Here is a 115,343-nt window from a genome sequence, read left to right as displayed (position 1 = left end):
CTGTATCGGATATTTCAGGAAGGGGAAGCAGCCATTCCATTAACAGAATGTATCCGAGTACATACATAGCAAACATCTTTGGTGTTCGTTCGGAAAGATTCATGCACTTCCCCCTTTATATGAGTTTAATCTCGTCCGCCCGGGGACGCGCAATAAGGACACGCATCCCTTGTTTTCTAAGACTCGTTAACATATCACGGCTTTCCTCTGTACCAGCGATGCTTGTTTCCACAAGACAGATCGTCACTTCGCGGCCGTACCATAAAAAGGACTGCAGCTCTTCTATTCTTTCAGAAGTCAAAGAAGACGTAACGAATAACAAAGCGTTGGAGGAAGGAACCTTTTTAAAGAAAGGGGCACCGCCTTTTTTACCTGATTCGATACGGGCTACAGCAAGCCTTTCGTACATGGCTTTAAAATGAGACATTCCTCCGGCTTCCTCCATGGCGGCATTCGGCTCGGAAGAAAACGCCAGGCCGAGGGAAATGCCTCTGCTCCGGTTTTCATCTGCTAACGCAGCCGCGCATTCAATAACGAATTCAAATGCCTCCTCGTCTTTCTCCTGAAGCATATTTTCAACAATCAGCAGGTAACCCTGTCCTTTCTGGGATTCAAACTCTTTTGTAACAAGCTTTCCTCCCCTGGCTGTTGCTTTCCAGTCAATGCTTGTCATCCGGTCCCCCGGCACGTATTCTCTTGCACCTGCGATGGAATAAGCTTCCTCAGTTGTGCGGCGGGATACCGCGACATCATCGGACTGTTCATCGGACGACGGCTTCCATCCCAGCAGCGGCTTTATTTTCGGAAGAACAAGAAGATTGCTTTTTACCGGGCTTTCATAATCCTTCGTGAAAAAGCCGAACAAGTCGCCGGCCTGCAGATGAATCTGCTTAAACCGGTACTCCCCACGGCGTACACCTTTTACATCGTACTCGTAGGAGACTGTTTTTGCCATGGAAAAAAAATAAATGGTGCCGGAGGGCTTGCCCGTCCCTTCCAATCCGTAAGGCACGTGATCCCATATGCTGATAAATACGAGCGGAAAGGCAAATCGTTTCGTCATCGTCAGCTTCACAGTAATCTGTTCCCCGTGGGCCAGTGTTTTTTTGCTGCACATCCGGTCTATATCAATCCACCGCAGCGGAAACAGCACAAACAGGAGGTTAAATAAAATAACCGTTAAAATGCTGTAAAACAAAAACCACGACACAAAGCCGCCCTGAAACATAGCGTACGCATATAAAGCTCCTGCCAGCACAAGCACAAACAGAAGCTTTGCATATTTAATTACTCCATACCAGACATTCGTCATTTATTTACCGTTTCCGAAGATGACGTTGGAACACGGAGCTTGGAAAGAATATCCTTAATAACATCGGCTCCCTGCCTGTCCATGACCTGCAGGTCAGACCGCAGCATCATCCGGTGCACAAGTGCATAAGGAGCCAGGTATTTCACATCATCCGGCACGACGAAGTCCCGGCCCTGGAGATAGGCATAGGCCTGCGATGCTTTCATCAAAGCGATCGATCCCCGCGGGCTTACGCCAAGGTACACTTCCGGGTGCTCTCTCGTTTCCCTTACCAGATTAACAATATACTGCTTGATCGATTGATCCACGAACACCCGGCCTGCTGCATGCTGCATGGAAAGAATTTCTTCCAGCGACAGTACGTGGTCCAACTCTTCGATTGGATGGCGCTGTTCTACTCTATTTAATACCTCAAGCTCTTCGCTGCCTGAAGGATAGCCCATTCTCATTTTTAAAAGAAAACGGTCAAGCTGCGCTTCCGGCAGGGGATAAGTACCTCCGTGTTCAATTGGGTTCTGCGTAGCCATAACAAAAAAAGGCTCATGGAGCTTTCTTGTTTTTCCATCCACCGTTACGCTGCTTTCTTCCAGGGCCTCCAAAAGAGCCGATTGGGTTTTTGGCGAGGTCCGGTTTATTTCATCCGCCAGTACGACATGGCTCATAATTGGTCCCGAACGAAACTCAAATTCCATCGTTTTTTGATTATAAATAGATACCCCCGTCACGTCCGACGGGAGCAGATCCGGTGTAAATTGAATACGCTTGAATTCGGCACCGATCGAGCGTGCAATAGCACGTACCATCATGGTTTTGCCGACTCCCGGTACATCTTCAAGCAGAACATGTCCTTTAGCTAATAAAGCCGTTAAGCTGAGTTCAATTTCTTCTCTTTTCCCAACGACGACCCGTTCTATGTTTTCCATTACTCTATTTAAGGCGGCGCGCTCTACTGTCACGTTCATTCCCCCAATACTTTACAGCTTCATTTATTATCCTGTATGCTCTTTTATAATATCACAGATACGGTTTCCAGAGATAGAATCACCCTGATACGGCACTTGTTTCAGACTACGGATGAGAGGGAATATTATTCTAGCTGCAGCATACATTTTGTACAAGGCTGAAAGGAGTGATTCGATGATCCGGGGATGCCTTACTTTTATAGGAGCCTGCGTCGTAATAGGGATTATTCTTTTAATAATTCTTTTATAGAACGAAAAAAAAAGAAGCCGTCTCGCATTTCGAGACGGCTTCTTTTTTTTTAAAATAATCCGATGGAACTAAGGAAAATCAGCAAAATCGCAATTGGTGCAATAAAGCGCAGAATAAACAGCCAGATGTACCCAATCGTCGTCTGTCCGAAATCGGATTCGCGCAGTGCATCCACCGTCTTCCAACCCCAGCCTACAAACAAAGCAATAACCAGGCCGCCGAGCGGAAGGAAGATGTTAGAAGCAATAAAGTCGATTGAGTCCAAAATGCCATTTTCTCCAATAATGGTTACATTTGACCAGGGGCCAAAGCCGAGGGAAGAAGGAATACCAATGAAGAAAATAATTGTTCCAATAACAAGAGCGGCACGCACCCGGCTCCAATTGAACTTTCGCATGAAAAAGGCTACAGCGACTTCCAAAATGGAAATAGCGGAAGAAAGAGCTGCCGCGGCCAGCAGAAAGAAGAAACCGAGCCCGACAATTCCACCGGCTGCAATGTTATTGAATATATCAGGAAGAACCATAAATACCAGTCCCGGCCCCGAACTCGGATCAATGCCAAAAGCGAACACGGCCGGGAAGATCATGACACCCGCCAGAATCGCAAAGCCCGTATCCAGTCCGGCTACGCTGAAAGCAGCGCCCGGGAGCTGTTCTTTTTTGGAAAGATAGCTTCCGTAAGTAATCATCGTCCCCATACCCAGACTTAAAGAGAAAAACGCCTGGCCGAGTGCTGCAAGGTAAACCGCCGGATCAGAGAAAGCCGACCAGTCCGGTGTAAACAGGAAGGACAGTCCTTCCGAAGCGCCTCCGAGCGTCAGGCTGTACCCGGCTAACACAATTAACAGAACCCCAAGAAGCGGCATGAGAATTTTATTGGAAAGCTCTATGCCCTTTTTTACTCCAAGCATAACGATAATGATAACGAGTGCCATGAAAAGGAAATGCCAGAGAATTGACTGCGAAAAGCTGCCGGTAAAAGATACAAAATAACCTTCGTACCCTTCAGCCGGGGCACTCCAGAAGCTGCCGTTCAAATACTGAACAAAGTAGTGCATGATCCAGCCGGATATAACGGCGTAAAAGGACAAAATCATAAATGCTGCAGTTACACCCAAAAGCCCGGCATACCGCCATGCACCTCCGGAAGATAATGATTCAAACGACCCAACAACGTCCTGCTGGGAGCGCCTGCCGATAGTGAATTCGGCCATAATGATCGGGATACCGATAATCAAAATACATAAAAGATAAATCAGAAGAAAGGCGCCTCCGCCATTTTCTCCGGCTACATAGGAAAAACGCCATATGTTGCCCAGCCCGACAGCCGATCCCATTGCTGCCAGAATAAATCCGGTCCTCGAAGCCCACTGCTCCCGAGGTTTGTTAGTATGTAGTGCCACCGTCATCTACTCCCCTTTTTGTATGTGCCCTATTGAGAACCTGCTTCATCTCATTAACGCATTTTATCTTTCCTATATTAAAGCATTAGAGCGCCTTTTTCAGCAATTATTCAAAATAATTTTCTGATTTTTTACGTTTTTATCCAACTATTTTTCCCTTTTAGATACTTTGTACCCATGACTTTATTATATTTTATTGTATACTTTGAGAAAAGATAAATGTTTGGAATAGGAGGAATATTATGGAATTCGGTACAATAGATCCTTCTGCATTGAAGCTCGCTGAACGTTATGTACTTTGCAGACTGCTGCTTGATACAGAACCGAAACCTGTCTCCGCTGCCCTGTCCCCGACGTCTTTTTCTTATTTAACCAACAGCAAATCAGCCTTCCAGCCTATGCTCGAGCGCGACACTTTAGAACTGAAACGGACACTCGATCATTTACAGATTGCTGTAATTATTGACAACCATGTAATCAGGCGGGCTCTGCTGTTTACTGTTGTGTACCGTGAATGCGAAGAAAAAATTATTATGCAGCATGAGATATTAAAGCAGAAGCTGGCTGAACTCGCCAGCTACTACACCCAGGGAAATAACGGCTTTTTTGTCAACCTGCATTCAACTTCCTGATATTTGTAATTCTAAAAAAACCGGCCGCCGGCAATTCATTCTTCTATTTTATGCTCCGGCACCTTTCCTGCAAGAGCGGCCGCACATTGTTCGGCTGCATCCTGGTACATGGCTTCTCTTGTCTCCCTGGTAGCAGATCCAATATGCGGAAGCGTGATGGCAGAGTCCAGGGCAAGCAGCGGATTATTGGGATCGATCGGCTCCTGTTCATACACATCTATGCCGGCTGCCAGAATTTCTTTTGTTTCCAGCGCTTCTATAAGATCTTCTTCCTTTACGACGGCTCCACGGGCAGCATTCAAAAAGACTGCTGTCTTTTTCATTTTCTGAAAATGTTCTTTTTGAATAAAGTGTCTCGTATCTTTCGTCAAGGGAGTCATAACAAGTACAAAATCGGATACTTTCAGCAGCTGATCAAGATCAGCATATTCAGCGTCCACGTTCTCTTTTTCGCGCCGGTTATGATACAGCACGTTCATATGAAAGCCGGCAGAAGCTCTTCTGGCCACTTCTTCGCCGATCTTCCCCATTCCGATAATACCGAGCGTCTTATGGTGTACATTCACTCCAAAAAAAGAATCGTCGCGTTTGTCTTTCCAGCGTCCTTCTTTGACGCCTTTGTCTGCCTGCGGGATTCTTCGGGCCGCAGCAAGCATCATTCCCATAATAGTATCTGCGACAGTATCAATAAGTACGTAAGGTGTATTGGTGGCCATAATGCCTCTTGCGGTAAGAGCCGGTATGTCTAAATTATCGTAGCCCGTGGAGACGTTGCTGACTACTTTCAGGCGTGGCGCTTTTTCCAGCAGTTTCTCGTTAACCGGATAGCCCGCTCCAATTAAACCATCCGCTTCCGGAAGCGCTTCGAGGAATGCTTTCTCGTCTTCATGAGCAGGATGTACTTTTACTTCTGCATGTTTTTCCAAATAAGCCAGAACATGTTCCGGCGGCTTCGTATACGCTACAATTGTCGGCATTTTGTTTTCTCTCCTTTTTTCTGCTTGCTATAGCACACTTTCCATAACCAGCTTCTCTATTCCTGCTTTTTAGGTTATCTATTTAAGAACTTAGTACTATCTGTGCTTCAACAAAAACAGCCTTCCTTATGAAAAAGAGGAAGGCTGTGCTTATGAAAAACAGTGCTGCAAGTTATTTACTCGTCCACTACGCCTTCTTCCTCATAATACTGTCTTGCTCCTGCATGAATATTTTCTTCCGGATTCACAAGACCGTGGTAGCCGGTTTCGACATCAAAATATTCTCCGCGGTTCGGCTGTTCTTCTACAAACCGGTCCTCGTTTTCCCAGAGCGATCGTGTTAATTCGTACACTGTTTCATCGTCTACTTCGTCATGAACGATGAGCATTGCCATCGTCGATACTGTCGGCGCGTCTTCTTCCTGGTTCGAATAGGATCCGGCTGGAATACTCATATCTATATCATATCCATAGTCCCCTGCTCCCAGCTCTTCCAAAGCGTCATCCGGGATAGGCAGCGGCTTAATAGCATTAGTGGAGTCTAGTTCATTCAACCCTGTAACGTAGGGAGATCCTCCCTGCACTACCATATCGATGCCGCCATCTCTCATTTGATTATTGGCATCCCCATAGCCATTGTACGTTACGCTTCCTCCATTCGCTTCAATATCTTCAATGGTGTACCCCATAGCTTCAAACACTCTTTCTGCTGTCTGCGAACTGGCATCTTCGGCCTGGCCGGGTACAATGTCTGCTCCGCCTTCGAGCGCTTCTTCAATGGAATTATATGGACTGCTGTCCAGCACAGCAAAGTTCCAAAGAGTCGGGTACAAAACAGCGATTCCCTTAATATTTTCCTGTGGATCTCCTTCAAATGCCCCTCTTCCTTCGACAGCATCAGCGAAATCAGAGGCAAAAGCCATTCCTGTTTTCATTTCAGAACCATCATTGACATCCCGAATATTGCTGATGGCACCGCCTTCAACGACCGTTACGCTGGCTCCTTCAATATCGTCCATCCATATGTCCGTCATCAGTGTAGATAACGGGTACCATCCGGAGGCAGTCGGCCCGGATATATGGGAATGCATTAAATCATCGCCTCCGGTTTCGCCTCCGCCGCCTCCACAGCCTGCGAGTACCGCTATTCCTGTCATTCCAATAAAGTATCTCCATTTTTTCATGTCATTTTCCCCATTTCCTTATTTTTATATATTCTGCTTTTCCTCACTCAGCCTGCGCCGCAGTATTTTCCCTACGCTGGTTCGGGGAAGGCTTTCTCTAATTTCAATTTTTGCCGGTACTTTATATACGGCTACATATTCTTTTAACCACTCTCTTAACTCTTCAGGGGTCGTCTGCGCGTCTTTTGTTAACGTCACGGCGGCATATACGGTTTCTCCTCTGTACGTATCAGGTACTCCAAATACGACTGCCTCCTTTATTTGAGAATGAGTGTATAACACCTGCTCAATTTCTACAGGATAAATATTGTAACCGCTTGCAATAATCAGTTCTTTTTTTCTTCCAACTATATAAAAATAACCCTCTTCATCCATTCTGGCTAAGTCGCCGGTATACAGCCATCCATTTCGTAAAGCCTGTTTTGTTTCTTCTTCTCTGTTCCAATAACCCTTCATCACCTGGGGCCCTTTTATGATAAGCTCTCCTACGTCTCCGGCAGCTACCTCCGTTTGTTCATCTTCCCGGCTGACAATCATACAGTCTGTATTCGGAATGGGAATCCCTATACTTCCTATTTTTCTTTTGCCGCTCGCAGGATTCCGATGCGTCGTCGGCGATGTTTCAGACAAGCCGTACCCTTCCAGAATAACGGCACCCGTTTTATCCTGGAACTGTTCCATTACTTCTACAGGCATCGGCGCCGATCCGCACATACACAGTTTCAATGACTGCATCGTTTCCGGTACAGCAAGAGGATGCTGAAGAATAGCAATATATACTGTTGGAACAGCTGAAAACAACGTTGGTTTTTCTTTTTTGATAAGCTTTAAAAAGGATTCCGTTTGATACCTCGGCACACATATAACGGCGGAACCTCTGAAAATACCAAGCAGCAAAACAGCTGTCATCCCATATACGTGATAAAAAGGACTCACTCCAAGCAGCTTTTCCTTTTCCGTGCTGATATTTTTAACTGTAAAATGAACATTTTGATATACATTGGAGAAAATATTTTGATGGGTCAGCATCACCGCTTTCGGCAGTCCCGTGGTTCCTCCTGTATACTGCAGGACGGCTGTTTTGGTGTCCGGATTATATACCGGCGGATCCGATAATGGCCCCTTCCCCTGCTCTATTAAACGTTCAAGACTTGCAAAACCTGCTGTGCTGCTTTTTGAAAGGACACATTTTGTTACTAAACCAGCGGATGCTTCCACGATTTTCTTCTCCTGGTCCGCCGTTCCAAATGCCCATTCAGGCTCAGCATCTTTAAATATCCCGGCTGTTTCAGCTCTTGTATAAAGAGGATTCACCTGGACCACAGTCCCTCCTGCATAGAGCACAGCAAAATAGGTGACTATGTATTCTTTTGTATTGAGGAAAAGAAGAGCAGCCCTGTCTCCTTCTTTAAATCCTATTTTCTGCAGACTGTCCGCCAGATCAATGACGTTTTGATAAAGAGTTCCATACGTCCAGCGAACACCTTCTTCGATTACTGCCTCTTTTTGTGGATATTGAAAAGCAGATTCTTCCAATATCGAAAAAAGTGACTTTTTTGGAATCTCAATCTCATATTCCACATCGTCCGGATAATAGGCTAACCAGGGTTTTGTTCTCATTTGTCTGCTCCTTTCCTGTATTACTGCGGGAATCCCTTTCATTTCCCAGGATTCCCGCCTTTCCGTGCCGATACTATCCAATTGTTAATAAAGATCAGTAAGAAGCACGCTTTTCTTCTGAATGAATGATTGTCTTTTCTGTTCTATTTGGCCATTGAATAACAAGAATTCCGACAAACAGGACAACACCAATTACATCTGTAATCGGGTCGAGTACGACCAGCAGCACAGCTGAGGTCAGAAACACCAACCGCTGCCATAAAGACGCATGGGTCACAGCATGCCCTTGAATGAAGCAGGCAAAAGCCAGAAGACCTATAGTAGCCGTCGTGATTCCCAGAATAATCGTCAGCACCGTGTCTCCTTCGAGCAGAAGGGTAGGGTTATAAATAAACATGTACGGCAGAAGAAAAGCTGCAATGCCTATTCTTAACGATTGAAAGGAAGTCTGCATCGGCTGTCCGCCTGCAATACCTGCTGTAATATAAGAGGTGATAGCGACTGGCGGCGTAATACCTGAAAATATTCCAAAGTAGAAAACAAACAGATGTGCTGCCAGCACCGGCACGCCAATCTGTGTAAGACTTCCTACTGCAACAGTCGCAAGAATGACGTAAGCCGAAACTGTCGGCATCCCCATTCCTAAAATAATTGAAGCTACCATTATCATTAAAAGCATAGGAAGCAGTTCTCCACCGGAAAGATCAACCGCCATTCTGGAAAACCTTGTGCCCAGGCCGGTCATTATAACCGAACCGGTGATGATCCCCGCTCCCGCACATGCCATAACAGTCGAAATCGAATTCTGAATACCTGTTTCTATGGCCCCAAGCATTTTTAAAAACGACAGCCTTGTTTCTTTGCGGATTAAACTGATGAGAAGAAGGGATATGATAGCCCACATTCCAGCCCGCATGGGACTGTAACCCTGTACCATCATCACGATAATCAGCACCAAAGGAAGGATTAAATAGCCTCTTTTCAAGACCACATTCCAAAAATTAGGAAGCTGCTCTTTCGACATTCCTTCAAGCCCCTGTTTTCTGGCCTGCAGATAAATCATGACACTTGCCATGAAAAAATATAAAACAGCTGGTACAAGTGCATAACCGGCGATTTGAATAAAAGGAATGCCGGTGTATTCTGCCATAATAAAAGCGGCTGCCCCCATAATCGGCGGCATGATCTGCCCACCCTGAGAGGCTACTGCCTCTACTCCGCCTGCGAAGTTTCGGGAATAGCCCACTTTTCTCATCAGCGGAATCGTAAACGGTCCCGTCATTGTTGCATTGGCTACACCATTTCCTGTAATGGTTCCCATCATTCCGCTCGACAGCACGGAAGCAAGTGCAGGGCCGCCGCGAATTCGTCCGGTCAGGGAAAAAGCAAAATCAATAAAAAACTGGCCGGCTCCTGTCCGCAGCAGGATGGAAGCAAACAGCAAAAACATAATAAGAACGGTGGAAGCAATATAAATAGGATCAGAAAAGATACCATTTGTAGAAATAAACATCGTATTGATTAAACGATCGGTTCCAAAACCCGGGTGTCCGGCAAGGCCGGGAAACCACGGTCCAATAAATACATAAGCGATAAAAAACAAAGTGATGGCAGCCATGGCTGTACCAATCGTCCGCCTTACACCTTCTACAATCAATCCCATCATGAGAAATCCTGCTGTGATGTCATACCATTGCATGGAACTGCCTCTAAACGTAATATCCGGGTAGGCCAAAAACGTAAAGATGACCAGCATACCGGATAAAATAAGCGGTACGATGTCAAACAGAGGATGCATTCCTTTTCTGTCTTTTTTGAAAGGTACATAGCTAAAGCACAACAACAGTGCAATAGAGGTAAAAACCGCTCTGTGCTGCCAGGCAGGCATCCCGCCAAAAGCAGCCGAATAAACAACGTAAACAGCAAGCCCTATACTGACGGCTGATAAAAACAGGCGCCAGATCCGAAAGAGAGAAGTCCATTCTGTTTGTTTATCCAACGCTTTTTCCAGGTTGCTTCTTTCTTTTTCCGGTGTATCCAAATCTATTTTTTCATGAGAAGCCATTTTATTCCCCCCTCTATGCCTGTGCTATCTTGCTTTTTTTATATACTTTCAACCATCATTGCCATTCCCTGGCCGCCGCCTACACATAATGTAGCTATTCCTAAACGCTGTTCACTACGCTTCAGCTCATGAATCAAAGTAGTTAGAATCCTGGCGCCTGTCGCTCCCAGAGGGTGTCCAAGAGCTATCGCTCCACCATTAACATTTACTTTTTCCGGCGGGAGATTTAATTCTTTCATTACAGCAAGAGCCTGGGAGGCAAATGCTTCATTTAACTCAACCCGGCCTACCTGATCGAGTGATCTGCCTGTCTTTTTTAATAACTGCTGTACAGCCGGTACGGGTCCTATCCCCATGATTTCCGGGCTTACCCCTACTGCGGTCCAGTCAATAATTTTAGCCGTCGGTTTTAACCCTAGTTCTTTTGCCTTGGACTCTTTCATCATAATCAGGGCAGATGCGCCATCGTTTCTTCCACAGGCATTTCCCGCAGTCACCGTTCCTTCTTTCCTAAAGGCCGGCCGGAGCTTTTCCAATGCTTCCGCAGTAGTGGATGGCCTTGGATGCTCGTCTTTATTAAAGATCAGAGTGCTTTTCTTGTTCGGGACTTCCACCGCTGTGATCTCTTCTTGAAATATATCTTTTTCCTGGGCTGCGGCTGCTCTCCGCTGGCTTTCCAGCGAGAACGCATCCTGTTCTTTGCGGCTGATATGATAACGCTCCGCTACATTCTCCGCGGTCATTCCCATTCCTAAATCCGGACCGTATGTTTCCATAGGCTGCTGTCCATTTTCTGAATTCGGATCCACTAAAGCAGGGGGCCCGTCTCCAAATCTGGCCTTGCGAAGGTAATGAGGCGCATCGCTCATGTTTTCCGTACCGCCGGCTGCCACTATTTCGGCGTGCCCGGTCATAAGCTGCTGTACGCCGGAGCCCACGGCCTGCATGGAAGAGGCGCACAATCTGTTGATTGTAAATGCCGGCGCTTCCACCGGAATGCCTGCACGCAGGGCGGCTACTCTTGCCACGTTGGAAGATTTCGTCGTCTGCCTCACTTCTCCCATAATTACTTCGTCTACTAATTCTGGTGTTAAAGAAGCTCTGTTCAACGCTTCTTTAATAACAATAGAAGCTAAATACCCCGAGTCGAGAGACTTCAGAGAGCCTCCATATCTTCCTATGGCGGTTCTTACAGAACTGACTATTACTACTGGATCATTTCTCATTCTATCCCTCCTTATGCTTTAGGTCCGCCTGCGACATAGAGAACCTGTCCTGATATAAATGAACTTTCTTCTTCTGCAAAAAACAGGGCAGCGCCGGCAATGTCCTCGGGTTTCCCGCTTCGTCCTACTGGAATCACCTTTGTTTTTTCCTGCACGAATTCTGCAAACGGCACCCCCAGCCTTCTCGCTGTCGCTTTCGTCATATCTGACTCGATAAAACCAGGAGCTATAGCATTACTCGTAATCCCAAACGGTCCCAGCTCCAGGGCTACCGACTTCACAAATCCCTGCAGCCCTGCTTTAGCCGTGGCATAGTTCACCTGGCCTTTGTTCCCAAGTGCCGATACAGAAGAGATCGTAATAATTCTTCCATAGCCGTTTTTAACCATTTGTTTCTGCGCTGCCTGCGTACAATGAAACGCTCCATTCAGATGCACGCCAATAACGCTCGACCATTCTTCCTGGCTCATTCGAAAAAGAAGCTGATCTTTTGTGATTCCTGCATTATTGACTAGTATAGAAACAGGTCCATACCGCTCTTCCACGGCCTGAAACACTTCTTCTACTTTTTTTTGGATTTTCACATCTAAGTGATGACCGCTTGCTGAACCTCCCCGGCTTTCAATAGCGGTAACCGCTTCTTCAATTACACCGGAGTCCCGGTCCATGATGCAGACATGCGCTCCTTCTTTTGCAAACCGTTCGGCTATTGCGCGTCCGATGCCTTTTCCGCCCCCTGTCACACAAGCAACATGGCCTTCTAATGATTGACTGGAAGAATGCGCCATCAGCTGTATTCCTTTCGAAGCTGGCCGCTTATAATGTTTTTCTGAATTTCGGAAGTACCTTCATAGATGCGGGTGATTCGGGCATCACGATAATACCGTTCGATAGGATACTCCTGCATATATCCAATTCCTCCATGCACCTGTACCGCTTTATCCGCTACCCGCTGGTACACTTCTGACCCAAACAGTTTCAGCATGGCTGCTTCCTTGATAACTTTCTGCCCCTGGTCCACCATCCATGCAATACGATAAGTGAAAGACCGCAGGGCCTCTGTATCCATCGCCATTTCCGCTACCATATGTGCCACCGCCTGATGCTCAATGATCGGCACATGAAACTGCTCTCTTTCTTCTGTGAAAGCCATCGATAAATCAATTAACTTCTGACAGGACCCGAGATTTCTTGCGGCGAGCCCAGCCCGGCCGTTGGCAAGAATTTTCAGCGCATTGATATACCCTTCTCCTTCTTCTCCGAGCACATTTTCCAGAGGAACTTCGCAGTCTTCAAAGATTACTTCTGCTGAATAAGATCCTTTTAATCCCATTTTCTTCTCATTTGAACCAATCGATATTCCCGGAAAGCTTTTCTCAACCAGAAAGGACGTAATTCCTTTAGCTCCTTTGGAAGGGTCCGTAACCGCCATGACCGTAAATATATTGGCGATAGGGGCGTTGGTAATATAATGCTTTGTGCCGTTTAAAATATATTTACTGCCTTTTTTTACAGCTGTCGTTTTTAAATTAGTGGCATGGGAACCGGCAGCGGGCTCTGTTAAGCAAAAAGCCCCGATAGAGTTCCCTGCTGCCATATCCGGCAGATACTTTTCCTTTTGCGCCTCGTTTCCCATTTCGACAATGCCTACCGTTCCAATCCCGGTATGCGCACCTATCAGCGTTGTATAGCCGTTATGCGTTTTTCCTATTTCTTCATAGAGAGCGCACTTGCCTACCATTCCTATCCCCAGCCCGCCATACTTCTCAGGAATGCTCATTCCGAACAAACCCATTTCACAGGACTGTTTAAACAAGGAGTCAGGAATGGCGTCGTTCTCTTCGATGCTGTGGCTCTGCGGATCCACCTCTTTTGAAATAAAGTCTTTTATATTTTTTTTAAATAAAAGAATGTCTTCATCTAATTCAAAGTTCATGCTTTCCCTCCTTTCTCATACTCATAAAACCCCCTGCCGGTTTTTCTTCCCAGCCTGCCTGCTTTCACATACTTCACTAATATCGGGCAGGGGCGGTATTTTTCCCCGAGCGTTTGATGCAGGTACTCCATATTGCGAAGCCGCGTATCCAGGCCGACTAAATCAGCCAGTTCCAGCGGTCCCATAGGATGGTTCAAACCGAGTTTCATTGAGGTATCCACATCTTCAATCGATGCGACTCCTTCCATCACCATCGTCATCGCCTCATTGCCTATCAGACAATTCATCCGGCTTACGGCAAAGCCTGGAAATTCATTCACTTCCACAGGTGTTTTGTTTAATACTGCGGCCAGTACCTTCGCCTTTTGAACCGTTTCATCAGAGGTTTCCAGCCCCCGAATCACTTCAATCAGCTTCATTTTCGGCACTGGATTAAAGAAATGCATGGCCAGGCACTGATCCGGCCGGCCGGTCTGCGCTGCCATTTCTGTAGGACTCATCGTTGATGTATTAGACGCAATCACTGCTTCTGCAGGGGCGTATTTATCTATTTGCTGAAAGATGGATATCTTTAGATCCATCCTTTCCAAGACTGCTTCAATCACGATGTCTGCATGCTCCACCGCTTCTGACAAGGAGCTGGTATAATGGATTCTGGACCGGAGCGTTTGTGCTTCCGATTCGCTCAGTATTTCTTTATCAACTGATTTACCGGCATAGTAGTCGGTGTAGTCGGCGGCTTCCTGGAGAGAGGAATCAGAAACGTCCTGCAGCATCGTCGTCATTCCGGCTTTTGCCGCTTCAAAGCTGATCCCTCTCCCCATCGTTCCAGCGCCGATTATGGCGATCGTTTTCATATCCGGACCCCTTTCTTAAAATTTTAAAGGTTCCGCTTCCGGTAGCCAGCAGAGTGCCGTGTTGATCTTCCATCACTGCTTCACACACAGCCAGCTTGTACCCTTGTTGAATTACTTTTCCTTTTCCTATACATGTTCCGTCTTTAATCGCTGCTAAAAAGTGAACGTTCATGGTAACGGTGACAATGTCTGCCGGCACCATCCGGCGCAGTGCTACACTCATGGCATTGTCGATCACCGTAGCGTACACTCCACCGTGCAGGCTGCCATTGGCATTAATCAGTTCCGGAGTTATTGGAAGATGAATTTCCATGTCTCCGTCTTGATCGGTGATTAAATGACATCCGGTATGCTGGAAAAAAGGACTTTCATTGAACCGTTGTTTAATAGCGGACACATCATTCATCGGCACGGCCTCCTATTTTCCTGCAAACTCAGGTTTCCTTTTTTCCAAAAAGGCGTTCGTTCCTTCGTTTTTATCTTCGGACCCGAATAGAACCGCCTGCGCAAGCTGTTCAATTAACAGGCCTGTTTTCTGGTCTGTTTCATATCCTGCATGGATCGAAAGCTTTGCCATTTTCAAGGCAAGAGGGCCTTTGGATAAAATGGTTTCAGCAAGTGCTTCGACCGTCTGTTTGAGCTCTGCGGCAGGGACTACCTGACTAACGAGTCCGAAGCGTTCTGCTTCTTCTGCTTTAATCATTTTTCCGGTCATAATCCATTCCATCGCTTTTCCTTTTCCAACGAGCCGCGACAGTCTCTGTGTTCCCCCGGCACCCGGTATGATGGAAAGATTCAATTCCGGCAGTCCCAGCTTTGCGTGTTCCGCAGCTATTCGAATATCACAGCTCATGGCCAGTTCACAGCCGCCTCCCAGTGCGTATCCGTTGATCATAGCGATGGTCGGCTTAGGAAAGCCTTCTATATAATCGTATACTTTCTGCATGCTTTCCGGATTTAAAGCATCCAGGGCACTTTTTTCAGCCAGTTTTCCTATATCCGCGCCGGCCGCAAACGATTTTTCTCCTGCTCCTGTAAAAATTACGCATTTTACGGAATCGTTCTTCTTTATATCTTCCAGCTTCTCCACCATTTCTTCCAATGTAGGCTGGTCCAGTGCGTTCCGTACCGGTTCGCGGTTTATCGTAAGATAAGCCAGCTGGCCTTCCTGTGAAACAATCATGTTAGAATCCTTCAATGTATCCCACTCCCCTTTACGTATAGCTGTAAAAACCTTTTCCGGTCTTACGTCCCAGCTCACCTTTATTTACTTTTTCTTCTATTATTCTGGCCGGCCTGTCGCTTTCGTCACCCGACTCTTCAAAACGCTGCTTCCGTACATGATAGTGAATATCCAGACCGGTCAGATCAATAAGAGCAAAAGGTCCGATTGGATGATTTAACGCTTTGGTGCAGGCTAAATCAATTTCTTCGGCGGTAGCATATTCATTTTCGTACAAATACAGCGCCTCATTCATTAATTTTCCGAGTATTCTGTTAGCTATAAACCCTGATATTTCTTTTTTGAGCAGAATAGGTGTTTTTCCAAGAGTCCGGGCAAGCTCCATCGAAAGATCTGCCGTCTCCTGGGAAGTGTGTGGTCCTTTTACGACTTCTACCATTTCCATCACTAACGCCGGGTTAAAAAAATGAAAGTTGCACACTTTGTCGGCTCTGTTTGTCGCATCCGCTATTTTAGAGCTGACAATAGTAGAACTGTTTGTTGCTAAAATGGCATGGGCCGGCGCCAGCTTATCGATTTGTTCAAACAACGACCGTTTGATTTCCACATTTTCCACGACTGCCTCAATAACGTAATCGGTCTGTCCTACCGCTTCGTCCAAAGCGGTCGTCCACGTTATCCGCCCCCAGGCCGCCTCTTTATCTGCATTCGTAAGCTTTCCTTTTTCCACTCTCCGGTCCAGCCGCTTGAGTAACTCCTGCTGTGCTTTCTCAAAGGGTTCTTGTTTCACATCGTAAATATGAACATTAAATCCTGCTAAAGCAGCAACCAGGCCTATCTGCGAACCCATCACTCCCGAACCCATTACACTGATATGTTGGATAGTCACTACATCACCCCTTCGTTTGAACCTCTTTTTTAATTTCTTCTTCTATCAGCTTTCTTCTCAAAATCTTACCTACTGTCGTTTTGGGAAGTTCCTTCCGGATACTGATTTGTTTTGGCACTTTATACGCAGCCATTCGTTCCTTACAGAAAGCAATCAGCTCTTCTTTGTTAAACACCGTGTCTTTTCTTGGAATGACAGCTGCATGCACCGTTTCCCCCCGATAGGAATTGGGGACGCCGAACACGCAGACTTCCAGTACTGCCGGGTGCTCATATAGTACCGCCTCAATATCAGCGGGGTAGATATTAAATCCGCTGGCAATAATTAAATCTTTTTTTCTGCCGACAATGTAGAAATAGCCATCTTCGTCCATTGTTGCGAGATCTCCTGTGAGCAGCCAGCCGTCGTATAGCGTTTTGGCCGTTTCTTCTTTATTTCTCCAATAGCCCTTCATCACCTGCGGCCCCCGAACGAGAAGCTCACCGACTTCACCGGTGTTCAGCGTCCGGTGGAGGTTCTCCTGGTCTACTATTTTCGCCTCGGTATTCGGGATCGGCAGGCCAATGCTGCCGGGCTTTCTTTTTTCTCCCATCGGATTTCGATGAGACACCGGAGAACACTCGGACAGGCCGTACCCTTCAACTATGGGGGCTTTTGTTTTTTGTTCAAATTCATTCATTCGTTCGAGCGGCATAGGCGCCGATCCACTGATACAGATTTTTAAGCTGCCCATCACTTCCGGGGTAGCTTCGGGCTCATTTAATAAGCCGATATACATTGTAGGGACTCCCGAAAACATCGTCGGGCGCTCCTGCTTAATAATTTCGATTAATTTCCCGGCTTCAAAACGTTCCACACAAATAATAGCCGCTGCTCTGAATACGCTTACATTTAATACCGTTGTTAATCCATACACGTGAAAAAAAGGAGCCACCGCCAGTACTTTTTCTCCCGGTATTTTTAAGTCTCTTACTGTAAAAGTAAATGTCTGGTACACGTTAGCGATAATATTGTAATGAGTAAGCATCACGCCTTTGCTGCGTCCTGTCGTGCCCCCTGTATACTGTAAAATACAGACATCTTCCCGTGGATCAATCTCCACTTCAGGCACTGCTTCCGGCAGGAAAGGTCTGTCGATCATCGTCCAAAAATCATGCCCGCTGGAAGCGGCTTTTTTATCAGCCGGCCGGACATACACAAAGTGAATACCCGACACGTCCAGAGAAGAAAACTTCGGGCTTTGCTGCTCGTGTAAAATAAACCAGGACAGCTGGGAATTTTCTATTAGATACTGAATTTCCGACGATTGGTACATAGGATTAACCTGCACAACAATGCCGCCGAGTTTTTGAACAGCAAAATATGCAATAATATATTCAGCCGAATTCGAGAGCATCAGTGCTGCCCGTTCGCCTTTTTTAAAGCCTTCTTCTCTCATAGAAACCGCAAGGCAGACGGCATCTTCGTACAGCTCTTTATAGGACCATCTCCGTTCGCCATCTATAATAGCTGTATATTCCGGATAATCTTTATACGAGCGTTCCAGCAGTTTAAAAACTTCCATCGTTGGAATTTCTACTTCTGCCGGTACCCCTTCTCCATAAAAGCGGTGCCACGGCTGAACTTCCATGCTTTCCCTCCTTACACTTCGTTTAATACCTGCTTCGCTACGATAATCCGCTGTATTTCGTTTGTTCCTTCATAGATCATTGTTATTCTTGCATCCCGGTAAAATCTTTCAATTGGATATTCCGCAATGTATCCCATACCTCCATGAATTTGGACCGCTTTATCCGCTACGCGGTTAAATACTTCGGAACCGAACATTTTAGCCATTGAAGCTTCTTTGATCGCTTTTTTGCCTTCATCAATTAAAGAAGCGGCTTTTAATGTAAGCTGACGAGCTGCTTCGGTTTCTGTTGCCATATCAGCAAGCATCCATTGAATGCCCTGATTTTCAGAGATAGGTTTTTTAAATTGGATTCTTTCTTTCGCATAGGTCGCGGACATTTCGATTAGCTTATCGCATGAGCCGACCGCTCTGGCTGCCAGTCCAATGCGGCCTTCTGCAAGAATACGGAGGGCATTGACATATCCCATTCCAACTTCCCCGATCACATTTTCTTCCGGAATTTCACAGTCTTCAAATATAAGCTGGCACGTGTAAGATCCGCGGAGGCCCATTTTTTTGTCCTGCTTTCCGACAATATAACCGGGAAAATCCTTCTCAACGAGAAAAGCTGTAATTCCGCCTTTCGCTCCTTTTTCACGGTCTGTTAAAGCAAATACCGTGACTACATCGGCTATAGGGCCATTGGTAATGTAATGCTTCATTCCATTTAAGATCCATTTATCTCCCTTTTTTTCAGCCTGCGTGGATAAATTGGTAGCATCGGATCCGGCACCCGGCTCCGATAAAGCAAAAGCCCCTAACAGTTCCCCGGTCGCCATGCGTGGTAAGTATTTTTGTTTTAATTCTTCTCCCGCCATTTTCACAAGCCCTGTACTTCCTATCCCTGTATGGGCACTGATTAAAGATACAAAGCCGTTATGCGTTCGTCCGAGCTGTTCTAATATAATCGCTTTTCCTGTTGAATTAAGCCCAATGCCGCCATATTCTTCTGGAATGCTGATACCAAACAACCCGAGTTCTTTTGCTTTTTCTACTAAATGGTCTGGAATTCGATCTTCATCTTCTATCTGCTGGGCAAGGGGTTCCACTTCGTTTTCTACAAAATTCCGAATCATTACTTTCATCTGCGCTACTTCTTCAGCGATTACTGTCAAAATAAAGCCCTCCTTTTTCTATCTGCTCCTTACTAAAGCAAGTATTATGCCAACTTTGTAAAATCAGCAGAAGAATGGTGGAAAACTCCCCATCTGACAGCTTTTCTAATTTTTTGCCCCATGTAAAAAAAGGAAGCCGGGTAAAGGCAGCTTCCTTTGTTATCGTTTCATTCATTCACTATTGAATTAATTACCAATGTAAGTGCTTACAATACATAAAATTCAAAAATGAATGATAATCCAAATATGAATCATTCTATGGTTTACGTGGATAAATTGTATTTATGAAGCTTTCTTACGATCGTTGCCTGACTGGTTTTTAAATAAACCGCTGCATCATACGTTGTTCTGCATATATCCAGCGCTTCTTTTAACACGTTGTATTCAGCCTGCTCGACGGCTTCCTTTAACGACATTCCTTCTGATGACTGCATAGAAGGTGACGTTGTATGATATTCTTCCGGCAGATCATTAATAGTCAGTTCTTTTAAAGGCACTGTTAAAACCAGTCGTTCGATCATATTTGATAACTCTCGTACGTTGCCGGGCCAATGATAATAATAGAAATAATCTTTTAAGTCTTTGGAAATCACTTTTGACATATTATACTTTTGGTTATATTCATGCAGAAAGTGATGAATAAGAGGAAGAATATCGTCTTTTCTTTCTCTTAATGGCGGTACATTCAGCGGAATCACATGCAGCCTGTAGTATAAATCTTCCCGAAACTCCCCCTTTTCCACCATGTGCTTTAAATCTTTATTAGTGGCTGTGATTATTCTTGTATCCACCTGAAGTGTTTTGGTTCCTCCTATTCTCTGTATTTCTTTTTCCTGCAGCACTCTGAGCATTTTCACCTGCAGAGGTTCAGGCATTTCCCCCACTTCGTCCAAAAACAGCACACCCTGATCTGCTTGTTCAAATACGCCGGCTTTTCCTTTTTTTCCTGCTCCGGTAAAAGCCCCCTGCTCGTATCCAAACAGTTCCGCCTCCAGTAAATCTTTCGGAAGGGCGCCGCAGTTTATTTTGATAAATTCACCCGTTTCCGCCCTGTCGCTTTTTTTATAAAGGTGTTTAGCTACAATTTCCTTTCCCACGCCTGTTTCGCCGCTTATAAAGATAGTCGCGTCTACATCCGCGAGTCTATCGGCCGCTTCAAAAAGCTCTATGATTTTATTGCTTTTCAAAACAATATCAGGATCCCGGTTCGATACCTGAATAAGCTTTTGAATTTCCTGTTCGTATTTTTGATTCAACTCTTTTGCTTTGTTTAATTCATCATGAAGTTCATTCAGTTCCGAAAGATCGCGGATATTGGTTACAATTTTTTCTACTTCCCCATTCGTGTCAAAAATAGGACTGCCCGTCAGCATCGTTTCTTTTTTATTAAAATTCTCCTGGACTATATTCACTGGTCCCTTTGTTTTGATGACTTTATCGCTGACAGACTCTTTTAATATCCCTCTATTGATTAAGTCATGGATGTTTTTTCCTATGTAGTATTCCTTAGGAATGCCGGTGATTCGTTCAATTGCCGAATTGGTTTTTAACGTGTTTCCTTTATTATCTGTAATATATATGCCGTCATACGAATTTTCTATAATAGCATCCAGTGCCCTGTTTGATTGACGTAACTGCTCTGTTTCTTCCAGCAGCGCCGTGTAGTCTTTTCCACAGAAAAACAAAATATACGTCATTTCTTCAAAAGTGTTCACTTTATACAATAGAACTTTGCTGTCTTTTATTTTTCCAAATGACCAATTATCTGAGAGCTGCTTTTCATACACGATCAGATCATTCCACCATTTATCTTCTATGGATGTCTCATCAAACCAGCCGGCGGCTTCTTCATTCGCCTGCATCACTATTCCGTCTTTAGATACGAGGGTGCAGGCCAGAGGTATACTATTTAAGTTTGTCATATAGAGACTCCTTTTGAACATATTATCTTTATTAAACCGGTTCGAGAGGTACTGTATAATCTTTCAGATCGTTTTTCAGCCTATCATCATGGATACTCTTTTATATTATAACGCAATACTCCCCTGTATATGAATCCGCTTTCAATTATACTGGTTGATTCCTGTAGATTAGAGACAAACAAAAACACTCCGTTTAAAGGAGTGTCTCCGTTACATGCGCTTTCCTTTTTTAAAGAAATACTTTTCCATGAGCTGCCGGGTCGTTTCTTTCCGCTCTTCGGTGTATCCCCGCATATAGAGGACTTTGTTTGTCTTTTTCAGGCGGTCCGGATGAGTTGGCGGCTTCTGCTTTTCGGTGCTCACCATCGATTATTCCTCCTTTTATTAAGACAGCTTATTTGTTACCGTTCGTCCTGTTTTCTTAATTTCATTTTACCGGAGCGGTTCGGCGTTTACAAACAAAATATTCTGAATATTGTCAGGATAGGAATAAACGGAAGCGGGTTACAAACACCAACAGAAAGGGAAACTAATGTATAGTATAGAAACAAAGGAGATGGCTCACCATGAAGGCACTGCTTTTTAAAGTTCCTGAAAAAACATATTCCATTCAGATCGTCGCAAGACTGTTCCGCCCCCAGACACAGAAAAAGGGATCATTTGATGAAGAAGGCGTCTTTTCATTTGAAGACGGACCTATGCTTCCCGGCCGGATTTCTTTTCTGACTTCAGAAAAACTCCGCTATGGATCCACTTATTATATTCAAATGAACAAAAAGGTCTATGCTTTTGAACCGGAAAAAATGCGCGAGCAGGGTTCTAAGTATGTAGTAACCGGCCTCTACACGCATCTCGACCGATGATACTGCGCAGCCGGAAGAAAGAAGAGCCCATTACCCACCCCGAAACAGCCGGTAAATTAAACAAAGCCCGCCGGAAGAAGTCACCTTACTTTGTAATCGAAGGCGGACTCGCTGAAGAATTTAAAAAAGTGCTGCCCTTTCAGAACATAAGCAAAGAAGAGGCAGATACGCTTGATACGAGCTGGACGCCGCGCCATACAGTGAAAAAAGTGACCGGCACTGCTGTATCTGTCCAGGACATTGTCTTTGTCATAAAGCTGAAGGGATTTACCGGCCTGCATAAGCTGTTTACTGCCTACCATATTGACATAACAGAACAAGAAAGCGCCCCGGTTATTACGTTCACACGTAAATAAAGGGGCGCTTTACTTTTCTTCTTTTTTCCATTCTTCCTGAATCACTTGCAGGTCTTCTTCTGCCTGCTTTTGATAATCTTGATGAGCACGCTGCAGATCCCGTTCGAATTTCCTTTTTTCATTCCAGGATAAATAAACAGAACCAATTCCGGCCATAACCGCACCGGCTGCCATTACTATAGGCTTTCGCATAATAATTACCCCTTTCTATTACCAGAATACCCGCTTTTCTCCTTTTTTTAACACTTTTTCCACCTCACTCGTATTTTCAAAAGGAAAGGCAGGAATCTCGTCTCGTTTTTCATTCGGTATTTGATCCGGATAGAGCGACTTCAGCGCCGCATCCATTCTTACTTCTCCCATCCACAGGAGTACGCCAATTTCCACTTCGTTAAATGCATCCAAATCAGTCCGCAGATACCCTGCACGTTCTTCTATCTCTTCATATTCTTCTAAATCCCACGCCTGGTATTGGATTTCCGATTTATAAAGCTGTTCTTCTGCAACCTCTTTCATTTTCTTTTCTAAAATAAGCTGTATCCCACGCCTGTCGTGTTCTTTATCCAATATTTCTCTTCTTAAATAAATCATTTCACTCATGCTTATATTTAGTATTCTCAGAGTACGCGTGGGAAAGGTCGATTTGTATTCAACAGGCCAGACCTTAGCCCTGTCGCTTGCATCCATCGTAATAAAATCCCCATCCTCCTGCAGAATACTGTCCGTTCCTAAATTGTCAAAAACACCGCCATCCGTGAGATACAGCTTGTCAGGAAGCCTTCCCGGATAGCTCGTCGTTCCATCCGTATCGATAAAAGAAAGCTGTTTCGTGGAGAGACGCACGGGCGCAAAAATCATCGGAAAGGCGGCGGAAACCGCTACAGCAAAGGCAACAGAAATGTTGTCAATATCTGTACTGCGCCCTATCTTCTCTCCTTCCATTGAATAAGCATTAAAATAAAAACCTTTCATTGTATTCAGGCAGGCCGCATGGCAGTTCCATAGTGGAACCCGGGGAAGATCCACCATTTTTATATTTCCGTACAGCTCTTTTTTCAAGACGTCCGGAAACATAGTGCTCAGGTTCAGACGGGGGGCCCACAGCTTATGAGGCCGGCGCAGAATCCTCCAGAAAAGCTTCCGTCTTATATTCTTTAATCCCACGTCAATCATAGGTTTCGTTACTCTTTTATCAAAATCATCCACCCCTGTAAAAGGGCCGGATGCCAGTGCTGTCATGATCGCCCCCGCCGTAATGCTTCCACCGGAAACAGACGTAATACCCTGTACTTTATGGTCAAGTCCGAGCTCCACCAGCCTCCGGTATCCACCGAGACAGTAATAAGAGGCACGAAAACCGCCTCCGGAAAACCCTATGTTTAAGCCACTCTGTTTCATCTGCTGCCGCCTCCTCTACCGGTGGTGTATAACCTAATTATACCAGTGCTGGTTTGAAAAAGGCAGAATATGATGCAGGGAACATAAAGAAGAGCGGCACTCCGATTAAAGAGTCCGCTCCTATATTGGTCAGATTCCTCTGCGTCCCCTGAAGGAATGCCCCGATGAAAGCTGCCCTTCAGGCACAATGATCGAATACTAATTATCTTCTTTTACGAGGCCGTGCTTAAATGCATATACAACGGCCTGGGTGCGGTCATGTACATCCAATTTTCCGAGGATGTTGCTCACATGAACCTTTGTTGTTTTTAACGCGATAAACAGCTGATCGGCAATTTCCTGGTTGCTCTTCCCTTCCGCCATGAGCTGCAGCACTTCCTGCTCCCGGGCCGTGAGTTGTTCATACAAGTCGGCCTGGACCGGCTTTCGCATCTTATGCAGCATTTTCTCGGTTACTTCCGGTTCCAGAATGGATTCCCCGCCGTAGGCCGCACGGACAGCTTCTGCGATCCTGCCGGCTTTGGATGTTTTCAGCATATAGCTCATTGCTCCTGCTTCCAGAGCCGGATACACTTTTTCATCATCCAGAAAGCTCGTAACGATAATAATCTTTGCTGTCGGCCACTCTTCCATGATCGCTTTTGTTGCTTCAATGCCGTCCATATCTTTCATCACCAGATCCATTAAAATGACGTCCGGCCGGTGTTTAAAAGCTTCTGCCACCGCCTCTTTCCCGCTGGACGCCTCAGCGACTACTTCCATATCAGGCTGTGAAGATAAGTAGGCCGTCACGCCGATCCGTACCATTTCATGGTCATCTGCAAACAGTATTCTAATCACCGATCTGTTCCTCCTTCCGCAGCTGCGGCACTTTCACTTCTATTCGGCTGCCCTCGCCTGGAATGCTTACAATTTTACAGCGTCCGCCCACTTCTTCTGCCCGTTCTCTCATATTCGTCAGCCCATAGCTGTCCGCCCGCGCTTCTGTCGGCTCAAATCCTACACCGTCGTCGCTGATCCGCAGAATAATCGTTTGATCTCTTTCAATCAACAGCACGTGCAGCGTCCGGGCGCCGGCATGCCGGAGCGTATTGGATACCGCTTCCTGCACGACACGAAACAGCTGATCCTCGACTCCTTTTTCAATCGGAAACTCCTCCGTCTTCACGTGAATATCGAGGGGGACTTTCTCTCTAAGCTCTTCTACGAGCTTGGTGACCCCCGTCTGCAGGGATTGTTCCTGAAGAGCCGCCGGCCTTAGGTGCAGAAGGAGTGCCCTCATTTCCACCTGGGACTGGGTAATCATGTCCTCTACGAGCATCCAGCGCTTTTTGACAGCCTGCGTCATTTCTTTTTCCTCATCTGTAATAGCAGAGACCATCATAGATGCAGCGAACAGCTGCTGGCTGACGGAGTCATGCAGTTCTCTGGCAATGCGGGTGCGCTCCTGCTCAATTACTTCCTGCAGGCTCTGCTGCCGCTCCTCTGCTCTTTCGGTGGCGAGCTTCTGGCTCCGTTCGGCCTGGAGGTCCGCCTGTGCTTCAAGCTCTCTGTAGGCTTTCTGAAGCTGTTTTAATTCAGGCAGTGCTTCCTGATCCAGCTTGGGAAGCCTCTCTCCCCGCACCAGTGAGGATGCTTCGATGATCGCTTTCTGCCATTTATGCTGCCAGTATAAGCCGGAAGCCAGGCCGATAGCTACTCCCGCCGTAACGAGCACAGCAGGAACCATTAATGCATAAGGCAGATCCGCTATTCTCGCCTCCCAGAGAATTCGGAGCGACACAGGCTCAAACACGCGGAAAGTTATAACGAGAATGAGCAGCCCTACAAGTAGCGATACCGCAATCCCGATAACCATCTGCTTTATCAATAAGGTCATCTCCGCTTCACCTCCAGGTCTCCGGACAAAATGGAAGTAAAGATCTTCAGATGCACCGCTTCCGTTTCCTCTTCTTCGGAATGGTAGATCATCGATTTATTAAACAACCGTTCTTTTTCTCTTCCCGGTACAAACACATGCCCGAACACCGCACTGTGGTAAAGGCTGAATTTCACTTCATATGGCACATAAATCGTCACTCTTCCGATGCCGTGCCTGACCACAATAACGGCTTCGTCGGGCAGAACCGTATTTGTTGTATCAATGATGCGGTCCCCAAGGCCTCCGGTGATGTTGATATGCTTCCATCCATACGGCTGCTCGAGTGTCCTTTCCCGGCCGAGAAACCTGTTTTTCAAAAGCGGCCGTTCGGATTCTTTCTGCCTTTCCGGCTTTTCCTGAAAAAAAGATGGCGATAGTTCATCCGGATGCTCCCGGGTTTTATAGTTTTGAATCAGCAGCAGCACTAAGAAGGCAACAATCGCAAATCGTATCGAAATCGTACTCAGTGCCGACAGTCCGAGGCCGACAGCCCCTATCCAGAAAACAATTTTCCCCAGCGTTCTTCTCAGTACCCTTTTTCCTAAAAAAAGAAGAACGGCAAAAAACAACAGGGAAAAAATAATGCCGCTGTCTGTAAACAACAATTCTACTGCTAAAAGAATGACAGCAATCAGGCCGACTGTGTTTATCGTTGTAGTTGAAATTCTGGAAAGCATCGCCGTTCTCCTCTCTTTAAGTTGTTATGTAGAAAAAAGGGAGCACTTCGCCCCCCTTCTGACTATTTGTCTTCCAGCCTCGCTACCCGTTCGTCAAAAGACTGTTTCTCCTCGGCTTCCTGCTCCCAGTGGGCCAGTCCGTCCAGGTGCCGCTCCATGTCGGAGAAGTAATCGGCCGCAGCGTTTTCTTTTTCATTATACACTTTCTGGCTGTTGTAATTGACCCGGTATACATTTTCTTTTCCCATTAATTCCAGCCGCTTGATATGCATATCTTTAACTTTATGCTTCATGTTTTCATATTTGGATTCAATCTGCTCCAGCTGTTTTTCTGTTTCTTCTTTCATAGCCGCCAGCTTTTCCGTACGGCTTTCATATTCTTCTTTTTCGCGGAGCGCATAGGCATAAAAGTCGTCATTGCCTTTTTCTTTTACTACCTCCGCCTGATAGGTGCGTTTTTCCAGCATGGCGGACGCTTCTTCATATTCTTTTTTAAACGTCTCGACCAGCTGCCGCTGTCTTGCTAAGAGAGCGGCCGTTTTTTCTGTTTCCCTTTCTGCCTGCTTAATGTAGCGCTGCAGCATTTCGGCCGGATTGCCTCTTTCCTTTTTTTCCTGCCAGTACTGCATTTCCGTATCCATCGATTCTTTCATTTTCATCCATAGCGTACTCATTTTTTATCCTCCTTTATTTTTGAAGTCGGGACCATTCCCGGTCAAAGCTTGAAAATGGATCATGCTGGTCCTTGAAGCGGCGGGTCTCGTTCAGGTCTTTGTATTTCTCCCAGCACCAGTACAGCAGCCATGCAGCCAGCGCTCCCAGAATCGCATAAATGTTGGAGACTGCAAGGACAATACCGGTAATGCCCAGCAGAACCCAGAGCACCCTTCCTCCTGTACTGAAGCTTGTCTGATACTGCACATAGGCGGCATACGCGGCAAACACACCAAGCCCAAGCAGCAGAAGCGGACCGAGGTTAGCCAGCAGGACGACGATCGCGAACAGGGCAAGAATAATCAATCCAAATTTTTTCATTTTTTCTCCTCCTTTCGTTTCGTTAGTTTTATCTTACGTGCAATATTCATTCTGCATCAGCAGCCTCCGCCATATTTATGTCTAAGCCTGGAGGCGTATTTTCATCGTGTTTTGGATAACGGATATACGGGAACCCTATTTAGACGAGCTTGACTACGAAAGGGGATTTTTAAATGAGTAAAACGATATTTATTACAGGGGCAGGAACCGGCCTTGGAAAAGGCACGGCGATTGGCCTGGCCAAGAAAGGCCACCATGTGATTGCCGCTGTTGAGATTATTTCGCAGGTAACGAGCCTTCGTGAAGCGGCGGATGCGGCCGGCGTTAAGCTGGAAGTAATTAAGCTTGATGTGAAGAGCAAACGCGATCAGCAGCTGATCGAGGAATATGATTATGATGTATTTGTAGCCAATGCGGCGATCGGCGAAGGCGGTCCGATTTCGGAAATTCCGGTGGATCGTGTGCGTGAGGTATATGAAACAAACGTATTCAGCACCTTGGAGAATGCCCAGATTGCAGCGAAAAAATTCGTAAACAAAAAACAGGGCAAAATTATCTTCCTCAGTTCTATCGTCGGTATTGTAGCGATGCCTTACCTCGGCGCCTACAGCTCCTCCAAGCATGCCATCGAGGCAATAGCCAAAACGATGAAAGCAGAGCTTGAAGAATTCGGTGTCCAGGTAGCTACAATTAATCCAGGTCCTTTTGAAACAGGATTTAACGACCGGATGTTCGAAGAAAAGTGGAAATGGTACGACGAGAAGGAAAAATTTACAAAGCGGTCTTCCATTGAAGAAACGGAGACTATTCTGGACCAACAGTACGATCCGGAAGACATGATCAGCAAAATGGTGGAAGTTATTGAATCCGACCACCATGCCTTCCGTACAGCCCATCCTCAGGAAACAGAAGATACGATGAAGCAGACTGAAAAAGATAAATGGGAAGAGCGCGTATAACCCAGTAATATAAAACGATGCCGGCTGTAAACCGGCATCGTTTTTTTATAGCGGGTCTTTCTCTTTGCCAGCCCTGTTTATATTCAGTACAGTAGGAGTAGATGATTTCCAACGGGGGTGGCTTATGGCACTAAGGCGAATTGCAGTACTTCTTTTTTATGCGGGACTGTTTTGGCTCATTTATCAATACGGCGGGTCTCTATACAACTGGCTTCAGGTGAACAGCCGGGATTATTTCTTTTTAACCGCAGGGGCAGCTGTTCTGTTTTCCCTGTTTCCGATTATTCCCTATCCGATTATCGGGGGCATTATCGGCGCGGCTTACGGAGCGGTTCTCGGCTCGCTTCTCGTCTGGTTCGGCTCTGCAGCGGCTTCCATTATTATGTTTTTACTCGTCCGATATGGATTTCAGGACGTGGGACGGCGCATCATTAATAAATATGCGGCCCTGGAACGTATAACGGTGCTTTTTGAAAAAAATGCGTTTTTTACGCTGTTTGTCACCCGGCTGATTCCGGTTATTCCAAGCATCATCGTGAATTGTTACGCGGCATTAAGCAGAATCCGGCTGCTTCCCTACGCCGTCGCTTCTTCGCTCGGTAAAATACCGTCGATGATTCTGTTTGCAACAATCGGCACACTTATCACGACGAACCCTTCCCAGCTTCTTTATGCCGCACTGGTGTATGGGGTGTTTCTGATCGTGTTCTACCTGGTCTACCGCTGGTTTAAAAAGCGGGCAGCCGCGGAAGCCATACTTAATAAACCACCGAAACAAAATCCTCCCGCCTCTTAAATACATGCTTATAAGAAAAGCCGTCCGGGGCACCCGGGCGGCTTTTTTGCCGTGTCCTTATAGAAGTACATTATTATTGGATATTAATTTTCTAAATATTATGTTATTTTTAACCCATCCCCTGCTGACGCATCCTTTATTTCCAAAAAAGGGAGGCATGCCATGATGAAACCACACGTTCTCCGCTTTTCTGCCGTTACTTTATTTTTTCAAAAAAAACAGAAAAAAATTCAAAAAAATCCCTTGCTAAAGTTTGTGAAATAATGCACAATTAACTTGTGAAGTAATTCACATAAGAAATAATGAGGAGTGATTTAGATGGATACAATGAAAAAAGAAAAAGTGAACCGTGTGGTACTAATAGGCGCAGGTCTTGTCGGAAGCAGCTATGCTTTTGCCTTAATTAATCAGGCAATTACCGAGGAACTGGTCATTATTGATGTAAATCAGGAAAAAGCGATTGGGGACGTGATGGATTTAAATCATGGAAAAGCGTTTGCCCCATCTCCTACAAATACATGGTACGGCGATTTCAGCGACTGTAAGGAAGCAGATATTGTCTGCATCTGTGCAGGTGCCAACCAGAAGCCCGGCGAAACCCGGCTCGATCTGGTAGAAAAAAACATGAAGATTTTTAAAACCCTGGTGGATCAGGTTATGGAAAATCATTTTGACGGTATTTTCCTCGTTGCCACCAATCCGGTTGATATTCTGACCCAGGCCGTAAAGATGTTCAGCGGGTTTCCGGCATCCCGTGTAATTGGCAGCGGTACGACGCTTGACACTGCCCGATTCCGTTTTCTTTTAAGCGATTATTTTAACGTATCCGCAAGCAACGTTCACGCTGATGTAATCGGTGAACACGGCGATACCGAGCTTCCTGTATGGAGCAGCGCAACAATTGGCAGCGTGCCGATCACCGACTATTTAAAAACCAACCCAGCCTACAAAACAGAGGATCTGGACAAAATTTTTGAAAATGTTCGTGATGCCGCCTATCATATTATTCAGAAAAAAGGCGCCACCTACTACGGCATTGCAATGAGCCTTGCCCGCGTCACTCGTGCGATTCTAGGTAACGAAAACTGCATTCTTACTGTGAGCGCCTACCTTGACGGAGAATACGGAGCAACAGACGTATATGCCGGCGTGCCGACAATTGTAAACCGCCAGGGCATCCGTGAAGTTGTACAGCTGGCTCTTTCCGAAAAAGAACAGAAGCAGTTTGACCACAGCATAAAAACGTTGAAGGATACGCTGGAACCAGCTGTCAAAAACCTTACTAACTAATTACACTACACCTTACAGAAGAGAGATGACCCTCCATGTGGTACCAGCAGTATGACCCTTTTGGCAATGAATGGATCAGTGCGCTGATCGCGTTTCTCCCTATTCTTCTTTTTTTGCTGGCGATGACAGTCTTTAAAATGAAAGGCGTTTACGCTGCCGCTCTCTCGCTGGCTGTATGTACCGCTATTACTATTCTGTTTTTCGATATGCCGGTGTCCACCGCTGTGTCTGCAGTACTTCTGGGCTTCGGCCGGGCGCTCTGGCCGATCGGCTACATTGTGATTATGGCCGTCTGGTTGTATAAAATTGCAGTGGAAACCGGTAAATTTGATATTATCCGCGGCAGCATCGCTAACATTTCCCAGGATCATCGTTTGCAGCTCCTTCTGATCGGCTTCAGCTTTAATGCTTTTCTCGAAGGCGCCGCAGGGTTTGGGGTCCCGATTGCTATCAGTGCTGCACTGCTGGTCACCCTTGGCTTTAAACCTTTAAAAGCAGCCGGTCTCTGCCTGATTGCCAATGCTGCATCCGGCGCATTCGGCGCCATCGGTATTCCCGTTATTACCGGCGCTCAGGTCGGAGGATTGGAAACATTGGAACTTTCCCGTATGCTCGCCTGGATCCTTCCCGGCATCAGCTTTGCCGTGCCCTTTATTCTTATATTTATTCTTGACGGCCGGAAAGGAGTAAAGGAAGTTCTTCCTGCTCTGCTTGTCGTAAGCGGTACGTATACGCTCGCACAGACCATAACTATTGTGTTTATGGGACCGGAGCTTGCCAATATTCTATCCTCTTTGATCAGCATGGTGGCCCTTGCCTTGTTCCTCCGTATATGGCAGCCTACAACCATTTACCGGGAGCCCGGTGCAGAAGCGCTTCCTGAAAAAGCACACTACAGCTTTAAACAAATTGTCGTGTCCTGGTCCCCGTTTTACATTTTGACTGCGGTTATTGCCGTATGGAGCCTTCCTTCATTTCAGGCTTTGTTTGCAGAAGGCGGCCGATTTGCTTTCACTACTTTAGCCATACAGATGCCGGCTCTTCATCAGCAGGTTATGCAGCTGCCGCCTATTGCCGCCGTTGAAACGGCCATGGATGCGGTTTGGAGCGTGAATCTTCTGTCTGCGACCGGAACCGCGATCTTTGTTTCTATCTTGCTCACAAGTACACTTTTCCCTTCCCTTAATGGCTTTCAGACCATGCGGGTCCTGGGAAAGACGATTAAAGAACTATGGCTTCCCGTGCTGACGATCTGCCTTGTAATGGCTTTTGCGAACCTGTCCAACTATGCGGGCCTCAGCGCCTCCATGGGATTGGCTTTATCCAATACAGGCATGTTCTTTCCATTCGCAAGCCCCGTGCTTGGCTGGATTGGCGTATTTCTGACCGGTTCTGTTGTGAATAACAATGCCCTGTTTGGAAGCCTTCAGGTCGTAACTGCCAACCAAATTGGGACAAGCCCTGCGCTTCTTCTGGCTTCAAATACAGCAGGCGGCGTCATGGGCAAATTGATTTCCCCACAGTCAATTGCTATTGCAGCAGCTGCGGTGCAGCAGACCGGTAAAGAGTCTGAGTTGTTTAAATTCACACTCCGCTACAGCCTTGCTCTCCTATTTGTTGTCTGCCTGCTCACTTTTATCCTTTCTTTCCTCTTTACCACGTAAAACGCAGGATACAATACGAATAAAAAAAGAAGCGGGAGTGTTTTCCGCTTCTTTTTTTACTTATTCCTTTGTAAATTCTTTTGTGCTCCGTACAGTATCTATTGGACGCACCATTTTTTCGATGTCTTCCCGCTTTGGCTCAAGCATAGGCGGAAGTGACAGTTTTTCTCCAAGCGTTTCATACGGCTCGTCTCCCATGAAACCCGGGCCATCCGTCGCAAATTCAAATAAAATATCCGGTGCCACTCTTGTGTATAAGGATTCAAAGAAGTGACGGTTCACGTAGCCGGAGTGCTGAAAGCCAAACTGATCGAGTCTGCTGATCCACTCTTCGAGCATGGGCCGGTCATCGACGCGGAGAGCCGCATGATGGACGGTTCCATACCCCTGGCGGGCCGCAGGAAGAATTACATTGTATTCTACGATAATCTGGGCCCCGTTTCCGCCCTCCCCTGTTTCAAACAAGTGAAAAGCGCCGTCCTGCTCCGTTTCTCGGAACAACAACACCTTTTCCAGTACTTCTTTCATCTGTTTCACGTTATCCACTCTTACATAAATCGGACCAAGTCCGGTAATCGCATGTTCCAGAGGAACCGGTCCGTTCTGCCACGGTGTTCCTGCGGCCACCCCTTCATTCTGTTCATCGGAGACCAGCTCATACTGCTGGTCGTCAAAGTCTGTAAACGCCAATCTTCTTTTTCCGAAGCGCTCTTTTATGCCGTGATGTTTGACGTTCAGACGGTCAAACCGCTTTACCCAGTAATCGAGCGCCTGATCATCCGGCACCCGGAAGGAGGTTTTGGCAATTTCATTTGTCCCGTGCTGCCCTTTCGGAATTCCCGGGAAATCAAAAAACGTCATGTCTGTTCCGGCACTGCCTTTATCATCTGCGAAAAAAAGATGGTACGTCTTAATATCATCCTGGTTCACTGTCTTTTTCACGAGACGCATGCCAAGCACATACGTGAAAAACTCATAGTTTTTCTCTGCACTGCTCGTAATCGCAGTGACGTGGTGCATTCCTGTTAATTCTTTCATCAGTTTCAGCTCCTTGTTTATCTATCCGTTCTCTATAGTACCCTACCCGGTTTCTTCTTCCAACGAATCAGCCCTGACAAAAAAAGAAGCCCGGAGGCTCCTTTTTTCAGCTTCCATACCGTTCTTTGACAAGCGGCAGCAGGCCGTTCGTTTCCAGATAAGGACGTGGCGCCAAGAATGTTACCGTCACGACTCCCGGGTGGCGGCCGATTTCAATCGATCCCGTAATAGTCGAACGATTCATCACTTCCGGCACTTCAATACCAAACAGTTTAGCGGCACGCTCCATGCCATTGGTTGTGGCTTCATTTAAGTCCGCGCCCGTGCCGACAAAGGAAATTGGATAGGATTCTTCCAGCTCTGCCACCCCCCATTCACGGCTTAGCGCCAGCGCTTCCTGTTTCTCCTGCTCGCTGAATGGCTTGGCCAGATAAGGAAGGTCTTCTGTGACCGGCAGCAGCACCGGTCCTTCAAGCGCCAGTCCTTTCATCACATGTACTTCGAGAGTAACGATGCCGGAGACGTCCGTCGTATGGCCGGCGATCTCGCCGTCTCCCTGCATCGCGTGCATGTCCCCTAAATATACGCCTCCACCCGGTACTTTTACCGGACAGATGACTACCGCTCCTTCACGCACCCGGTTAATATCCATATGGCCGTCGGTGCGCTCCTCGAGCTCTTCTTTTGTGACCGCAAACTCGTGTGGTGCCCCAATTAAAAACTGACCGAAATCGCCCGCGTTGTGGGAATCCGGCAGTGCCCGGGAAGGCGTGGTGCCAAGCTGGCCGAGAAACGGACGCAGCCGTGCCATCGCTCCTACCAGATCGTGGGGAGCAAACGTAACGACCGGATTCTGGATCGAGTTCTCCGGGGTGTTCATATATTCTTTGGCGCTGCCTGCAATCTTCTCAGCTGCTTCCTGAGGAAGCGTCAGCCCCATCGTTTTCTGCTGGTTAAATGCTATCGTATAGGCATTCGTAAATACGAATGGCGTAATATCTTCCCCGCACGTATTGCAGCGGACAGCCGTCTGGCCTATGCCATCAATCGTTGTCTCCGGATGCATTGTGCCGCACCCCGGACATTTCACCGCCACAAATGGATCTCCGACAAAACGGCCGTCCACCGGTTTATCGTTTCCGGAAGCCGTTGCTGCCGACGTTACTTCAATCGACTGGATCCGGATGACAATCGCATCACCTTCTTCTGCGCCCTCTACATAAACGGGCCTTGTTACTTCATGCCCGCCCCGCAGAGCCGGCGTAATCATCGGTCCCCAGCAGCCAGGCGCCGTATTGGCAATAATGTGCCCTCCATCTTTTACGATGTATTCCATTTCTCTTGCCGGATCCAGTACCCCATCTGTAAATGTATTAACATACACTGTCTGTTTTGCCTTCATCCCTACCCGCTCCTTCTGCCAAAAGTATATAATAATGAAAAGTAACTATCCTTACCTATTCGCTTTCTGCGGCACATAGTCCTTTTCTTTTACCCAAATCCATTTTGGAAAAAAGAAGCTCCCTTACAATAAACACAAAAATACCCTGTCCTTCAGAGGACAGGGCGTTTTATTATCTCGGTATAGTAAGAACCTGACCGACACGGATCACATTGCTGCTTCCAATCTTGTTGGCTGTTTTAATTTTAGTGACTGTTGTATCATATTTACGGGAGAGGCTGTAGAGGGTGTCTCCTGATTTAACGGTATATTTCACCGTAGTCGCTGGAGTCGTTGGAGCCGGTTTAGCAGGAGTGACTGCTTTGCCGGGAATCACAAGTTTCTGGCCGACGCGGATCACATTTGCATTGGTCAGCTTGTTCGCGCTTACGAGCTGGGAAACGCTCACTTTATACCGGTTGGCAATGCTGTACAGCGTGTCCCCGGCTTTCACGGTATAGGTGGTGCCTGTACCGGCAGGCGGAGTGGAAGCTTTTAATTTCAGCAGCTCGGACACGGTGACGAATTTATATCCCTTTGCTTTAAGCTGCTTGATGATCTCCGGCAGTGCTCCAGGAGTTCCGGAGGCACCTGCTCCGGTATGCATTAATACAATAGAGCCTGGTTGAATATTTTTTACGACACGGTTGGTAATATCTGTTTTGGAGTTACCCTTCCAGTCCACAGTGTCAATGTTCCAGTGGATAGTGTGGGTATACCCTGCATCTCCCACTGCTTTTAATACAGAGGAGTTGGTAGATCCAAATGGGGCGCGGAACAGCGGCTTTGTAGACTTGCCTGTTGTGTTCTTCACAATGGTTTCGGTACGACTGAGCTCATTTCTCATTTGAGCGGCGGTCAGCTTAGTGAAATCCGGATGAGTGTAGGAATGATTGGCCAGCTCATGCCCCTGAGCAGCTATATTGCGAATAGCCTGCGGATGATGATTCGTTCCTGATCCGGTCAGGAAAAAAGTAGATTTGATATTGTTCGCGGACAAAGTATTCAGAATTTTAGGAATATTAGTCCCGTCCGCTCCATCATCAAACGTTAACGCGACAACCTTGCTTGATGTGTTTCCTTTCGTCACATACTGAGAGCTGGCAGCATCACCGGGAGACGCAAACGAAAACAGGGTAACAAACAGCAGAAAGAACACCGCGGCGGCCTTCAACAGTTTGATCCACATGACCCTTCACCTCTTTTATTATTTATGCTAAGGGGCATTAGCATATGTAAAAAAGGAGTATATACTTATATGTGTTTTATAGTTCTATTATACTCCCGCTTGTTAATATATTGTATGTATATTTTTGTTTTTTTGTAATAAATATTTGTCCGAAAGACAGGCCGTTTCAGATACATTTACTGTCGGCGGTTATGCAGGAAAACCTATAAAAAAGAGCCCGCCTGTTATAGCTGAGCCCTAAAACTCCCCACATTTATTTACACTCTCAGGGAACCGCGGAAACCTCTTGCAGTATAATAGGAATCCGCTCCATTATGGTATACAAATACAGTGTCGTAGCGGCGGTCACAAAAGAGGGCCCCGCCGAGCTTTCTGATGGCGGCAGGTGTCTTTATCCAGCTCGATGTTTTTAAATCGACGTTCTCCAGGTGCTGCAGCTGCCGGTACTGCTCTTCTGTTAAAAGATCAATCCCCATAGCCTCTGCCATGTCGACCGCGCTGTTTTCCGGCTTGTACTTTTTCCTTGCCTCCAGTGCTTCGCGGTCATAGCATGTTTTTCTGCGGCCTTGCGGGCTTTCCTTTGCACAATCATAGAACATATACTCATTTGTCGTGCTGTCATAGCCGACTACATCGGGTTCGCCGCCTGTTTTTTCCATTTCATACAGCGCCCATAGTTTCTTTGCATCTGCTTCGAGCTTTGTTTCTACATCAGCCCATTTCATTTCCTCATGCCGGTTCATATGTTCCTCAAATCGGGCTTTCAGCGTTCCCATTAGTTCTTCGCGTTGTTCCAGTGATAACTCTTTCATTGTTTCCGTCATAGTAACCTCCCTTTGTGTTCATTCCCTGCTTGCTCAAGACGAAATGGTCAGGCCTGTTCATATGCCTGCTTTAATTCTGCAATATTTATTTTCTTCATTTGCAGCATCGCTTTCATGACTGCTTCTGCTTTATTCGTATTCTTATCCTGAAGCATTTCCGTCAGCACAGCCGGCACGACCTGCCAGGAGACTCCGTATTTATCCTGAATCCAGCCGCATTGATCTTCTCTGCCCTCCTTGGAAAAATAGTTCCAGTAGCGGTCTACTTCCTCCTGGCTGCCGCAGTCGATGACCATGGAAATAGCGGGAGTAAACGTATGGTAAGGCCCCCCGTTCAGCGCCATAAACTCCTGGCCTTCAAGCTCAAAAACAATAGTTAGTACGTCGCCGGTGTTACCGGGACTGCTGTCATCGCGATAGCTCGTTTCTTTGATTTTACTATTATGGAAAATCTCCAAATAATAATGCGCCGCTTCCTCTGCCTGTCCGTCAAACCATAAGCAAGGAGTGATTTTTTGAGATGCTGTACTCATATCGGTACATACCTCCTTTCTTTTTATTATACTGCGGAAAGTCCCGTCTGTGGTCGAAATCCACTATTTCGTTTATGCTTAATGTATACGTAAAGGAGGGCTTTTATGACCACAAAGCCTTTTCAACTAAAGCTTGCCGTGATGATTGCGGGCATTGCCTGTGCTCTAATTTATTCCAATGTGCTTTATATTGCTGCGGTCTTCTTGATTAACGCCTGGATTGATATTTCTTTTTGGCGGAAACGAAAAAAGGCCGGCGGATAACCCGCTTTTTCCTCTTCTATAGTTGCTGTTTGCGCTGTTTTTGTTTATTCTTTACCAGATTCGGAAATACTAATAGATAGAATAAGATAGAAGGAGATTTTGCTATGTATACCCTGCTTTATACAGAGGACCCCTCTACGATCGCTGTAGAAATTGAAGGAACCGTAACAGAAGAAGATGCAGAACAGCTCGATGATCATGTGGAAGAACATTTTGGAAGCAGCAGCACGTTTAACGTGTTTGTTATATTTACCGAAGTCGATCGTGCTTCTTTGAAACAAATCGTGGAAGGAAGCACATTCAACCAAAAGCGCCGGGACCAGTTCGATAAGTTCGCTATTCTCAGCGACAAAACATGGCTGAAATTTGCGGCTAAAGCAGGCGGCCTGCTCCCCGGACTTTCCATGAAACATTTCGACAAAGATGATACCGATAAAGCCTGGACCTGGCTTCAAGAATCATAACGCGGGACCCCCTTCCTAAGGCAGGAAGGGGGTTCCTTCGTCTTTAGAAAAACGATGCTGCGTGATCAAAATCAGCAAAAAGGGAATCTGGATAAGGAAGCACAAGCTGCGGAATCTCACAGGATGAATAATAAGCAAGCGTCCCTGCTTCCAATGCTCCTGCATCAAGACGCCCTCCCCGTACGACGCATTCAAAACAAAGCATCACATATTCCACCTGATTACCATTTTCATATGTATGCCTGAAATCCTTTCCGGTAAACACTCCCTGCAGCTGTATTGGCTGGACGTTCAGACCCGTTTCTTCCCACACTTTCCGAATTAATGTCTGAGAAGGCGTCTCCCCCGGCTCCATTGCTCCTGTAGGCAGGTCCCACTCCCCGTTTTCTGCCTGATGAAACAGAATATCATTGTTTTCATTACGAATAACTGCCGCTGTACTCGGCATGTATATCAGCTCTGCCCCTACTTTAGCCCGCAGGCTCTCATAGTACTCCAATGCATCCATACGCTTTTCCCTCCATTTATTATTCCTTTTTCTACATTCCATATTCTTCAGTCTACTCCTTCTTTTTCATCATAATTAAATAAAAAGAAAGTAAATCCAAGTCAATAGATTTAATGACAAACCCCTTGAACCGGGAGCACCGGATCAAGGGGTTTTTTTATGAAGAGAAGGTATTGATTTGCTTTTTTCATTCAGCAGCCTGTTCAGCGCTTTGGCCTGTTTAATGGCCCCTTCATTTTTTTCAACATCTTCCGGCTGGCCTGCTTCGGCAATCAAATAGCCATTAAAGTCCATTTCTGCGGCCCGGCAGATATACTTAAACTGCTGTATGATCGGTAATGCTTTCTTATGAGGATAGTCTTTTCCTGTGATGATTAAATACAACTGCTTTCCACGCATGGCCTTCATAAAGTGTCTGAAAGGATCTATTTCATCAACTATCGGCCACCTGTCGACAAAGGTTCTCATTAATTCGGACACTCCATAGCAGTACATCGGAGTAGCAAGTACGAGCACATCGCTTTCAATCATTTGATCAATAATCCGATGGTAGTCATCTTCTCCAGGAGACTGAAGTACTTGATCGCGGCTTTTCATATTATAATCTCTCAAATAAATTTCTGTTACATCCGGCTTTCCTTCAATTACATACTGTGTAAGCACTTCTATGTTTTCAAGTGGTGCTGCGCTTCCGTAAATTACACTGATTTTCAATACTTTTTCCTCCTTTTTTTACCCCTATGGTTATTCATGCATGTAGATGAGAAAACTTCTGTTTTTTCATCATTTTTATCTCTCTTTTCTTTATTTTACCATTTATTCGAATGTTTTGTGTAATTTTATCCATTTTTATGGGCATTTTTTCTTGTTGCAAAAATAATTATTAGTTCTTTAGTCTTTGTTTATCTTTTGCTCTTATTTTATACAGAAAAAAATCCTGCAGGATGGCCAATACCGCCCTGCAGGACCTTTTTTTATTCTTTGTCATGCTTAAACTTCACGGATTCTCCATTTTCATATTCTACATCTATATCAAAATCCTGTACGTCTTCTTCGTTCAGCCCGAGCTCATCAAGTACTTCCTGTTTCATCTCGTCGATCGAGCGATCCATCGTAATGGAAATGTTGTCCAGCAGTGCTTCAGCTTCCTCCACTGCTTCCTGCCCTTCTAATTCTCTTCCATCGCCCTGCTCTATTTCGGCTTCAGGCTCATCTGCTTCATAATCATATTCCCAGTTGTCTCCGTTTGTCAGATCGATGTCCATATCCAGCTCCCGTGCGGAACCAGGATCTCCTCCGCCCGCGGTTTCGTGATCAAATTCAATCGTCTCTCCACCATCATATTCAATTTCGAGATCCATGTCTTCGAGCTCATCTTCAGGCACATCCAGCGTCTCCAGTACTTCCTGTTTCATGTCCATCAGCGGGCGGTCGGTCGTGATATTGATTTGTCCAAGCAGTTCTTCAATTTCAGCTGCTGCCTCGGCTCCTAAAATAGTTTCTTCCCCATCCCGGTCGATTTCCATGTCTTCGCTGTCATCGCGCTCGTATTCATATTCCCATTCTTCATCATTTAAGAACTCAAGGTGAAGGTCAAACCAATATACCCCGGACGCCTGGCCTTCTGTTTCAGCCGCAGAGTCCACCTGTTCTGCTGACTCTTCCTGTTCCCCGGCTGCATCTTCCTGGCCTGCCTGGTCGTCTGCTTCTGATGCTTCCTCCTGGGCGCCCTGTTCTTCACTTCCTGACGATTCCTCTTCCATTTCTACGACTTCATCTCCGCAGGCCGCCAGTAGAAAAACGGCAGATAATCCTACAATTGCTTTTTTCATTTGAAATACCCCCTTTTGTTGTATAGGTGTATCGTATCTTTTCAAAATGAACCTGTCATGAGATGAAGATTAGAATTTGATGAGAAAAAAGAGTCCACGAATAATAGAACCACATCTGTTGTAAATATAATACAATATTAGTAAGAGATGATTCATAAAGGAGAAATGAGGATGGACTGGTTTTCCTGGGGTGTAAATATTCTTTTATTCATTAACCTCGCATTGGCTGTTTTTCTTATTTTTAACGAACGCCGCGATGCTGCGTCTACGTGGGCATGGCTGCTTATCCTATTTTTCCTTCCAATTATCGGCTTTCTATTGTACTTATTTCTCGGCCGGCAGATGAAACAGGAGAACTTCTACCGGCTGACCCAGGAGGAACAGGCCTATCACTCCGGCCATATTCAAACCCAGCTGCGTCAGCTTGATGACCCGGCACCCGGGGCGAAGCTGCAGGTCCACTCCAGCTCAAAGTACGATTCACTCGCTGCGATGAACCTTCGCGGAAGCAAAGCCCTGATCAGTTTTCATAACCGAATTTCCCTGCTTCATGACGGCAACCAGAAGTTCAATAAGATGATGGAGGATATGCAGCAGGCCCGGTCCGAGATTAATATTCAATACTTCATTATTAAGCGGGACCCGCTCGGGCGAAAGCTTCTTGACATTTTAACGGAAAAAGCCAGGGAAGGCGTGAAAGTCCGGATTCTCTATGACGGCATCGGCTCGATGCATTTGAAATCCTCCGATTTTGAAGAGCTCGCCTCCTATAAAGGGGAAGTCCGCGTCTTTTTCCCTTCACTGTTTAAGTATATTAACCTGCGGATTAACAACCGCAACCACCGTAAGCTATGTGTTATTGATGGAAAAGTCGGCTACATCGGCGGCTTTAATGTCGGCACGGAGTATCTTGGTGAAGCCGAGAAATTCGGCTACTGGCGCGACACGCACCTTCGTTTGGAAGGAGACGCTGTCTACCAGATCCAGGAGCGCTTTATCATGGACTGGCATTATGCCGGTTCGGGACGCCCGGATCCGGAGGAATGGTTTGAATTTGCGCCGCACGCGATCGAAGATACGGCGGCTGTGCAGATTGTTGCAAGCGGCCCGAACTCGCGGACGGAGCATTTAAAGAATGCGATGATTTATATGATCTTGAGGGCCGAACGGCGGATTTACATCCAGACCCCCTACTTTATTCCGGATCAGAGCTTTATCGATGCCTGCAAAATGGCACTTCTCTCCGGTGTGGAACTGCATATTATGATCCCCGGGAAAAAGGATCATCCTTTTGTAATGTGGGCTTCCTGGTCGTTTCTGGGAGAACTGCTTGAGTACGGAGCACAGGCTTATTTATATGACGGCGGGTTTCTTCACGCCAAAACCCTCGTTATTGACGGTGAAGCTTCTACCGTAGGAACGACTAACCTGGATGCCAGAAGCTTCCGCCTGAACTTTGAAGTGAATGCCGTTGTGTACAATAACAAGCTGGCGCTCGAACTGGAATCTTTATTTGAAACTGACGCGGCTCAGTGCCGTATGCTCACCAAAGAGGAATATCACAGGCGTGCCTGGCATATAAAAGCAAGAGAAGGATTTGCCCGGCTGCTGAGTCCTATTCTTTAGCTTGAACATAAAAACCTTTCACCCGCATAAAGGAGTGAAAGGTTTTTTTATCTGCTATCCCATGCTTGTCATCTTTTCTTTCACATTCACTTTTGCCATTTCTTCATCGGTTAACAGGCATGTATCCAGTGATGCTTCCAGCCAGCTTTTATCCAGGTCAATACCGATAAACACCGTTTCTGTCTTCCGGTCGCCGTAAGGCTCCTGCTCCAATTCTTTCTGCACCTCCGGATTATCTAGCAGCGTCTGCACCTGTTCTGCTTTTGGCAGGGCATCGACCCAGTAGGCGACAGGTTCCACCACCACGCTTCTTCCAGCCTGAGAGAGCGTCAGCGCCTGCGTGTTATGGGAGCTGATCCAGACAATTCCTTTTGCACGGGCGATTGCATGACCGTTTTCATCGAACCACTGCGTCAGCCGCTCCAGCTGAAACGGCCGGCGCCGTCTGTATATCATGGAGCTGATGCCATATTCTTCCGTTTCCGGCTGATGCTCCTCCTGTTCGAGCTCCTGCAGCCATCCCGCTGATTCACTGGCCGCTTCGAAATCAAACAAACCTGTGCCAACTACGTTCTGAAGAGCAATCTGCCCATAGTTTGTTTCCATAATTCGTGCCTCCGGCTGCAGTTTACGAAGCAGAGCCAGGAGCTGCCGGCGGCCTGGTTCCGGCAGACTGTCGATCTTATTTACAACAAGCACGTTGCAGAATTCAATCTGGTCTATTAGCAGATCTACAATCGTGCGGGTGTCTTCCTCATCTGTCCCCTGCTGTCGGCTTAACAGCGTATCGTCCGATCCAAAGTCTTCCCAGAAACGGGCAGCATCAACGACGGTCACCATCGTATCGAGCGTGCAGACCGACGTTAAATCAATGCCGCTTTCTTCATCCACGTAGCTGAGCGTCTGGGCAACCGGCACCGGTTCGCTGATACCGCTTGACTCAATTAGAATGCAGTCCAGCTCTCCGTTTTCTGCCAGCCGCTTCACTTCAACAAGCAGATCCTCCCGCAGCGTGCAGCAGATACAGCCGTTGGATAGCTCCACCATTTTTTCTTCCGTACGCGAAAATCCCCCCTGTTCAATTAAAGCCGCATCCACATTTACTTCGCTCATATCATTAACGATAACGGCTGCCTTCAGCCCTTCCCGATTGGAAAGAATGTGGTTCATCATCGTGGTTTTCCCGGCTCCCAGGTAGCCGCTTAATACAGTCACAGGTATTTTTTTCATTTTGTTTTCCTCCTTTTATAAATCGTAATAGTTACGATTTGAAAAGTGTACCACAGTTTTTCCTCGATTTGTACCCGCTTCCGGTGTTTGGTTATTTCCTCTAAGGGAAACGTCTGTAATAAGCGGTCTAATAAAATAAAGGGGACGATACGATGTTTACATTTCTTCCGAGTGAAGATGCCCATACAATAGCCGTAGAAGTAAAAGGAACGATTACCGGAGACGATGCCAGAAACCTCGACGCATTTGTAGAAAAACAATTTGGCAGCGACCAGCCTTTTAACGGATTCGTTATTTTCAACGACGTGGACAAAACGACCCTCAAAGGAATTATAGAAGGCAATATGTTTGATGCCAAACGCTGGGGCCAGTTTCAAAAATTTGCGGTGCTGAGCGATAAAAAGTGGATGGAAACCGCTGTCAATGCAGGAAACGTGCTCCCCGGCATTACCGTGAAGCATTTTGATAAAAAAGACATGGCGAACGCCTGGGCATGGATTAAAGAAGAGAACGCCTAGGTTACACTCTCAGCAGGAAAATGGAAAACCAGCGATTAGAATCAAACAAGGAGGAAAGAAAAATGAAAACAAAACAGATTAAAGAATACAAACCATCTGGAAAAACAAAGCAGGTTCTAAAAAAACTGGAGGACCAGGTGATTGTCATTACGGGAGCTACGAGCGGCATTGGGCTTGCAACGGCTAGAACGGCAGCTGCCCGCGGAGCAAAGGTGGCTGCTGCTGCAAGAGATGAAGAATCGCTGAAAGCGCTCGTGCAGGAGCTTACAAGCAAAGGACAGGATGCTATTTATGTACAGGCGGACGTAGGAAAACAAGAAGATGTTAAAAAAATAACCGAAGCTGTATTCCTCGCCTATGGAGGCTTTGACACATGGGTTAATAATGCCGGTGTAACCATTTTTGGCGAAGCAATGGACGTTCCAATTGAAGACATGAAGCGTTTGTTTGATACGGACTTCTGGGGTGTCGTTTATGGATCCAAAGAAGCGGTGGCGCATTATAAAGAAAGAAACAGCCCCGGCGCCTTAATCAATATCGGCTCCCTCTTCGGCGGTACCGGTGCCACGCTTCAGTCCATCTATTCCGCCGCCAAATTCGCTGTTCACAGCTGGACGGAAAATATACGAAATGAACTCGCTGCTGCTGACGCTCCGGTCTCCGTCACACTTGTGCATCCGGGCAGAATCGATACACCTTATAACGAGCATGCGGGAAACTACATGGACAAGCAGCCGGCTCATGTTGGGATGATGTATGCTCCCGAAACCGTAGCTGAAGCCATTTTATATGCCGCCGAGCATCCTAAACGCGATGTGTTTGTAGGAGGTCAGGCAAAGGCGCTGGAACTGATCGGCAATCTAATGCCCCGCCTCTACGACAAAATGGCACAGAGTCTGCTCAGCAGAACCCAGCATTTGGACAGAGAGCCGGACGTACGGGGCGCCAACACGCTCCGGGAAGCAGGCGGCGGCCTCAAGGAGAGAGGTCATCATGCCGGCACGGTACGCTCAACCAGCTTTTATATGAGAGCATCCACCTCCCCTTTCCTTACAATAGGCGCAGGAATAGGGATAGGCGCCGCTGCTGCCGGTGTTCTTCTGAAAAACAAATAAGAAACCACCTAAAAAGCCGTTCTGCGGCTTTTTTTGTCTTCCAGGTATATAAAAATAAACCTTTCCGCTATTTATTTCCAGTGCTATACTGAAAATGAGGTGGATAAATATGTATAAATTTATAGTAATTGGTATCACTGTGCTGCTTATTGGATGTTCCAATAACAACAGTCAGGAAGAAAAAAAACCGGAAGAATCAACTGCTTCAGAAAGCACGAAGGAAACGCAAGCCGAGCCCGAATCAACCGAAGAGAACACGGAGGATAATTCCGAGGCGCAGGCCGATGAAATGGTGAATGAGGCGCGCATGCTTATAGAAGAAGGAGAACTTACAGAAGCACAGTCCCGTTTTGAAGAAGCCCTTACGCATGAGGAAGATCAGGAGGAAGCGCAGGAATGGCTTCATCTGCTTGAAGAAAGGCAGAGCCTTCAGACTGAGACAGCCGAGGAAAACTGGCCGTCTGCACGAAAGACTGTCGAAACGATGAACGCCTCTTCTTATTATGCTTCCATTGAGCCCTACATAGAAGAAGAACTCGCTGCCCTTGCTCTACAAAACGAGCAGGAAGAAGAAGTAGAAGAACAAATTGATTATCTTTATACATTGTATGACCCTGATGATCCCGAATCTATTCCAAATGAACTATATCTCGTCCGGTCTGAACAAACACTTGAGATGCCGGGTATTACGGAGGAACAGATTAATGAAGTGAACGATTACCAAAGTGCTGCCGAGAAAAAAGCAGAAGAAGTAATGGCCCGGATGGCTGAAGAAGAAATGGCCTACGAAGAAGAGGAACCGGCAGTCAGCGCCGAAGAAGCGTTTGATATTATATATGAGTACTACGATCACAACCCGGAGACTTCCAGGCTGCATACGCAGTTTGAAGAAAATGAAAACGGCGATTATGTATTCATGATTAACCAGATTATGAATGAAGGGGAAGAGCCGGATGAGGACCAGCAGGCAGCAGCCGGAACGTATATCGTCGATTCCGAAACCGGTGAAGTGAAGCTGGCTGAAGTGGAATAATCCTTCTTTTAAACTATTGCTGCAGCAAACAACACAGCGGAATTCCGCTGTGTTGTTTCATGCCTATTTATAGACAGCTATTTATTTCAGGACAGCCTGGGCCGGTGCGACGTCGATATCATTTTTTCTTAATTGGTAATGAATCGTTTTCGCCAGCTCCACGGCTCCCGGGGTGTCCCCATGGATACAGACCGTATCGGCCGTAACATTTACGTCGTTTCCGGTATGTGCGGTGACTTTGCCTTCTTTTACCATGCGAACGACCCGTTCGGCCATGGCTTCCACGTTAGACGCCTCGGCTCCTTTCCTGGTCATAATAATGGATCCTGTTTCTGTATGCTCCCGGTCGGCATAAGTTTCTTTTGCCACCCACACCCCCATCTTCTCTCCCATTTCGGCTACGGCTGAATTATTCATGGCAAATACAATCATATTGTCATTCACTGCTGCGAGCGCTTCAAGAATAGCTCTGGCTGTTTTTTCGTCTTCCATCGCCCGCATGTACATCGCGCCGTGCGGCTTGCAGTGTGCAACAGGCCGCCCGTACTGGCTCGCAAACTCCCGCAGCCCGCCTAATTGATACGTAACGTAGTCTTTAATTTCCTGCGGGGTGCAGTCGAGCTGCCTGCGCCCGAATCCCATCAGGTCCGGGAAAGCCGGGTGCGCTCCGATCTGGACCCCGTGTTCACCCGCCAGCTCCACTGTCTTCCGCATCGTCCCGGGATCCCCCGCATGGTAGCCGCATGCAATATTGGCAGAAGTAATATACTGCATCATCTCTTCGTCGTTTCCAAGCTGATACATGCCAAAGCTTTCTCCCATGTCGCAGTTCAAATCCACTTTCATTTCCTCACTCCCTCCCTGCTTTTCTTGTCTGCAGATAGTTTGTCGTGTAATTGCCCTCCCGGAAATCCTTTTCGTTTACGAGCTGTTTGATTAAAGGGAGGTTGGTCGTAATCCCCTCTATCTCAATTCGGTCTAACACACTTTGTAACCGGTCCAGGGCTTTTTCCCGGTTGGTTCCACGGACAATGATCTTGCCCACCATCGGATCATAAAAAGGAGACACGGTGTTTCCTTCTTCATACGCAAAGTCAAACCGCCCTATGCCTTTTGGCAGCTTGAGCTTTGTCAGCTTGCCCGGTGATGGGAAATACGTGTCCGGATCTTCCGCATACAAACGGGCTTCTATCGCATAGCCATTCCTTTTGATATCTTCCTGAGCGAGACCGATATCCTCTCCTGCGGCAATTTTCAACTGCAGCTCCACGAGGTCAATGCCGGTAATTTCTTCTGTGACAGGATGCTCCACCTGCAGCCTTGTGTTCATCTCCAGGAAATAGAAATCTCCGGACTCATCGTCAAAAATGAACTCCACCGTTCCTGCATTCGTGTAGCCGATCTCTTTCACCCCGGTGACCGCCGTTTCACAGAGCTGTCTTCGCAGTGACTCTGTTAAAAAAGGCGACGGACTTTCTTCGATCACTTTTTGATTGCGGCGCTGGATCGAGCACTCCCGTTCAAAAAGGTGAATCGTATGCCCCATATGGTCTGCGGCGACCTGGACTTCAATATGGCGTGCATGCTCAATGAACCGCTCCAAAAACACCGTATCATCGCCGAATGACGCGCCTGCCGTCTGCTGGGCGGAAGAGAAGCTTTTTGTGAGCTCTTCTTTATTGTAGACAATATGCATGCCGATGCCGCCTCCTCCAGCACTCGCTTTCAACATCAACGGATAGCCAAGCTCCTCAGCAATCTCCAGCGCATGCTCGACGGAATTCAGCTTGCCGTCCCAGCCCGGCACTACCGGGACCCCGGCTTTCTGCATATGACGGCGCGCTTCAATTTTATCCCCCATCAGCTGAATTTTCTCAGCGTTCGGTCCAATAAACGTAATGCCGGCTTCTTCACACAGTTTCGTGAACTTCGTGTTCTCTGATAGAAACCCATAGCCGGGATGGATCGCGTCTGCGCCTGTATCCTTTGCTGCCTGTATGACTTTCTCCATATTAAGGTAGCTCTCTTTGGCCTGTGAGCCTCCGATGTGCCGGGCTTCGCCTGCCTCTTTTACACATGGCGTATCCGTATCGGCATCCGAGTAGACCGCCACCGTTTCAATTCCCAGTCGATGGCAGGTTCTGATAATCCGGCGCGCAATTTCGCCCCGATTGGCAATTAACACTTTTTTAAAATAACTCATACCGCCACTCCCCTGTATGTTATTCCAGTTCTGCCACCACTTGTCCGGCATCCACGACGGCTTTGTCTTCGACTTTAATGCTTTTAATCACACCGTCCGCTTCTGCTTTAACTTCCTGGAAACTTTTCATAACCTCAATCAGCCCGATAGTATCCCCCGCCTTGACTTCATCTCCTTCTTCAACATATACAGGCTTCCCCGGTTCCGGTCTTCTGTAAAATACGCCCGGTAATGAAGATACGATTTCTTTCATCCTTTGCTTCCTCCTTTGGTTAACTCGACTGAATCATTTGTTTCACTTGTTCAAGCTTCCGGTTGTTCTGCTGTCGCGCCTCCATCGCTTCTTCCAGGGTGACAGCAGTAAACTTTATCGTTTCATTCGTTTTTGCCTGGCCGATGCGGTTCAGGTCTGTGCTGATGATTGTAGCCACCGGCGCATACCCTCCGCCCGTTACGGCATCATTTAGCAGCGCAATCGGCTCAATGCCGTCCGGCACTTGAATGGAGCCGATCGGATAGCCGAGATCCACTACGTTGGACGGATTGCTTCCCGCCCCAAATGGCTGCTCGCGCGGCACAAAATCAAGACGCTCTCCCTTTAAACGGTAGCCGACCCGGTTCGCTTCGGGCGTAATCGTCCACTCGATATCCAGAAAGCGCTGCTTGCTTTCTTCAGTCAGCCTGTAGCTGCATAAACCGATAATAACGCGTATCTCATGATTTGCGGAGAACTCCGGAATGTACCCGCCGGTCACCCGGGTGCCCAGCTTAACCTCTTTCTCCTGCATGTTTCCGATCGAGAGCACGTCGCCTTCCTGCAGGGCCCGTCCATCATAGCCGCCAATCCCGCACAGCGTATAGGTCGACCTTGAATCCATGATGACCGGCACTTCAATTCCACCGGCTACCGCCAGATAGGCTCTGGCACCCTGCTTCACAAAATCAAAGGTCAAAATGCCGCCTTTTTTCACTTCGATTGTTTCCCACATCGGGACTGCTTCCTCATTGATCTGCGGCGGAATGATGCCTCCCGTCACGGCAATCACCGTGTCCTCCTGAAACTCAAGGGCCGGCCCCATATACGTAATTTCGAGCACGGCTGCGCCTTTTTTGTTTCCGGCTAACATATTTGCGACGGCATAGGAATACTGGTCAACGGCTCCTGAGGGCGGCATCCCCGTTTCGTAGTACCCGACTCTTCCATCATCCTGAACCGTCGTCTGCAGACCGGGTTTTAATACTTTAATCATGATATAACCTCCCCAGAACCATTTCAGAAAATGCAGCAGGATCTTTCAGCACATCATCCGGACGGAACGTAAAGTCTTTTTTATGGTAGGTAAACGTGCCGGCTTCCACATCGGCACGGACGGCGTCATATTCTTCACGTGTAATATCGCGGTAGCGGAAAATATCTCCCTGGCGGGGAAAAACGATCGAATCCTGGAAGTCAGGAAGCTTCTGCTCTTTATCAAATACAGGGGACGCCGAAATGCCAAACATCTGGTATCCTCCCGCGCCCTGGACCGGATAGACGACCGAAAACCCGCCGCCAAATCCAAAGCATCGTTCCGGCGTGAAGGTGCGGGGCCGGACGTACTTCGGTACTTCAATCTGCTTTTCCCGCGGCACAATTTGAAAACAAAACGGCAGCCCCGGCACAAACCCGATCATCGATACTAAAAACGGGGAACTCGTCATTGCCTGGATAAAAGCTTCCTTTGACTCATAACCATTAATTCGTGCTGCATACTCGAGATCGGTTGATTCAGGATCCTGGTGCCGGTCCCTGAACTGCATCACGGCGTCATGCGTCCACGGATCCTCGAACAGGACGGGCACATCGACAAGCCGGGAGTTAATGACAATATCGTCGAGGTTCTGAACAGAGCTTTCGAGACGTTTTAATTCGTCAATCAGCTCCGCTGCCGGAAGCTCGTCCGGGTTGTAGCGGACCATGTAGGACGCATTCGACGGGCAGATATCCAGAATGCCGGGCATCTGCTGCTCTCTCAGCTTTTTCGTTATCGCCATCGCATGAAAGTTCACTTCCAGACTCATTTCTTCGCTGAGTTCAACAAATATAAATTCGTCACCGCCGTAGCTGTAGCGTGTTGTAAAGTCAGTCACTATCAGTCACCTCACTCAAATTTTTCAATGGGCCTGTTTGTCATCAGTTAAAAAGAGAATTCTGTTTGGATAAGTCATGCAGCGTAGATAATAAATGTGCCTTCACGGCTTCCGCCGCCTCATCAGTATCCCGCCTGCGAAATGCTTCAACCATCCGCCGATGTTCCGGTATCGACTGTACTTCCCCCACTGGCGTCCTGTAAAAATCGTCCTTTAAAATCAGATAGCCGTCGGTCCACTGGTTCAACCTTTCAATCTGCTGAAGCAGATAGAGATTTCCGGACAACCAGGCAGGATAGGCATGGATTTCCCTGTTTATCCGCATAAAGCCTTCAAAGTCTTTCGTCTCATAAGCGGCTTTTTCCTGCTCGAGCTGCCGCTGCATCTGCATAATGTCTTTGTCTGTCACAGCCGCAGCAGCCAACCGGGCGGCATACATTTCCAGCACAATTCGGAGATTAAACACATCTTCAAGTTCTTTGTTGGACGGGTTATAGACCACCGCGCCTTTGTTGGGAACGAGTTGAATGAGCCCTTCGTTTTCCAGACGCTTGAAGGCCGACCGTACTGGAGTCCGGCTCATGTTTAACTCTGTACTAATCCACGTCTCTGTCAGCCGCTGGCCGGGAAGAAGTTTCTTAAACATAATCGCCTGCTTTACTTTTTCATAAGCAAGTTTTTCGTTGTTCGGTTTATTCTTCATCACGCAACCACCATTGTATTCATAAATTGTATACAATATTCTGATTTATAAGAATTTTAACGCAGTTCTCCTTTTATTTCCAGTTGTTTTTAAGAAACTATCCTTTTTTCCCATAAAAAAAGAGAGACGTCTGCCTCTCTGCTAACCTTCGCTTTCATTGCTTATAACGACAAATATGTCCGGCTCTGCTTTTTAAAAAAGTTGTCCCGCTCCATTGAAAACTGCAGATGCTCCAGGTCTTCGCGGCTGACCGCAATCAGCACTTCATCAAATTCGTAATGCTTCGCATGGGGGATAATGGCTTTATTCGATACAATCATCGGGTAGGAGCCGTCTTTTTTCAGACGGTACCCTTTCATCATGACAGAATCCATTTTGGCCTTCCTCCTTTTTATACAGCATATACGAACATTTGTTCTATTTCAAGTGGTATTTAACTATTTTACATAAATTCAGCCTGCAGAAGATAACACCGATAAGCGGACTCTCTGCCTGCATGGCTGTTATTCTGTAACAAGGAGGTGAAAGGGATGAATCAGCTGAATGATTTAAACAAGGCGTTGACGTATATAGAAGAAAACCTGGATGGCGAGATCGATTACGCAGCCGCTGCCCAAAAAGCACTTTGTTCCGAATTTCATTTTAAACGCATGTTTTCTTTTCTGGCCGGCGTTTCCATCTCGGAGTATGTCCGACGCCGCCGGTTAACGCTCGCCGCGTTTGAGCTGAATCAGAATGCGGTCCGCATCGTGGATGCCGCTGTCAAATACGGATACAGCTCTCCCGATGCATTTACAAGAGCGTTCCAGCAGCTGCACGGCCTTGCCCCGTCCGAAGCCAGACAGAACAGTCAACTGCTGAAAGCTTATCCGCCGATGACCTTTCAGCTTTCTATTAAAGGAGGAGAATCAATGAACTATCGAATGGAAGAAAAATCAGCATTTTATATTGCAGGAATCCACAAACGGGTTTCTATTGTGTTTGAAGGAGAAAATCCGGAAATTACCGCGATGTGGAAATCCCTTTCTAAAGAAAAAATTCAGGAACTGCAGGCTATCAGCAATACCGATCCGAAAGGACTTATTCAGGCTTCAACAAACTTCTCGGAAGGACGCATGCGGGAGGAAGGCGGACTGGACCATTATATCGGCGCCGCTGTCTCAGAAAAACCGGACGGCTCTTACGATGCGCTTCACGTCCCTCCCCTGACCTGGGCCGTGTTTGAAGTGAACGGTCCTTTTCCGGAGACCCTGCAGGAAACATGGGGCCGCATTTATTCGGAATGGTTCCCATCCTCTGTGTATGAGCAGGCCGAAGGTCCGGAAATTCTCTGGAATGAAAACGAAGATGTTGATTCTACGACGTTTAAAAGTGAAATTTGGATTCCGGTTAGAAAAAACCGGTAACAAATGAATGCCTGAAAAAAGACAAGCCTATGCGCTTGTCTTTTTGCGGTTTATCTATGATTTCCAGCTACCCGCCTGCTTCCGTTTGCAGCGCCTGCAGAATCACTTGCTTTACGTAGGGTGTCATGTCCCGTAACTGCTCTACCGTGTACACTCCGATAAAATAATGGATCACCATGCCGTCTACGAAAGCAACAAGAAACGATGCGCCATGTTTATTATGCACCGCAGGATACGCCTGTTCGTGGTCGAGCTCCTGCAGCTTTACCCGGAGATGATCAACCATTTCATTAAACGCGCCAATAAAGGTAGTGGAATACACTTCCCCCATGCTGTAGCGGCTTAAGACGGTTTTGATATTCTCAATGTTCTCATCATTATACGTCCAGGAATCATACAGAAACTGCTCCACAAAGTCTTCTACGCTTCTGCTTTCGTTCTCTTTTACTGCTTTTATATAATCGTCTTCGAGCTTTTTCAAAATCTCGTCCATTCCTTCGTGTGAGATGCGGTCTTTCATGTAGACGTCCTCCTTGTATTTCTCTTTATCCCTGCCCTTCCCTTTATCCAAAAGAAATAAGCAGGTTACAGATTCATTGTCAGAAAATTTGCAACGATCGTTGTTTTCTTATTTTGCTTCCCTTAACATAAACAAATACATACAATACTGACTAAAATCTAATGAAGGAGGAATTGCATGGAAGACACGCTGCTTTATCGTTCTGCTTCGCAGCTGGCCCACATGATTCAACAGCGGGAGCTTTCTTCCCGGGAGTTAATGGCAGCCTCACTTGCACGCACCCGGGCAATTAACCCTCATATTAATGCGATCGTTTCGCTCGATGAGGAGCGGGCCCTGAAAGGAGCGGATGAAGCCGACCGAGCGCTCGCTTCTGACGCTCCGACCGGTCCTTTTCACGGGCTGCCAATCGCAGTAAAAGACACCCACCACGCCGAAGGATTCCCGACTACTTTCGGGTCTCTTGCATTTAAAGATCACATCTCCACCAGCGATGACTTGATCGTGGAGCGGTTAAAACAGGCCGGAGCCATCATCATCGGCAAAACCAATGTGCCTGAGTTTGCCGCCGGATCCCATACGTTTAATAACGTATTCGGCACGACGCGAAACCCCTATGACCTTACAAAAACCGCAGGCGGAAGCAGCGGAGGCGCTGCCGCTGCGGTTGCTTCCGGACTGGTTCCCTTTGCCGACGGCAGTGATATGGGCGGATCGCTCCGCTTTCCTGCCGCCTTTAACAATGTTGTAGGTATGCGTCCCTCTCCCGGGCGGCTTCCAATGTATCCAAAGGCCACCCCCTTTTCGCCTCTTGCAGTCCAGGGACCGATCACCCGAAGCACCGAGGATGCTTTCTTTATGCTCTCCACGCTGGCGGGTCCTGATCCGCGCGCGCCTATCTCTATTGAGGAGCCCGGCAGTGTATTCACAAAGCCGCTTCACGATGACATCTCCGGCATGAAGATTGCCTGGTCGGCAGATTTTGTCGGGCAGCTGCCGGTCGAGCCGGAAATCCAGCGCGTTTTTAAAGAGCAGCTTTCTATTTTTGAAAAAGACCTGGGCTGTGAACTGGAAGAAGCCTGCCCTTCTTTTCAGGAGGCAGAAGAAGCCTTTCAGATTTTAAGGGCCTGGGAATTTGAGCTCACTTATAAAGACATTGTCAACACCCACGGAGAACTGTTAAAAGACAGCTTCATGACTAACTTCCAAAAAGGACAGCGTCTCAGCGGACCGGATATCGGCCGGGCGGAACAGCTCCGCCATAACCTTTACCACCGGCTCCGGCTGTTTTTTGAAACCTATGACGCGCTTTTGCTTCCCGTCAGCCAGGTGGTTCCCTTTTCCGCTGATATTGAATACCCGTCTTCCATTAACGGCCTGCCAATGAATTCCTATCTGGACTGGATGAAGTCATGCTATTACATTTCCGCGGCCGGCAATCCCGCCCTGTCCATTCCGGGAGGATTTACGGCAGACTATCTGCCAACCGGACTGCAGATAGTAGGCCCTCATCATGCGGATTACGAGGTGCTCCGGATCGGCCAAGCTTTTGAAAAAGCCGCGGCCTACGGAGAAAAACGTCCGGTCTTTCCTGCCGTCGCGAACGAATAAACCAAAATAAGGAGCTGTTATGATGCTGGATCCATTATTTAATCAACTCGAAGATCTGCTGCCGGAAATGAGTGCATTCCGCCGGGATCTGCACATGTTTCCCGAGCTGTCGCACCATGAAACAGAAACGCCTAAAAAAGTAGCTGCCTATTTAAGCGAACTGGGACTCGAAGTAAAAACCGGTGTCGGCGGACGGGGAGTTGTCGGCATTCTGCGCGGCGATAAACCCGGAAAAACCGTAGCACTGCGGGCTGATTTTGATGCTCTGCCGATTCAGGAGGAAACCGATGTCCCGTACAAATCACGGATTGACGGCGTGATGCACGCCTGCGGCCACGATATTCATACCGGGGCCCTTCTCGGAACTGCCGCCGTACTGTCTAAAAATAAAGACACACTGGAAGGTACTGTTGTATTTTTGCACCAGTTTGCAGAAGAAGTCATTCCGGGAGGCGCCAAATCCATGATTGATGACGGCTGCCTGGATGGGGTTGATGTGGTCTACGGCGCTCACGTTTCTTCTCTTCATTCGCTCGGCACCGTCGGCCTCAAGGAAAAGAATGCCATGGCATGCGGCGACACGTTCGAAATCGAGATTTCCGGGCGCGGCGGCCATGCGGCAACACCCCACTTAACTATCGATCCATTAATAGTGGGAAGCCAGATGATGATCAACCTTCAGCAGATTGTCAGTCGGCAGGTGGATCCCGTTAAACCGGCGGTCGTTTCGGTTACCGCCTTTAACGGAGGCGAAAGCTATAACGTTATCCCTGATAGTGCAAGAATTCAGGGCACGGTACGCACGTTTGATAATGACGTCCGCGATGCAATTGAGAAATCAATGGAGTCTATCGTCACCACTACCGGCGAAGGCCTTGGAGCACACGTGGACTTCACGTACACGAGAGGCTATCCTGCTGTCTAGAACCACCCGGAAGAAACGCATCGCGTGGAGAAGGTCGCGCAGAATACGCCGGGCGTGGAACAGATTGAATACATTCAGGAACAGATGGGGATGGAGGATTTTGCCTACTACCTGCTTGAAAGACCGGGAACGTTCTTCTGGGTAGGCGGTGCTCCCGCCGGCGAACCTATTTATCCGCATCACCATCCGAGATTTGATATTGACGAGCGCTCAATGGTCGACATTGGCAGGCTGTTTATCGGTACGGTCTATCAGTACCTGTCCGGAGTGGAAGAACCGGCGCAGCCTGAGACCGCCCGGGCGGAATAATACTTGCACCGCTGACAAATAAAGGAGGAGAACTCCATGAATAGTGATGTAATGGCTCTCGCCAACAGCGCCCCGCTTTGGATTATGGCTTTTATTGTAGTAAGCATCGTCATTTTTCAGGGCATCGTGTTTTTAAGGCTTTCGATCAAAACGGCTCCCGACATTGGCATGAGCTCCGACGAAGTAAAAAGCTCCATAAAAACAGGATTCATCAGCTCGCTTGGTCCCTCCTTCGGTATTGCAATCGTTGTTGTGTCGCTGCTCGCCCTTCTCGGTTCTCCGATAACGCTAATGCGTATCGGTATTATCGGCTCCGCGGCTACAGAATCAGCCGCCGCAGGAATCGGGGCGGACGTGTTCGGCGCCGATCTCGGAAGCGCTGCTTTTAACGAACAGGCCTTTACAACGGTGGTCTGGACAATGTGTATCGGCGGTATGGGCTGGCTGATCTTTACCGCCCTGTTCACCAAGTCTCTCGGATCGTTTCAGAAAAAAGTCGTAAACAAAAATGCAAAAGCGATGGGTCTTGTCTCCACGGCCGCGATGCTTGGCGCTTTCGGGTACCTTGCAAGCGACTCAATGACCGGCGGCATGAGCTACATTGTAACCGGCACGATCTCAGCGGCTGCAATGATGTTTCTCATGTTTGCCTCGCAGCGTCTCGGTATTAACTGGCTGAAGGAATGGGCGCTTGGGATTGCCTTAGTGATCGGCATGACCGGCGGGTACTTTACGAGTATTCTTTAAAAAACGAAAGGGGTATGCACGATGGGAATGAACCAGGAGCATATTGATGCCCGCTCGGTGCCGGAAACGGCAAAAGCAGGTGGCATGGATCTTTTTCACGAAAAAGCCCACTTTTGGGGGCGTATGACGCTTTGGCTGTTGATTGCTGCCTGCCTGCTGCCACCGCTCTATTTATCTTTTGTGCTCGGCTACCATCCGGGCTGGGGCGTTATATTAGCCGGTATCATCGGGTACGCCGCTTTTATCGGTATTATGTGGGTGCTCGAACCGATCACCTATTACCCGACGCTTGGCATTGCCGGGACCTACATGGCGTTTCTGACCGGTAATATCGCGAATATGTGCCTTCCCTGCTCGGCCGCCGCTCAAAACGCCATTGGAGCCGAGCCCGGCACGAAAAAAGCAGAAATTGCCGGAGCTCTTGGCATTGCGATTGCTTCATTAGTGAATATTACTGTTATTATCAGCATCATTCTCGGCGGCTCTTACATTATTACGATGCTGCCGGCTCCGGTGGAGAGTTCCTTTGCTTTCGTGCTTCCTGCTATATTCGGCGGAGTGCTCGGGCAGTTCGCCTACAAGAATCCGCTGTACGGTGCAATTGCCCTTGCGATTGGTGCAGCTGTTGTATTCTCCCCGATTTTCAGCTTGATTAAAATTGTTATCTGCGTCGTACTCACGATTGCAATTGTGCTGTTTTTGGAACGGAAGAATTTAAAAGAAGCTTAAATTGAAAAAGAGCTGTTTCTATGTGATATAGAGACGGCTTTTTTTCTGTTTTTACAGAACACCTCTCAATAGCTTCCGCCTCTTTTCAGAAATCTGCTGACGAGTGTATTAATGGCGAGCAGTACAATAATAATGAAGATTAGTCCTATTAAATACTCTCCAGTCTCGAAAAATAACTTTTTAATGATCTATAATACCTACTAATAATTGTAAAAACAAAATATTGCAGCATTACATACTTAATAGTATACTTTTTTATAGGTATAAATACTTAGTTATAAAGGAGCGTGTTTTTATAGTGGGATTTCTGGATAGCTTTTTATCTAAAAAAGATCAAGAAGGACTGGCTGCCTTTTCCAAAAAAGCTAAAAAGGAATTATCAAAACTTCCCGTCATTTCTGCAGTTGGGGATGCCGTACAGGGAGCCTCCGGGTTAAATGAACTTCAAGAGAACTTAAACAGATACCCAAATGATCCGAAAAGCTGGCTGTATTATTATGAGGGCCACATGATGTACAGAAAAATTAATGGCGGCACCAACATCGGAAGAGCGGTTATTAATCCGGTCGGTTTTGCTGTCGCAAAAGGAGTTTCCACCGGGCTTAATACCCTCGACGATGAATACGAGAAATTCAATCCCAAAAAATGCCTCGGCATGACGATTGCCTTAGTCATGAAGAAAATAAAAAAGGAACATAAGAAAATAAAATCTGCAGATCTGGTGTTATTAGCCAAGGCGTTAGGCTATTCTTCCGCTTTTTCTCATTCCAAAAATAAACAAAAATTATTAAACCGTGCCATTCACTATATAACACTTTCCATTGAATTGGAGGAAACAACCTCCGCAAAAGCCGAGTATTTCTTTTATCTCGCTCAGTTCTATAAACAGGCCGGGGACGAAAAGAAACAATTGCGGGCTTTAAATATTTCAAGAAAATCAGGGTTTCAACCGGCTGATGAACTGCTGAAAAGTCTCTTAAAGAAAAGAACGGAAGATGTTGAGATAAAATCCGGCCTTACTCAATTTATATCCTCCACTCCCTATCAAAACTACCAGTTTACTTATTACCCTCAATTGGGAGATCGTTTCGGAAACGGCTGGAACAATGTTAAAGAGAAGCAGACAGAAAAATTTATAGAGACGAAAAATAGATTGAGTAAATTCCTGTAAAAATATAAAGAAAAGAGCTGATGGCGTATGGCTTTTGATTTAGATGTTTTTGATATTCTGGATGCTGATCAGGCTATGGAAATAGATGCAGCAGAATTAGAGTTATATGAAATACCAAATGAGTCCACATACGGTATTACCGATACTGATCACAGCCTTCTGATGGATAATCTGAATGCTTCCCTGCCCGACTCTTTGTTGCATCAGATGGATGCTGATGCAGGCGGTACGATGCTGAACCAGTATGAATTGGACTATCAGATTTCGGGTGACGGAAATGACAGTGACTATATTGACGAGTTTCTACATAAGGAAGGCGTTGTCGATTCAGACTACACGGCTGAAGGGGAAATAGAACAGATTGATACGATCAATGACCATTTGGAAGGTACGGCTGAACCGGTAAGCGGCATCTATTATGAAAGCAATACGGTGGACATGCCGGACGGCTCAACGATTGAAGGAGTTTTCCCAGTCTTTGATCCTACCTATGACGCTGTTATACCGCCGGAAGACTACCTCTCCAGCTCCTATTCTCATGAACAAATTGCTAACGAACAATTAGCCGCTGCGGTGGAACAAGACCCCGACGTTCAGGGTCAATTTGACGCCACACAGCTGGAACAGATTTCCGATGGCGAAACGCCCGACGGCTATACCTGGCATCATCACGAAGAGCCCGGTAAAATGCAGCTCGTTGAAACGGAAACACATGACCTCGCAAGACATTCCGGCGGCATGAGTTTATGGGGTAAAGGATATTAATACACACGAGGAGGCATTTTTATGGAATGGAAGTACAGCAAAGGACAGGCAGAAGACGCTGCTATTGCAGAAATAGAAAATCACTTCAACATCACTTTTCCCGAATTCTATAAATCGATAGTAAAACAATACAACGGTGCCAGACCGAGACCGCACAGCAGCTATACGGAAGCAGGAAAAGAAGTAAATATCAATTCATTCTTACCGATAGGCCAGGAGTATCCGGAAGATATAATTTCTGTTAATAATCGTTTGAAAGAAGAACTTCCAAAGAATTTAATTGCTTTTGCAAATGACGGCTTAGGTAATTATTTCTGCTTTGATAATAGATACGATGAGAATAAAGAAAAAGAAGTAGTGTTTTGGGATCACGAAAACTCTAAAATCCATAAAATTAACAAAATGAACCTTATATAAATTGATTAAAAAAAGCTTCCTCCGGGTCATGCCCGGAGGAAATTTTTCTCTATTTCATTAAGCAGAAACCGCTTTTCTATCCTGCACCGTATGCATCTGTTTCATCACAAACCGTGCAGTCGGCTGCGCGAAAAGGATCTCGATCCAGAAGGCTATACCGAAATTGCGGGGCCAGATGTGCAGAAACCGCTGCAGCGGATCGAGGCTGATCTGGCCGGTGCCGACCCACATCCCGATGAACGTCATCAATAAAGAAATGATCGTCACATTCAGCACAATCGTCAGCAGGACCCTGGCGTTGAACCCGTCTGCTGCGTCGGCAAACACAGGCATCAGCCTGCCGACAAGGGGTTTGGCGATAAACAGGACAACCAGCATGACGATCGCCCACATCAGCGGCAGAATTAACAGCGTTTCTTTATAAACCTCGAAGGAAAACCCACGCTCCAGCCCGACCATGATTGGGGCAATCGTATTAACGGATAGAAACGAAACAATCAACATAAAAAGAATGCCTTCCTTCGCATTCTGCGGCAGTCTTGCTTCTTTGTGTGCACGTACGGACACAATTCCAACTCCCTTTCTCTAACTGCTTTGTCAGTATAGCGGGATTGGACTTGTCTTCATAAGTGAACATTATAGAAGGTTTTTCATCTTTTGAAATTATACTTTTATTTCAAATGCTTTTGAGCCTCTTCTAATATAGTCTCTCCATCATAGTTAACGTAATGTTCTCCACTAACCATAACAACAGGAATATCATCTGTTATATTTGCCTTTATTTCTTTGAATCTGGAAGCCACCGGCGGGGTCAGCAGTACTAAATCTACAGGATCAGATTCAACTACTTCATATAAGTTATCCAATGCCAACGCTCGTATATTAATATCTAAATTCTGTTTCTTTACACTTTTCATCATATCTTTCACAGTAAATGCTGTAGTAATACCTATCGTACATACTAATACTATTTCTTTCATGATTTCCTCCTTAATCTCTCTTATCTATTTAAACTCGTTAAGCTGATATTCGTCTTGCATCATTATTCTATAAAAAGCTTACATCTTTGTATTGCATATGTATGCTTTCTATTATATTTATGTATCTATTCTCTTCAAATAACTTTTTCAGCAGCTTTGGCTTGCGTTAATAGATAGGAAAAAACAGCCGCCTTCCATAAAGTAAAAAGAGCCACCAAAGGTGCCCCATTACTTTGCCAGCTTTACTATTCGTCTCGTCTTTTATTTAAAATTCATATTTTTGGCTATTAGTCCTGCGGCAAATTTTGGATTTAACCGGTTAAAAACATCAAGCATTTTGGAATCTTTGCCGGCAAGTACTCTGTATTTATCCCTTTCCATTCCGTCAATAATAATGTCCGCTGCTTCTTTCGGGGTAAATGGCTTTACTTTTTTATTGCTGTTGGCTTTTTTAATGGAATCATAGGCGTCCCCTTCTGCTCCCGAATTTTTAATAATGTCAGTCGCAACGGCACCCGGAAAAACGATCGTTACGTTGACGTTAGTCCCTTTAAGTTCTGAATAAAGCCCTTCTGTCAGCAGTTTAACAGCGGCTTTGGAAGCTCCATAAATCGACTGACCGGGAACCGGAACAAACCCGCCCATGCTTGATAAATTTGTAATGTGGGCTGTTGGCCTTTCCAGCAGATATGGAAGAAAAACCTTCGTCATATAAAGGGTTCCGTAAAAATTAATATCCATCACTAGTTGAATTTTTTCAATATCCAGTTCACTTATATTGATAAAAGGCTGGATAATTCCTGCATTGTTTATTACGCCGTCTACAGTACCGTGATGAGCAATCACCTGTTCAGGCAGCGCTTCTACTTCCTCCCGGCTGGTCAGGTTAACTCTATGTGTGGAAAGGTATTCATTTTTTTCTCCTGCTTGAGTAACGAGCTTCTCTAATGCTTTTTCATCAATATCTACAGCAGCTACACGGGCACCTTTTGATAGGAGGTTATGCACTAAATTGCTTCCTATGCCTCCTCCTGCACCGGTAACAACTACCACTTTGTTTACAACTTTCACGACCAACACCCCCTTCTCGTTTTATCCCTGTAAATCAGGCTTATCCTGTACGTTTGCTGATAATAACGGCAGTCCTGACTTTTTTATATTTCCTAAGCAGGACAAACTTTTCTTTGGATACCTTTTTTGAGTGGAACGATCGACAGCTATTAACCCGAAATGCTGTTCATAGCCAAGCTGCCATTCGAAGTTATCCAATAAAGACCAGTGCGTATAGCCAATAACATCGATCCCGTCTTCTATACATTCATATACACCCTTTAATGCCCGTTCCATAAATTCCACTCTTTCCTCATCGTGATCCGTGGAAATACCGTTTTCTGTTATTAAAATAGACTTACTCCAATGCTTTGAAACAAATCTTAGAACATTTCCCAAAGCTTCGGGATAATACTCATAGCCCATTTTCGTGACCCGTGTGTTTTCATCCGGTTTCACCACTCCGTTGGGTCCATGGATCTTTCTGGAGTAATTCTGCACACCGAGAAAGTCATCTTTTTGGAGGTAGGGAAGATAATCAGTAAAATCATCCGCCTGTTCCTGTTTAACTGCTTCTTCCCCGCCGGGTAAGGCCTGGTGGTCGTATAAAGATAAAGTAAGGCCTACCTGAATATCAGGATTGACTCCTTTAATAACGTCTCTTGCTCTTTCATGGCATTGCATAATAATCAGCTCTCCCACTTCCGTACGAGGGGATAAAAATGTCTGCACTTTCTCAGAATCTATACCAAATACTTCACTTAACGTGGAATAATAGTTCATCATTTCAGGATTTGTCTCCATATTCAAACCAACCTGGACACCTGTATCACTTTCGGTATTCGATGATTCCTGCTTTAGAGAGCCGGTCATTTCTTTTATAATTTTGGCTATCTGCTTTCCCATATTTGCTTCGTTTATCGTGCAGACGTATGGAAGGAAATCTCCTAATTCTGTTACAACATGTTTGGCATATGCCTCGAAATAATCAACAGTATGAACACTCTCCCATCCTCCTTCAGAAATCAGCCATTTCGGTGAGGAGAAATGATGCAGGGTGACAATGGGTTTAACGTTGTTTTCGTGGCAGTATTCGAGAACTTCTTTATAATGCGCTATTTCTTTTTTGTCAAAATATCCTTTTTCCGGCTCCACCCTTGCCCATTCAATTGAAAAACGATAAGCATTGCAGCCGGCTTCTATCAATAATTGAATATCTTCTTTATATCTGTTGTAATGATCAACAGCATCCAGGGAAGGCTCTTTATACATAGTGCCCGGGACATTTTCCATTGCCCAGAAATCACTGTTCACATTATTTCCCTCTACCTGGTGTGCAGCTGTTGCAGCTCCAATTAAAAAGTCACTTGGAAATTCCGGCATGTCTCTGTCACCCTTTCGTTTGTTCTTTGATTAGAAGAACATATAATACGAAACCACAGTAAGTTATTACTTTTGATTCATTTCATCAAACAGTGAATTCAGGCCGCTTTTAGATAAATCCGGAATAAATTCAATAATGATACTTACAGGCAGACTCATCATAACTTCCGTTCCACCGAAACCATTTCCCTGTCCTTCTGAATCAGCAATAAATTTTTTAACATTTTCATCGCTCACTTCATCTCCCGGCTTTATGCCCATCTCATCGAGCTGTTCCTGCTTGACCATCCCGCTTGCAGCCAGACCGGTAAAAAACCTGCCAATGTTTTCGTCCCAGAACTGTTTACCTGCCGGGTGCTCAATGAACTCACCTAAAGTAGAATTGGCGTTATAATTTTTGCTGCCGAGATATGGTTTTGCTGTAATATTTATTGTTTCTTCACATACGATCTCATGTGAAGATTTCCCAATTTGAACAGCATGCTTTCCGCTTTCCATATACCAATCATGAGCTTCCGTATTCCAGTACGCAAAAGCTCTCCTGCTCAGTTCGAACGTAACAGTCTGTGTTTCCCCGGGCTGCAGGCTGACCTTGTCAAAGCCTTTCAGCTCGCGCACCGGCCTGATAATTTCGCCCTTTTCGGGGGCAATATAAAGCTGTACGACTTCTCTGCCGGATACACGGCCGGTATTGGTTACATCCACACGTACGGTAAGCGTATCTTTGTCGGTCATCTCTTTTTTATCAAGCTTTAAATTAGTGTATTCAAACGTGGTATAAGACAGGCCGTGACCGAATGGAAATAATGTTTCCATTTTTTTGCTTTCATAATAACGATAGCCTACAAAAACTTTCTCATTGTATTCCACCCGGTTTCCCTCGCCAAAATAAGACAAATAGGATGGATTGTCTTCAAGCTTCTTAGGAAATGACTCCGCTAACCGGCCGCTTGGATTAACTTCTCCGAAGAGTATATCCACCACAGCTTCTCCCACGGCCTGGCCGCCGAGATAGGTTTCAAGAATAGCTTTAGGCTTGTCGACCCACGGCATTTCAACCGGCGCTCCGTTATGCAGTACGATGACGGTATTGGGCTGCACGGCGCAGACGGCTTCAATTAGTTCGTTTTGGCAGGCTGGCAGATGCAGATGTTTGCGGTCATACCCTTCAGACTCCATCTGTTCTGTAAGTCCAACAAAAAGTACGGCGGTATCCGCTTTTTTTGCAGCAGCTGCCGCTTCTGCCCGCAGCATTTGATCTGTCTTATCCTCTTTAATAGAGTAACCCTCTGCATATTCAACATTTATTCCTTCAGCAGCAGCGGCATCTAATGCAGAAGCAACCTTGAAGCTGTTGATCAGGCTGCTTCCGCTCCCCTGGTACCGGGGAGCGGAAGCAAATCTCCCGATAAAGGCAACGCTGCTCGATTTCTGCAGAGGCAGCATAGAATCTTCATTTTTCAACATAACAATCGACTGGCCGGCTGCTTCTCTCGCAAATTTATGCCCTTCTTCATAATTAAACTTCGTTTCAGGTGCCCGGTTTTCAACCCCCATCATTGTCATCATGAGAATATTTTTACAGGCCAGGTCCAACGCGCGCTCATCGAGCGTTTTGCTTTCTACAGCTTTTATGATTTCCGCGTCGGTTTCAATTTCAGCAGGCATGGTTAAATCGGTTCCGGCTGCCACTGCAGCCACACGATCATGCGTAGCTCCCCAGTCACTGACGACGAGTCCTTTATATCCCCATTCTTTCCTAAGAATATCAGTAAGGTAATGGGTATTTTCCGTAGCAAAAGTACCATTGATTTTATTGTAGGAAGCCATGATGGTCCATGGTTGTGCGTTTTTAACCGCACCTTCAAAAGCAGCCAGGTATATCTCGCGGAGCGTACGCTCATCCACCTCAGAGGAGTTTGTCATCCGGCGGTGCTCCTGGTTATTTGCTAAAAAGTGCTTTAAGCTTGTTCCGACTCCTTTGCTTTGGGCTCCTTGTATAAAGGCCGCTGCCATTTCCGATGCTACGAGAGGGTCCTCGGAGTAATATTCAAAATTGCGTCCGCATAACGGACTCCGCTTAATGTTAACGCCCGGTCCGAGGATGACCTGCACATCAGCTGCCTGGCACTCATCACCCAGAATTTCTCCTTCTCTGCGCAGCAGTTCGCGGTCAAAGCTTGAAGCAATGGTGCAGGCTGTTGGAAAGCAGACAGCAGAAATGCTTCCGCTGGCAAATCCTTTTTCTTCTCCTGACTGGGTACGCAGCCCATGAGGCCCGTCACTCATGCGAATGGCGGGAATCCCGAGACGCTCTACTCCTTTTGTAAACCAATTATCGCGGCCGGAACAGAGCCCCGCTTTTTCCTCCAATGTCATTTGACTAATTAATTCGTTTATTTTTGTTTCTTTCATCATAAACTCCTTATCATTTCAGATTTTTTACGTGATGAACAACTTTGGATACATCGCCTTCGGTTATCCCTTTTTCATTAAACGTATCAACCCTTACATAGACCGGCTGTCCTTTGACCAGGGCTCCTATATTTACTTCATTGCTGCCAAAAACCATATGGCTGTGATACAGCTTATCCGGTGCAAATCCCCAGAGAACATTACACCCTGTGGATGCTGCAGGACTCCATTTCACCAGCAGATCCAGCTCACTTACTAATTCCAGCGTAACTCCGGCTGCTTTCTCAGGACGTTCAACATCCCCGGTGCCAAAAACCCTCAATCCGGAAATACACGCGGTTTGATTGTAAGGAAGCTCCCGGACTGTGCATCGTATAAACCGTGCTTTCACCCCATCTTCTTTTACGATCAGGTCATGGGATAAATCTGTATCCGCCTCCTGCTTATCTTCTATAACGAAATACTCTTTCCCATCCACTGAACCTTCCAGCAGCCATCTTGTGTAGTGCTGTCGTTCATCTATATACCTTTGTGTGTAGGTATCTCCATGCGGCACTGCGCCTTCCGGAAGGCTGAGATCCAGATTATCGTCTGCAAAATTCAATTGAACCGCATGCACGTCACACACATGATTAAGGTCTATTTCAAGCCATTCTCCGCTGGCATTTCCAACCGCCTTCCACCATGTCTGTACATTTTCATCTGCTGCTTTTGAGGGAGCTTTTTCTTCTGCGAATGATGAAGCTGTCACAGGTTTATTATAGGATAGCAGCATCCACTCCGGGTTCTCCCACGGATTCATGGTGGATTCTTCGATTTTCATCGGCCAATCTCCATAACGCTGGTTGCAGAACAGCTCACCGTCTGTGTCAAATCCTGCAGGCCATATACCTAATCGTCTTTCAAATCTATCATTAACCGAGATTCTCATCGTGGAAGTATGCCAGAGGTTTCCCTGCTTATCTTCCATAGTGGAACCATGACCGGCCCCCGGCATAAAGCCGCCCGGTTTATAGGAATATGGATTGTTTTTTGCTAACGAAAACGGGCCAAGCGGACTGTCGGAAATATACACGCCGTCTGCATACACATTAAATTCTGTGCCCGGTGCAGAATACTGCAGATAGTACCTGCCTTGATGCTTGTCCATCCATGCCCCTTCCATATATGGCTTCTCATTGCCGAGATACATTCGTGTCGAATCGATCATTTCCTGGGTTACATCCGGCGTACTGTTAATATAGTTGTTAATGATTTCATCTATTTCTTCCGGGGTTCTGGCAGGCTTATGATTTTCACCATTTCTCTCATAGCCGATTTCTTTTTCGTTTGCAAAAATCAGTTCAAGCGGTTTATTTTTGGGCTGCATATTCGTTGGATCAAGCTCTACCCCGTAAATGGGATCGATACTCGAACATCCCCAATAGAAATATATCCTTCCGTCATCATCCACAAATAGATTAGGATCCCAGAATGGGAAGGTTCCTTCTATTTCTTCAAACCCGCCGTGAATGGGATCTGTTGTTCTGAAAAAAGAGCAGTTGCTGTCTTTTTTTGATGCAGAAAAGTAAATATATTCTCCGATAACACGCACATCCGGCGCATAATCGTAAATAGGCAGCGCCTTTAACGGGTGAAACTCCCAGGATGCTAAATCATTGCTGCTTAGAAATCCCGCAGTCATCGATGGAAAAAGATAATACTTTCCTTTGAACATAATCATCGAAGGATCAGCGGCTTCCCTGTTAACAGTTATCTGTTCATCCCGAATATTAAATTGATATTTGTATTCCATATTTATAGGGTTACATACGTGTTTCATTGATTTCCCTCATTCCAATATTTAGTGTGCTGCTCCTTTAACAAACGGCCGGTCTTTCATTTCAGCAACCGCTTCCATAAAATTCGTCTTTAAAGCTGCCGCTGTAATCTATAGCTTACTATTATTCTAGTAAACGAATACATTTCAGTATTTCATATTTGTGCTTTTCATTATATAATTGCATTATATTTTAAAAGGAGCTTACTCTATGACTGATATTACAAAATTTTGTGAGTATCTGTATAAATCCTCATTTGTTCCGGTTTATTTATATGAAAACAATAAATTGATCAGCTGTTATCCAGCTCAAAAGGAAGAGACCCTTCCTCCTGACCAGTATGTATCACACCTTACGAAAACAGACAAAACGGTAACATACATATCGACCACCTTTTACTCCTATTACGGGTCCATTCAGATAGAAAACAGCAGTTCCTTTATTGTTCTTGGACCTGTCAATGATTTTCCTTATTCCCATGAATCTTTAGTATTAATGAGTAAAGAATTTCCCACAAGTCAATCCAGCATGGAAGCATTCTCTGAATTTTTTCATGGGATACCTACAGAGAATCTGGATACTTTTATTAATACTCTTTTGTTTATAAATTACACGATCAATCATTCCGAACTAACCAGGAAAGATATTGAAGATGACATTAGTATTCCATTTGAAACATCCATTGCTGAAAAATACTCCATTGAATCTTTTCTTTACAAAGAGGAAGGGTTTTTTGACAACAATTTTCAAATAGAGCGCGAGTTTATACGATATATTGAAACAGGAAATATACAAAAATTAAATGAAATTCATACGATCTCCAGAAATACGAAAATAGGCGTTATTGCCAACAATAAACTCCGTCAGTGGAAAAATACGTTCATTGTTACGGTTACTTTATCCTCCCGGGCAGCAATGAGAGGCGGCCTCGCTCCAAGCATTGCCTATCAGCTATCCAATATTTATATTAATCAGGTGGAAAGGCTGACCGAACTCGACGCCATTATGTCTCTTTTGAGCCAGGTTCAATTAGACTACGCCAATAGAGTCGCCAATTCCATCGTTCCGGCAACAGCAGATGTGATTCTCCGGCAGGTGATTCAATATGTTTATGAGAATACAAATCAAAATATTAAAACAGCGGACGTGGCCGATTATGTCGGCTTCACCCGGTCGTATCTGTCGCGTAAATTCAAAAAAGAGATGGGTATGGAACTAAATTATTTCATCAGAAAGTGTAAACTTGAAGAATCCAGGGATCTGCTTGCCTTTTCCGTTAAGACGATAAGCGAAATAAGCAGTGACCTCTGTTTTTCCAGCCAAAGTCACTTTCAGAAGTCTTTTAAAGATATGTATGACGTGACTCCCCAGACCTACAGGAACTCCTTATTATAAAAAACATTCACCAAAAACCGTTTCCCGGATTTGTTCAGGGAAACGGTTTTTGGTTGTGTCAGATGAAGAATACCGCCCATTTTAAGCGTTGATCAGCGTGCCGCCATCTGCATGAATGTTCTGTCCTGTAATCCAGCGGCTGTCATCCGAAGCGAAAAATACGACGATCGGAGCTACATCGTGATAAGGATCACCTGCCCGTTTGAATGGATTGTCAGTAAAAGCATTCTCCGCCCATTCCTTCACGTCAGGTTCGAGGTGATCAAACCCCATCTGGCAGTTGTCTGTCAAACCATTTGGACACAGCGTATTTACGCGGATATTGAACTGTCCCCACTCTCTGGCAACGACGCGGGACAAGCCCCGCACGGCCTCTTTGGAAGCGGCATACGGCGCAAATGAATCCAGCCCTGCCACCGCTGCTTCTGATGCAAAATTAATAATAGAACTTCCAGCGCCGGGCTTATCTTTTAAATACGGATAACAAAGCTTCATTAAATGCCAGTACGCATACACGGAGCTGTGCATTTCTGTATCAAGATCTGCAATCGGCTTTTCCAGGAAAGGCCCGGGATTGGTCACAGTATGAGCATTGTTAATCAGAACATCAATTGTGCTGAAGCGTTCGACCGTCTTGTCGACGAGCGTTACTAAGTCATCATAATTCATAATATCAAGCGCCATCGCAAAAACGTCTGCGCCTCTTTCTTCACACAGCTTCTTTGTTTCCATCAGCCTGCTTTCCGTTCTCGAACAAATAGCCAGCTTCGCCCCTTCTTCCGCCAGTCGAATGGCCTGTTGTTTACCAAGTCCGCTTGAACATCCTGTAATTATAACTACTTTTCCATCTAATTTCCCCATATGAAGTCCTCCAATTATAATAAATACTGCTGGCGGTCTGTCTGTTATTTCAAAGGCAGTTTTGATTCGTTTTCTTTTGCATGTTTGAGCAGTTCCCCGGGCACCCGTTTTTCCAGTTCGTCGATTGTCCAGATACCGTCAGCTTGTTTGATTTCGTTTATAACTTCAGAATCCGACCAGACGCCTATTTCCCCATTGGCAGCAAGCTTGAATAAGTAACCGGAGATACCGGCGGCGCTGTCGGATGCAAGGTAAGCCAAAAATGGCACCATCCCTTCGGGTGTTTCTTTCATTGCCTCAGGAGCTACTGCTTCCACCTGTTCCTTAGAAACGCCCTGAAGCCTGTACGTGGCAACAGCGTTGTACCATGCACGTGTTTTAGCAAGCGGGGTATACGCATTAACCGTGATGCCGTGACCGGCAACATCTTTTGCTGCCGCTTTTGAAAGAGCCACCAGTCCGGCATTGGCAGCACCGTAGGCCGCATAGCCTTCCAGCCCAAGAAATGCGTCTGAAGAAGAGTTTAAAATGCGTCCAAATCCCTGTTCTTTCATGTAGGGAAGGGCGTGGTGCATCAGGTTAAATGCCCCTTTCAGTTTCGAAGCGACGCTGGTATCCCATAACTCTTCGTCCATTTTCATAATATTTCCTACCCAGTTCGACGAGGCGTTATTTACAATAATATCGATACGTCCATAATGATCCACTGCTGTTTGGACCATTTCTTCAGCTGTCTTAAAATCACTAACGTCCCCGTAAAAAGGAACAGCTTCTCCGCCTGATCGATTAATTTCATCGGCTGTTGTCTGCGCATCTCCTTTAAATTTCTGAAGCTCTTCACGCTCTTCATCGTTAAATTGAAGCGACGTTTTTTCAAAAGCATTCAAGGAAGATCCCGGCCTGCGGTTGTTTGTAACCACCTTTGCTCCAAGCTTTGCCATGCAGAGTGCAATATCTCTTCCAATGCCCTGCCCTGATCCTGTAACTACAGCTGTTTTGCCTTCCAATAGTCTGCTCATTTTCTTACCACCTCTTCTTATCAGGTATTAAAATCCGTACACTCTTTTTTGCCTAATCCAAACCATCAATCGCTGAACGCTGCACCGGTTAACGCTTCGCTGAGCTTCCACAGGCGTTCTGCGAGATCAGGATCAACAGCATGTTGAAAGACAGCATCCGGCATATCATCCATAGAAGACGCCGCTTCAGCAATATCGGCATCTGTGCAGTACACGCCGCCTTTGTTATTCAGCTGAGGATCAGTCGCACACCATACACTCGTTGCAGCCCCTTGTTCCTCTGTTTTAAAATCAGTAATGCCTCCACCGCCGGTTTCTTCTTCTGATATATATCGAAACAGCTCTGTCTTAATTCCGCCGGGATGTACAGAGAACGCGCGGATGTTATTCTCATAACCGAACCTATCTAGGGCTACCGTAAACAGTGCATTAGCCGATTTTGATTGAGCATAGGCCAACCCCTTGTTATATTCGCGGTGTTCAAAGTTAGGATCCTCAAAATTAATGCCCCCATACATATGAGCAGCCGAAGAGACGGTAACGACCCGTGCCCCGTCTGCCTGCTTCAAAGCCGGCCACAAACGTGCGGTCAATTGAAAGTGCCCTAAATGGTTGGTCGCAAATTGAGACTCATAGCCCTTTGCATCTCTCATTAACGGCGGTGTCATAATGCCGGCATTATTAATTAAAATATCAAGCGGCCGTTCCGAATCAAGAAAACGGTCTGCAAACGCATCAATAGACCCGGGATCCATTAAATTAAGTTCCTCTATTTCAACCTTTGGAATATTTTCTAAAGCAGCTTTAGCTTTATCCAGGCTTCTGGCAGGGACGATAACCGTCGCCCCTTTGTCTGCCAGAGCGCGTGTTGTCTCTATCCCGATGCCGGAATACCCGCCGGTGACAATAGCCGTTTTACCGGTCAGATCAATGCCTTCCAGCACCTCAGCTGCGGTCGAATCTTTGCTGAATCCGGATGAAATCGGTTTTTGCGGGGTTATTTGATAGCTTTTTTGGGTGGTCACATTACCTCTCCTCATATTTTATTCAACTAAAACTGTTTCTCTTTTATGAACGGTCCATGATTCATTCACCGCTATCTGCACTTCTGCCGGTTCGCAGCCTTCCGCCGTAACGTATACTTTTATTGTCCCGGGATCTACAGCGGCACGAACAATGGCCTGTGCCCGTCCCCGGTATGGCGCATGCGAACCGGTCAAGAAGCTCTCCTCTGTATATGGGTTGGCACTGCCGAAGGCAATCAACTCTCCGGGTCCTTCCACTTCAACTGTTATCGTTCTGTTTTCGAGCACCTTCACGATTCCCTGATCGTCTGTAAAGGCAATATTTATATAGCCCAGATCCTGGCCGTTGGCATACAGCGCACTTCTTTCTGCCTCAACGCGTAACATTAAACTGTCATCAGCCGACTTCAAATAATTAGTCGATAACTCTTTACCTTTTTTGTCTTTGCTGACAGCTGTCAAGGTTCCCGCTTCATAGGAAATGTTTTTAAAGACGGCTTTATATTTATTTGCTTCGCCGGCTTTTTTAGTGCCGATTGATTTTCCATTCAAAAGAAGTTCTACCTGCGGGGCTGCGCTGTATACTTCCACCGTCGCTTTTTTCCCTTCACAATGATCCCAGGCCCAGCTCGCTGCTCCATCCGAATGGCGCCACATCGACTCGATCGGTTTGTCCGGATAATAATGAACCGGCTCCACGGCAATGATTGGGTGGTCCACCAGTCCCCAGACCACTTTATTGTAAGCGGCCTGCGGTGTCTGGTAACCCGTTATATCAATCACACCGCCGCCAAATAACAGCCACGGATATGGCTTTGGGTTGCTGTTTTTCTGCCCTGGATACGTACTGGCTCCTAACCCGGCTTCTCCGAGGTAATCAAACCCGGTCCAGATGAAATCACCTATGAGATAAGGGTATTTCTTCACCATTTCCCAGTTTTTAGCTAAGTCGCCCGGGAATGTTTCACTTCCTACTATTACACGATCCGGATGTTTTTTCCGCTCCATTTTATAGCGTCCACTGCCGTAGTTATAGCCGGCTACATCCACTTTTGCAAAAGCATCTCTTGTCGCTTTGTCCACAAGAGGCAGACGTCCGAAATTATTCATAAATGACCCCATTGCGGTCATCATATTGTTAATAAATTCGCTTCCGCTCGCTTGCTTCTTTTTTTCTTTTTGGGACTTTTTGGGTTTTTTCTCCTTTTTGTCTATCTTGTCTTCGCTGTAAATGCCCATTCCAAGCTTTGCGAAACCATTTAGAAAAAGGTTGATTCCAATCGTGACGGGCCTTGTCGGGTCAAGTTCACGTACCTTGTCCGCCTGCTTTTCAGTAAGCTCAATTCCTCTCTCATCTATTGTTTCGCTGACTTCATTGCCAATTGAATACATAATGACGGATGGATGATTATAGTCTTTTTCCACCATAGCTTTGGTATCCATTTCCCAGTCTTCTTCAAATATAGAAGCGTAATCGTATTTCGTTTTAGGAATATACCACTGATCAAATGTCTCATCGATCACATAGAGCCCGTACCGGTCACAGGCCTGAAGAATGGCTTTGGATAAAGGATTGTGGCCGGCCCGTACAGCATTAAAGCCAGCTTCCTTTAAAATGCTGATCCGCCTTTTTTCCGCATCTTCATACGTAGCTGCGCCCAGGATGCCATTATCATGATGAATGCAGGCACCCCGCAGCTTCACTTCTTCTCCATTAATACGTAAACCATTTCGGGCGCTGACCGAAATGCTGCGAATACCAAATTCTGTTTCATGGCTATCAAGCAGTTCTCCATCTTCCAGTAAAGAAATGCGACAGCGGTATAGATTCGGAGACTCCGCACTCCATTTATTAGCATGCGGAACATGTAATAGCTGCACACCGCTCTCCATCGTGCTTGACGTTACAACCAATTCATTATTATGAAGTATCTCCGTATGCACGCTTATATTCTCATTGTTTGATATATAACGTGTTTCTACAGCAATGTCTTCCGTCTCCGCTGTAACCTTCACTTTGTTTGGGGGAATATACGCCCGGCCTCCGGTAAATAAATGCACAGGGCGGTAGATGCCGCTGCCTGTATACCATCGGCTGTTTGGTTCTTTGGAATTATCCACCTTAACGAGTATTTCATTGTGCTTATCCCGGTCTGTATAAATAAAGTCGGTAATGTCTATATAGAAATTGGTATAGCCATAGCGGTGTCCTCCCGCCTTTTTTCCATTAATAAATACCTCGCTGTTGCAGTAGACACCTTCAAATTCCAACATAAAATGTTCCGCTTTCCATTTTTCCTCAACCTTAAATTTCTTCCGGTAGAGATACTTCCCCCCGGGAAAATAGCCGGTGTTGGCTCCGTTTCCGCACTCGGGATCTCTCGTTTCCGCCAGCATCGCATCATGAGGCAATACGATGGAGGTCCACTCAGCTGCTTCTTCCTTCTTAAACTCCCAGTCAAGATGAAATGCATGTTTTTTCACGATTAAATCCCTTCCCATTAGTCAAATTAATAAAATAATGTACGTATTTGATATTTATTTTGAGATAACAAAAATTCGTTTCGAAATGAATGCCTTATTCCGTCTGGTTATTTCGTTTTTCCAGATCGGCAATAATGGATGGATAGATTTTATACAGATCATAACGGGCTAAGGAGATGATCATAATTACATACAGTATGGCTGGAATGTACGTGTTCATAGCGATAATCATATGATTGGCTAAGTCAGGCTGAGCGGCCTGGCCTTCGGCGTATCCCCCAAAAGCAAGAGACCATGCAACGATAGCCGTTCCTATACCAACTCCGGCTTTTGTTACGAAACTGTTGAATCCATTTACAGTCGCTTCCATCCGGACATTGGACTGCCATTCCCCGTACTCAATCGTATCGTTAATCATTGGCCCTATCAGTGCAATTAAAGGAACCAGCCCTATCGAAACGATCAGCATGCCGGTCAAGCCGATGGAAATACTATACGGATCAATTAACCGGACAAAGTTACCAATGATCCCCATAATGGAACCCGCTATAATGACATGCTTTTTTCCGAATTTCTTAATAATAGGAGGAAGCAGAAACAAAACAAAAATCAAAGGCAGAAAGGTTACTCCGCCTATCACCGCTACGAGGTTAACATCCTCCCAGATGTATATAGCGTAATAAACGCCTGCCGCTGTGTTGATGTTAAATAATGTATTGATAAAAATCCCGGTCAACAGTAATTTAACTAAATATTTGTTTTTAAATAAGATTTTCACTTTCTCTTTGTACGGAATCTTTCTTTCAATCTCTGATCTTTCAACCGATGTTACAACTTCTTTCGACGTTTTAAACGTAATCAATAATGTCACTACTGCGATGCTGCTGATAACGATAATGGCAATCGTCCACGTCTGCTGGCCGCCGCCGAATGCTGCGAGAATTGGAATCAGACCGGCACTCATGATCATTCCGGCAGGAACATTAAATAGAGCACGGGTTATTCCTAATAAGGAACGATCATGGTGATTTCTAGTCGTAAGGGCCATTAGTGAAAAGTACGCCACCGTTAAAATGGTCATACAGATAGAGAAAAATATAATATTGGTTACGAGTATATAAACAGCCTGGCCGGTAGAACCAATATCCGGTACATTAAATAGGGCGATGGCTGCTATCATAGCCGGAAAGACCATCCAGAGTATCCACGGACGTGCTTTTCCGTGCTTTGATTTCGTATTATCAATGACGTTACCCATGAATAAATCCGTAAAGCCATCGGAAAAACGAGCCACCAGAAGCAATGTACCAACTAACCCTGCAGATATACCAACTACGTCGGTATAATAAAACAGCAGGACGGCTGTCAGCGTACCAAGCAGTGTCATACCAAACTGTCCAATACCGTCTCCCAATAACTGCTTGAAAGGCATCTCCCTTTGATTCATCTGTTTTTGAGGCTGCATTTCTTCTTTTTTTATCGCTTCCATTTTTTTCTCCTATTCTAAAATGATAAATTTCATTTTTTTGATATTAAGAAACCCCCGTATGACAGCGGTATCATTTTTTAAATCAACATTCGTATCCGCCTGCAGATTGATCCGTTGTCTTGTATACCCGGCCGCCTGATGGAAATCGTATAGTTTTTTTAACGATATAGATGAAGAGCACGAAAAAGTATTCGGTTAATGAGAGCACAAAATTTTATACTCTTCCTCCTCTCGTTATGTTCGTTAGTTCGATTTGATATAACCTCATTATAGTAAGCGATTACATAACGGTATTCTAACTATGTGTTCTGTATTATATAATTGCGTCTTCTTTGCTAAGTAATACGTGTTATACATCCTATTGCAGAAAAACACGCAAAAAAAAGACGCCGGAGCGTCTTTGGGTTCTTTACGATGGGTGGTGCTGGTATCACTTAATAACAACACATTCCAGATCGACAAGTTTTGCGTAGGTTACTATTTGGTCTGTCGTCAGGTTCAGCGACACGACAGTGTGGTGGCCGCCGCCATTTTCAATCCAGGCTTTAACGCCGTCCTGAAAATTCGGCTTAATCTCCCAGAGCACGCGGGCGGTTGGAAGGTTGGGCGCGGAAACGTCCGGCTCAAATGCAGACACTTCGTTAACTAACAGCTTGTAGTGCGTACCAAGGTCTATCATGGAGACAACTACACCATCGCCTGCTTTTCCATCAAAGACCAGACGCGCCGGATCTTCTCTGCCGCCGATATCCAGTCTGGATACGACAATTTTTGGTTTACCTGCTGCCAGGGTTGGATCCACTTCAAGCATATGCGATTGAAGCACGGACTCCTGTCCAGCAGACAGCTCATATACATAGTCTTCCATAAAGCCGGTTGACTGGTTGTGACTCATCACTTTGAGAAGACGGTCGAGAGCCGCCGTTTTCCAGTCTCCTTCAGCTGCAAACCCATATCCCTGCGCCATCAAGCGCTGTACAGCAAGACCCGGAAGCTGCTTCATGCCATGTAAATCCTCAAAATTTGTCGTAAAAGCGTTGTAGCCCCCGTCCTCCAGGAAACGCCTGATCGCAATCTCATACCCTGCCTGTACCTTGACGCTCGCTTCCCAGTCTTCTTTTTTATATGACCCATACTCGCATATATACAATTCCTGGTATTCTTCCAATAGAGCCGTTATCTCTTCTTCTTTCACCGCTTTCACATACTCCACAAGGTCCCCGATGCCAAAGTAATCCACCGTCCAGCCAAATTGAATCTGCGCTTCTATTTTATCCCCTTCGGTTACGCCGACGTGGCGCATATTGTCCCCGAAACGGGCCACTTTAATGGTAAAGCTTTCATTGTACACTACGGCGACGTCCATCCATTCAGCAATCTGCCGCTGCACGTCCTTTCGTCCCCAGTAGCCGACGACCACTTTATTTTTTTTGTTCAAACGGGCATTGATAAAGCCGTACTCGCGGTCCCCGTGGGCTGACTGGTTTAGATTCATGAAGTCCATATCAATCGTATCCCAGGGAATTTTTTCATTGAACTGGGTGGCCAGATGGAGCAATGGCTTTTGTAATAACGACGTACCGCGGATCCAATTTTTCGCAGGGGAAAAAGTGTGCATCCACGTAATAACACCGGCCACTTTATCCTGATAGTTCACTTCTTTCATTATGTTTGTGATGTTATCTGCGCTCACCGCCAGGTCCTGCAGCACCAGCGGATATGGCAGCACGCCGCTTTCATTTAACGCATCCGTTATTGTCTGGGCATTCGCTTTCACTTTGGCTAACGCCTCTTCTCCGTAAAGATGCTGCGAACCTACGACAAACCAAAATTCCTTCGGCATAGTATTCCTCTTTTCTCTAGTTAAATTAAATTATTTCTGGCCGTAATAGGCATTTTCTCCATGTTTTCGTAAATAATGTTTGTCTAAAATATGCTGCGGCAGCTCTTTGGCAAAATGATTTAATTCCCGTGTGTACAAATTCAGTTTCGCTACTTCGTCCAGCACAAGGCTGTTCAGAACCGCTGCCGCTGCATCTTTCCCCCACGTGAATGGGGCATGGCCGTGAATTAAAATGCCCGGCACGGCCAGAATATCGAGCCCGCGTTCTTCAAACGTTTCGATAATCAGATTTCCGGTTTCCTCTTCGTACCCGCGGTCTACCTCTTCTTTTGTTAACTGGCGGGCACAGGGAACGGAGCCGTAAAACGTGTCGGCATGCGTCGTTCCCATCGCCGGCACATCAAGGCCTGCCTGCGCCCAGATGGTTGCCCAGGTGGAATGCGTGTGTGCAATGCCCCCAATTTCCGGATAATGCCTGTACAGGGCTGCGTGCGTCGCTGTGTCTGAGGAAGGATTCAATTTCCCTTCTACCGTGATGCCATTCAAATCAACGACTACCATATCCTCTGCTTTCAGCGTTGCATACTCCACGCCGCTCGGCTTAATTACAAACAATCCTGTTTCCCGGTCAATGGCACTGGCGTTTCCCCACGTGTGTTTTACCAATCCGTGTTTAGGCAGATCCAGGTTCGCCTGAAATACTTCTTGTTTCAGTTTTTCCAACACATTAACTCCTCCAGTTTCCTGCTACATGATCTACCGCTGCCTGTTCCACCGCTAATCCTTTTTTGTACCTTTCGATATATGTTTCAAATCCTTTCACATCCGTTTCCTCTGGATAAACCTTCTGCTCCTCTACGCTTTCAAACACTTTGTTATCAAGAAAATCTTCCAAGCTTTCCTGTTGGTCTTTGTTTATCATATACGAGGCGAGAACCGCACTTCCCCATGCCCCGCCTTCGCCTGCTGTTTTCATGACGGACACCGGAGCATTCATTACAGCCGCCAGTATTTTCTGGCCGACGAGCGGTGTTTTAAATAAACCGCCGTGAGCCAGTATTTTATCAATGGCGATATTTTCTTCTTCAGCCAGAATATCCATGCCTATTTTCAATACGGCAAAAGCAGTATACAGATGCACTCGCATGACGTTTGCTAGGTTGAAATCACTCTCCGGGGAACGGACCAGCAGCGGCCGTCCTTCCTGAAACCCTGTAATCGTTTCACCCGAGAAATAGCCGTAGCTGACCATTCCCCCGCCCTCCGGTTCGGCCTGCAGTGACTGTTTCAGCATGACCTCAAATACGGTATTCATATCTGCCGTGTGACCCATGGCCTCATAGAATTCTTTAAACAATGTCAGCCAGGCATTGATATCGCTTGAACAGTTATTCGCATGAATCATTCCAACCGGTCTGCCGGCCGGCGTTGTGACCAGGTCAATTTCCGGGAGGACTTTTTGAAGTTCTTTTTCCAGCACGATCATGGCAAATACGGACGTGCCTACAGACACGTTGCCGGTACGCTGCCTCACGCTGTTTGTCGCCACCATCCCGGTCCCTGCGTCCCCTTCCGGCGGGCAGAACGGAATACCCGGCTGCAGCTTTTTCGATGTATCCAGCATCCCGGCTCCGGCTTGTGACAGTGTTCCTGCCTGCTCTCCTGCCGTATAGATGGGCGGAAGAATATTTTTGATGTTCCAGGAGTATTGGTCTGTAAGCTCATCAAACATTTTAATCATTGAATCGTTATAATCCTGCGTCGAGGCATCAATCGGAAACATCCCCGAAGCCTCGCCGATGCCGATTGCTTTCGTCCCGGTCAGCAGCCAGTGAATGTATCCGGATAACGTCGTCATAAAATCAACGTGCTCCAAATGCTCCTCTTTATCCAGAACCGCCTGGTAGAGATGGGCAATACTCCAGCGCTCCGGGATGTTGAATTGAAACGTATCCGTTAGCTGTCCGGCTGCGACACCGGTAGTCGTGTTGCGCCACGTACGAAACGGCGTAAGCAGTTCACCTGCTTGATCAAATGCCATATAGCCGTGCATCATCCCGGAGATCCCGATAGAACCAATTACCTGCACAGATATTCCGTACTCCTTTTCCACCTGCATTGTCATGTCCCTGTAGGCTGCCTGCATGCCGGCCGTGATATCCGCCGGATGGTACGTCCAAAAACCATTTATGAAAAGATTCTCCCATTCGTGACTCCCCGACGCGATCACGTCAAAATCGTTAGTCATTAATACCGCTTTAATACGGGTGGATCCGAATTCTATTCCAAGTGAAGTGTTTCCTTCCGTAATGGCACGTTTAGTATCTAATGAATTTGCAATCACATACCCCTCCTTATTGACAGCGATTTCAAAAAAACATAAAAACTTCAGCGCTTTTAATACGTTCATTGTATTTTTTGTACGTACATATGTCAATATTAATATTATTTATACGAACAAATTAAAAATACAAAAAAGAAATGGATCCGCTGTGGTATCCATTTCGAGTGTGTATTTTAGTCGTGACTTTAGGATAACTTTTCATTTAATCACTGCCGCGATATAATATGTCCATACAAATCGTTTCAGCTGATACTTATACGAACCAACTTTACAGAAAGATGTGAGCCGATGAAACCAAAATACCAGGAGCTGTTTGAAGATATAAAAAGCAACATCCTTACCGGCGACTACGAGGCCGGCGAACGAATCCCTACTGAATCCGTCCTGCAGGACATGTATAAGGTAAGCCGCCATACGGTCCGCAAGGCTATTCTTGAACTGGCGAACGAAGGCTATTTACGAAGTGAAAAAGGCTCCGGCACGTATGTAAGCGACCAGTACCAGGCAAAGGCCCGGGTGACTGCCAACAACAAAATAATCGGCGTGATCACGACGTATATTTCGGATTATATATTCCCTTCCATCATCCGCGGAGTAGAAGGGAAATTAAATGAGGAAAACTATTCCCTGCTTCTCGCGAGTACCAACAACGACGCAGCGCAGGAAAAGAAAGCGCTGGAAATGATGCTGTCCTTTGGCGTAAACGGACTGATCGTGGAGCCGACGAAAAGCAATCTGTACAACCCCAACCTTTCCTACTACTTATCGTTTAAGGCCCAGGGAATTCCGTTCGTTATGATTAATGCACACTACGAGGAATTAGAGGTGCCCTTCTTTTGCCTGGATGACGTGCAGTCGAGCTACCTCGCCACGAAAGAGCTGATTTCCAAAGGCCATACGCAGATCGGGCTCATTTCCAAGACAGATGATCTGCAGGGAAAGTATAGAATGAAAGGATATATCAAAGCGCTCGGGGAATACAGGCTGCAGTTTCAGCCGGAGCATGTGCTCTCATTCAATACAGAAACGAAAGCAGAACTGCATACTCATCTGGAAACGTTTTTGGCTGAAAATAAAGAGGCACTGACCGCGCTCGTCTGTTATAACGATGAAGTGGGATTAGAGGTGGTCACGGTATGCCGAAAGCTTGGCATCTCCATTCCGGATGAGCTTTCCATTATTGGCCAGGACAATTCCTATATTGCGAAAACGGCCAATATTAAGCTGTCAACGTTAACCCACCCCCAGGAACAAATGGGACGAGAGGCAGCCGATTGGATTATTAAAAAACTAAAAAACCACAAAGACCTGCCCAACGAAACCTACTACCAGCCGGTACTTATTCCAGGAGAAACAATCAAACACATGGAATAAGTATGGTACGCTGCAACGGTTTATGAAAGCAGAAAAGATCTCTTATTGACGTGTTTCAATAAGAGATCTTTTTTGGCTTTCAGCATTTATTCCTTACAAAACTTTTCTATAAATCAATCTGAAATCATGCTCCCAGGTCACCCCGTCGTATGCTTTTTCCCAGACGCTTTGAATAACATCCTGGGATGCATTGATCTCGCCCGTAAAGCGCTGGGAGAAATCCAACGGGGAAAAGTCCGAAACCTCTCTCCACAGCTTCCACGTATGATGAGCCAGACTCATCTGATAGAGACGCGTTACGCCCCGCGAATCAAAATAATGCTGCAGGTACGTACCTGTCTTTGGGTCGTAGTCATAAATAATCGTACTGCCCGGGAAATCCGGTTGATCAATACGGATGCGCTGCATCATGTATTGCTCTTTTTCCATCCACTCAAACACGGTCCTCCCGGAAATAGCTCCCAGATGCGGGTGTATGACTTCCAGTTTCCATTCCCCTATGAAAAAAGCCAGCTGCTGTATGGCTGTGTCCCGATTCATTAAGAAAAGTCCCCTTTCATATGAATTTATATGTATCAACATTACGATAAAGGGCCCTCTATTTTAACGTTTGTTTTTATATAATATTCTGATCAAAAAGGTAATAAGCAAAAGTACACCCATAAACGCCGTTGTTTTCCAATCCGGCGATTCCTGTATCAAATTCAAACACAATATGATTAAAAAAAGAGACAGAAAAAGGTACATCAGATTGGTTATGGATTTCCCCACAACTTGTTTCCGCGACTTTTTGCCACTGTCGGCTTCATTGAACTGCGGCGCTAAAAACACTCCAATGAGAAGCCCAGCTACCGTTTGTGCCAGCACAAGATTTTGATCAAATTTGTTTTCTATTATGTAACTCATTATTGTGCTTATGCCAAAGAATGTCGCCATATAAATAAAGGCTAATTTTAACCTTTTCATCGAATCCCCCTTTATTCTTATACAGTTATATCCCCCACCAAACAAATTCGAAAACGACCATCTGTAGTGAAGAAATTTTCGCAAACTGCTATACTCGTTGTATCTTCATACACTGGTGGGAATATCCCGGTGGCAAAGTAGAAGCCGGAGAAAGACCTACAAACAGCAATTGAACGTGAGATTAGCGAAGAACTGCACTGCAACATTAAAGCAGGCGACGTTTTTATTTTCCGATACTATTTATTTCTACTCTTCCCAAAACTAATTAAGAGCCATTTCACACATAAACTATTATCTATCCGCAAGCCTTTCTTAGGCTAGATATGATTAAAACAAATCATTATAATACTAACGCTAAAGCAACTCCCAAAATACAATTTGATTCATAAAAAAAAGGTCCGGCCATCAAAATCCGATGTCCAGAACCCTTTTTTTAATATTTCCGGCTCGTTATGTCTAGCTTCAGAGATTTTAAGAAAACGAACAAACACAAGGAACCGTATTATCTTGCACTTTCAAGAATTTATCAATTCCTTCTCTATCCATTTGCTCACGGTATTCTTTCAGGGTATATGGTTTACTATCTTTTTTTAGAATAGACACGTTCTTTTCAAAATGTTCTCTAAAATTATCTTCCATCTTTTCTTGTTCCTGATAACGATCAGGCCAAATGCTATATAATTGAGCATAGTGTTGGAATCCACCACGTACGCATCGGCCTGCACAATTGGCATGACTGAATCCTAGCGCATACATTCTTGGCAGTTTAATTTTCCATTCGTTTTCAATGATAGATTTTACATCTAGATCTTCCCTAAACGTTTCAATCATGGGAAAACGGGTTTCGATAGGTTCAATTGGATTGTGTTCGTAGAAGTCTTTAAGATTGTCGGCACGATGACTTTCATGCGGTCCAATTCCAAAGTAAAGAATAGGTTCTAAGTTTTCATTATCCCTTAACTCTTCTAAGAAAGTAATGGTTTGATATACCTTTAACTCTTCAGAGCACTTTGCGAGCCTAGAATTTCCTAAGAATTTATGGTCATAGAAAACTTCCTCTGGCGTTCTTCCATCGACTCGTTCTGTAATTTCAATACCAATGCTTTCAGAGATTTCATTCATAAATCTATAATTATCTTCATCTTCCCATAATGTATTTGTGAAGAATAAAATTGAATTCTCTTTTCCATGCGTTTGTACCATATGGTTTGCTACATAGGCACTAGCCGCGCCGCCACTAAACATAGCAACATGTACTTTCTTCCTCATAACTTTCCCACCTCATTACTCTACAAATTCATTTACCAATTTATAAATTATATATTCTACTTCATCACGTGGTATTGTTCGTCCAGCGTTATTAATCATCCTGTAGACGTTTTCGTAGATGGTTTTTGACTTAGTAGATAACTCTGTATCATTTTTTATAATAACATTTTTACCATCTATTTGTAATTTATGTGCCTGGACTTCTTCGCCTAAGTTTTGAATCGATTGAACGTCTCTATCAATTTGTTTCTTTAACATCTCAAATGTAGCATCCGACCAGTTCTCGATGGATACGCCAGTGTAATTTAGAATGAATTTTCGAACCCAATTCTCTTGATTTTGTAAAGATAAAATACTTTTAACTGTTAAATTTTGCTTCTTAACTATTCCATCTTGATTTTCAGCCCAAATTACTAGCTCTTTATATGACTCGGTCTGAGTGAGACTTAATATTACATCCATCACACTTAATAACTGTTCGTTAATGAATTCTTCAATAGCACGAGCACATAGTAGTAGGTTATCAAAATCGTTGTTATATTTTTCAAATAGAAAGTGGATAGTTGATGTTGGATCTACCTCACTGCGTTTAATACTGTCTTTTAAGTCCAATAAATTTTGATCCATACTTGCCGTAACTTGCGCATACTTAGGAAGTGATCTAAACCAACCAATAAGAGCACTACTCATTTGTATTATCAAAGGTTGCCTAGATACATACTCGCTTTTATATTGACCAAAATGTTTGTCTATATTTTCTAAAAATGGTTCTAGCTTTGTATTAAAATTATAAAAGACATACTCATACTCCCTAGGCTCTTCAATCATCTTATAAAGCTTGTCACCATCGATGGCTGGAATGTACATATCGTTCCTATAGAACATGACTTGCCCCCATAGGTCCCGAAGCAATGCCACTAAATATATAGGTGCGAGAGGTTTTCTAATACCAAATGGAGATTTTGTAAGGATGGATAACATATCATTCATTGTTCCTTTAGTATTGGTCTTAACCTGTTTTACTAAAGCGTCCCTCATTTTTTTAAACTCATAAGGTTGAATGTTTTCTAAATCTGAGATAGAAAGGTTGTTGTTCTTAAATATAGTTGCGTATACTAGATAATCAGGACCGTTCCCAGTAATATTAAACTGTTCCTCATAAGGAGATTCTAGAATGTGATCCACCACTGATTTACCTGCTTTTAACTGTACGTTATTGATTTTTCTCCTATTAATTGAATCATTTCTTACCTCTGGAGTTAGTGAATAAAGATCATACATAATTTCAGATAGTTGATCCTCTAGACTAATCTGGTTAAGTATAGTAACGATTTCACCATTATAAAACCAAGTTACTTCCTTAGTAAAATCTGTCCAAACCCTGTTAAATTCATTTATTTGATAAAGCAAATCTTCTTGTACTAGAATGATTTCACTTTTTATATTTTCATCCTGTTTTAATAGTTCTTCGTCCTCGAGCATTTGTTTAATAATAATTAATTTATCAACAGTTTTTTCAATATACTTCATAGAGTAATCTGATCTGGCGTATATTACACCTTGTTCGGCATGCTTTGTTAATAAATGGTCCAATTTCTTTTTTTCATCACTATTTTCCATTACAACAAAATAAATGATAGCATCGTTTTCTTCGCTCACTTGCATTTCTTTATCTTCTTTTAATTCAGAACTTAACAAGAATTTTGTAGAGGCAAAACGAGTCATGCTTTTATCATCGTTATAAGAAGTTGCAAGGTAAAATCTTTTATCTAATGCTGACTCTAAAACTATTTTACGCTTTTTAGAATCAATAGAAGTTTCCTCTAGGCGTAATTGGATTTCTTCATCTACATTTATTGAACTGCCTTGGAAAAGTTCCCAGTAACCAAGGATTCGGTTGTATCTAACCGCTTTATAACCCTTTAGTTTATTTAAAGCACCCGAGATTTGCTCATCACTACGATCTAAAGCAAATGAAATTAATTCAGTATCTAATTTATGAGTAGATTGCAATCCTGTGATTTCCCACAGCGTAATACACTTTAATATATCCTTCTCAATATCATCTTTTTTACTTGATGTAGGAACCTTTTTATTTATTTGCTTATACAATTTAACAATATCTTGAACATCATCATTTATATCAAGACTTTGGTCTTCTGAGAAGAAATAATCAAATAATTGATTGGCTGAATAATAGCCGTTTTTCTTTTCAACATGATTTAATAGCCCTTCTGTTTCATTACTTTCTAAGAATGTAAATAGTGTTCGCTCGTTCTGACCAAATACACTTGAGAGGTGAGGTAGTAAAAACAATGTGACAGGATGTATAGGATAACCTCCCTCTACTACGAGGTTCTCTAACTCAACTTGATTTAATGTCGGGAAGAAAGAATGTCTTCTTAATACGTTCAAAACCTCATTCTTTTTTGAAGTCGGAATAGAATTCATGATATGAAACTCATTTAAGATAGATTGTGTTAACCGTATAAAGGTGGATTGATCACTATTTATATGGTATGTCTTAAATCGTTTTTCAATTCGCTGGAATTCATCCTTGTGCTCACCTTTAAGCAAGTTAAAATACTGTCGTAAGTTCTTGTGTGTAATTAATAAAATATGAAAATAACTAGTATAATGGTCTGCTAATTCAGCAATATCCTGCAAGTCTTGCATCGTTTCATGAATTAATTCGCTATCTAAAGTTTGCAAGAAACGCCCGAACTCATCATAAGTTAAAAACAACCCGATATTTTTCTTTGATAATTCATCAATAATCATCTTTATCTGTTCAATAAAGTCTTCTTTATAATCCACCACAAACTCAGTACCTGAAGTTAGACTAGGGAATATAGACTTAAACCACTCAATCTCTTCCACGTTACTACTTAAAATTTCAATACGCCACAGTTGTATATCTTTCTCCTCAGCATTTAATCGCTTCAAAAACTGCTTATAAGTTTTAGGGTATTTTTGCTCCCATTTTTCTATGGTTGATATAACCCTAGAAATAACTCCAGGAGTGACGATTTGCACACCATTTTCTTCGAGCTTTTTCATGATCGCTGAAATAATTGAGACTCTAAACCTACCTTCATTTCCATTTAGAACTATAGGTAAATAAGTCATGTCTTGTCCCTGGATAAGGCTTAACTCTTCATAGATATCGTCATCGACTTTTTTAAATTTATTTTGCAAATTTTTCACTGTTTCGCTTGTTGCATTTTTCGATGTAATACTACTAATAATCGTTCCAATTAACGATTTACCTGTTCCATAAGGACCTATTATTATGTGAGACTTAGGAGCACTTGAATCATTAAACCCCTTTAATAGTCCTTGGAGAGCATCCGCATGGGCTGGTGTAGGTAAGTAACGCTTAAAGAAATCTTCATTACCTAAGTCAAACTTGATATTTACACTTGATTTAAAAGCAACCGCATTGTAACTCATGAATGTGTATGCACCTTCCTTTTATACTCTTCTTCTAAGAATGAAATAGGATCATTTTGTGGAATCTGAACAGTATCAAGATTATTAGTTCTTGTAAAAATGATTGGGTGACGCTTATGACTAGTTAAGAGATGAAGAGCTTCAATCGTTAAGTTTCGATTCATATTAAAGACTTTACCCCATAACCCCTCTCTGTATATAATTTCTTCTACAGATACTACAAATACATCATTTTTATGACAATAATCTAGCAAGGTATAATATAGTGCAATTAAACCCAAGTCCTCTATACTATTAGGACTCTTTTTATAAATTATACCGTTTCTCTCGGAAAGCAATGACACTTTATTTATAGGGCTTTGAATAACCTCTTCAGGGTCTAGTGCATTCTCCCCGGATGTATAGAGCTTTATTAAACAGTCAATGTCTCTCTTTAAAGATTTATTTGAAATTTCCTTTTCTTCATTGTCATCTACCCATTTAACAAACTGACTAATTAACTCCTCTTTGCTGATCGCTGTTTCATCTAGCAAATTGAAAAACCAATACCATACAGTTGAGGGTTCTTTTTCATTGCTTAAATAATAGTGCAAGAGCGCCGCTGTATCATAATATTGTACATGCCTATCATACCTGTCAATAATATCCCCGAAATCCGTAACGTGATGAACTTTCTTTCGTTCATCGTTTGTTCTTTCTTCGACCATGTTCGTTGCAACTACCCAAAATCTTAATGACTGAACCATATTTTTACCTAAACCAATTTTCTCAAATGCCTCTTTATCATAAAAAAATCTACTATCTGTTCTTAGTTGCTTAATTGCTTTACTTAACCACCTGTCTCTTAAATAGAAACTTTGATGTTGACCATATGCCATACGATTTCCTCCTAATTTTACTGGAGCAATCTTTCCAGTAACTATAAAGCACATAATAATGCATCTAGATTTAAATCTAGATGCATTATTATTTAATTGTTTAAACTTGCGAAATACTTTAGTAATGCTCGTTTTACCTTAGGTGTTAAGAAAGGGCTTTTACCACGAGTGACTTTATTACCCCCTGTTTTAGCCAAAAAGTCTCCTTTCCCTCCTAAATTTTCAGCACCACCGTCTCCTAAGATTACTGTAGATGCCGTAGCATCTGTAGCAGCTAATGCTAATCTAGCGCCTAAGTTATTCCTAATGTTGGTGTTTATAATGTCTGACTTTGGGTTTTGAGTACAAATAATCAGATGTAAACCGGCGGCCCTTGCTTTTTGTCCTAGTCTAAGAATTGAGTTTTCTACTTGTTGCGCTGTTTCTTTATCTTGGCTCATAAAGTCAGCGAACTCATCAAATACGATAACAATTCTAGGTATTTTATTTCCAGTTAATTCCACGTACTCGTCTAAATTACTCACATACTCGTCAGCAAATAACTTATAGCGACTCTCCATTTCTGCTACTAAAATATTCAATGTCTGCACAGCTTTATTAATATCTGTCACTACATCCCTAGTATGTGGAAGACCTTTGTAAACTGTAAATTCAACCTGCTTCGGATCTATAAATACAAACTGGAGTTGGTCAGGACCATATATACACATACTGCCTAAAATAATTGAATTTAACGTTACACTCTTTCCGCTACCTGTTGTACCTCCTGTTAATAAATGAGGAGTTGAAGGATCTGAAAAGTCAATGCTTATAACATTATTTAAAGGATCAAATCCTAGTGGTGACACTAAATTTGTGTTCTTCACTTTTCTACTCAATTGTTCTCGAGAAATTCTCATGAATTCCTCAAAGAAAATAGTTTCTGGGTTTTCTCTTGCAATATCAATGTTCAATCCATGCTTGTCGATAAACATGTGTGGAGGTTGATCTAATCCCAACCATAATTGAATGTCTTGCTTTCTCTTTAATACTTTATCAGAGTTTAAAGATGATGGAATGTGAAGCATTAATCTAATAACACTTGAACCTATCACCGCTTCTTTCACTTTCACATTTAAGTTATTGCGATTGAAGTTATTCTCTAGTTTACTGACGTAATCATTCTTGAGAGACTCCTGATCTTCAGAACCTTCTGGTTTAGCATTTTCAATACCTTCTAACGCAACTACTTCAGGATAGTCAGAACGCACTTCCTCATTATCACCATAATGTAGATCTTTATTAAGGTGGTCAGGAGTGTCTCGTGGATGTTCCTCTTCCAAGTACTCAGTAGTATCAGGTTCTGTATCTTCACCCCCAAAATCTTCATATGTGGTTGGTGCACTTAGATTTACAAGATTGTCTTTAATTTTATTAGGTTCATTAGAATCTTTAGACATATCATTCTTAGTATCATTTTCTCTAGCATTTCCTCGAACCAATTCCAATTCAAAGGCTTTTTCGCTCCCCTCTAAATCTGCATAGTCAGGTTGGTTGGCCTCTGTGGCGCCCAAATTATCTAAAATGAAGGATCTTGAGAACATATAATTAAGGTACTCCCCCTCGATCTTCTCAAAATAAACTCCATCCGAGAGTTTCTCAAAACCTTTTTCTTGTAAGTTAGATGTATAACAATACACATCAATAGACGTATTAAGTGTAACGTTAATATCTGACATATTCCTGTCCTGTAATTGCTTTAGAATATGCGCTTTTTCAGGAGAATAGGAACTTCTTTCAATAAAGTAATGAACCAGTTCCTCACGCCAAAATTCTGCATCCGTTTTGTCCTCATTAAATCCGAATAGTTTCTCGTAAATGCTTCTCCCAGCTTCTACTTGCTTAATTGCGTCATAACGTTCTTTTTCAAAGATAGAACTTCGAACAAACTTTAACTCTACCAGTTCAAAATCTAAATGTAGCTTCTCGTCTTCTTCCCTCATTGTTGTAATTACCAAATCAGGTCTTCTTTTATTGTTTGAGAACCAAGGTAGCTCGTCACATACTGACCAAACTTGTAATACATTGCTTTCTTGCTGCTCCCTGAATTTCTTACTGAGGTAGGTTGCAATCATTTCGTGGGAATATTTCCCTGGTCCAATAGCTTTTAATACAAGAGCACCCGATATTTTCTTAACTTCCTGAACTGCATCAACCATCTTCTCTTTTGTAATGTTAGGATTCTTCATAATCAGTCCTAGCTTCTTAGTTAGGCGGTCGTAGTATTCGTCATCTTGTTGGTTACTTAACTTACGGATATATTCTGAAGATGAGACAATTAACTTGTAATTATTATTAGACCCTGCTTTAGATTTATATTGAATAATCTGCGCTTTCCCTGAAGTCTTTTCTAACAAAGATTTATCTAGATATCGATCCATAAAGATAATCCAGTTGAAGTTCTCATGCATAAAATCAATTAGATCATTATTTAAAGTCGATAACGAAACCTTATTCTTAAGCACATATAATTCATCCGCATGAAGAATTTCCTTTTTCTGAGAGATATACTGCAGTTGATAGAATGACTTTAGAACTGGTGGAAGAGCTTCACTCACATAAGAGATTCTTTTCACAACTTCGTTATCCAATAAAGGTTCTTTGTACACTACTTCGAACCAATTATCAGTAGGATAGGAATTAATTTTGTCGAAGCCATATTTAATTTGACTACTTTGAGCAAAGTAATCCGCTAGAACAACTAAATCTGTATCAATCATATGACTATTAATCTGTTTTGATATTTCATTCACGTCATGACCCGATATCACTTTTAATTCCAATTTTGGGAAGGTACTAGCCCCATCAGGATGGCTGTACTCTTCTCTTCGTTGAACCCATTGATTCAACTTCATGTGTATTGGAGCAGCGTGAGTACTATGAACAGTGATCTTCAATTTTTTTAAATCCTTGTTTTTCTTGAACAAAGCATCAACAGATTCGATAATAATCTCAGCGCTTTGACAATACAAGAATAAAATATCTAAACCATCTTTAGCGTATGGATACACGTCAAAATAACTCTTCACACTTGTAAGTAATTCTTTAGAAAGATCTTTTGCTAAGTGATCCATCTTATCAGAACGAGTAGTGTTTAAAACATAGTGTCCTTCACCTAGTGTTTCGCTTACTTCTATCAGAAACGAGTCATCGCCTTCACTTGTGAAATATCTTGGTGCAAGTTTCAAAGTCTTATCTATTGCATGATTTAAATACTCTTCTAGGTTTGTAACTACAAGGGTATTTTCTTTAGACTTATTTATCCATTCTTGGATTTGCCTATTAATTTCTTGGTACCGATGTTTCAAACTTAATAAACGGACAGGATTAAGTATGGTTAACATGCGTTCATAACTATAACCTATTTCTCCAAAGTTTACGTCTAAATAGTCAATGGCTCCAATAATATTAATATACTTATAAATTTTATTCGTAATGGATACTGATGTGGTAACACCTTCTAAAAGAAAGGATAATTCTCTCTCATAAGTATCAAAATCTATAGAGAAAATGCCTTCTTCGTATGCCTTTTGCAAAATATCAGAATACGAGTTTTTAAAATTCAAAAAAGCATTATGATGCTCTTTAATTCCAGATTCATCAAGTAAGAGCGAGCTAGCCACGTCGTTTTTGACAAGTTCACCTATATCGAGCTTTTCAACCTGGTCATCTTTATAATTCTTCACAAACGGCAGAATGCCTTCGTGAACGGAATCGAATAAACTTAGTAGATTTAAAGCTTCAAGATCTAATATTTTAAAGCTTTCTTTTCCTAACTGATTCCCTTTACTTATTAATTTAAGAGCTAATGTTACATCAGAACTGTTCACGGTAGCATCTTCGGTTGTATTAATGATAGAATCATTCTGAAAATGAACAGATGGTACAACATTGCTCATATTCTTTAACAAAATTTCTGCAATTTTTTTAGTAGGTGGATTCAACTTATTGTTCACTACTTCTAGAGTAAATAACGGCTCTTCATTAGTAAACTCTTCATGATTTTCTTCTATGAGCACAAAGGTATGGTATAGAAGCGCCTCAGATAAATCCTTATAATCTTTAGGATGTCTTACTTTTTCAATTTTTCGACTTATGGTCTTTACTAGTCCAGAGTCTTTGGCCATGTCTCCTTCAAACTCATCATAAAACTCCTGCATATCGTCAGCATCATCGGCCTTTTCAATAGCAGATATGCCTTCTTCAACACTTTCTTTTTGTTCCTTTGTGTACTCTTCGAGAGGTAACACATTTCTTATTTTATCCGGAAGGAGTGTTTTTACTTTAAATTTAAATATAGATTGGATTAAACTAAAATCATATTTTAGTAATTCTAAACTTTTCTGGCTTAAAAAGTTTATTGCTTCTAATTCGAAGGTATCCTGCGTTGTTTTATTCCACAATTCACTAGGATAACTATTTTTCTCTTCGGATTCCAGGAAATCATATAGCTTATTTTGAAGATCCTCGGGATCAAGGTCACCATTAGTCTTTTGTAAATTAGCCAACAGGTGATTAGCTTTTAAACTCTTTTGGCCTTTAGGAATGAGTAGGTCATTATCCTTAAATAGGTTCAATTCTGGCAAGCTAGTCTGAATACGCTCTATTATAGATGGAGAATTGTTATTTATGATTGCTGACATAAAACGCAGCACAAAACGTAGCTGAGGGTCAGTTAACTGATTGTACATTTCCATGAAGTTTTTTACTGTATCAATTTCTTCTTCCGCTAAATTGTAATGGTTAAAAAGTAAGAAATACAGCCCTTTAAATCCTTCTTCAGAAAGAAGATAAGCTTCGTCTATTGAGAATATATTCTCTAAGCTTTGACCTTCAGGGGTATTCTCATTAATTATCATGATTAGTGCTTGATTAGTAATTGTGTAGTTACGAAGTCTAGTAGAGGTTTCTATATCTCTTAGTCTATACTCATCAAACCCTTCTACAGGTTTAATCGTACGAATAACAGGAGAATAGTATCCTTCTAGTTTAGATTTGTTTTCTCTCAATTCGTGCAATACAGCTTCAATATTCTCTTGAGTTAACCCATTAATTTTTATGAAGAGCTTATTGGCATTTTCACTATTTTGATTATCGAAATGATTATTTAAAACATAATAAATCCATTTTCCTAATAATTCGTTATGCTTTTTCATTTTACCACCTGGACTTCTACTGCTTCGTAAGGATTTCGAATCATTGCTGTTGCATCTGAATATTCAACTAGTAAACCATTCTGACGTAATTTTTCACGTAATGCATATTCGTTTTTCTGAAAGTAACTAATATTTATTTTAGATTTTTCGTAAATACCATCCCTTTTAGCTTCAACTTCTCCGATGATAAACCCAAATCTATCATAGATAGCTTCTAGGAATTTGTTAAACTCCATTGATCCTTTAGGTTTTACAGCAATATAAACCAAAACTTGTAAGAAATTGTCAGTCATAAAATAACGGTATTTACTTCCCGCTTTGTACCCACCAAAACCACCATCTCTCGTTAAACTCCTAACTATATTTAGTTGGTGTTTCTTGAGCTGATCAGAAATTATATCCTTAACTACTGAGTAAAGTTTTGTTGATAAGTCTTGATAATCATTACATTTATTTAAAACTTTAAGTACTTTATTCTTTCTCACTTTTGATAAACGTTTTAACCCAAGGAAAGCCAAGAAGTCATCAGGGTTTTCTTTCCATTTAGCAAGATTATTATTCACATATTCTTCATCTTGAATCTTCTCTGAGAAGATGTTCTCAAAGAAAGACTCAAACTTATTTTTAATTAGTAGCTCATTTTCACTAAAGGACCTTCCAGATAAAGTTTGTATTGGTCCTATTCGTCCATCTAGACAGTCAAAGAAATGGGTTACTTTATTTTCCTGTATATTATTCGCTCGATGTAGCATATACCGAGACAATTGGAAGGTTATAAGACTAGTCATAAGCTCAAACATTTCATAAATATCAATATTTAAAGAAATGAGTTGATGAAGTTCCTTCGCGAAATCTGTGTAGATAGGATCATCTATTACAGGTAAATGTGGATATTCTTTAGTCTTCTCGTCTACTTTCCTTAATGGATAAAAATCTTTTTTCTCTTGTTCAGCCTTGTCTAACGTCTCTAAAAGTTTCGAGACAATATTTTCAACTTGCTTATTCCGTTGTAGTAGAAATTGAAGCCTTATCTCAATCTTTTCTCTTAGTTCTAAATTATTCTCAGTGCCATACCCAAGCATTAAGAAGTAAAGCTCCCCACCTCTCGCAAAAAAATTCCGTTCGTACGATGGTTCACCATTTTTTGTTCGTAGTTCAAAAAATAACATGGATTCATGCAATGGATATAATGTTTTTGCATACCAAGACCTATTTGCAGCTTTTCCTTTTCCGTCGTGCAGTGGTACTTCAAGATTCCTGAAAAACTCTCTAATAACACTAATCTGTTCACGATCTGATGCCATCTCATATAAATGTTGCTTTTCTTCAAGAGTCAAAGAAACAACGCCATCTTGTGCGCCTTCCTTCTCCCCTTCAAATATAAATTTACGTAGCCCTGTAGATTTTTTTCTTTCGTAGCTATCCGCACCTAATTTGTAGTGTGTTCCACTTAATACGTTCAAAAACTCAAGAACATACTCAGGCCCTTTTTGGCCGTCTTTAAATCTATGCCCCCAAATTTGAGCAGATAATTGAGTAGAAAATTGCTCCACGTCTGATATTTCACTCACTGTATACCCTCCCTTAGCTTAAGCTAATTTCATCTTCAATAAATAGTCCTTCTTCTCTATCGTAACGAAGTATATTTAATTCATATTCATCAGGTTCACTTAACGTAATGAGCTCGTTTTTGAATGTATAAACTAATATTTCAGCGTCTTGCTGAAGGATGTTATGAGTTCCTCCACCAGTTGCCCTCATTAAATATTCGAATATAGCCAGATTGACTTTCATTGAAATTTTACCATCCACATTCAAAGTGAATTTAGATGGCTTTCTATCTAAGTCTGTTCTCTCCAACTCTTCTATTAAATTTAAAGATTTCCTAGTCTTGAACGACTCATAAATCATTAAGTTCTTATTTGTAGCTAATAACTCTTTCATATCAGTAGTTAACCGTCCAGAAAATATACGGTTTAAACCATTCGTAAGTTGTTTTTTTACTGCCGTTTGGTTTTTAGGGTTGCTGAAAAGAGACTTATAGTCACTAAGGTATTCATATGGTAGTAGCTGATCTGTAGCAAAACCAATCTCTTCTTGTAACTCATAGAACAGTTTTCTTCTTAGCTTTGGAATCCATTCTTCAATTAGTGAATGATCATTGTCTACGTTATAATCACGGTATAAGGTTAATCTTTTTTGGAAATAACCTAATTCTAAATCTAGTGTAGGACCGAATATATCTTTATGAACCCTCTCAATTTGTTCATCACCATTAATATCTCCGTTTATTATAAAATCATCAATTGATGAATGAGAATAGTTACCTGGGTCAAAAGTCTTGAATAATTTCAAAGCATTCATTTCTGAGAAAGCATTCTCACTTAAATCACGTCCGTAGAAATTCTGATAATATGGACGTTTTATTTGATCTTTTAATTGCTTGTAATCCGCCTTTAAGACATCATCACAAGTATATCCTCCCGTCAGCATAAAGCTATTATGGATGAGCATTTCACGCATAGTGATATGGGTATCTAAATAGTCAAGAAGCTGGTACTGTTCCACAATCTTTTCTTGAATATGAGGTTGTGATGTTCGTTCATGATTCATATAAATAATACACCTATCTTTCTTAGGACAGGCTAGGCATGCACTCCAATTCTCTTCTCTATTCCATTCTTCTAGTACTCTGCTAACATAAACCGAAGAAGTCACATCTAATAAGTTAAAAACACTGAATCCTTGTGAGTTATTTTCATAAGATTCGAACCGCTTCAGAACCTCTTCATTAATGAGATTTAAGTCATCACGTTGAGATAAGAATTTAGTGAGTTTTCCTTCGTTAGCTGCAATTAAGTAATAAATTTTATCAGCGTGATTGTTTTCTATATTCTTTTGAAGAGCAGCAAGCTCTTTTTGAATGACATCTTCCTTAAGTTCTGATAAATCTTTTACGATCCTTAATATCCCTTTAGGAAAACGAAAATCAACTATCCCTTCTGCTGGCCAAGTGGTTAAATCCTCATCGTTAAAGTGATTATATATAATTCTACATAACCTAGTCTTTCCATCCCCAGCGTTGCCAGTAAGAATGACACTTTGTGGATTATTTTCATATACTTGTAATAAAGTTTCTTCTATTTGAGTATGTATATTAAATGTAAAGTTTTTCTCATCACTAGAATCGTGTGTGTATTCATCATAAATTTTTGAGTGATTTGGAGACAAAACATTATATTGATCCAAGTAATAAACAAATGGATTACCTTTCAATTTGCTGATCCCCCTAATAGTTAAAAAGCAACGATTTTTTACGTCCCTGAGAATAGATTGCTAAATGAGTTGATTCCTTTTATTATTTCATAAGTACTATATAACTGACAACAACTGTAAGATAATTCATTTGTACTACAACGAAGTGATTTATGTAAATGAACGCAAATAATGTAACCACATATTACACTACCGCTTATTCTTACTACTTAGCGGATGCATCATTAATGCATCCACCTCTAAAAATACCTTTTCAAGTCAATCACATTTGACTGCGTAAAAGAATTTTCGAACTGACGCTCTATTAGTAACAGGCATGACCTCTCCATCTATTTTGCCGATCCGGGAACATCTTCCCAGAATGGGTTAAACGAACGTTCAAACGGCCTGCTTCGAAAAGAAGGACTGTCTAAGCAATATGCATTTTCGATAGGTAGAGCAACTATATATATATCTGCTGTAGCCTTCAAAAAAATAATATTCCAAGAAAATCGTTAGATTACCATTCCCCCTTGGAAGTATTTAAGAGGTACATGGGAACCAATACATTCTCTAACTTAATTTGAAACTTTAAAGAATCTAATATTAATGGGAAAAGTTGTAAAACACTTGCATGATAAGAGCCTCCTTGAAAAATAGGTAAATTGTACATGAGGTATTTCTTAAAAAGTGAGTAAAATCATTTATCAAAAAAGTAGATTAGTTCGTTTTTTAAAAATATTTTGTTAGATTAAACTTTTTCTATATATATCGTCATTTTACTTTTTATTTCCAGTCTATTTGTCATTTTCTAATAATGGTTAATGCTTTTGAAGCTTATAAAGTATTTCTAAATGAAGAAAAGCCCGCAAACTGCTATACTCATGGTATCTTCATACACTGGAAGGAATGACTTACTTATGCCTAAAAAACAAATCAGCGTTGTTGCTGCTGTTATAGAAAACGAGCAAAATGAATTACTATGTGCGCTTCGTAGTCCCGATATGGCCTTACCTAACCTATGGGAATTCCCTGGTGGCAAAGTAGAACCCGGTGAGGACTTACAAAGCGCGATTGAACGTGAGATTAGCGAAGAACTGCACTGCAACATTAAAGCAGGCGAGGTTTTCCATCGCCATGTTCATGAATACGATGCTTTTATCATTGAGCTTATTTGCTTACAAGCCGAGCTCGTTTCCGGAGAACCAGTGGCTACAGAGCATGCCAAACTTCTCTGGCTAACGCCTGATCTATTCTCTTCTTTGAACTGGGCACCAGCTGATGTACCTGCAGTAGAAGAGCTAATGGCTAAAGCTTCTCTGTCCTAAACTTTCTCGGTAAGTTCTCTATATAGCTGAGAAGGAATAGGATGCTGCAGCTTCATTTGAAACATCACCGGCTTTTCATTTTGAAAAGACTCTACGTTTAGTTCTCCCAAATAAATAAATGGTTCTACGACACTGTTTTCTATCGTTTTATATTTCCGCACAAATAAATGAAGCCTATTTCCTTTTTCTTTATGCTCTATAATGCTCGTTCCACGTCCAGAGTTTTGCGCCATATTATTTGGACTTTCCCACTGAAAATCAGTGGGACTTTTTATTTCATCTTTGTACATTAACCGTTCTTCCGTACCGGCGTCTTTATGAAGGTCCACAAATAAGAATAAATCATTTCCACTCCGAAGCAGACCCGAACCTCGGAAAGAAGAATGAGTGACTGTCGCATTCGATAATACCGCTGTATCTCTCATTTAATATTGTTCATGTAGCTTAAAGAAAGGCGTACCGTAGTCTTTTTTACCAAATTCTCGCGCGTAGCGATGCAGTCCGTATTCCAGTAAGTCGATTAGATACTGCTTATACGTATTGCTTTGCAGCAGCTCTTTTAAAATTGAGCTACGTACAATGGATTCTTCATACCACTCCACCAATGCTGGCGATCGATCTTTTTCGCGTTGGTCTAAAAAGGCGTGCGCCACATTTTGCATCGCGTGCTGCACGCTATCCCTATTTACTTCCTCTATCCAATGACGAATTTCATATGCTGCCTCTTCTATAGATAGTGTGTCTTGGTCGAGAAGAGCAAGATATAAGCTAAACTCATGCGGCCGTTTGATTGGTAGCATCTTAGAAATTGTTTTGTATACGCTAGCCCAAACTTCATCTTGGAGCAACGATGTTATAGACTCTTCTTTTTCCATTTTCATGAGAAAATGAAGATAGCTACCCTCTTTTTGAATAAACTTCACCGGATCAGGAGCACCGTCATACGTGTAATAGTCCATCAGCTTATAGGGCGTCTTTCCGTGACGAACTTTCTTAAATTCCATGTATTGCTCTTTTAAATAGGCCATACTGTAAAAGGACTCTTGATCAATCTGGGCTAGAATTCGCTCTTGCGAAATCTTATCCATTTGAATATGAGTAGCACCCGGTACGTGAGCAAACTCAGTAGATACAGCTACCTTTAAGCTCTCTTTATCGTAGTAGCGCTGACCGTTTAAAGCGATCGCAATCAAGAAGCTCTTCGTATGATTGCCGATAAAGTCTAGAACGGTTAAAAATTGTTTTCCAGGGTGCTTACGCAGTCCTCGTCCTAGCTGTTGGATAAATACAATCGGCGATTGAGTCGGCCTTAACATCAGTACGAGATTCACGGTCGGAATATCAATACCTTCGTTAAAAATATCCACCGTAAACAAAAACTCCAGAGGATGAGAGGCATCTTCTAAATTTCGAATAGCCGCTTCTCTGACTGCTCCGTTATCTTCTCCTGATAAATACTGGCTAGTAATACCTTGTTGATTAAAAGCTTCTGTCATAAATGCGGCATGTTCCCGGTTCACACAGAATCCTAGCCCTCTTCGCTGCTCCCCATCAAAGCCATAAAACGCCATTTGTTCTGCAATAAAATCTACCCGCTTATGAACCTGCAGCCTTTTCGCAATTTCCGCTGTATCTTCTAGCCGGACGTCCGTTAAATCAATATCTGACAGATCGGTAATGCCAAAATAATGAAACGGAGCCACAATATCATCCGCTAGTGCCTCATGTAGTCTTACCTCTAGAGCGACATTATGATCAAATAGTTCAAACACAGACAGCTGATCGCTTCTTTCCGGTGTAGCCGTCATGCCTAATGTAAATTGGGGCGTAAACCAAGCAAGCACCTGTTCATACTGAGAGGCCGTCGCGTGATGAGCTTCGTCTACCACAATATAATCAAAAGCCTCTGGCTCAAACGACGTATGATGATTTGCTAGCGTTCGGATATTCGCAAATAAATAGTCGACGTCCCAATCTTTTTGGGTTCCTGTTAAAACCCCGAAGCTGCGCTGAATGGCAGGCATTAAATGTTCAAAGGTTTCTTTCGCTTTTTGAAGAATTTCTTCTCTATGTACGATAAATAAAAGCCGTTTAGGCCGAACCCGCTTTACATCAAATGCCGACATATACGTTTTCCCGGTTCCAGTGGCTGCAATCACTAGTGCTTTTGTTTCTTCCAAGGCACGCAGTCGATCTAAGTTATCAATTGCACGGCTCTGCATCGAATTCGGCACCACATATTCCGCTTTTTCATAAACAGCACTGGCTGTAAAAGCTGCTCTTTCTGTATTACGGTATAGCTCCCGATAATCATGTAGAAATTCCTCTGTCGCGATAATGCTGCGGTTCCAGAGCTGTTCATACTCTGCCAGCACACGTTCTACAAAAGCAGCATGTTTCTTTGAGACAATTTCCACATTCCACTCCACGTTACTTTTCAAAGCAGATTGCGTGACGTTGGAGGAGCCAATTATAATTTTGTACGAATCAGGATATTCGAAAATGTACGCTTTTGTATGGAATCCTACCTGTTTGTCCGTGACAAACACTTTTAAATCAATATGCTCAAATTCCTTTAACCGCTCCAATGCCTGAGGATCGGTGAAATTCAAATAGGTAGAGGTCATGATTCTTCCTCGAATCCCCCGCTGTTCTGCTTCCTTTAACGTATCCAAAAGCAGCTGCACGCCGCTAAAATTAACAAAAGCGACGCCAAAATAGAAGCTATCGCACGTTTGCAATGAACTGGTAAGTTCCTTTAATAAATTATCCGACTCTGAGTTGACGACCAAACGGTGCTCCATGGCTAGGGTGCCTCATTTCTATATGTAAGAATATTGTTCACTATAGTGTTTCTATATTTTACTATATATTCAAAAAATGTATGTAAATTATTTTATTACATTAATAAATTCAAAACATAAACTAGTAATTTTTTATGCTTTCGCTCCTTGTCATACAAAAAGCCCCTTGGATATTCCTTTGTCTTCGGAATATCCAGTGGGCTTATATGGTGACTATTTATATCACTTACAAATTCAACTGTTTCTCTTTTTTCAACGTGCCGGCTTCGAATTCATTCAACAGAGCCCGGACTTCATCCGTCGTCTCTGTGGTCATCAATTGATTGCGAAGTTCTCCGCCCCCGCGGATGCCGCGGATATAGATTTTAAAGAAGCGGCGGAGCGGCTTGAAGGAAATCGGCTCAATTTCGGTGGAATACTTGTCATGCAGATCCAGATGCAGGCGCAGCAGATCAAACAGCTCCTTGCTGCTGTGCTCTCTGGGCTCTGTTTCAAACGCAAACGGATTCGTGAAAATCCCGCGTCCGATCATGACGCCGTCCACCCCGTATTTCGTCGCAAGCTCCATCCCGGTCTGATGATCCGGAATATCGCCGTTGATCGTAATCAGAGTGTCCGGTGCTATTTCGTCCCGGAGAGCCATGATGTCCGGAATCAGCTCCCAATGCGCCTCGACGGCACTCATTTCCTTTTTCGTGCGCAGGTGAATCGACAGGTTGGCGACCTCCTGCTTTAATACGTGCGTCAGCCAGCCTCTCCACTCGTCCACGTTCGTGTAGCCGAGTCTTGTCTTGACGCTTACCGGCAGGCCGCCCGCTTTGGCAGCCTGGATGATGTCGGCTGCGTTATCCGGATAGCGGATCAGGCCGCTCCCTTTTCCTTTGGCCGCCACGTTCGGTACCGGGCAGCCCATATTAATATCGACTCCCTTGAAGCCCTGTTCTGCCATACCGATGCTCATCTCCCGGAAATGCTCGGGCTTGTTTCCCCATATGTGAGCTACCATTGGCTGCTCGTCTTCTGTGAACGTCAGGCGTCCCCGCACGCTGAAGATCCCTTCCGGGTGGCAGTAGCTTTCCGTGTTGGTAAATTCGGTAAAAAACACATCAGGCCGGGCCGCTTCCGCCACCACATGGCGGAACACAACGTTCGTCACGTCTTCCATCGGCGCCAATACGAAGAACGGCCGCGGCAGGTCACGCCAGAAATTTTCTTTCATACTCCCATTCCAATCCTTTCATCTACATATTCTCTATTAAAAACAGATCTATTTATACTGGTCTTTTATTTTTCTTAGCCCTATATATTTTACACGACTCATGCGTTCGTGCAAAGAGACAGGTTTCTTTTAATTCAATACAAACCTCGTCTCGCTGTATCCTTCTTTTGTCTTTTTCACTTCCAGGGTCGCAGGAATCACCTGTTTCATCTCCTGCACGTGGGAAATCACGCCAATCATGCGTCCCGACTGCTGCAGGTCAACGAGCGTATCGATCGCCTTCTGCAGGGATTCCTCATCAAGGGAGCCGAAGCCTTCGTCAATGAACATCGTTTCAATCGAAATACCGCCTTCGTACGCTTGGATCACGTCTGCCATGCCGAGCGCAAGGCACAAGGAGGCGTTGAACTTTTCGCCCCCGGACAGCGTCTTTACGTCCCGCACCTGTCCGGTATAGTTATCGAGCACATCGAGGCCGAGCCCGCTCTGCCTGCCCCGCTTCTCCAGACGGTCGCTGCGCATCAGGTAGTACTGGCCGTTTGCGAGGCGCTTCAGCCGTTCGTTGGCCGCATGAATAATCTGTTCGAGAAATTCAATCTGCAGGTAGCGCTCAAAACTGATCTTTTTCGTATTCTCCCCGCGCACCACGTCATACAAGTCTTTAATCAGCTGAAACTCCTGTTCTACGTCCGCCAGTTCCTTTTCGGCAGCGGCGATTCTCTCCCTGCCTAGTTCAGCGTTGTTCAGATAGCTTTTTGCCTGCTGATGCGCCGTTCTCGCCTCTTCCATCTCCTGCTGGAGTGCATGCAGTTTTTCCTGTAGTTCATCTACATCGATTCGTTCCTGGTCTTGTAATGCCTCCTGCAGATCTTTCACCTGAACCGCAATGGTCTGCACGGCGGTGTGATAGTCCTTTACTTCCTGCTGCAGCGTTTCCCGCGTTTCCCGCGGCAGCTTGGCTTCCTGATAGGCGGCTTCCGTGGAAAATCCGGCCTTCTCCAGCGATGCTTCATAGGTGTTTTGCACGTTTCTCTGCTTACTTTGTACCTCCTGGAGCTGTTCTTGTGTATGCTTCACGTTCGCTTCTGCGGTAAGCAGCGCTTCCTGAGCCTGCTGTCTCGCCTCCTGAGCCCGCTTCCACTCGCCTTCGAGCTTTTCGTACGTCGCGGTTGTTTCCTCGATTTTTTGTTTCAGATGCGTAAGAGAACGCAGCTCTTCCGGAATGGAGGCAATGCTCTGCTCATACAGCGATGTTTCCGTCTTATAATCGGCACGCAGATTGGAGAGCCGTTCCGTCATTTTTGTCTGCTCTTCTACCTTTGTTTCAAGCGCTTTATCGTTTTTTCTAATTGTTTCCCTTAACTCATCTATCGTTTCCTGATCTTTTTTCAGCTGCTGAATACTCTGGTTCAGCTCAATGCCCTGTCTGGAAATGGTTTGAAAATCCTGTTCTGCGCTTTCGGGATTATAACCATTATCGATCAATTCCTGCTTTTTTTCGTTCTCCTGCTCCTGTATCGCATGTGCTTTCGCCTGGGCGTTCGTGAAGTCCGCTTCCTTCTGCTTTTTCTCGCGGCGCTTTGCTTCCAGCTCGTCTTTACCTGGAATATCGTCTGTCAGAACCGCAGACTTCGGATGTTCTTCGCTTCCGCAGACCGGGCAGGGCTTGCCATCGTGCAGATGATCCGCCGCCAGGATACTGGCCTGTCCATTGAGCCAGCGCTCCTCCAGCTGTTCAAACGATTGTTCTTCTTTTTCATAAACGGCCTTAAATGCGGATACTTCTTTTCCTGCCTCATGCTTCGTCGCCTGTTTTTTTAAGTATTCTTTCATAATCGTAGCAGTTGTACGGAGATCGTTTAATTGTTCTGTTTTCTCCTGAAGGGAGCGGACGTTTTCTTCGAGCGGCTCCAGCTCTTCCCGCTTTTTGGTCAGCTCCGCTCTTGCCTGCTGAACATCCCGTTCACCCGCTTCTGCCTGTTGGGAAAGCGTTTCTTCCTCGGTTTTCAACTGCCGGATTTTCTGCTTTCTGCTTTCCAGCTCCTGTACGGTGGGCAGGTGTGATTCAAGACGGTCCCGTTCTTTTCTCGTATCTTCCCGGAGCTGCGCTTTGTTTTCTTCTTCGGTATACACCGCCTGGGCGGCCTTCTGCTTTTCAGCAGCACTGTTATACGCGATCTCTGCGTTTTCCCGCTGTTTTTGTTTACGTTCTGCTTCCTGCCGTATATCCACTGCCTGCTTTTCATATACTTCCAGCTGCGCGGCTTTTTCGGCAAGCTGGAACTGCTTTTCCTTCTCTACGAACTGCTCCTGCTTGTCTTCGAGCTGCTGCTGTTCGTGCTGCTTTTCTGCCAGCGTATCGATGCGCTTGTTCAATTCCTGCGCCTGATGAAACTGCGCTTCAACTTTTTTGGCGCTTTCTTCTTTAGTCTGGAACGTTTGGTAGGTGTCCGTCTGCTGCTGCTCGTAAAACGAGATTTCCTGATCCAGTCCGTCCAGCACCTGGTTTGTGTTGTAGTGCTCCTGCGCGAGAACGTTAAAAAATGCCGATGCGTCCCGCTGCGGCAGAGACGCTTTCACATTTTCAATATGTATCTCTCTCGTATGTTTCTGGTTGTCGAACTGCTTTTGGATGTCTTTGCGTTTGCCGTCCAGATGATCGACGACCCGTTTGTAAAAACTCGTCTTGAAAATTTTTCGGAGGATTTCTTCCTTGTTTTCCGTTTCCGAGGTGAGCAGTTTCCGAAACTCCCCCTGCGGCAGCATCACAATCTGGCTGAACTGGTCTTTCGTTAAGCCGATAATCGACTGGATTTTTTCATTCACCTGGGTTGCGATAAAGCGATCGGTTAACGGGATTTCCTGGCCGTCCGTAATTTCATAGAGTTCATACTTGTCCCCGGTGCCGCTTTTGTTTCCCTGCTTCACATGACCGAGCTGGCGGAATACCCGGTAGGCACGGCCTTTGAGTTCAAACTCAAACGTAACGGAGGTATGCAGGTCGTCCTCGGCAAAGTGGCTGCGCATCGACCGGATGTCGCTGCGGTCTTCGCCGCTGGCATCCCCGTAAAGCGCAAAGCAGATGGCGTCGAAAATCGACGTTTTGCCGGCGCCGGTTTTTCCGGAAATCACGAACAGCTTGTGATCCTGCAGATCGTCAAAATCAATCACTTCCTGATATTTATACGGACCGAAAGCGGTCATTTTTATTTTTAATGGCTTCATTTCCGCTCCCCCTCTTTCACATTCAGCGCCTGCAGCGCATCCTGGAATAACTGCTCGGTCGCTTCCGTTGCTTCCGAGCCCCGCACTTCTTCGTAAAATGATTGAAAAAGCGCGAAGTCACTCATCTTCGTACGGTCTTTCAGTGTACTTTCCGAATCGGTCACAGACAACGTAGGAAATTCCCGCTCCACGTGCATGGCGTTCGGATAGACCGAGCGGATCTTCTCCATTGCCGAGAGCACCACGGTCTCGTCAAGCAGTTTCACAAACACGTAGTCTTCACATATGTCGTGCTCCAGAATATCAGCGATATAACCTACCACGGCATACATGTCGCGCTTTGGCTCCAGCAGCCGCTTTTCTACTTCCACCGTACCGTTGGCAGCAATGTCCACCACCAGATAGCCTTTTTTGTGCGTCTGTTCGGAAAGGGAATACTTCAGCGGCGAGCCCGCATACTGCACCGTCTGCCGGCCGACAAAATGTCCCTGATGCAGGTGGCCGAGTGCCACATAGTCGAACCCGTCCAAATACCCGGCGCTCGCCTGATCCGCGCCGCCAATCGAAAGCTGGCGTTCGGACGTGCTCGTGTTTTCTTTTTCTTCCCCGTGCGACGTAAGAAACGCGTGGCCTACAAATACGTGGCGGGCATTTGGATCTTTGGCGGCTTCTATTTTTGCCGTAATCGCGCGCAGGGCGTCGTCGTGTGTTTTTACCGTTTCGTCCTCGAAAGCAAGCCGCACCTGGCTCGGATCGGTATACGGCACTAAGTGAAAGTGCACCTCACCGGCGTCATCGTGCAGCACGACCGGCTGAAACGGCTCGCTCAGTTCCCCGGTAATATGAAAGCCGGACTGTTTCATTACTTCCCGGCCAAAATGCAGGCGGCTTGGGCTGTCATGGTTGCCTGCGATCGCAAGCAGCGGTGTGTTCAGCTCGATTGCAATGATTTCCAGCACCCGGTTTAACAGCTGCACGGCCTCGGTAGGCGGCACCGCCCGGTCGTACAGGTCTCCTGCAATAATGACAGCATCCGGTTTTTCTGCTTTGACCGCTTCGATAAACTGTTCCAAAATGTATTCCTGGTCTTCGGTCATATACACGCCCTGAACCAGCTTTCCTAAATGCCAGTCCGCCGTATGGAAAAATTTCATCCCTGCCACTCCTCTTTTCTGATGTATGAAATAAAAGCCTTCTATGTAAAGAATGTATGTTCTCTCGTTAGAATTACTATACCAAACTGGAAGATGTTTTTGTATGGCTAGCTGCAATGAAAAAAGCCCCTTAGAAGGTCACTGACCTTTTAAAAGGCTTACCCGCTTTCTTACTGTTGGGTGGCAACACTCCATATATTGCCTGAGAAGTCTTTAAATGTACCTCTTTTGTCCGGGTCTCCTTTTTGAACAGGCCTTTCCATTGACGTGCATCCTGACTGAATGGCTGCATCAAATACCTCGTCCACGTCCGGCACATACACATGCAGCAGATGGCTCACAGCCGGAAACTGCTCTGAAGCGTCTGCGATCATCATTACCGAGTCATCAATCTGGATCTCGGCATGCATGATGGTTCCGTCCGTATTATCATAGCGCCGCAGTTCCTTTGCATCAAATACCTTTTCTAAAAACTCCATCAGCTTCTGTGCATCGTCCACGATTAAATAGGGGGACAGCGAATTGTAACCATCCGGTTTGAACGTCTGATTCATTTCAAACACCTCCATTTGCTTATCCTATGCCCGGTTATATGAATAATAAACAAAAAATTCCAGCTTTGTTTTGACGGGAAGGCTATGGCTGTGCAAGGTTTTTCTATATAATTTAGATAAAAACAGGGAGGAACGTTCAATGAAAGCTGTCGTGCTGGACAGGTTTGGAGGCCCTGAAGAATTGGCGCTGAGGGAGGTCCCGGTTCCTGACGTTGGTGACGATGAGGTGCTTATAAAAGTGGCGTACGCAGGCATTGGACCGTGGGATATTTTCGAAAGAGAAGGTGGATACGATGACATGCTCGGGCTGCATTCTGAATTTCCGTATATTTTAGGATCGGAAGGATCAGGGGTTGTTTATGCAAAAGGGAAAAATGTAGATGGACTTACTGAGGGAGATAAGGTATACGCCCCAGGTTTTCTCAATCCGAAGGGCGGCTTTTACGCCGAATATGCGGCGGCAGCTTCAAACAATGTTAAACGCATCCCCGATTCTCTTACCTGCAAAGAAGCAGGTGTGATCTTCGGCATTGGCATAACGGCCCTGAGAGGACTTGAAGACGTATTAAAGCTTCAAAAAAATGAATCTATTATGATTTTAGGAGCCGGCGGAGGTGTGGGCCACCTGGCTGCACAGATCGCCCAACAGATGGGAGCCAGAGTATTTGCGATTGCTTCCGGCGCAGATGGGATAGCTCTCTTACAGACACTCCAGGTGGAATCTGTCGTAGACGGACGCAAAGACGATGTGATTATGGCCGCAGAAGACTTTGTACACGACGGATTTGATAAGGCGCTGTTTACGGCCGGTGGGGATTTTGCAGATTCTTTAATTCAGTGCCTTGGCAATGGCGGGCATATAGCCTATCCGAACGGCGTGAAGCCCATCTCAAATGTCAGATCCGACATTCGTGTCACCGGCTATAACGGCGATCCCGAACCGGACATTATCGACAGGCTGTATAAACGGATCCGCTCAGGGGATATTACGGTTCATATAGATCAGGAGTTTGCATTGGGCGATTTTTATAATGCCCATCTGGCTCTTGCCGATCATTACGTAGGAAAGCTCTGCTTTAAAATAAACGACTAAACAAGAAAAGCGCCGTCTCCATTTAAAATAGAGCAGGCGCTTTTGTTATCCTCTGTATTTGATCGCTAATCCTTTTAGGAAGTTTCTCGCATACTGATCCCCAAACTGGCGGTAATTCTTATGCCCTTCCTTCCGCAGGAGGCCGCTTACTTCCCCTTTGGTGATCGTAACGTCAGCATTGGCCAGAATATCCACAATGTCCTCGCTCGTTAACTGCAGGGCGATTTTTACTTTTTTCAGCATCACGTTATTCACACTCGAGTAATTTTTAATCGACCGGTCCGGCTTCATCGGTTCGCCGTCTTTAGAGGTCTGCGACCCACGTTTGAACGTGATCAGCCCATTTAAAAAGGACTCGAGCATGCTGTTTGTGCATTTGAGGTGATGGTCATCTTCATACACTTCGTCGTCTTCCTCGTCGTCACTTTCTTCTATTTTCGTAAGTACCTTCCGTACTTCATCTTTGGAAAGATCCACCCCGCCAAGCTTGAATATTTCCATTACGTCCTGATCTCTTATATCCAAAGCGTACCGTATTCTAATGACGATGTCGTTGTTATTCATTCGTAAACCTCCATACTGTATCTATTCCAACTGCTTTCCCTTTACTTAACGGGTTCGATTCAGGGTTTCCCGGTAATATTCTTTCAGCTCCGCTGCATTGTCTTTCCATTCCACCGGCTGTCCATAAACCAGCTGGTGAAAGGCATCCAGGCACACATGCCAGCCTGCCGCGGTCTCCACTGCCCACGCATCGTCGTCAAACGTATGCGTGAAAATCATGCGGCACCCTCTCTCTTCTTTCCATATTACAATGCTCAATAAATCATCCTCTTCACGGAAACCAAATACATGGGGCTGTTCCAGCTCTGTAATAACACCATTGTATGTTGTTCCTTCCCCGTCATCGAAGGCAAGGCCGCCCCCCACTCTCAGACCCATTTCCCCTGTCGCAAACGGATACCACCGGGAGAAGGCATCCGGATTTGTCAGAACACTAAAAACCTCTTCCGGAGTGTAAGGCAAAAACCGTTCAAACCGTAACGCATAACGCCCGTTTTCCTTATGTAGTGTACCATATTCATTCATCGTTTCATCCTCCTTTTCTTCGCTTGTCGGGTCCAGATTACCATTAACCGTACACTCATTATGGCATACCTGTTTTTGTGTGTTTATCGAAACAGAAAAAAGAAAGGCAGCAAATTTCACTGCACTTCCTTTTCATTCATTTTCTCCGCCAGCTCCACAATAATTCCTTCCGGTCCGTGAACGTAGCATAATTTGTACATGTCTTTGTAATTTGTGATTTCTCCAAAAAGTTCTGCGCCTGTCTTTTTCAATTTGGCCGTAATGCCTTCAATATCTTCCACAGCAAAAGTAATATGCCGGATGCCCAGCGTATTGGCAAAAGACGGCTGCATCCCCTTTTCATCCAACGGGCTATAGAATTTAACCAGTTCCAGGTTGGCCTCCCCGCCCGGCACCCCCAGCATGACCACCGTCTCTCTAACATCCGTCAGCCCGATTATCCGCTCCACCCATTCGCCTGCCACTTCCGTTTCCCCCAGTACTTCCAGTCCGAGCTCCAGAAAAAAGGCTTTAGCCGCTGGAAGATCATTAACGACCACACCTACATGATCCATTCGCTGCACCTTCATATTCCACACCTCCTCCGTTTAGACCGGCCCAAACGAATATTGAATAGTACAGTACACTTCTCCTTCCCGGACTCTTTTTCCTTTTAAAATAACCGGCTTTGGCAATCAATTAATACCTTTTCAAAAACCTCCCTCTACCGTCTGCATAAAATCTCAAACAAAAAAGCCATTTTACAGTTATTTCATTGCAAAACGGCTTTCCACCATCAGTTGTTTATTGATACAGTCTGTTATCATTCCGGATGGTTGCCCGGCTCATCCCCTGCTTCAAACGGAGAGTGGATGCCTTCGTACCCCAGATGCATCGTCATGCCAAACTGCGCATGCGTCAGGTTATGGCAGTGATCCATCCACATGCCCGGATTATCTGCTTCAAAAGCGACTTCATAAGTCTCTCCGGGTTCGACATTCAGCGTGTCCAGCTTGATCGGGCTTCCGCTAACGGCTTCGCCGTTTTTGCTTAATACCTGGATGTGATGCCCGTGTAAATGCATCGGGTGCTCAGCAAAGCTGCGGTTCACAAACGTGGTTTTCACCATATCTCCTTCCTGGACCATGAAGCTTGGCGTGTCCGGAAACACTTCTCCGTTGAGCGCCCATAAATTCGCAGGCTCTCCTTTATAATTACCAACGTAGATATTGTCCATGATCATGGTAAATTCCCGGTCGTATTCCGTTTCTTCGGTAAAAGGGGTCTCCTTTGATGTTCCGTACGTGGTCATATCAAAGACTTCTAACTGGTCCGAGGCCGGTGCGTCCACTTTTTCCCCGTTTTCTCCAAACGTCAGGCTCACGTCATTGTGCCCGCTTTCGACTTGAAGACTTACCGGTGCCTCCGGCTTCACGAAAGTTACATCATACCTTCCGCCGGCAGGAACCTTTAACAGCTGATTCTTTAATTCGGTGGGTTCATTAATTTCCTCACCGTCCAGCGCTTCGACTTTAAACGGGGTGCCGTCCAGCGTGAAGTTTTTGGTTCCATTGCTGCTGTTAACAAGCCGCAGTCTGACCGGCGTTCCCGGCTCTATTACCTGGTATTCCTCCTGATCACTTTGGTTAAGAGTTGTCACGGGGTCTTCTCCCACTTCCCAATCATGAACGATGGTCGTAATATCGGTTTCCTGCTCCACGCCCTCCGCCGGCAGAATATTGAATGCTCCGAACAATCCCCGCTTTACCTGCTCAGAGGCCTGCTGGTGGGAGTGGTACCAGTGCGTGCCGGTTTCTTCCGCTTTAAAACGGTACGTGTACGATTCGCCCGGCTGGACGGCGTCCTGGGTCATGCCCGCCACCCCGTCTTCTCCGTTTGGCACATCTACTCCATGCCAGTGGATGGTTGCTCCTTCCTCGATATCTTTGTTGATCAATTCAACCTCCACCACGTCTCCTTCCCGGGCGGTCAGTTCCGGTCCGGGGTACTCCCCATTAAATGTCCAGGCTTCTATCACTTTTCCCGAGCTCAGCTCCACCTCTTCCTTTTGAGCTACAAGAGTGTATGTCTCATCCGGTTCTTCGTCAGTGGGTCCTTTCAAGTCAGCAACACTAACCATTTCATAACCGGCGTGCGCGCCGTGGCCTCCCATATTAGTGAACGGCTCACCGCCTCCGTAATCAACTTTTTCATTCATCATATCGTAGCTCTCCGGCAGCTCGCTGGCCTGCATCGATAAAAGAAAAGCGCTGCCTCCCGCTGTGGTTAATAACACAAGCAGGCCGGCAAACCTCGTGAGCCTCATAAAAACTCCGGAAGACGTCATCCGCTGGTACCGCCACTTATGATAAAACCAGCTGCCCAACGTGACCCCTGCTGCTATCAATAAGTACATAATTATTTCCGTAACTTTAGGAATGGCCGGGGGTGCCATAAAAACAATATACGTAGCAATGACAGAAGCCGTGAGCATGCTGTAAACGGGTACTATTTTTTTTAGATAGTCCGGCCCGTTCATTTTTTCGTGTTTTGCCCTAGGCACGGAAAAGATAAGAACGAACAGCATTGGAATGACAAACAGAGGCAGAATCGTCGTAATCCTATCCATCGCAAACAGCCAGCCTAACGTTAAAAATAGAAGCAATATAACCGCTCCGTACAATGCAACCAGTACCATTCCAGTCCATAATCCAATCCTGGATATAATCCGCTTCCATTTATTCCATACCCCATCGTTGTACAGCTGATGGCTGATCAGCAGCCCCGTTACGGCCCATACGACAGACAAAGCCAGCACCAGGATCACTTCCAGACCAAGCAATGCTTCAATCATCATCTTCCCCTCCATGCTCATAATATGCCTTTAGACCCTTCTACTCCTGCCAGTGACCATTAAACAGATGAATCTCCGCTTCTTATTACTTATAATGTTAACGGAATTTCTGCCTGCTACATTCGCTCTTAAGAGGTAATTTTCAATAGAACTTGAGACGTATATTGTTAAAAAAGAAACAACAAAAAGCCACCAGGGGCTTGCCCTGATGGCTTAGATTATTATGTTTATTACAAACCGACCTGGCCGGCAGCGTATGCTGCGTGCTCTGTGCTGAATCCTTCAAACGTTAATTGATCAATTAACCCCTGTCTGGAAAAGGAGCTGTAGTCCATATAATCTTCAGCGCTTTTAACCGCCTGTTCCTGCCAGTCAACGCTGATATTTTCTACACCATGCGCGGCCTCTGAGGAACTGAACCCTTCAAACTCTAACTGTTCAATCAATCCTGATTTGGAAAATGCCGAGTAGTCCAGATAGTTCTCGGCCTGCTTGACCGCCTGTTCCTGCCAATCAACGGTGATGTTATCTACCGCATAGGCGGCATCTTCTGCGCTGAAACCTTCATACTCCAACTGCTCGACCAATCCTGACTTTGAGAATGCCGAGTAGCTCAGATAATCCTCTGCCTTGCCGACTGCCTGCTCCTGAGAAACAGATCCGCTGGATTCTTCAGCCTCTGCTTCTTCTTCTGCCTGGCGCTCTTCCTCTTTGGCTTCCTGCTCGGATGCTTCCTCTTCAGCCTGGCGTTCTTCCTCTTCTCTAGCTTCCCGCTCGGCTTCTTCTTCCGCCTGACGCTCTTCCTCTTCTTTGGCTTCCCGCTCGGCTGCTTCTTCTTCTGCCTGGCGTTCTTCCTCTTCTTTGGCTTCCTGTTCTGTTTCCTCTTCAGCTTTGCGTTCTTCTTCTTTAGCCTTCTGTTCTTCTTCCTCTTCATTACTAGCTTGTTCATCCGTTTGTTCTTCCTGCGCAGCCTGTGTTTCTTCCTCGGCCGCTGTTGCTTCTTCTGTCTCTAATTCTGTTACATCATCCGCCGTATTTTCCCCGGCTACTTCTGGGGAAGGATCAGACGGATTTACTATAGCCATTATAATGAAAAAATAAATAACAGAAGCTGTAATCATTTTCCACTTCGCACCAGAACGATATCCCGGTATCCGCTGATACCATTTTTTCTTTTCTTGATATCTCAATGAGCTGCCCCCTTTTTACATTTATTGGTTATAGCTTACCAAGAATAAGTTTCACTGACAATCAACAATGAGGGCACTTTCAGATAATTTTAGTTATATTTCAAAACCCTTGATAAAATGAATTTTGACGATTGATTTTCCTTTGTTTTAATAACCGCGGGACATCATTTCCTGCTTTCGTTTTTCCATCGTGGAACCGGATTCCTTACGCGCCATTCTTCGTAAAAGTCTTGGCACAATGAGAAAACCTACGACAGTCCAGATTCCAAGCATTCCAAACATTTCAGCATATCTCCAGGATTCACCAATCTCTGCTAACACGGCTGTTTCAGGCAATAAGGCGGAGCGCATTCCTAAGCCCAGCCAATAGACAGGAAAGATCTGCCCAATAATCTGTACCCAGTCCGGCAGGCTTGTAATCGGATAGAAAATACCGGAAATCGCAGTGATACCGCCAATTGGTAAAAAGGTAAGATTAAAGGAGGAAGAGGTACTTTTTACTACGGAGCCAATCACCGCTCCCCAGGGGAGGGTTGCTAATGTTCCGAGAATAAAAATAACCAGCAGCATCAACCAGCCTGTCCACCCCGTGTCCGCTAACCCCCGGATCAGGAATAAACCGGGAACCAGCAGCATGACAAGACTCACTAATGTATAAGTAATGATACTAATGACTCGGCTGATTAAATAACTGACCATCCCGTTTGGCGTTGCCTTCGCCCGCAGCAGTGTCCCATCTTCTCGTTCAAACGTTAAAGTAGTCGCAGCTCCCATGAAGCCGCCGAACACGACGAGCATTCCCAGCAGACTTGGAAGGGTGAACATCGCCAGTGCCATATCCGTACCTTCAATCATCCTGTTGCGTTGAAAATACAAAACAATCAAGAACACAATGGTCATGATCACATTAAAGCCGAATTCCTGCGGATTTTTCAGCATTTGTTTGAATTCAATCCAGCCTCTAAGTACACCTAATTTGGCAGCGTGCATAATAGGATTCATTGTTGTTCCTCCTCAAAGGTGAATACTGTCTTTTCCAATTCGCCGGTCTCATTGATTTGCTTAATCATTTTAATATATGTGTCTTCCAGACTTGCTTTTTTCACTTCCAGGTCAGCAATATTGTCTCCATGCTGTTCAAAAAGCTGCTTTACGAACGTGGTAGGTTCGGCTGTCTCCTGCTTAAAATGGTCGCCGTTAGTGGACCAGCGGACTTCCGATTTGCCCGCTACCTGCCTGGCCAGCTGTTCCGAACTGCCATTCGCGACAATTCTTCCTCCTGCTAAAATGATGATACGATCGGAGAGCTTTTCCGCCTCATGCAAATCATGCGTCGTCAATAAAATGGTCGTGTCCTCAAACTCCGACAAGCGCCGAATAACCTCGTGAAAATCACGCTTCGCCTGCGGGTCAAATCCAGTCGTCGGTTCATCCAGAAAAAGAATCTCCGGATTTCCAATTAAGCCGATCGCCACATCCAGCCTTCTCCGCTGTCCTCCGGATAAACTGCGGATCTTCTGTTTTGCCTGTTCCTGCAGCCCTACCTTTTCAATTAACTCGGCTGCATCCATTGGCTTCGAGCGGGAATCCGTCGTATAAGGCTCGTAATATCTCCCTAAATGCTCAAGCAGTTCCTGCACTCTCCATTTCGGGTGGTCCCGCCACGATTGCATGACAATGCCTAACTTGGACCGCCACAGCTCATCTCCATCTTTAGGCTGCACACCAAGCACTTTAACATTTCCACTTGAAGGCATGCGAAATCCTTCTAAAATCTCTATAGTCGTGGTTTTTCCAGCACCATTTGGACCCAGCAGTGCCAAGACCTCGCCCCGCTTCACTGAGAAATGCACATCTTTTAATATATCTGTCGGTCCATAACTCATTTTAAGTGCTTGAACATCAATGATTTCTGAATTAGCATCTGCTGGATTTTGGGTCTTTCCGTCCATCATCTCACCTCACTTCTGTATTTGGTACATACTGTTAAATACAGTATAAAGGGTATCTCTTTCTGCTTCATCGTCTGACTAAAATAAGTTACTTCTTCTTTATCGAAACCCATATTTCACTCTTTTGGCCTTCACTAGCGAGTAATTCTGGTCCTTCTGCCAGCTCATAAGAGGAAGACGGAAGCCACTCGGAATGAATTCGCTGCCAATGTTCGTCAACTTGCTGCCATTCCCCCTCTACCTCAAAAATGGCCCATAGTAAAGAAGGCACGACTAAGGTGGCATCTCCTTCCCCCTCTTCCTTCGTCGTGACGGCTCCTATATATTGATTAAAAGTGGCCTTTCCATCAATATCCTCCGAATAATTAGCAGATACATGAACAACGCCGAAAGGTTCCCGGTTGGCAAGGCCCTCCAATTCTTTCATCTTTGAATCACTAATTGCGGAGAGCATTTCCTCGTAATCAGGAGAAAGAATTTCATTTTTCATTTCAACATCATACTTTACCCCCACCACTTTGAACGCTTCCTTTTCAATAATCCGATACTTCATTTCGACCCCTCCCTGAATAGTTAATTGAAAGCTTAATCTTGGATATGCCTTCAATTCCTGCACTGGATTACTAGCTAGTGAAGGAATAACCCCATGAAATTGTTGAAAAGCTCTTGAAAAAGCATCTGGAGATTGATATCCATATTTGACAGCAATATCGATTACTTTTAATCCAGGATCTTTCAGATCCAGAGCTGCCGCGGTCAATCGCCTTTTACGGATATATTCTGATATCGTAATGCCTGACAGCAGAGAAAACATTCTTTTAAAATGATACTCAGAGCAATAAGCTCTTCTCTCAATTTCTTTCAAGTCGATCTCTCCGTCCAGGTTTTCTTCTATATACTTTAACGCCTCATTCATTCCTTTAAGCATATCCATAGGCTGACTCCCCTTTCACTTATAGAATATCAATTTCTATAGTGATCCACCCG

The 115,343-nt window shown here is 44.7% G+C and carries 106 protein-coding genes and 1 pseudogene (1 of these 107 only partly in view); 27 read left to right on the top strand and 80 right to left on the bottom strand.

Translation table 11 applies throughout. From position 1 onward, the window contains the following. From AC5W2J_RS14940 to AC5W2J_RS14925, 4 genes are all read right to left on the bottom strand, one after another. Nucleotides 1-103, bottom strand: partial view of a transglutaminase TgpA family protein gene (locus AC5W2J_RS14940; protein ID WP_496060258.1) — the start only. Its footprint begins 2,021 nt before the window's first position; only the first 103 of its 2,124 coding nucleotides appear in the window; the start codon lies at nucleotides 101-103; its stop codon lies beyond the left edge, outside the window. Nucleotides 104-115: 12 nt separating this feature from the next. Next, entirely contained in the window at nucleotides 116-1,312 is a 1,197-nt protein-coding gene (locus AC5W2J_RS14935; protein ID WP_496060257.1) for a DUF58 domain-containing protein, read from the bottom strand. Beyond that, nucleotides 1,309-2,274, bottom strand: a complete 966-nt coding sequence (locus AC5W2J_RS14930) for an AAA family ATPase (RefSeq protein WP_496060256.1) — start codon at nucleotides 2,272-2,274, stop codon at nucleotides 1,309-1,311. The genes AC5W2J_RS14935 and AC5W2J_RS14930 overlap by 4 nt, the downstream gene beginning before the upstream one ends. Nucleotides 2,275-2,573: 299 nt before the next feature. Further along, on the bottom strand, nucleotides 2,574-3,929 hold the full coding sequence (locus AC5W2J_RS14925) for a sodium-dependent transporter (RefSeq protein ID WP_496060255.1): 1,356 nt from the start codon (nucleotides 3,927-3,929) through the stop codon (nucleotides 2,574-2,576). 242 nt (nucleotides 3,930-4,171) lie between these two features. On the opposite strand from AC5W2J_RS14925, the gene AC5W2J_RS14920 reads away from it, so the two are divergent. Beyond that, on the top strand, nucleotides 4,172-4,561 hold the full coding sequence (locus tag AC5W2J_RS14920; protein ID WP_496060254.1) for a hypothetical protein: 390 nt from the start codon (nucleotides 4,172-4,174) through the stop codon (nucleotides 4,559-4,561). A gap of 35 nt (nucleotides 4,562-4,596) precedes the next feature. Here AC5W2J_RS14920 and AC5W2J_RS14915 read toward each other — a convergent pair whose 3' ends face one another. The 16 genes from AC5W2J_RS14915 to AC5W2J_RS14840 all read right to left on the bottom strand — a co-directional run bounded on the left by AC5W2J_RS14915 (nucleotide 4,597) and on the right by AC5W2J_RS14840 (nucleotide 21,573). Beyond that, on the bottom strand, nucleotides 4,597-5,538 hold the full coding sequence (locus tag AC5W2J_RS14915) for a 2-hydroxyacid dehydrogenase (RefSeq protein ID WP_496060253.1): 942 nt from the start codon (nucleotides 5,536-5,538) through the stop codon (nucleotides 4,597-4,599). A gap of 176 nt (nucleotides 5,539-5,714) precedes the next feature. Continuing rightward, complete coding sequence (locus AC5W2J_RS14910) at nucleotides 5,715-6,722, bottom strand: TAXI family TRAP transporter solute-binding subunit (protein ID WP_496060252.1); 1,008 nt, start codon at nucleotides 6,720-6,722, stop codon at nucleotides 5,715-5,717. Nucleotides 6,723-6,746: 24 nt separating this feature from the next. After that, a complete protein-coding gene (locus AC5W2J_RS14905; protein WP_496060251.1) occupies nucleotides 6,747-8,342 on the bottom strand; it encodes a long-chain-fatty-acid--CoA ligase in 1,596 nt (531 codons plus the stop codon). 94 nt (nucleotides 8,343-8,436) lie between these two features. After that, nucleotides 8,437-10,407, bottom strand: a complete 1,971-nt coding sequence (locus AC5W2J_RS14900; protein ID WP_496060250.1) for a TRAP transporter permease — start codon at nucleotides 10,405-10,407, stop codon at nucleotides 8,437-8,439. Between the two features lie 38 nt (nucleotides 10,408-10,445). Further along, nucleotides 10,446-11,633, bottom strand: coding sequence for a thiolase family protein (locus AC5W2J_RS14895; RefSeq protein WP_496060249.1), 1,188 nt, complete (start codon nucleotides 11,631-11,633; stop codon nucleotides 10,446-10,448). 11 nt (nucleotides 11,634-11,644) lie between these two features. Continuing rightward, nucleotides 11,645-12,421 carry a 3-oxoacyl-ACP reductase FabG gene (gene fabG / locus AC5W2J_RS14890; RefSeq protein WP_496060248.1) on the bottom strand — a complete coding sequence of 259 codons (777 nt, stop codon included), beginning with the start codon at nucleotides 12,419-12,421 and terminating at the stop codon, nucleotides 11,645-11,647. Next, complete coding sequence (locus tag AC5W2J_RS14885) at nucleotides 12,421-13,569, bottom strand: acyl-CoA dehydrogenase family protein (protein ID WP_496060247.1); 1,149 nt, start codon at nucleotides 13,567-13,569, stop codon at nucleotides 12,421-12,423. The genes fabG and AC5W2J_RS14885 overlap by 1 nt, the downstream gene beginning before the upstream one ends. Further along, a complete protein-coding gene (locus AC5W2J_RS14880) occupies nucleotides 13,566-14,426 on the bottom strand; it encodes a 3-hydroxyacyl-CoA dehydrogenase family protein (RefSeq protein ID WP_496060246.1) in 861 nt (286 codons plus the stop codon). Before AC5W2J_RS14880 ends, AC5W2J_RS14885 begins: the two co-directional genes overlap by 4 nt. Continuing rightward, complete coding sequence (locus tag AC5W2J_RS14875) at nucleotides 14,371-14,832, bottom strand: PaaI family thioesterase (RefSeq protein WP_496060245.1); 462 nt, start codon at nucleotides 14,830-14,832, stop codon at nucleotides 14,371-14,373. Before AC5W2J_RS14875 ends, AC5W2J_RS14880 begins: the two co-directional genes overlap by 56 nt. A gap of 12 nt (nucleotides 14,833-14,844) precedes the next feature. Further along, entirely contained in the window at nucleotides 14,845-15,624 is a 780-nt protein-coding gene (locus AC5W2J_RS14870; protein WP_496060244.1) for an enoyl-CoA hydratase/isomerase family protein, read from the bottom strand. Nucleotides 15,625-15,640: 16 nt separating this feature from the next. After that, nucleotides 15,641-16,474, bottom strand: a complete 834-nt coding sequence (locus tag AC5W2J_RS14865) for a 3-hydroxyacyl-CoA dehydrogenase family protein (protein ID WP_496060488.1) — start codon at nucleotides 16,472-16,474, stop codon at nucleotides 15,641-15,643. A gap of 28 nt (nucleotides 16,475-16,502) precedes the next feature. Then, nucleotides 16,503-18,128, bottom strand: coding sequence for a long-chain-fatty-acid--CoA ligase (locus AC5W2J_RS14860; RefSeq protein WP_496060243.1), 1,626 nt, complete (start codon nucleotides 18,126-18,128; stop codon nucleotides 16,503-16,505). An 11-nt stretch (nucleotides 18,129-18,139) separates the two neighbouring features. Further along, nucleotides 18,140-19,285 (bottom strand): acyl-CoA dehydrogenase family protein, encoded by a 1,146-nt coding sequence (locus AC5W2J_RS14855; RefSeq protein WP_252314892.1) that lies wholly within the window; start codon nucleotides 19,283-19,285, stop codon nucleotides 18,140-18,142. After that, complete coding sequence (locus AC5W2J_RS14850; RefSeq protein ID WP_496060242.1) at nucleotides 19,269-19,460, bottom strand: hypothetical protein; 192 nt, start codon at nucleotides 19,458-19,460, stop codon at nucleotides 19,269-19,271. Before AC5W2J_RS14850 ends, AC5W2J_RS14855 begins: the two co-directional genes overlap by 17 nt. 88 nt (nucleotides 19,461-19,548) lie before the next feature. Next, on the bottom strand, nucleotides 19,549-21,207 hold the full coding sequence (locus AC5W2J_RS14845; protein WP_496060241.1) for a sigma-54 interaction domain-containing protein: 1,659 nt from the start codon (nucleotides 21,205-21,207) through the stop codon (nucleotides 19,549-19,551). A 210-nt stretch (nucleotides 21,208-21,417) separates the two neighbouring features. Further along, a complete protein-coding gene (locus AC5W2J_RS14840; protein ID WP_496060240.1) occupies nucleotides 21,418-21,573 on the bottom strand; it encodes a hypothetical protein in 156 nt (51 codons plus the stop codon). A 200-nt stretch (nucleotides 21,574-21,773) separates the two neighbouring features. Here AC5W2J_RS14840 and AC5W2J_RS14835 point away from each other — a divergent pair, with 200 nt between their 5' ends. Further along, complete coding sequence (locus AC5W2J_RS14835; RefSeq protein ID WP_496060239.1) at nucleotides 21,774-22,070, top strand: hypothetical protein; 297 nt, start codon at nucleotides 21,774-21,776, stop codon at nucleotides 22,068-22,070. Beyond that, a complete protein-coding gene (locus AC5W2J_RS14830) occupies nucleotides 22,067-22,426 on the top strand; it encodes a hypothetical protein (protein WP_496060238.1) in 360 nt (119 codons plus the stop codon). The genes AC5W2J_RS14835 and AC5W2J_RS14830 overlap by 4 nt, the downstream gene beginning before the upstream one ends. 9 nt (nucleotides 22,427-22,435) lie before the next feature. Here AC5W2J_RS14830 and AC5W2J_RS14825 read toward each other — a convergent pair whose 3' ends face one another. The 7 genes from AC5W2J_RS14825 to AC5W2J_RS14795 form a co-directional block, all read right to left on the bottom strand. Then, nucleotides 22,436-22,618, bottom strand: coding sequence for a hypothetical protein (locus AC5W2J_RS14825; RefSeq protein ID WP_496060237.1), 183 nt, complete (start codon nucleotides 22,616-22,618; stop codon nucleotides 22,436-22,438). An 18-nt stretch (nucleotides 22,619-22,636) separates the two neighbouring features. Next, nucleotides 22,637-23,824, bottom strand: a complete 1,188-nt coding sequence (locus AC5W2J_RS14820; protein WP_496060236.1) for a patatin-like phospholipase family protein — start codon at nucleotides 23,822-23,824, stop codon at nucleotides 22,637-22,639. A gap of 198 nt (nucleotides 23,825-24,022) precedes the next feature. Continuing rightward, nucleotides 24,023-24,664, bottom strand: a complete 642-nt coding sequence (locus AC5W2J_RS14815; RefSeq protein WP_496060235.1) for a response regulator transcription factor — start codon at nucleotides 24,662-24,664, stop codon at nucleotides 24,023-24,025. Next, entirely contained in the window at nucleotides 24,657-25,703 is a 1,047-nt protein-coding gene (locus AC5W2J_RS14810; protein ID WP_496060234.1) for a sensor histidine kinase, read from the bottom strand. Before AC5W2J_RS14810 ends, AC5W2J_RS14815 begins: the two co-directional genes overlap by 8 nt. After that, nucleotides 25,700-26,422, bottom strand: coding sequence for a cell wall-active antibiotics response protein LiaF (gene liaF, locus AC5W2J_RS14805; protein WP_496060233.1), 723 nt, complete (start codon nucleotides 26,420-26,422; stop codon nucleotides 25,700-25,702). Before liaF ends, AC5W2J_RS14810 begins: the two co-directional genes overlap by 4 nt. Nucleotides 26,423-26,484: 62 nt before the next feature. After that, nucleotides 26,485-27,096 carry a PspA/IM30 family protein gene (locus tag AC5W2J_RS14800; protein ID WP_496060232.1) on the bottom strand — a complete coding sequence of 204 codons (612 nt, stop codon included), beginning with the start codon at nucleotides 27,094-27,096 and terminating at the stop codon, nucleotides 26,485-26,487. 13 nt (nucleotides 27,097-27,109) lie between these two features. Further along, a complete protein-coding gene (locus AC5W2J_RS14795) occupies nucleotides 27,110-27,457 on the bottom strand; it encodes a lmo0954 family membrane protein (protein WP_496060231.1) in 348 nt (115 codons plus the stop codon). Between the two features lie 173 nt (nucleotides 27,458-27,630). On the opposite strand from AC5W2J_RS14795, the gene AC5W2J_RS14790 reads away from it, so the two are divergent. From AC5W2J_RS14790 to AC5W2J_RS14775, 4 genes are all read left to right on the top strand, one after another. Further along, nucleotides 27,631-28,416 carry an SDR family oxidoreductase gene (locus AC5W2J_RS14790; RefSeq protein WP_496060230.1) on the top strand — a complete coding sequence of 262 codons (786 nt, stop codon included), beginning with the start codon at nucleotides 27,631-27,633 and terminating at the stop codon, nucleotides 28,414-28,416. 124 nt (nucleotides 28,417-28,540) lie between these two features. After that, nucleotides 28,541-29,212, top strand: coding sequence for a TVP38/TMEM64 family protein (locus tag AC5W2J_RS14785; RefSeq protein ID WP_496060229.1), 672 nt, complete (start codon nucleotides 28,541-28,543; stop codon nucleotides 29,210-29,212). Between the two features lie 327 nt (nucleotides 29,213-29,539). After that, nucleotides 29,540-30,502, top strand: a complete 963-nt coding sequence (locus tag AC5W2J_RS14780) for an L-lactate dehydrogenase (RefSeq protein WP_496060487.1) — start codon at nucleotides 29,540-29,542, stop codon at nucleotides 30,500-30,502. A gap of 35 nt (nucleotides 30,503-30,537) precedes the next feature. Continuing rightward, the gene (locus tag AC5W2J_RS14775; protein WP_496060228.1) at nucleotides 30,538-32,166 is read left to right on the top strand and encodes an L-lactate permease; all 1,629 of its coding nucleotides are present in this window, start codon (nucleotides 30,538-30,540) and stop codon (nucleotides 32,164-32,166) included. 60 nt (nucleotides 32,167-32,226) lie between these two features. Here AC5W2J_RS14775 and AC5W2J_RS14770 read toward each other — a convergent pair whose 3' ends face one another. The 5 genes from AC5W2J_RS14770 to AC5W2J_RS14750 all read right to left on the bottom strand — a co-directional run bounded on the left by AC5W2J_RS14770 (nucleotide 32,227) and on the right by AC5W2J_RS14750 (nucleotide 37,191). Next, on the bottom strand, nucleotides 32,227-33,204 hold the full coding sequence (locus AC5W2J_RS14770; protein WP_496060227.1) for a ring-cleaving dioxygenase: 978 nt from the start codon (nucleotides 33,202-33,204) through the stop codon (nucleotides 32,227-32,229). 106 nt (nucleotides 33,205-33,310) lie between these two features. Beyond that, on the bottom strand, nucleotides 33,311-34,606 hold the full coding sequence (locus AC5W2J_RS14765) for an acetamidase/formamidase family protein (RefSeq protein ID WP_496060226.1): 1,296 nt from the start codon (nucleotides 34,604-34,606) through the stop codon (nucleotides 33,311-33,313). Nucleotides 34,607-34,778: 172 nt separating this feature from the next. Beyond that, nucleotides 34,779-35,834 carry a polysaccharide deacetylase family protein gene (locus AC5W2J_RS14760; protein WP_496060225.1) on the bottom strand — a complete coding sequence of 352 codons (1,056 nt, stop codon included), beginning with the start codon at nucleotides 35,832-35,834 and terminating at the stop codon, nucleotides 34,779-34,781. Between the two features lie 257 nt (nucleotides 35,835-36,091). Continuing rightward, a complete protein-coding gene (locus tag AC5W2J_RS14755) occupies nucleotides 36,092-36,658 on the bottom strand; it encodes a DUF4256 domain-containing protein (protein ID WP_496060224.1) in 567 nt (188 codons plus the stop codon). Between the two features lie 47 nt (nucleotides 36,659-36,705). Beyond that, nucleotides 36,706-37,191, bottom strand: coding sequence for a VOC family protein (locus AC5W2J_RS14750; protein WP_496060223.1), 486 nt, complete (start codon nucleotides 37,189-37,191; stop codon nucleotides 36,706-36,708). Nucleotides 37,192-37,296: 105 nt separating this feature from the next. Between AC5W2J_RS14750 and AC5W2J_RS14745 the strand changes: the two genes are divergently transcribed. Together AC5W2J_RS14745 and AC5W2J_RS14740 are read left to right on the top strand one after the other, a co-directional pair. Then, nucleotides 37,297-37,455 carry a hypothetical protein gene (locus tag AC5W2J_RS14745; protein WP_496060222.1) on the top strand — a complete coding sequence of 53 codons (159 nt, stop codon included), beginning with the start codon at nucleotides 37,297-37,299 and terminating at the stop codon, nucleotides 37,453-37,455. A 104-nt stretch (nucleotides 37,456-37,559) separates the two neighbouring features. Further along, the gene (locus AC5W2J_RS14740) at nucleotides 37,560-37,919 is read left to right on the top strand and encodes a SpoIIAA family protein (protein WP_496060221.1); all 360 of its coding nucleotides are present in this window, start codon (nucleotides 37,560-37,562) and stop codon (nucleotides 37,917-37,919) included. Nucleotides 37,920-37,962: 43 nt separating this feature from the next. On the opposite strand, the gene AC5W2J_RS14735 is transcribed toward AC5W2J_RS14740, so the two are convergent. From AC5W2J_RS14735 to AC5W2J_RS14725, 3 genes are all read right to left on the bottom strand, one after another. Further along, nucleotides 37,963-38,427, bottom strand: coding sequence for an NUDIX domain-containing protein (locus tag AC5W2J_RS14735; RefSeq protein WP_496060220.1), 465 nt, complete (start codon nucleotides 38,425-38,427; stop codon nucleotides 37,963-37,965). A 144-nt stretch (nucleotides 38,428-38,571) separates the two neighbouring features. Next, nucleotides 38,572-39,141 (bottom strand): flavodoxin family protein, encoded by a 570-nt coding sequence (locus AC5W2J_RS14730; RefSeq protein WP_496060219.1) that lies wholly within the window; start codon nucleotides 39,139-39,141, stop codon nucleotides 38,572-38,574. 260 nt (nucleotides 39,142-39,401) lie between these two features. Further along, nucleotides 39,402-40,259 carry a YusW family protein gene (locus AC5W2J_RS14725; RefSeq protein ID WP_496060218.1) on the bottom strand — a complete coding sequence of 286 codons (858 nt, stop codon included), beginning with the start codon at nucleotides 40,257-40,259 and terminating at the stop codon, nucleotides 39,402-39,404. Between the two features lie 171 nt (nucleotides 40,260-40,430). On the opposite strand from AC5W2J_RS14725, the gene cls reads away from it, so the two are divergent. Continuing rightward, nucleotides 40,431-41,885, top strand: a complete 1,455-nt coding sequence (gene cls, locus AC5W2J_RS14720; RefSeq protein ID WP_496060217.1) for a cardiolipin synthase — start codon at nucleotides 40,431-40,433, stop codon at nucleotides 41,883-41,885. 54 nt (nucleotides 41,886-41,939) lie between these two features. Here the strand turns inward: cls and AC5W2J_RS14715 are convergent, their stop codons facing one another. Further along, complete coding sequence (locus tag AC5W2J_RS14715) at nucleotides 41,940-43,115, bottom strand: GTP-binding protein (protein WP_496060216.1); 1,176 nt, start codon at nucleotides 43,113-43,115, stop codon at nucleotides 41,940-41,942. 152 nt (nucleotides 43,116-43,267) lie between these two features. Here AC5W2J_RS14715 and AC5W2J_RS14710 point away from each other — a divergent pair, with 152 nt between their 5' ends. The 3 genes from AC5W2J_RS14710 to AC5W2J_RS14700 all read left to right on the top strand — a co-directional run bounded on the left by AC5W2J_RS14710 (nucleotide 43,268) and on the right by AC5W2J_RS14700 (nucleotide 45,781). Beyond that, a complete protein-coding gene (locus AC5W2J_RS14710) occupies nucleotides 43,268-43,633 on the top strand; it encodes a SpoIIAA family protein (protein WP_496060215.1) in 366 nt (121 codons plus the stop codon). A gap of 62 nt (nucleotides 43,634-43,695) precedes the next feature. Further along, nucleotides 43,696-44,748: an SDR family oxidoreductase gene (locus AC5W2J_RS14705; protein WP_496060214.1), complete on the top strand. Its 1,053-nt coding sequence runs from the start codon at nucleotides 43,696-43,698 to the stop codon at nucleotides 44,746-44,748. A 109-nt stretch (nucleotides 44,749-44,857) separates the two neighbouring features. Beyond that, complete coding sequence (locus AC5W2J_RS14700) at nucleotides 44,858-45,781, top strand: hypothetical protein (protein ID WP_496060213.1); 924 nt, start codon at nucleotides 44,858-44,860, stop codon at nucleotides 45,779-45,781. Between the two features lie 81 nt (nucleotides 45,782-45,862). Here AC5W2J_RS14700 and AC5W2J_RS14695 read toward each other — a convergent pair whose 3' ends face one another. The 7 genes from AC5W2J_RS14695 to AC5W2J_RS14665 form a co-directional block, all read right to left on the bottom strand. Beyond that, nucleotides 45,863-46,627: a LamB/YcsF family protein gene (locus tag AC5W2J_RS14695; protein ID WP_496060212.1), complete on the bottom strand. Its 765-nt coding sequence runs from the start codon at nucleotides 46,625-46,627 to the stop codon at nucleotides 45,863-45,865. Nucleotides 46,628-46,631: 4 nt separating this feature from the next. Continuing rightward, on the bottom strand, nucleotides 46,632-47,984 hold the full coding sequence (locus AC5W2J_RS14690; RefSeq protein WP_496060211.1) for an acetyl-CoA carboxylase biotin carboxylase subunit: 1,353 nt from the start codon (nucleotides 47,982-47,984) through the stop codon (nucleotides 46,632-46,634). 19 nt (nucleotides 47,985-48,003) lie between these two features. Further along, nucleotides 48,004-48,237, bottom strand: a complete 234-nt coding sequence (locus tag AC5W2J_RS14685; protein WP_496060210.1) for an acetyl-CoA carboxylase — start codon at nucleotides 48,235-48,237, stop codon at nucleotides 48,004-48,006. 19 nt (nucleotides 48,238-48,256) lie between these two features. Beyond that, nucleotides 48,257-49,234 carry a 5-oxoprolinase subunit C family protein gene (locus AC5W2J_RS14680; protein ID WP_496060209.1) on the bottom strand — a complete coding sequence of 326 codons (978 nt, stop codon included), beginning with the start codon at nucleotides 49,232-49,234 and terminating at the stop codon, nucleotides 48,257-48,259. Continuing rightward, entirely contained in the window at nucleotides 49,227-50,114 is an 888-nt protein-coding gene (locus tag AC5W2J_RS14675) for a 5-oxoprolinase subunit B family protein (RefSeq protein ID WP_496060208.1), read from the bottom strand. The genes AC5W2J_RS14680 and AC5W2J_RS14675 overlap by 8 nt, the downstream gene beginning before the upstream one ends. Nucleotides 50,115-50,157: 43 nt before the next feature. Further along, nucleotides 50,158-50,817: a GntR family transcriptional regulator gene (locus AC5W2J_RS14670; RefSeq protein ID WP_496060207.1), complete on the bottom strand. Its 660-nt coding sequence runs from the start codon at nucleotides 50,815-50,817 to the stop codon at nucleotides 50,158-50,160. Between the two features lie 161 nt (nucleotides 50,818-50,978). Beyond that, the gene (locus AC5W2J_RS14665) at nucleotides 50,979-51,191 is read right to left on the bottom strand and encodes a hypothetical protein (RefSeq protein ID WP_496060206.1); all 213 of its coding nucleotides are present in this window, start codon (nucleotides 51,189-51,191) and stop codon (nucleotides 50,979-50,981) included. A 156-nt stretch (nucleotides 51,192-51,347) separates the two neighbouring features. On the opposite strand from AC5W2J_RS14665, the gene AC5W2J_RS14660 reads away from it, so the two are divergent. Next, nucleotides 51,348-52,223 (top strand): AraC family transcriptional regulator, encoded by an 876-nt coding sequence (locus tag AC5W2J_RS14660; RefSeq protein WP_496060205.1) that lies wholly within the window; start codon nucleotides 51,348-51,350, stop codon nucleotides 52,221-52,223. 67 nt (nucleotides 52,224-52,290) lie between these two features. On the opposite strand, the gene AC5W2J_RS14655 is transcribed toward AC5W2J_RS14660, so the two are convergent. Beyond that, nucleotides 52,291-52,743: a hypothetical protein gene (locus AC5W2J_RS14655; protein WP_496060204.1), complete on the bottom strand. Its 453-nt coding sequence runs from the start codon at nucleotides 52,741-52,743 to the stop codon at nucleotides 52,291-52,293. A gap of 177 nt (nucleotides 52,744-52,920) precedes the next feature. Here AC5W2J_RS14655 and AC5W2J_RS14650 point away from each other — a divergent pair, with 177 nt between their 5' ends. From AC5W2J_RS14650 to AC5W2J_RS14615, 8 genes are all read left to right on the top strand, one after another. Next, a complete protein-coding gene (locus AC5W2J_RS14650; RefSeq protein WP_496060203.1) occupies nucleotides 52,921-54,354 on the top strand; it encodes an amidase in 1,434 nt (477 codons plus the stop codon). 22 nt (nucleotides 54,355-54,376) lie between these two features. Next, nucleotides 54,377-55,279 carry an amidohydrolase gene (locus AC5W2J_RS14645; RefSeq protein ID WP_496060202.1) on the top strand — a complete coding sequence of 301 codons (903 nt, stop codon included), beginning with the start codon at nucleotides 54,377-54,379 and terminating at the stop codon, nucleotides 55,277-55,279. A 24-nt stretch (nucleotides 55,280-55,303) separates the two neighbouring features. After that, nucleotides 55,304-55,588: a hypothetical protein gene (locus AC5W2J_RS14640; RefSeq protein WP_496060201.1), complete on the top strand. Its 285-nt coding sequence runs from the start codon at nucleotides 55,304-55,306 to the stop codon at nucleotides 55,586-55,588. A 36-nt stretch (nucleotides 55,589-55,624) separates the two neighbouring features. Then, nucleotides 55,625-56,335, top strand: a complete 711-nt coding sequence (locus tag AC5W2J_RS14635) for a DUF5058 family protein (protein WP_496060200.1) — start codon at nucleotides 55,625-55,627, stop codon at nucleotides 56,333-56,335. 21 nt (nucleotides 56,336-56,356) lie between these two features. Beyond that, nucleotides 56,357-57,064, top strand: coding sequence for a small-conductance mechanosensitive channel (locus AC5W2J_RS14630; protein WP_496060199.1), 708 nt, complete (start codon nucleotides 56,357-56,359; stop codon nucleotides 57,062-57,064). 298 nt (nucleotides 57,065-57,362) lie between these two features. Continuing rightward, nucleotides 57,363-58,235, top strand: coding sequence for a hypothetical protein (locus AC5W2J_RS14625; protein WP_496060198.1), 873 nt, complete (start codon nucleotides 57,363-57,365; stop codon nucleotides 58,233-58,235). 27 nt (nucleotides 58,236-58,262) lie between these two features. Beyond that, a complete protein-coding gene (locus AC5W2J_RS14620) occupies nucleotides 58,263-59,000 on the top strand; it encodes an HNH endonuclease (RefSeq protein ID WP_496060197.1) in 738 nt (245 codons plus the stop codon). A gap of 21 nt (nucleotides 59,001-59,021) precedes the next feature. After that, a complete protein-coding gene (locus AC5W2J_RS14615; protein WP_496060196.1) occupies nucleotides 59,022-59,417 on the top strand; it encodes an SMI1/KNR4 family protein in 396 nt (131 codons plus the stop codon). A gap of 57 nt (nucleotides 59,418-59,474) precedes the next feature. Here the strand turns inward: AC5W2J_RS14615 and AC5W2J_RS14610 are convergent, their stop codons facing one another. From AC5W2J_RS14610 to AC5W2J_RS14585, 6 genes are all read right to left on the bottom strand, one after another. After that, complete coding sequence (locus AC5W2J_RS14610; protein ID WP_496060195.1) at nucleotides 59,475-59,984, bottom strand: DUF2798 domain-containing protein; 510 nt, start codon at nucleotides 59,982-59,984, stop codon at nucleotides 59,475-59,477. A 104-nt stretch (nucleotides 59,985-60,088) separates the two neighbouring features. Then, the gene (locus tag AC5W2J_RS14605) at nucleotides 60,089-60,397 is read right to left on the bottom strand and encodes a PTS sugar transporter subunit IIB (RefSeq protein WP_496060194.1); all 309 of its coding nucleotides are present in this window, start codon (nucleotides 60,395-60,397) and stop codon (nucleotides 60,089-60,091) included. Nucleotides 60,398-60,658: 261 nt separating this feature from the next. Beyond that, nucleotides 60,659-61,468: an SDR family NAD(P)-dependent oxidoreductase gene (locus AC5W2J_RS14600; RefSeq protein ID WP_496060193.1), complete on the bottom strand. Its 810-nt coding sequence runs from the start codon at nucleotides 61,466-61,468 to the stop codon at nucleotides 60,659-60,661. A 21-nt stretch (nucleotides 61,469-61,489) separates the two neighbouring features. Continuing rightward, complete coding sequence (locus AC5W2J_RS14595) at nucleotides 61,490-62,830, bottom strand: glycoside hydrolase family 1 protein (RefSeq protein ID WP_496060192.1); 1,341 nt, start codon at nucleotides 62,828-62,830, stop codon at nucleotides 61,490-61,492. A gap of 66 nt (nucleotides 62,831-62,896) precedes the next feature. Further along, complete coding sequence (locus AC5W2J_RS14590) at nucleotides 62,897-65,245, bottom strand: beta-glucosidase (protein ID WP_496060191.1); 2,349 nt, start codon at nucleotides 65,243-65,245, stop codon at nucleotides 62,897-62,899. Between the two features lie 13 nt (nucleotides 65,246-65,258). Next, nucleotides 65,259-67,067: a family 43 glycosylhydrolase gene (locus tag AC5W2J_RS14585; protein ID WP_496060190.1), complete on the bottom strand. Its 1,809-nt coding sequence runs from the start codon at nucleotides 67,065-67,067 to the stop codon at nucleotides 65,259-65,261. Nucleotides 67,068-67,275: 208 nt separating this feature from the next. Between AC5W2J_RS14585 and AC5W2J_RS14580 the strand changes: the two genes are divergently transcribed. Continuing rightward, nucleotides 67,276-68,460 (top strand): helix-turn-helix domain-containing protein, encoded by a 1,185-nt coding sequence (locus AC5W2J_RS14580; protein WP_496060189.1) that lies wholly within the window; start codon nucleotides 67,276-67,278, stop codon nucleotides 68,458-68,460. Nucleotides 68,461-68,541: 81 nt separating this feature from the next. On the opposite strand, the gene AC5W2J_RS14575 is transcribed toward AC5W2J_RS14580, so the two are convergent. From AC5W2J_RS14575 to AC5W2J_RS14540, 8 genes are all read right to left on the bottom strand, one after another. Then, nucleotides 68,542-69,321: an SDR family NAD(P)-dependent oxidoreductase gene (locus AC5W2J_RS14575; RefSeq protein ID WP_496060188.1), complete on the bottom strand. Its 780-nt coding sequence runs from the start codon at nucleotides 69,319-69,321 to the stop codon at nucleotides 68,542-68,544. Nucleotides 69,322-69,365: 44 nt separating this feature from the next. After that, nucleotides 69,366-70,340, bottom strand: coding sequence for an SDR family NAD(P)-dependent oxidoreductase (locus tag AC5W2J_RS14570; RefSeq protein WP_496060187.1), 975 nt, complete (start codon nucleotides 70,338-70,340; stop codon nucleotides 69,366-69,368). Nucleotides 70,341-70,405: 65 nt separating this feature from the next. Continuing rightward, entirely contained in the window at nucleotides 70,406-71,365 is a 960-nt protein-coding gene (locus tag AC5W2J_RS14565) for an SDR family NAD(P)-dependent oxidoreductase (protein ID WP_496060186.1), read from the bottom strand. Between the two features lie 18 nt (nucleotides 71,366-71,383). Further along, nucleotides 71,384-73,849: a glycoside hydrolase family 2 TIM barrel-domain containing protein gene (locus tag AC5W2J_RS14560; RefSeq protein ID WP_496060185.1), complete on the bottom strand. Its 2,466-nt coding sequence runs from the start codon at nucleotides 73,847-73,849 to the stop codon at nucleotides 71,384-71,386. A 94-nt stretch (nucleotides 73,850-73,943) separates the two neighbouring features. Continuing rightward, nucleotides 73,944-75,338, bottom strand: coding sequence for an MFS transporter (locus tag AC5W2J_RS14555; protein WP_496060184.1), 1,395 nt, complete (start codon nucleotides 75,336-75,338; stop codon nucleotides 73,944-73,946). 430 nt (nucleotides 75,339-75,768) lie between these two features. Continuing rightward, entirely contained in the window at nucleotides 75,769-77,181 is a 1,413-nt protein-coding gene (gene araA / locus AC5W2J_RS14550; protein ID WP_496060183.1) for an L-arabinose isomerase, read from the bottom strand. Nucleotides 77,182-77,211: 30 nt separating this feature from the next. After that, nucleotides 77,212-77,907, bottom strand: a complete 696-nt coding sequence (locus tag AC5W2J_RS14545; RefSeq protein ID WP_496060182.1) for an L-ribulose-5-phosphate 4-epimerase — start codon at nucleotides 77,905-77,907, stop codon at nucleotides 77,212-77,214. Between the two features lies 1 nt (nucleotide 77,908). Continuing rightward, entirely contained in the window at nucleotides 77,909-79,525 is a 1,617-nt protein-coding gene (locus AC5W2J_RS14540; protein ID WP_496060181.1) for a xylulokinase, read from the bottom strand. Nucleotides 79,526-79,813: 288 nt separating this feature from the next. Between AC5W2J_RS14540 and AC5W2J_RS14535 the strand changes: the two genes are divergently transcribed. After that, complete coding sequence (locus tag AC5W2J_RS14535) at nucleotides 79,814-80,899, top strand: GntR family transcriptional regulator (RefSeq protein WP_496060180.1); 1,086 nt, start codon at nucleotides 79,814-79,816, stop codon at nucleotides 80,897-80,899. 93 nt (nucleotides 80,900-80,992) lie between these two features. Here AC5W2J_RS14535 and AC5W2J_RS14530 read toward each other — a convergent pair whose 3' ends face one another. The 8 genes from AC5W2J_RS14530 to AC5W2J_RS14495 form a co-directional block, all read right to left on the bottom strand. Further along, nucleotides 80,993-81,439: a hypothetical protein gene (locus AC5W2J_RS14530; RefSeq protein WP_496060179.1), complete on the bottom strand. Its 447-nt coding sequence runs from the start codon at nucleotides 81,437-81,439 to the stop codon at nucleotides 80,993-80,995. Nucleotides 81,440-81,502: 63 nt separating this feature from the next. Next, nucleotides 81,503-81,865 (bottom strand): hypothetical protein, encoded by a 363-nt coding sequence (locus AC5W2J_RS14525; RefSeq protein WP_496060178.1) that lies wholly within the window; start codon nucleotides 81,863-81,865, stop codon nucleotides 81,503-81,505. A gap of 471 nt (nucleotides 81,866-82,336) precedes the next feature. Next, complete coding sequence (locus AC5W2J_RS14520) at nucleotides 82,337-83,134, bottom strand: phosphoadenosine phosphosulfate reductase domain-containing protein (protein WP_496060177.1); 798 nt, start codon at nucleotides 83,132-83,134, stop codon at nucleotides 82,337-82,339. A 15-nt stretch (nucleotides 83,135-83,149) separates the two neighbouring features. After that, nucleotides 83,150-86,587 (bottom strand): DUF6079 family protein, encoded by a 3,438-nt coding sequence (locus tag AC5W2J_RS14515; protein WP_496060176.1) that lies wholly within the window; start codon nucleotides 86,585-86,587, stop codon nucleotides 83,150-83,152. Beyond that, on the bottom strand, nucleotides 86,584-87,465 hold the full coding sequence (locus tag AC5W2J_RS14510) for a DUF4007 family protein (RefSeq protein ID WP_496060175.1): 882 nt from the start codon (nucleotides 87,463-87,465) through the stop codon (nucleotides 86,584-86,586). Before AC5W2J_RS14510 ends, AC5W2J_RS14515 begins: the two co-directional genes overlap by 4 nt. Nucleotides 87,466-87,557: 92 nt before the next feature. Then, on the bottom strand, nucleotides 87,558-92,660 hold the full coding sequence (locus AC5W2J_RS14505; protein ID WP_496060174.1) for an FtsK/SpoIIIE domain-containing protein: 5,103 nt from the start codon (nucleotides 92,658-92,660) through the stop codon (nucleotides 87,558-87,560). Continuing rightward, nucleotides 92,657-94,231, bottom strand: coding sequence for a hypothetical protein (locus AC5W2J_RS14500; protein WP_496060173.1), 1,575 nt, complete (start codon nucleotides 94,229-94,231; stop codon nucleotides 92,657-92,659). Before AC5W2J_RS14500 ends, AC5W2J_RS14505 begins: the two co-directional genes overlap by 4 nt. Before the next feature lie 13 nt (nucleotides 94,232-94,244). Continuing rightward, a complete protein-coding gene (locus AC5W2J_RS14495; RefSeq protein WP_496060172.1) occupies nucleotides 94,245-95,936 on the bottom strand; it encodes a hypothetical protein in 1,692 nt (563 codons plus the stop codon). A gap of 243 nt (nucleotides 95,937-96,179) precedes the next feature. Between AC5W2J_RS14495 and AC5W2J_RS14490 the strand changes: the two are divergent. Both AC5W2J_RS14490 and AC5W2J_RS14485 read left to right on the top strand, forming a co-directional pair. After that, nucleotides 96,180-96,502 (top strand): annotated as a pseudogene (locus tag AC5W2J_RS14490) (transposase); the annotation flags it as partial. 333 nt (nucleotides 96,503-96,835) lie between these two features. Further along, nucleotides 96,836-97,243, top strand: coding sequence for a (deoxy)nucleoside triphosphate pyrophosphohydrolase (locus AC5W2J_RS14485; RefSeq protein WP_496060171.1), 408 nt, complete (start codon nucleotides 96,836-96,838; stop codon nucleotides 97,241-97,243). Here the strand turns inward: AC5W2J_RS14485 and AC5W2J_RS14480 are convergent. The 6 genes from AC5W2J_RS14480 to AC5W2J_RS14455 all read right to left on the bottom strand — a co-directional run bounded on the left by AC5W2J_RS14480 (nucleotide 97,240) and on the right by AC5W2J_RS14455 (nucleotide 106,199). Beyond that, nucleotides 97,240-97,668: a DUF3427 domain-containing protein gene (locus tag AC5W2J_RS14480; RefSeq protein ID WP_496060170.1), complete on the bottom strand. Its 429-nt coding sequence runs from the start codon at nucleotides 97,666-97,668 to the stop codon at nucleotides 97,240-97,242. The genes AC5W2J_RS14485 and AC5W2J_RS14480 overlap by 4 nt on opposite strands. Then, on the bottom strand, nucleotides 97,669-100,047 hold the full coding sequence (locus AC5W2J_RS14475; protein WP_496060169.1) for a DEAD/DEAH box helicase: 2,379 nt from the start codon (nucleotides 100,045-100,047) through the stop codon (nucleotides 97,669-97,671). Nucleotides 100,048-100,273: 226 nt separating this feature from the next. Then, complete coding sequence (locus tag AC5W2J_RS14470) at nucleotides 100,274-101,266, bottom strand: tRNA dihydrouridine synthase (protein ID WP_496060168.1); 993 nt, start codon at nucleotides 101,264-101,266, stop codon at nucleotides 100,274-100,276. A 129-nt stretch (nucleotides 101,267-101,395) separates the two neighbouring features. Beyond that, nucleotides 101,396-104,491, bottom strand: a complete 3,096-nt coding sequence (locus AC5W2J_RS14465) for an AAA family ATPase (protein ID WP_496060167.1) — start codon at nucleotides 104,489-104,491, stop codon at nucleotides 101,396-101,398. Next, nucleotides 104,488-105,645: an exonuclease SbcCD subunit D gene (locus AC5W2J_RS14460; RefSeq protein ID WP_496060166.1), complete on the bottom strand. Its 1,158-nt coding sequence runs from the start codon at nucleotides 105,643-105,645 to the stop codon at nucleotides 104,488-104,490. Before AC5W2J_RS14460 ends, AC5W2J_RS14465 begins: the two co-directional genes overlap by 4 nt. Nucleotides 105,646-105,815: 170 nt before the next feature. Continuing rightward, a complete protein-coding gene (locus AC5W2J_RS14455; RefSeq protein ID WP_496060165.1) occupies nucleotides 105,816-106,199 on the bottom strand; it encodes a VOC family protein in 384 nt (127 codons plus the stop codon). A gap of 139 nt (nucleotides 106,200-106,338) precedes the next feature. Between AC5W2J_RS14455 and AC5W2J_RS14450 the strand changes: the two genes are divergently transcribed. Beyond that, nucleotides 106,339-107,292: a quinone oxidoreductase family protein gene (locus AC5W2J_RS14450; RefSeq protein ID WP_496060164.1), complete on the top strand. Its 954-nt coding sequence runs from the start codon at nucleotides 106,339-106,341 to the stop codon at nucleotides 107,290-107,292. Between the two features lie 45 nt (nucleotides 107,293-107,337). Here the strand turns inward: AC5W2J_RS14450 and AC5W2J_RS14445 are convergent, their stop codons facing one another. From AC5W2J_RS14445 to AC5W2J_RS14410, 8 genes are all read right to left on the bottom strand, one after another. Next, nucleotides 107,338-107,856, bottom strand: a complete 519-nt coding sequence (locus AC5W2J_RS14445; protein WP_496060163.1) for a YehS family protein — start codon at nucleotides 107,854-107,856, stop codon at nucleotides 107,338-107,340. Nucleotides 107,857-107,901: 45 nt separating this feature from the next. Then, the gene (locus tag AC5W2J_RS14440; protein WP_496060162.1) at nucleotides 107,902-108,381 is read right to left on the bottom strand and encodes an SRPBCC family protein; all 480 of its coding nucleotides are present in this window, start codon (nucleotides 108,379-108,381) and stop codon (nucleotides 107,902-107,904) included. Between the two features lie 116 nt (nucleotides 108,382-108,497). Further along, nucleotides 108,498-108,950, bottom strand: coding sequence for a VOC family protein (locus tag AC5W2J_RS14435; RefSeq protein WP_496060161.1), 453 nt, complete (start codon nucleotides 108,948-108,950; stop codon nucleotides 108,498-108,500). A gap of 233 nt (nucleotides 108,951-109,183) precedes the next feature. Next, entirely contained in the window at nucleotides 109,184-111,214 is a 2,031-nt protein-coding gene (locus AC5W2J_RS14430; protein WP_496060160.1) for a multicopper oxidase domain-containing protein, read from the bottom strand. A 230-nt stretch (nucleotides 111,215-111,444) separates the two neighbouring features. Continuing rightward, nucleotides 111,445-112,404, bottom strand: a complete 960-nt coding sequence (locus tag AC5W2J_RS14425) for an Ltp family lipoprotein (protein WP_496060159.1) — start codon at nucleotides 112,402-112,404, stop codon at nucleotides 111,445-111,447. Nucleotides 112,405-112,551: 147 nt separating this feature from the next. Continuing rightward, entirely contained in the window at nucleotides 112,552-113,406 is an 855-nt protein-coding gene (locus AC5W2J_RS14420) for an ABC transporter permease (protein WP_496060158.1), read from the bottom strand. Then, nucleotides 113,403-114,359, bottom strand: coding sequence for an ABC transporter ATP-binding protein (locus tag AC5W2J_RS14415; protein WP_496060157.1), 957 nt, complete (start codon nucleotides 114,357-114,359; stop codon nucleotides 113,403-113,405). The genes AC5W2J_RS14420 and AC5W2J_RS14415 overlap by 4 nt, the downstream gene beginning before the upstream one ends. Nucleotides 114,360-114,444: 85 nt before the next feature. Then, on the bottom strand, nucleotides 114,445-115,290 hold the full coding sequence (locus tag AC5W2J_RS14410; protein WP_496060156.1) for an AraC family transcriptional regulator: 846 nt from the start codon (nucleotides 115,288-115,290) through the stop codon (nucleotides 114,445-114,447). Nucleotides 115,291-115,343 lie beyond the last annotated feature (53 nt).

The organism is Sinobaca sp. SA16-1 (assembly GCF_059510515.1).
The sequence above is the reverse complement of the archived record's forward strand: the minus strand, read 5'-3'. Positions and strand labels throughout refer to the sequence as shown.

Excerpts from the sequence above, each read along its gene's own strand:
- AC5W2J_RS14595 (WP_496060192.1), bottom strand. The coding sequence starts at position 62,830 with ATGCCGGAATTTCCAAGTGACTTTTTAATTGGAGCTGCAACAGCTGCA.
- AC5W2J_RS14555 (WP_496060184.1), bottom strand. The coding sequence starts at position 75,338 with ATGGAAGCGATAAAAAAAGAAGAAATGCAGCCTCAAAAACAGATGAAT.
- AC5W2J_RS14860 (WP_496060243.1), bottom strand. The coding sequence starts at position 18,128 with ATGGAAGTTCAGCCGTGGCACCGCTTTTATGGAGAAGGGGTACCGGCA.
- AC5W2J_RS14740 (WP_496060221.1), top strand. The coding sequence starts at position 37,560 with ATGTATACCCTGCTTTATACAGAGGACCCCTCTACGATCGCTGTAGAA.
- AC5W2J_RS14410 (WP_496060156.1), bottom strand. The coding sequence starts at position 115,290 with ATGGATATGCTTAAAGGAATGAATGAGGCGTTAAAGTATATAGAAGAA.
- AC5W2J_RS14875 (WP_496060245.1), bottom strand. The coding sequence starts at position 14,832 with ATGAATGATGTGTCCGCTATTAAACAACGGTTCAATGAAAGTCCTTTT.
- AC5W2J_RS14590 (WP_496060191.1), bottom strand. The coding sequence starts at position 65,245 with ATGAAAGAAACAAAAATAAACGAATTAATTAGTCAAATGACATTGGAG.
- AC5W2J_RS14880 (WP_496060246.1), bottom strand. The coding sequence starts at position 14,426 with ATGAAAACGATCGCCATAATCGGCGCTGGAACGATGGGGAGAGGGATC.
- AC5W2J_RS14635 (WP_496060200.1), top strand. The coding sequence starts at position 55,625 with ATGAATAGTGATGTAATGGCTCTCGCCAACAGCGCCCCGCTTTGGATT.
- AC5W2J_RS14715 (WP_496060216.1), bottom strand. The coding sequence starts at position 43,115 with ATGAAAAAAATACCTGTGACTGTATTAAGCGGCTACCTGGGAGCCGGG.
- AC5W2J_RS14895 (WP_496060249.1), bottom strand. The coding sequence starts at position 11,633 with ATGAGAAATGATCCAGTAGTAATAGTCAGTTCTGTAAGAACCGCCATA.
- AC5W2J_RS14505 (WP_496060174.1), bottom strand. The coding sequence starts at position 92,660 with ATGAAAAAGCATAACGAATTATTAGGAAAATGGATTTATTATGTTTTA.
- cls (WP_496060217.1), top strand. The coding sequence starts at position 40,431 with ATGGACTGGTTTTCCTGGGGTGTAAATATTCTTTTATTCATTAACCTC.
- AC5W2J_RS14910 (WP_496060252.1), bottom strand. The coding sequence starts at position 6,722 with ATGAAAAAATGGAGATACTTTATTGGAATGACAGGAATAGCGGTACTC.
- AC5W2J_RS14450 (WP_496060164.1), top strand. The coding sequence starts at position 106,339 with ATGAAAGCTGTCGTGCTGGACAGGTTTGGAGGCCCTGAAGAATTGGCG.
- AC5W2J_RS14460 (WP_496060166.1), bottom strand. The coding sequence starts at position 105,645 with ATGAAATTTTTCCATACGGCGGACTGGCATTTAGGAAAGCTGGTTCAG.
- AC5W2J_RS14665 (WP_496060206.1), bottom strand. The coding sequence starts at position 51,191 with ATGGATTCTGTCATGATGAAAGGGTACCGTCTGAAAAAAGACGGCTCC.
- AC5W2J_RS14710 (WP_496060215.1), top strand. The coding sequence starts at position 43,268 with ATGTTTACATTTCTTCCGAGTGAAGATGCCCATACAATAGCCGTAGAA.
- AC5W2J_RS14620 (WP_496060197.1), top strand. The coding sequence starts at position 58,263 with ATGGCTTTTGATTTAGATGTTTTTGATATTCTGGATGCTGATCAGGCT.
- AC5W2J_RS14795 (WP_496060231.1), bottom strand. The coding sequence starts at position 27,457 with ATGAAAAAATTTGGATTGATTATTCTTGCCCTGTTCGCGATCGTCGTC.
- AC5W2J_RS14885 (WP_496060247.1), bottom strand. The coding sequence starts at position 13,569 with ATGAACTTTGAATTAGATGAAGACATTCTTTTATTTAAAAAAAATATA.
- AC5W2J_RS14660 (WP_496060205.1), top strand. The coding sequence starts at position 51,348 with ATGAATCAGCTGAATGATTTAAACAAGGCGTTGACGTATATAGAAGAA.
- AC5W2J_RS14725 (WP_496060218.1), bottom strand. The coding sequence starts at position 40,259 with ATGAAAAAAGCAATTGTAGGATTATCTGCCGTTTTTCTACTGGCGGCC.
- AC5W2J_RS14485 (WP_496060171.1), top strand. The coding sequence starts at position 96,836 with ATGCCTAAAAAACAAATCAGCGTTGTTGCTGCTGTTATAGAAAACGAG.
- AC5W2J_RS14535 (WP_496060180.1), top strand. The coding sequence starts at position 79,814 with ATGAAACCAAAATACCAGGAGCTGTTTGAAGATATAAAAAGCAACATC.
- AC5W2J_RS14435 (WP_496060161.1), bottom strand. The coding sequence starts at position 108,950 with ATGAAGGTGCAGCGAATGGATCATGTAGGTGTGGTCGTTAATGATCTT.
- AC5W2J_RS14845 (WP_496060241.1), bottom strand. The coding sequence starts at position 21,207 with ATGACAAACTTAAATAGTATACCTCTGGCCTGCACCCTCGTATCTAAA.
- AC5W2J_RS14840 (WP_496060240.1), bottom strand. The coding sequence starts at position 21,573 with ATGGTGAGCACCGAAAAGCAGAAGCCGCCAACTCATCCGGACCGCCTG.
- AC5W2J_RS14680 (WP_496060209.1), bottom strand. The coding sequence starts at position 49,234 with ATGATTAAAGTATTAAAACCCGGTCTGCAGACGACGGTTCAGGATGAT.
- AC5W2J_RS14690 (WP_496060211.1), bottom strand. The coding sequence starts at position 47,984 with ATGAGTTATTTTAAAAAAGTGTTAATTGCCAATCGGGGCGAAATTGCG.
- AC5W2J_RS14810 (WP_496060234.1), bottom strand. The coding sequence starts at position 25,703 with ATGACCTTATTGATAAAGCAGATGGTTATCGGGATTGCGGTATCGCTA.
- AC5W2J_RS14430 (WP_496060160.1), bottom strand. The coding sequence starts at position 111,214 with ATGATTGAAGCATTGCTTGGTCTGGAAGTGATCCTGGTGCTGGCTTTG.
- AC5W2J_RS14775 (WP_496060228.1), top strand. The coding sequence starts at position 30,538 with ATGTGGTACCAGCAGTATGACCCTTTTGGCAATGAATGGATCAGTGCG.
- AC5W2J_RS14630 (WP_496060199.1), top strand. The coding sequence starts at position 56,357 with ATGGGAATGAACCAGGAGCATATTGATGCCCGCTCGGTGCCGGAAACG.
- AC5W2J_RS14905 (WP_496060251.1), bottom strand. The coding sequence starts at position 8,342 with ATGAGAACAAAACCCTGGTTAGCCTATTATCCGGACGATGTGGAATAT.
- AC5W2J_RS14785 (WP_496060229.1), top strand. The coding sequence starts at position 28,541 with ATGGCACTAAGGCGAATTGCAGTACTTCTTTTTTATGCGGGACTGTTT.
- AC5W2J_RS14900 (WP_496060250.1), bottom strand. The coding sequence starts at position 10,407 with ATGGCTTCTCATGAAAAAATAGATTTGGATACACCGGAAAAAGAAAGA.
- AC5W2J_RS14615 (WP_496060196.1), top strand. The coding sequence starts at position 59,022 with ATGGAATGGAAGTACAGCAAAGGACAGGCAGAAGACGCTGCTATTGCA.
- AC5W2J_RS14700 (WP_496060213.1), top strand. The coding sequence starts at position 44,858 with ATGTATAAATTTATAGTAATTGGTATCACTGTGCTGCTTATTGGATGT.
- AC5W2J_RS14605 (WP_496060194.1), bottom strand. The coding sequence starts at position 60,397 with ATGAAAGAAATAGTATTAGTATGTACGATAGGTATTACTACAGCATTT.
- AC5W2J_RS14570 (WP_496060187.1), bottom strand. The coding sequence starts at position 70,340 with ATGAGCAGACTATTGGAAGGCAAAACAGCTGTAGTTACAGGATCAGGG.
- AC5W2J_RS14830 (WP_496060238.1), top strand. The coding sequence starts at position 22,067 with ATGATACTGCGCAGCCGGAAGAAAGAAGAGCCCATTACCCACCCCGAA.
- AC5W2J_RS14850 (WP_496060242.1), bottom strand. The coding sequence starts at position 19,460 with ATGAATGAAACGATAACAAAGGAAGCTGCCTTTACCCGGCTTCCTTTT.
- AC5W2J_RS14765 (WP_496060226.1), bottom strand. The coding sequence starts at position 34,606 with ATGAAGGCAAAACAGACAGTGTATGTTAATACATTTACAGATGGGGTA.
- AC5W2J_RS14920 (WP_496060254.1), top strand. The coding sequence starts at position 4,172 with ATGGAATTCGGTACAATAGATCCTTCTGCATTGAAGCTCGCTGAACGT.
- AC5W2J_RS14930 (WP_496060256.1), bottom strand. The coding sequence starts at position 2,274 with ATGAACGTGACAGTAGAGCGCGCCGCCTTAAATAGAGTAATGGAAAAC.
- AC5W2J_RS14915 (WP_496060253.1), bottom strand. The coding sequence starts at position 5,538 with ATGCCGACAATTGTAGCGTATACGAAGCCGCCGGAACATGTTCTGGCT.
- AC5W2J_RS14480 (WP_496060170.1), bottom strand. The coding sequence starts at position 97,668 with ATGAGAGATACAGCGGTATTATCGAATGCGACAGTCACTCATTCTTCT.
- AC5W2J_RS14825 (WP_496060237.1), bottom strand. The coding sequence starts at position 22,618 with ATGCGAAAGCCTATAGTAATGGCAGCCGGTGCGGTTATGGCCGGAATT.
- AC5W2J_RS14530 (WP_496060179.1), bottom strand. The coding sequence starts at position 81,439 with ATGAATCGGGACACAGCCATACAGCAGCTGGCTTTTTTCATAGGGGAA.
- AC5W2J_RS14790 (WP_496060230.1), top strand. The coding sequence starts at position 27,631 with ATGAGTAAAACGATATTTATTACAGGGGCAGGAACCGGCCTTGGAAAA.
- AC5W2J_RS14800 (WP_496060232.1), bottom strand. The coding sequence starts at position 27,096 with ATGAGTACGCTATGGATGAAAATGAAAGAATCGATGGATACGGAAATG.
- AC5W2J_RS14695 (WP_496060212.1), bottom strand. The coding sequence starts at position 46,627 with ATGAAAGTGGATTTGAACTGCGACATGGGAGAAAGCTTTGGCATGTAT.
- AC5W2J_RS14510 (WP_496060175.1), bottom strand. The coding sequence starts at position 87,465 with ATGGCATATGGTCAACATCAAAGTTTCTATTTAAGAGACAGGTGGTTA.
- AC5W2J_RS14445 (WP_496060163.1), bottom strand. The coding sequence starts at position 107,856 with ATGAATAACAACGACATCGTCATTAGAATACGGTACGCTTTGGATATA.
- AC5W2J_RS14575 (WP_496060188.1), bottom strand. The coding sequence starts at position 69,321 with ATGGGGAAATTAGATGGAAAAGTAGTTATAATTACAGGATGTTCAAGC.
- AC5W2J_RS14440 (WP_496060162.1), bottom strand. The coding sequence starts at position 108,381 with ATGAATGAATATGGTACACTACATAAGGAAAACGGGCGTTATGCGTTA.
- AC5W2J_RS14655 (WP_496060204.1), bottom strand. The coding sequence starts at position 52,743 with ATGAAAGACCGCATCTCACACGAAGGAATGGACGAGATTTTGAAAAAG.
- fabG (WP_496060248.1), bottom strand. The coding sequence starts at position 12,421 with ATGGCGCATTCTTCCAGTCAATCATTAGAAGGCCATGTTGCTTGTGTG.
- araA (WP_496060183.1), bottom strand. The coding sequence starts at position 77,181 with ATGCCGAAGGAATTTTGGTTTGTCGTAGGTTCGCAGCATCTTTACGGA.
- AC5W2J_RS14770 (WP_496060227.1), bottom strand. The coding sequence starts at position 33,204 with ATGAAAGAATTAACAGGAATGCACCACGTCACTGCGATTACGAGCAGT.
- AC5W2J_RS14525 (WP_496060178.1), bottom strand. The coding sequence starts at position 81,865 with ATGAAAAGGTTAAAATTAGCCTTTATTTATATGGCGACATTCTTTGGC.
- AC5W2J_RS14520 (WP_496060177.1), bottom strand. The coding sequence starts at position 83,134 with ATGAGGAAGAAAGTACATGTTGCTATGTTTAGTGGCGGCGCGGCTAGT.
- AC5W2J_RS14745 (WP_496060222.1), top strand. The coding sequence starts at position 37,297 with ATGACCACAAAGCCTTTTCAACTAAAGCTTGCCGTGATGATTGCGGGC.
- AC5W2J_RS14750 (WP_496060223.1), bottom strand. The coding sequence starts at position 37,191 with ATGAGTACAGCATCTCAAAAAATCACTCCTTGCTTATGGTTTGACGGA.
- AC5W2J_RS14820 (WP_496060236.1), bottom strand. The coding sequence starts at position 23,824 with ATGAAACAGAGTGGCTTAAACATAGGGTTTTCCGGAGGCGGTTTTCGT.
- AC5W2J_RS14735 (WP_496060220.1), bottom strand. The coding sequence starts at position 38,427 with ATGGATGCATTGGAGTACTATGAGAGCCTGCGGGCTAAAGTAGGGGCA.
- AC5W2J_RS14780 (WP_496060487.1), top strand. The coding sequence starts at position 29,540 with ATGAAAAAAGAAAAAGTGAACCGTGTGGTACTAATAGGCGCAGGTCTT.
- AC5W2J_RS14835 (WP_496060239.1), top strand. The coding sequence starts at position 21,774 with ATGAAGGCACTGCTTTTTAAAGTTCCTGAAAAAACATATTCCATTCAG.
- AC5W2J_RS14650 (WP_496060203.1), top strand. The coding sequence starts at position 52,921 with ATGGAAGACACGCTGCTTTATCGTTCTGCTTCGCAGCTGGCCCACATG.
- AC5W2J_RS14685 (WP_496060210.1), bottom strand. The coding sequence starts at position 48,237 with ATGAAAGAAATCGTATCTTCATTACCGGGCGTATTTTACAGAAGACCG.
- AC5W2J_RS14515 (WP_496060176.1), bottom strand. The coding sequence starts at position 86,587 with ATGAGTTACAATGCGGTTGCTTTTAAATCAAGTGTAAATATCAAGTTT.
- AC5W2J_RS14415 (WP_496060157.1), bottom strand. The coding sequence starts at position 114,359 with ATGATGGACGGAAAGACCCAAAATCCAGCAGATGCTAATTCAGAAATC.
- AC5W2J_RS14420 (WP_496060158.1), bottom strand. The coding sequence starts at position 113,406 with ATGAATCCTATTATGCACGCTGCCAAATTAGGTGTACTTAGAGGCTGG.
- AC5W2J_RS14705 (WP_496060214.1), top strand. The coding sequence starts at position 43,696 with ATGAAAACAAAACAGATTAAAGAATACAAACCATCTGGAAAAACAAAG.
- AC5W2J_RS14760 (WP_496060225.1), bottom strand. The coding sequence starts at position 35,834 with ATGTGGATCAAACTGTTGAAGGCCGCCGCGGTGTTCTTTCTGCTGTTT.
- AC5W2J_RS14475 (WP_496060169.1), bottom strand. The coding sequence starts at position 100,047 with ATGGAGCACCGTTTGGTCGTCAACTCAGAGTCGGATAATTTATTAAAG.
- AC5W2J_RS14670 (WP_496060207.1), bottom strand. The coding sequence starts at position 50,817 with ATGAAGAATAAACCGAACAACGAAAAACTTGCTTATGAAAAAGTAAAG.
- AC5W2J_RS14455 (WP_496060165.1), bottom strand. The coding sequence starts at position 106,199 with ATGAATCAGACGTTCAAACCGGATGGTTACAATTCGCTGTCCCCCTAT.
- AC5W2J_RS14645 (WP_496060202.1), top strand. The coding sequence starts at position 54,377 with ATGCTGGATCCATTATTTAATCAACTCGAAGATCTGCTGCCGGAAATG.
- AC5W2J_RS14935 (WP_496060257.1), bottom strand. The coding sequence starts at position 1,312 with ATGACGAATGTCTGGTATGGAGTAATTAAATATGCAAAGCTTCTGTTT.
- AC5W2J_RS14580 (WP_496060189.1), top strand. The coding sequence starts at position 67,276 with ATGACTGATATTACAAAATTTTGTGAGTATCTGTATAAATCCTCATTT.
- liaF (WP_496060233.1), bottom strand. The coding sequence starts at position 26,422 with ATGCTTTCCAGAATTTCAACTACAACGATAAACACAGTCGGCCTGATT.
- AC5W2J_RS14585 (WP_496060190.1), bottom strand. The coding sequence starts at position 67,067 with ATGAAACACGTATGTAACCCTATAAATATGGAATACAAATATCAATTT.
- AC5W2J_RS14465 (WP_496060167.1), bottom strand. The coding sequence starts at position 104,491 with ATGAAGCCATTAAAAATAAAAATGACCGCTTTCGGTCCGTATAAATAT.
- AC5W2J_RS14470 (WP_496060168.1), bottom strand. The coding sequence starts at position 101,266 with ATGAAAGAAAATTTCTGGCGTGACCTGCCGCGGCCGTTCTTCGTATTG.
- AC5W2J_RS14755 (WP_496060224.1), bottom strand. The coding sequence starts at position 36,658 with ATGACGGAAACAATGAAAGAGTTATCACTGGAACAACGCGAAGAACTA.
- AC5W2J_RS14865 (WP_496060488.1), bottom strand. The coding sequence starts at position 16,474 with ATGGGTTCGGGAGTGATGGGTTCGCAGATAGGCCTGGTTGCTGCTTTA.